Annotated in this window: 113 protein-coding genes, 1 tRNA gene, 1 pseudogene and 1 riboswitch (1 of these 116 cut by a window edge); of the genes and pseudogenes, 67 read left to right on the top strand and 48 right to left on the bottom strand. The window is 63.3% G+C overall.

Features of this window, described 5'->3' with window-relative positions:
* Positions 1–83: 83 nt before the first annotated feature.
* The 3 genes from ispH to rnhA are packed head-to-tail and all read left to right on the top strand — an operon-like array spanning position 84 to position 2,503.
* A complete protein-coding gene (gene ispH, locus I6F35_RS07525; protein ID WP_225117017.1) occupies positions 84–1,052 on the top strand; it encodes a 4-hydroxy-3-methylbut-2-enyl diphosphate reductase in 969 nt (322 codons plus the stop codon).
* A gap of 6 nt (positions 1,053–1,058) precedes the next feature.
* Positions 1,059–2,039 carry a homoserine kinase gene (locus I6F35_RS07530; RefSeq protein WP_225117018.1) on the top strand — a complete coding sequence of 327 codons (981 nt, stop codon included), beginning with the start codon at positions 1,059–1,061 and terminating at the stop codon, positions 2,037–2,039.
* On the top strand, positions 2,036–2,503 hold the full coding sequence (gene rnhA / locus I6F35_RS07535) for a ribonuclease HI (RefSeq protein ID WP_225117019.1): 468 nt from the start codon (positions 2,036–2,038) through the stop codon (positions 2,501–2,503). The genes I6F35_RS07530 and rnhA overlap by 4 nt, the downstream gene beginning before the upstream one ends.
* 205 nt (positions 2,504–2,708) lie before the next feature.
* Here the strand turns inward: rnhA and I6F35_RS07540 are convergent, their stop codons facing one another.
* From I6F35_RS07540 to I6F35_RS07565, 6 genes are all read right to left on the bottom strand, one after another.
* Positions 2,709–3,194, bottom strand: coding sequence for a peroxiredoxin (locus I6F35_RS07540; protein WP_027579387.1), 486 nt, complete (start codon positions 3,192–3,194; stop codon positions 2,709–2,711).
* A 108-nt stretch (positions 3,195–3,302) separates the two neighbouring features.
* Complete coding sequence (locus tag I6F35_RS07545) at positions 3,303–3,857, bottom strand: DUF924 family protein (RefSeq protein ID WP_225117020.1); 555 nt, start codon at positions 3,855–3,857, stop codon at positions 3,303–3,305.
* A gap of 26 nt (positions 3,858–3,883) precedes the next feature.
* A complete protein-coding gene (locus tag I6F35_RS07550) occupies positions 3,884–5,572 on the bottom strand; it encodes a long-chain fatty acid--CoA ligase (protein ID WP_225117021.1) in 1,689 nt (562 codons plus the stop codon).
* Positions 5,573–5,710: 138 nt separating this feature from the next.
* Positions 5,711–7,171 carry a D-alanyl-D-alanine carboxypeptidase family protein gene (locus I6F35_RS07555; RefSeq protein ID WP_225117022.1) on the bottom strand — a complete coding sequence of 487 codons (1,461 nt, stop codon included), beginning with the start codon at positions 7,169–7,171 and terminating at the stop codon, positions 5,711–5,713.
* Positions 7,172–7,375: 204 nt separating this feature from the next.
* Entirely contained in the window at positions 7,376–9,154 is a 1,779-nt protein-coding gene (locus I6F35_RS07560) for a glucan ABC transporter ATP-binding protein/ permease (protein WP_225117023.1), read from the bottom strand.
* 269 nt (positions 9,155–9,423) lie between these two features.
* On the bottom strand, positions 9,424–10,482 hold the full coding sequence (locus tag I6F35_RS07565) for an ABC transporter substrate-binding protein (RefSeq protein ID WP_225117024.1): 1,059 nt from the start codon (positions 10,480–10,482) through the stop codon (positions 9,424–9,426).
* 238 nt (positions 10,483–10,720) lie between these two features.
* Here I6F35_RS07565 and I6F35_RS07570 point away from each other — a divergent pair, with 238 nt between their 5' ends.
* The 5 genes from I6F35_RS07570 to I6F35_RS07590 all read left to right on the top strand — a co-directional run bounded on the left by I6F35_RS07570 (position 10,721) and on the right by I6F35_RS07590 (position 14,135).
* Positions 10,721–11,158 (top strand): hypothetical protein, encoded by a 438-nt coding sequence (locus I6F35_RS07570; protein WP_225117025.1) that lies wholly within the window; start codon positions 10,721–10,723, stop codon positions 11,156–11,158.
* 110 nt (positions 11,159–11,268) lie between these two features.
* Positions 11,269–11,667, top strand: coding sequence for a phosphoribosyl-ATP diphosphatase (gene hisE / locus I6F35_RS07575; protein WP_225117026.1), 399 nt, complete (start codon positions 11,269–11,271; stop codon positions 11,665–11,667).
* A gap of 62 nt (positions 11,668–11,729) precedes the next feature.
* A complete protein-coding gene (locus I6F35_RS07580; RefSeq protein ID WP_225117027.1) occupies positions 11,730–12,311 on the top strand; it encodes a YqaA family protein in 582 nt (193 codons plus the stop codon).
* Positions 12,312–12,505: 194 nt separating this feature from the next.
* Positions 12,506–13,063, top strand: coding sequence for a hypothetical protein (locus I6F35_RS07585; protein WP_225117028.1), 558 nt, complete (start codon positions 12,506–12,508; stop codon positions 13,061–13,063).
* Positions 13,064–13,166: 103 nt separating this feature from the next.
* Positions 13,167–14,135: a nitronate monooxygenase family protein gene (locus I6F35_RS07590; protein ID WP_225117029.1), complete on the top strand. Its 969-nt coding sequence runs from the start codon at positions 13,167–13,169 to the stop codon at positions 14,133–14,135.
* A 53-nt stretch (positions 14,136–14,188) separates the two neighbouring features.
* On the opposite strand, the gene I6F35_RS07595 is transcribed toward I6F35_RS07590, so the two are convergent.
* Positions 14,189–15,016, bottom strand: a complete 828-nt coding sequence (locus I6F35_RS07595) for an oxidoreductase (protein ID WP_225117030.1) — start codon at positions 15,014–15,016, stop codon at positions 14,189–14,191.
* 100 nt (positions 15,017–15,116) lie between these two features.
* On the opposite strand from I6F35_RS07595, the gene I6F35_RS07600 reads away from it, so the two are divergent.
* The 4 genes from I6F35_RS07600 to I6F35_RS07615 all read left to right on the top strand — a co-directional run bounded on the left by I6F35_RS07600 (position 15,117) and on the right by I6F35_RS07615 (position 19,882).
* Positions 15,117–16,100 carry a LysR family transcriptional regulator gene (locus tag I6F35_RS07600; RefSeq protein WP_225117031.1) on the top strand — a complete coding sequence of 328 codons (984 nt, stop codon included), beginning with the start codon at positions 15,117–15,119 and terminating at the stop codon, positions 16,098–16,100.
* A 113-nt stretch (positions 16,101–16,213) separates the two neighbouring features.
* Positions 16,214–16,849, top strand: coding sequence for a uracil phosphoribosyltransferase (gene upp, locus I6F35_RS07605; RefSeq protein WP_225117032.1), 636 nt, complete (start codon positions 16,214–16,216; stop codon positions 16,847–16,849).
* Positions 16,850–16,860: 11 nt separating this feature from the next.
* Positions 16,861–17,634 (top strand): thioesterase family protein, encoded by a 774-nt coding sequence (locus I6F35_RS07610; protein ID WP_225117033.1) that lies wholly within the window; start codon positions 16,861–16,863, stop codon positions 17,632–17,634.
* A gap of 196 nt (positions 17,635–17,830) precedes the next feature.
* Positions 17,831–19,882, top strand: a complete 2,052-nt coding sequence (locus tag I6F35_RS07615) for an ATP-binding protein (RefSeq protein WP_225117034.1) — start codon at positions 17,831–17,833, stop codon at positions 19,880–19,882.
* Positions 19,883–20,036: 154 nt separating this feature from the next.
* Here the strand turns inward: I6F35_RS07615 and I6F35_RS07620 are convergent, their stop codons facing one another.
* Positions 20,037–21,599 (bottom strand): AMP-binding protein, encoded by a 1,563-nt coding sequence (locus I6F35_RS07620; RefSeq protein ID WP_225117035.1) that lies wholly within the window; start codon positions 21,597–21,599, stop codon positions 20,037–20,039.
* Positions 21,600–21,710: 111 nt separating this feature from the next.
* On the opposite strand from I6F35_RS07620, the gene I6F35_RS07625 reads away from it, so the two are divergent.
* From I6F35_RS07625 to I6F35_RS40455, 4 genes are all read left to right on the top strand, one after another.
* The gene (locus tag I6F35_RS07625; protein ID WP_225117036.1) at positions 21,711–22,673 is read left to right on the top strand and encodes a nitronate monooxygenase; all 963 of its coding nucleotides are present in this window, start codon (positions 21,711–21,713) and stop codon (positions 22,671–22,673) included.
* Positions 22,674–23,046: 373 nt separating this feature from the next.
* A complete protein-coding gene (locus tag I6F35_RS07630; protein WP_225117037.1) occupies positions 23,047–23,292 on the top strand; it encodes a hypothetical protein in 246 nt (81 codons plus the stop codon).
* Between the two features lie 119 nt (positions 23,293–23,411).
* Entirely contained in the window at positions 23,412–24,134 is a 723-nt protein-coding gene (locus I6F35_RS07635) for a hypothetical protein (protein WP_225117038.1), read from the top strand.
* 68 nt (positions 24,135–24,202) lie between these two features.
* Complete coding sequence (locus tag I6F35_RS40455; protein WP_346283145.1) at positions 24,203–24,358, top strand: hypothetical protein; 156 nt, start codon at positions 24,203–24,205, stop codon at positions 24,356–24,358.
* A 261-nt stretch (positions 24,359–24,619) separates the two neighbouring features.
* On the opposite strand, the gene I6F35_RS07645 is transcribed toward I6F35_RS40455, so the two are convergent.
* On the bottom strand, positions 24,620–25,549 hold the full coding sequence (locus I6F35_RS07645) for a LysR substrate-binding domain-containing protein (protein ID WP_225117039.1): 930 nt from the start codon (positions 25,547–25,549) through the stop codon (positions 24,620–24,622).
* A 177-nt stretch (positions 25,550–25,726) separates the two neighbouring features.
* Between I6F35_RS07645 and I6F35_RS07650 the strand changes: the two genes are divergently transcribed.
* The 5 genes from I6F35_RS07650 (at position 25,727) to I6F35_RS07670 (ending at position 30,643) form a co-directional block, all read left to right on the top strand.
* Positions 25,727–26,113: a cupin gene (locus tag I6F35_RS07650; protein ID WP_225117040.1), complete on the top strand. Its 387-nt coding sequence runs from the start codon at positions 25,727–25,729 to the stop codon at positions 26,111–26,113.
* An 87-nt stretch (positions 26,114–26,200) separates the two neighbouring features.
* Positions 26,201–27,415: an FAD-dependent monooxygenase gene (locus I6F35_RS07655; RefSeq protein ID WP_225117041.1), complete on the top strand. Its 1,215-nt coding sequence runs from the start codon at positions 26,201–26,203 to the stop codon at positions 27,413–27,415.
* 132 nt (positions 27,416–27,547) lie between these two features.
* A complete protein-coding gene (locus I6F35_RS07660; protein WP_225117042.1) occupies positions 27,548–28,543 on the top strand; it encodes a tripartite tricarboxylate transporter substrate binding protein in 996 nt (331 codons plus the stop codon).
* Positions 28,544–30,167: 1,624 nt separating this feature from the next.
* Positions 30,168–30,371 carry a hypothetical protein gene (locus tag I6F35_RS07665; RefSeq protein ID WP_225117043.1) on the top strand — a complete coding sequence of 68 codons (204 nt, stop codon included), beginning with the start codon at positions 30,168–30,170 and terminating at the stop codon, positions 30,369–30,371.
* Between the two features lie 38 nt (positions 30,372–30,409).
* Positions 30,410–30,643 (top strand): hypothetical protein, encoded by a 234-nt coding sequence (locus I6F35_RS07670; RefSeq protein ID WP_225117044.1) that lies wholly within the window; start codon positions 30,410–30,412, stop codon positions 30,641–30,643.
* Positions 30,644–30,992: 349 nt separating this feature from the next.
* Here I6F35_RS07670 and I6F35_RS07675 read toward each other — a convergent pair whose 3' ends face one another.
* Both I6F35_RS07675 and I6F35_RS07680 read right to left on the bottom strand, forming a co-directional pair.
* Positions 30,993–31,247 carry a hypothetical protein gene (locus I6F35_RS07675; RefSeq protein WP_225117045.1) on the bottom strand — a complete coding sequence of 85 codons (255 nt, stop codon included), beginning with the start codon at positions 31,245–31,247 and terminating at the stop codon, positions 30,993–30,995.
* Positions 31,248–31,519: 272 nt separating this feature from the next.
* Positions 31,520–32,173: a chemotaxis protein CheB gene (locus I6F35_RS07680; RefSeq protein WP_225117046.1), complete on the bottom strand. Its 654-nt coding sequence runs from the start codon at positions 32,171–32,173 to the stop codon at positions 31,520–31,522.
* A 2-nt stretch (positions 32,174–32,175) separates the two neighbouring features.
* Here I6F35_RS07680 and I6F35_RS07685 point away from each other — a divergent pair, with 2 nt between their 5' ends.
* Positions 32,176–32,868 carry a Crp/Fnr family transcriptional regulator gene (locus tag I6F35_RS07685; protein ID WP_225117047.1) on the top strand — a complete coding sequence of 231 codons (693 nt, stop codon included), beginning with the start codon at positions 32,176–32,178 and terminating at the stop codon, positions 32,866–32,868.
* Between the two features lie 173 nt (positions 32,869–33,041).
* Here I6F35_RS07685 and I6F35_RS07690 read toward each other — a convergent pair whose 3' ends face one another.
* Positions 33,042–34,310, bottom strand: coding sequence for a DUF892 family protein (locus I6F35_RS07690; RefSeq protein WP_225117048.1), 1,269 nt, complete (start codon positions 34,308–34,310; stop codon positions 33,042–33,044).
* A gap of 189 nt (positions 34,311–34,499) precedes the next feature.
* Between I6F35_RS07690 and I6F35_RS07695 the strand changes: the two genes are divergently transcribed.
* The 9 genes from I6F35_RS07695 to I6F35_RS07735 all read left to right on the top strand — a co-directional run bounded on the left by I6F35_RS07695 (position 34,500) and on the right by I6F35_RS07735 (position 40,737).
* Positions 34,500–35,132: a phosphatase PAP2 family protein gene (locus I6F35_RS07695; RefSeq protein ID WP_225117049.1), complete on the top strand. Its 633-nt coding sequence runs from the start codon at positions 34,500–34,502 to the stop codon at positions 35,130–35,132.
* Positions 35,119–35,724, top strand: a complete 606-nt coding sequence (locus tag I6F35_RS07700) for a cupin domain-containing protein (RefSeq protein WP_225117050.1) — start codon at positions 35,119–35,121, stop codon at positions 35,722–35,724. The genes I6F35_RS07695 and I6F35_RS07700 overlap by 14 nt, the downstream gene beginning before the upstream one ends.
* Complete coding sequence (locus I6F35_RS07705) at positions 35,721–36,068, top strand: DUF3147 family protein (RefSeq protein WP_225117051.1); 348 nt, start codon at positions 35,721–35,723, stop codon at positions 36,066–36,068. The genes I6F35_RS07700 and I6F35_RS07705 overlap by 4 nt, the downstream gene beginning before the upstream one ends.
* Positions 36,065–36,544, top strand: coding sequence for a DUF3147 family protein (locus tag I6F35_RS07710; RefSeq protein WP_225117052.1), 480 nt, complete (start codon positions 36,065–36,067; stop codon positions 36,542–36,544). Before I6F35_RS07705 ends, I6F35_RS07710 begins: the two co-directional genes overlap by 4 nt.
* A 230-nt stretch (positions 36,545–36,774) precedes the next feature.
* The gene (locus I6F35_RS07715) at positions 36,775–37,845 is read left to right on the top strand and encodes an ROK family protein (RefSeq protein WP_225117053.1); all 1,071 of its coding nucleotides are present in this window, start codon (positions 36,775–36,777) and stop codon (positions 37,843–37,845) included.
* A gap of 377 nt (positions 37,846–38,222) precedes the next feature.
* The gene (locus I6F35_RS07720; protein ID WP_225117054.1) at positions 38,223–38,384 is read left to right on the top strand and encodes a DUF2934 domain-containing protein; all 162 of its coding nucleotides are present in this window, start codon (positions 38,223–38,225) and stop codon (positions 38,382–38,384) included.
* A 22-nt stretch (positions 38,385–38,406) separates the two neighbouring features.
* Positions 38,407–38,961, top strand: coding sequence for a hypothetical protein (locus tag I6F35_RS07725; RefSeq protein WP_225117055.1), 555 nt, complete (start codon positions 38,407–38,409; stop codon positions 38,959–38,961).
* Between the two features lie 22 nt (positions 38,962–38,983).
* Positions 38,984–40,261 (top strand): SDR family oxidoreductase, encoded by a 1,278-nt coding sequence (locus I6F35_RS07730; protein WP_225117056.1) that lies wholly within the window; start codon positions 38,984–38,986, stop codon positions 40,259–40,261.
* Positions 40,261–40,737 (top strand): DUF2269 domain-containing protein, encoded by a 477-nt coding sequence (locus tag I6F35_RS07735; RefSeq protein WP_225117057.1) that lies wholly within the window; start codon positions 40,261–40,263, stop codon positions 40,735–40,737. The genes I6F35_RS07730 and I6F35_RS07735 overlap by 1 nt, the downstream gene beginning before the upstream one ends.
* Positions 40,738–40,831: 94 nt before the next feature.
* Here the strand turns inward: I6F35_RS07735 and I6F35_RS07740 are convergent, their stop codons facing one another.
* Positions 40,832–41,056, bottom strand: coding sequence for a hypothetical protein (locus I6F35_RS07740; protein WP_225117058.1), 225 nt, complete (start codon positions 41,054–41,056; stop codon positions 40,832–40,834).
* Between the two features lie 349 nt (positions 41,057–41,405).
* Here I6F35_RS07740 and I6F35_RS07745 point away from each other — a divergent pair, with 349 nt between their 5' ends.
* The 3 genes and pseudogenes from I6F35_RS07745 (at position 41,406) to I6F35_RS07755 (ending at position 45,310) form a co-directional block, all read left to right on the top strand.
* Positions 41,406–42,941 (top strand): alpha-amylase family glycosyl hydrolase, encoded by a 1,536-nt coding sequence (locus I6F35_RS07745; protein ID WP_225117059.1) that lies wholly within the window; start codon positions 41,406–41,408, stop codon positions 42,939–42,941.
* A 125-nt stretch (positions 42,942–43,066) separates the two neighbouring features.
* A complete protein-coding gene (locus I6F35_RS07750; protein WP_225117060.1) occupies positions 43,067–44,614 on the top strand; it encodes an FAD-dependent oxidoreductase in 1,548 nt (515 codons plus the stop codon).
* A 189-nt stretch (positions 44,615–44,803) separates the two neighbouring features.
* Positions 44,804–45,310, top strand: a pseudogene (locus tag I6F35_RS07755) (ferritin-like domain-containing protein).
* A gap of 147 nt (positions 45,311–45,457) precedes the next feature.
* On the opposite strand, the gene I6F35_RS07760 reads toward I6F35_RS07755, so the two are convergent.
* Both I6F35_RS07760 and I6F35_RS07765 read right to left on the bottom strand, forming a co-directional pair.
* Positions 45,458–46,018: a DUF4142 domain-containing protein gene (locus I6F35_RS07760; RefSeq protein ID WP_225117061.1), complete on the bottom strand. Its 561-nt coding sequence runs from the start codon at positions 46,016–46,018 to the stop codon at positions 45,458–45,460.
* Positions 46,019–46,211: 193 nt separating this feature from the next.
* Positions 46,212–46,826 (bottom strand): hypothetical protein, encoded by a 615-nt coding sequence (locus I6F35_RS07765; protein WP_225117062.1) that lies wholly within the window; start codon positions 46,824–46,826, stop codon positions 46,212–46,214.
* Positions 46,827–48,201: 1,375 nt separating this feature from the next.
* Here I6F35_RS07765 and I6F35_RS07770 point away from each other — a divergent pair.
* Entirely contained in the window at positions 48,202–48,588 is a 387-nt protein-coding gene (locus I6F35_RS07770; protein WP_225117063.1) for a response regulator, read from the top strand.
* Between the two features lie 244 nt (positions 48,589–48,832).
* Here the strand turns inward: I6F35_RS07770 and I6F35_RS07775 are convergent, their stop codons facing one another.
* Positions 48,833–49,210, bottom strand: coding sequence for an NUDIX hydrolase (locus I6F35_RS07775; RefSeq protein WP_225117064.1), 378 nt, complete (start codon positions 49,208–49,210; stop codon positions 48,833–48,835).
* Positions 49,211–50,051: 841 nt separating this feature from the next.
* Positions 50,052–50,136 (bottom strand) — tRNA-Leu (locus I6F35_RS07780).
* 151 nt (positions 50,137–50,287) lie between these two features.
* Here I6F35_RS07780 and I6F35_RS07785 point away from each other — a divergent pair.
* Complete coding sequence (locus I6F35_RS07785) at positions 50,288–50,824, top strand: disulfide bond formation protein B (protein WP_225117065.1); 537 nt, start codon at positions 50,288–50,290, stop codon at positions 50,822–50,824.
* 988 nt (positions 50,825–51,812) lie between these two features.
* On the opposite strand, the gene I6F35_RS07790 is transcribed toward I6F35_RS07785, so the two are convergent.
* On the bottom strand, positions 51,813–52,898 hold the full coding sequence (locus tag I6F35_RS07790; RefSeq protein WP_225117066.1) for an AbrB family transcriptional regulator: 1,086 nt from the start codon (positions 52,896–52,898) through the stop codon (positions 51,813–51,815).
* A 95-nt stretch (positions 52,899–52,993) separates the two neighbouring features.
* The gene (locus tag I6F35_RS07795; protein WP_225117067.1) at positions 52,994–53,281 is read right to left on the bottom strand and encodes a PsiF family protein; all 288 of its coding nucleotides are present in this window, start codon (positions 53,279–53,281) and stop codon (positions 52,994–52,996) included.
* 187 nt (positions 53,282–53,468) lie between these two features.
* Here I6F35_RS07795 and I6F35_RS07800 point away from each other — a divergent pair, with 187 nt between their 5' ends.
* Positions 53,469–53,948 (top strand): hypothetical protein, encoded by a 480-nt coding sequence (locus I6F35_RS07800; protein ID WP_225117068.1) that lies wholly within the window; start codon positions 53,469–53,471, stop codon positions 53,946–53,948.
* Positions 53,949–54,073: 125 nt separating this feature from the next.
* Positions 54,074–54,736, top strand: coding sequence for a DsbA family protein (locus tag I6F35_RS07805; protein ID WP_225117069.1), 663 nt, complete (start codon positions 54,074–54,076; stop codon positions 54,734–54,736).
* Positions 54,737–54,751: 15 nt separating this feature from the next.
* Here the strand turns inward: I6F35_RS07805 and I6F35_RS07810 are convergent, their stop codons facing one another.
* Both I6F35_RS07810 and I6F35_RS07815 read right to left on the bottom strand, forming a co-directional pair.
* Complete coding sequence (locus I6F35_RS07810; protein ID WP_225117070.1) at positions 54,752–54,958, bottom strand: hypothetical protein; 207 nt, start codon at positions 54,956–54,958, stop codon at positions 54,752–54,754.
* Positions 54,959–55,035: 77 nt separating this feature from the next.
* Positions 55,036–55,923 (bottom strand): LysR family transcriptional regulator, encoded by an 888-nt coding sequence (locus I6F35_RS07815; RefSeq protein WP_225117071.1) that lies wholly within the window; start codon positions 55,921–55,923, stop codon positions 55,036–55,038.
* Positions 55,924–56,044: 121 nt separating this feature from the next.
* On the opposite strand from I6F35_RS07815, the gene I6F35_RS07820 reads away from it, so the two are divergent.
* Positions 56,045–56,785 (top strand): SDR family oxidoreductase, encoded by a 741-nt coding sequence (locus I6F35_RS07820; RefSeq protein WP_225117072.1) that lies wholly within the window; start codon positions 56,045–56,047, stop codon positions 56,783–56,785.
* A gap of 37 nt (positions 56,786–56,822) precedes the next feature.
* Complete coding sequence (locus tag I6F35_RS07825; protein WP_225117198.1) at positions 56,823–57,725, top strand: SDR family oxidoreductase; 903 nt, start codon at positions 56,823–56,825, stop codon at positions 57,723–57,725.
* A gap of 3 nt (positions 57,726–57,728) precedes the next feature.
* Here the strand turns inward: I6F35_RS07825 and I6F35_RS07830 are convergent, their stop codons facing one another.
* Positions 57,729–58,826, bottom strand: a complete 1,098-nt coding sequence (locus tag I6F35_RS07830) for a phospholipase (RefSeq protein ID WP_225117073.1) — start codon at positions 58,824–58,826, stop codon at positions 57,729–57,731.
* 16 nt (positions 58,827–58,842) lie between these two features.
* Complete coding sequence (locus I6F35_RS07835; protein WP_225117074.1) at positions 58,843–59,814, bottom strand: S1C family serine protease; 972 nt, start codon at positions 59,812–59,814, stop codon at positions 58,843–58,845.
* Positions 59,815–60,073: 259 nt separating this feature from the next.
* Here I6F35_RS07835 and I6F35_RS07840 point away from each other — a divergent pair, with 259 nt between their 5' ends.
* Together I6F35_RS07840 and I6F35_RS07845 are read left to right on the top strand one after the other, a co-directional pair.
* The gene (locus I6F35_RS07840) at positions 60,074–60,565 is read left to right on the top strand and encodes an NUDIX domain-containing protein (protein ID WP_225117075.1); all 492 of its coding nucleotides are present in this window, start codon (positions 60,074–60,076) and stop codon (positions 60,563–60,565) included.
* On the top strand, positions 60,562–60,981 hold the full coding sequence (locus I6F35_RS07845; RefSeq protein WP_225117076.1) for a DUF1810 domain-containing protein: 420 nt from the start codon (positions 60,562–60,564) through the stop codon (positions 60,979–60,981). Before I6F35_RS07840 ends, I6F35_RS07845 begins: the two co-directional genes overlap by 4 nt.
* A 128-nt stretch (positions 60,982–61,109) precedes the next feature.
* On the opposite strand, the gene I6F35_RS07850 is transcribed toward I6F35_RS07845, so the two are convergent.
* The 3 genes from I6F35_RS07850 to I6F35_RS07860 form a co-directional block, all read right to left on the bottom strand.
* Positions 61,110–62,627, bottom strand: a complete 1,518-nt coding sequence (locus I6F35_RS07850; protein ID WP_225117077.1) for an AMP-binding protein — start codon at positions 62,625–62,627, stop codon at positions 61,110–61,112.
* A gap of 202 nt (positions 62,628–62,829) precedes the next feature.
* Positions 62,830–64,707 carry an AMP-dependent synthetase/ligase gene (locus I6F35_RS07855; protein WP_225117078.1) on the bottom strand — a complete coding sequence of 626 codons (1,878 nt, stop codon included), beginning with the start codon at positions 64,705–64,707 and terminating at the stop codon, positions 62,830–62,832.
* A gap of 123 nt (positions 64,708–64,830) precedes the next feature.
* Positions 64,831–65,055 carry a dodecin gene (locus tag I6F35_RS07860; RefSeq protein WP_225117079.1) on the bottom strand — a complete coding sequence of 75 codons (225 nt, stop codon included), beginning with the start codon at positions 65,053–65,055 and terminating at the stop codon, positions 64,831–64,833.
* Positions 65,056–65,361: 306 nt separating this feature from the next.
* On the opposite strand from I6F35_RS07860, the gene I6F35_RS07865 reads away from it, so the two are divergent.
* Both I6F35_RS07865 and I6F35_RS07870 read left to right on the top strand, forming a co-directional pair.
* Positions 65,362–66,600, top strand: a complete 1,239-nt coding sequence (locus tag I6F35_RS07865; RefSeq protein ID WP_225117080.1) for a cytochrome P450 — start codon at positions 65,362–65,364, stop codon at positions 66,598–66,600.
* 131 nt (positions 66,601–66,731) lie between these two features.
* Positions 66,732–66,917 (top strand): hypothetical protein, encoded by a 186-nt coding sequence (locus I6F35_RS07870; RefSeq protein WP_225117081.1) that lies wholly within the window; start codon positions 66,732–66,734, stop codon positions 66,915–66,917.
* 677 nt (positions 66,918–67,594) lie between these two features.
* Here I6F35_RS07870 and I6F35_RS07880 read toward each other — a convergent pair.
* Positions 67,595–68,152 (bottom strand): HNH endonuclease, encoded by a 558-nt coding sequence (locus tag I6F35_RS07880; protein ID WP_225117083.1) that lies wholly within the window; start codon positions 68,150–68,152, stop codon positions 67,595–67,597.
* 187 nt (positions 68,153–68,339) lie between these two features.
* Here I6F35_RS07880 and I6F35_RS07885 point away from each other — a divergent pair, with 187 nt between their 5' ends.
* Together I6F35_RS07885 and I6F35_RS07890 are read left to right on the top strand one after the other, a co-directional pair.
* The gene (locus I6F35_RS07885) at positions 68,340–70,100 is read left to right on the top strand and encodes a chloride channel protein (protein ID WP_225117084.1); all 1,761 of its coding nucleotides are present in this window, start codon (positions 68,340–68,342) and stop codon (positions 70,098–70,100) included.
* 196 nt (positions 70,101–70,296) lie between these two features.
* Complete coding sequence (locus tag I6F35_RS07890; protein WP_225117085.1) at positions 70,297–71,088, top strand: phytanoyl-CoA dioxygenase family protein; 792 nt, start codon at positions 70,297–70,299, stop codon at positions 71,086–71,088.
* Positions 71,089–71,275: 187 nt separating this feature from the next.
* On the opposite strand, the gene I6F35_RS07895 is transcribed toward I6F35_RS07890, so the two are convergent.
* From I6F35_RS07895 to I6F35_RS07930, 8 genes are all read right to left on the bottom strand, one after another.
* Positions 71,276–72,250: a peptidyl-alpha-hydroxyglycine alpha-amidating lyase family protein gene (locus tag I6F35_RS07895; RefSeq protein ID WP_225117086.1), complete on the bottom strand. Its 975-nt coding sequence runs from the start codon at positions 72,248–72,250 to the stop codon at positions 71,276–71,278.
* 110 nt (positions 72,251–72,360) lie between these two features.
* On the bottom strand, positions 72,361–74,148 hold the full coding sequence (locus I6F35_RS07900; protein ID WP_225117087.1) for an NAD(P)/FAD-dependent oxidoreductase: 1,788 nt from the start codon (positions 74,146–74,148) through the stop codon (positions 72,361–72,363).
* Between the two features lie 92 nt (positions 74,149–74,240).
* Positions 74,241–75,326, bottom strand: a complete 1,086-nt coding sequence (locus I6F35_RS07905) for a DUF2855 family protein (protein WP_225117088.1) — start codon at positions 75,324–75,326, stop codon at positions 74,241–74,243.
* Positions 75,327–75,568: 242 nt separating this feature from the next.
* Entirely contained in the window at positions 75,569–76,930 is a 1,362-nt protein-coding gene (locus I6F35_RS07910; protein ID WP_225117089.1) for an FAD-binding oxidoreductase, read from the bottom strand.
* A gap of 111 nt (positions 76,931–77,041) precedes the next feature.
* A complete protein-coding gene (locus I6F35_RS07915; protein ID WP_225117090.1) occupies positions 77,042–77,803 on the bottom strand; it encodes a helix-turn-helix domain-containing protein in 762 nt (253 codons plus the stop codon).
* Positions 77,804–78,030: 227 nt separating this feature from the next.
* A complete protein-coding gene (locus I6F35_RS07920) occupies positions 78,031–79,560 on the bottom strand; it encodes an acyl-CoA synthetase (protein ID WP_225117091.1) in 1,530 nt (509 codons plus the stop codon).
* A gap of 29 nt (positions 79,561–79,589) precedes the next feature.
* Positions 79,590–80,768, bottom strand: coding sequence for an ABC transporter substrate-binding protein (locus I6F35_RS07925; protein ID WP_225117092.1), 1,179 nt, complete (start codon positions 80,766–80,768; stop codon positions 79,590–79,592).
* 97 nt (positions 80,769–80,865) lie between these two features.
* Positions 80,866–81,840, bottom strand: a complete 975-nt coding sequence (locus I6F35_RS07930; RefSeq protein ID WP_225117093.1) for a nitronate monooxygenase family protein — start codon at positions 81,838–81,840, stop codon at positions 80,866–80,868.
* Between the two features lie 133 nt (positions 81,841–81,973).
* Between I6F35_RS07930 and I6F35_RS07935 the strand changes: the two genes are divergently transcribed.
* Both I6F35_RS07935 and I6F35_RS07940 read left to right on the top strand, forming a co-directional pair.
* On the top strand, positions 81,974–82,861 hold the full coding sequence (locus I6F35_RS07935) for a LysR family transcriptional regulator (protein ID WP_225117094.1): 888 nt from the start codon (positions 81,974–81,976) through the stop codon (positions 82,859–82,861).
* A gap of 33 nt (positions 82,862–82,894) precedes the next feature.
* Complete coding sequence (locus I6F35_RS07940; protein ID WP_225117095.1) at positions 82,895–83,410, top strand: hypothetical protein; 516 nt, start codon at positions 82,895–82,897, stop codon at positions 83,408–83,410.
* A 6-nt stretch (positions 83,411–83,416) separates the two neighbouring features.
* On the opposite strand, the gene I6F35_RS07945 is transcribed toward I6F35_RS07940, so the two are convergent.
* Positions 83,417–84,085 carry a DNA-3-methyladenine glycosylase 2 family protein gene (locus I6F35_RS07945; protein ID WP_225117199.1) on the bottom strand — a complete coding sequence of 223 codons (669 nt, stop codon included), beginning with the start codon at positions 84,083–84,085 and terminating at the stop codon, positions 83,417–83,419.
* Positions 84,086–84,225: 140 nt separating this feature from the next.
* Between I6F35_RS07945 and gluQRS the strand changes: the two genes are divergently transcribed.
* Positions 84,226–85,098, top strand: a complete 873-nt coding sequence (gene gluQRS, locus I6F35_RS07950; RefSeq protein WP_225117096.1) for a tRNA glutamyl-Q(34) synthetase GluQRS — start codon at positions 84,226–84,228, stop codon at positions 85,096–85,098.
* 92 nt (positions 85,099–85,190) lie between these two features.
* Entirely contained in the window at positions 85,191–86,441 is a 1,251-nt protein-coding gene (locus tag I6F35_RS07955) for an ATP-binding protein (RefSeq protein ID WP_225117097.1), read from the top strand.
* On the opposite strand, the gene I6F35_RS07960 is transcribed toward I6F35_RS07955, so the two are convergent.
* Complete coding sequence (locus I6F35_RS07960; RefSeq protein WP_225117098.1) at positions 86,368–87,261, bottom strand: YihY/virulence factor BrkB family protein; 894 nt, start codon at positions 87,259–87,261, stop codon at positions 86,368–86,370. The two genes, I6F35_RS07955 and I6F35_RS07960, sit on opposite strands and share 74 nt — an antisense overlap.
* Before the next feature lie 122 nt (positions 87,262–87,383).
* On the opposite strand from I6F35_RS07960, the gene I6F35_RS07965 reads away from it, so the two are divergent.
* The 6 genes from I6F35_RS07965 (at position 87,384) to I6F35_RS07990 (ending at position 91,535) form a co-directional block, all read left to right on the top strand.
* Positions 87,384–87,578 carry a twin transmembrane helix small protein gene (locus I6F35_RS07965; protein WP_225117099.1) on the top strand — a complete coding sequence of 65 codons (195 nt, stop codon included), beginning with the start codon at positions 87,384–87,386 and terminating at the stop codon, positions 87,576–87,578.
* A 53-nt stretch (positions 87,579–87,631) separates the two neighbouring features.
* Positions 87,632–88,204, top strand: a complete 573-nt coding sequence (locus tag I6F35_RS07970; RefSeq protein ID WP_225117100.1) for a cob(I)yrinic acid a,c-diamide adenosyltransferase — start codon at positions 87,632–87,634, stop codon at positions 88,202–88,204.
* A gap of 220 nt (positions 88,205–88,424) precedes the next feature.
* Complete coding sequence (locus tag I6F35_RS07975; RefSeq protein ID WP_225117101.1) at positions 88,425–89,174, top strand: electron transfer flavoprotein subunit beta/FixA family protein; 750 nt, start codon at positions 88,425–88,427, stop codon at positions 89,172–89,174.
* Positions 89,175–90,125, top strand: a complete 951-nt coding sequence (locus tag I6F35_RS07980; protein WP_225117102.1) for an FAD-binding protein — start codon at positions 89,175–89,177, stop codon at positions 90,123–90,125. It begins immediately after the preceding gene.
* A gap of 242 nt (positions 90,126–90,367) precedes the next feature.
* Positions 90,368–91,249 carry a 3-hydroxybutyryl-CoA dehydrogenase gene (locus tag I6F35_RS07985; RefSeq protein WP_225117103.1) on the top strand — a complete coding sequence of 294 codons (882 nt, stop codon included), beginning with the start codon at positions 90,368–90,370 and terminating at the stop codon, positions 91,247–91,249.
* 97 nt (positions 91,250–91,346) lie between these two features.
* Entirely contained in the window at positions 91,347–91,535 is a 189-nt protein-coding gene (locus tag I6F35_RS07990; RefSeq protein ID WP_225117104.1) for a putative motility protein, read from the top strand.
* A gap of 99 nt (positions 91,536–91,634) precedes the next feature.
* Here I6F35_RS07990 and I6F35_RS07995 read toward each other — a convergent pair whose 3' ends face one another.
* Positions 91,635–92,312, bottom strand: a complete 678-nt coding sequence (locus tag I6F35_RS07995) for a TlpA disulfide reductase family protein (RefSeq protein WP_225117105.1) — start codon at positions 92,310–92,312, stop codon at positions 91,635–91,637.
* Positions 92,313–92,432: 120 nt separating this feature from the next.
* Here I6F35_RS07995 and argH point away from each other — a divergent pair, with 120 nt between their 5' ends.
* The 3 genes from argH to lysA all read left to right on the top strand — a co-directional run bounded on the left by argH (position 92,433) and on the right by lysA (position 95,470).
* Positions 92,433–93,830, top strand: coding sequence for an argininosuccinate lyase (gene argH, locus I6F35_RS08000; protein WP_225117106.1), 1,398 nt, complete (start codon positions 92,433–92,435; stop codon positions 93,828–93,830).
* 91 nt (positions 93,831–93,921) lie between these two features.
* The gene (locus tag I6F35_RS08005; protein ID WP_225117107.1) at positions 93,922–94,197 is read left to right on the top strand and encodes a lipoprotein; all 276 of its coding nucleotides are present in this window, start codon (positions 93,922–93,924) and stop codon (positions 94,195–94,197) included.
* 7 nt (positions 94,198–94,204) lie between these two features.
* On the top strand, positions 94,205–95,470 hold the full coding sequence (lysA, locus tag I6F35_RS08010) for a diaminopimelate decarboxylase (RefSeq protein WP_225117108.1): 1,266 nt from the start codon (positions 94,205–94,207) through the stop codon (positions 95,468–95,470).
* 1 nt (position 95,471) lies between these two features.
* Here lysA and I6F35_RS08015 read toward each other — a convergent pair whose 3' ends face one another.
* Complete coding sequence (locus I6F35_RS08015; RefSeq protein WP_225117109.1) at positions 95,472–95,744, bottom strand: hypothetical protein; 273 nt, start codon at positions 95,742–95,744, stop codon at positions 95,472–95,474.
* 80 nt (positions 95,745–95,824) lie between these two features.
* Complete coding sequence (locus tag I6F35_RS08020) at positions 95,825–96,142, bottom strand: hypothetical protein (protein ID WP_225117110.1); 318 nt, start codon at positions 96,140–96,142, stop codon at positions 95,825–95,827.
* 352 nt (positions 96,143–96,494) lie between these two features.
* On the opposite strand from I6F35_RS08020, the gene I6F35_RS08025 reads away from it, so the two are divergent.
* Positions 96,495–96,722 carry a hypothetical protein gene (locus I6F35_RS08025; protein ID WP_225117111.1) on the top strand — a complete coding sequence of 76 codons (228 nt, stop codon included), beginning with the start codon at positions 96,495–96,497 and terminating at the stop codon, positions 96,720–96,722.
* Between the two features lie 94 nt (positions 96,723–96,816).
* Here I6F35_RS08025 and I6F35_RS08030 read toward each other — a convergent pair whose 3' ends face one another.
* Positions 96,817–97,725: an NAD(P)-dependent oxidoreductase gene (locus I6F35_RS08030; protein WP_225117112.1), complete on the bottom strand. Its 909-nt coding sequence runs from the start codon at positions 97,723–97,725 to the stop codon at positions 96,817–96,819.
* Positions 97,726–97,833: 108 nt separating this feature from the next.
* Positions 97,834–98,214, bottom strand: a complete 381-nt coding sequence (locus tag I6F35_RS08035) for a carboxymuconolactone decarboxylase family protein (RefSeq protein ID WP_225117113.1) — start codon at positions 98,212–98,214, stop codon at positions 97,834–97,836.
* A 265-nt stretch (positions 98,215–98,479) separates the two neighbouring features.
* Here I6F35_RS08035 and I6F35_RS08040 point away from each other — a divergent pair, with 265 nt between their 5' ends.
* The gene (locus I6F35_RS08040; RefSeq protein ID WP_225117114.1) at positions 98,480–101,092 is read left to right on the top strand and encodes a TIGR02302 family protein; all 2,613 of its coding nucleotides are present in this window, start codon (positions 98,480–98,482) and stop codon (positions 101,090–101,092) included.
* 147 nt (positions 101,093–101,239) lie between these two features.
* Here I6F35_RS08040 and I6F35_RS08045 read toward each other — a convergent pair whose 3' ends face one another.
* Positions 101,240–101,617, bottom strand: a complete 378-nt coding sequence (locus I6F35_RS08045) for a response regulator (RefSeq protein WP_225117115.1) — start codon at positions 101,615–101,617, stop codon at positions 101,240–101,242.
* Positions 101,618–101,652: 35 nt separating this feature from the next.
* Positions 101,653–102,510, bottom strand: a complete 858-nt coding sequence (locus I6F35_RS08050) for an MJ0042-type zinc finger domain-containing protein (protein WP_225117116.1) — start codon at positions 102,508–102,510, stop codon at positions 101,653–101,655.
* A 203-nt stretch (positions 102,511–102,713) separates the two neighbouring features.
* Here I6F35_RS08050 and ftsE point away from each other — a divergent pair, with 203 nt between their 5' ends.
* The 4 genes from ftsE to I6F35_RS08070 all read left to right on the top strand — a co-directional run bounded on the left by ftsE (position 102,714) and on the right by I6F35_RS08070 (position 105,935).
* On the top strand, positions 102,714–103,373 hold the full coding sequence (ftsE, locus tag I6F35_RS08055) for a cell division ATP-binding protein FtsE (RefSeq protein ID WP_225117117.1): 660 nt from the start codon (positions 102,714–102,716) through the stop codon (positions 103,371–103,373).
* Positions 103,366–104,337, top strand: a complete 972-nt coding sequence (locus I6F35_RS08060) for an ABC transporter permease (protein WP_225117118.1) — start codon at positions 103,366–103,368, stop codon at positions 104,335–104,337. Before ftsE ends, I6F35_RS08060 begins: the two co-directional genes overlap by 8 nt.
* A 71-nt stretch (positions 104,338–104,408) precedes the next feature.
* Entirely contained in the window at positions 104,409–105,134 is a 726-nt protein-coding gene (locus I6F35_RS08065) for a YdcF family protein (RefSeq protein ID WP_225117119.1), read from the top strand.
* A gap of 27 nt (positions 105,135–105,161) precedes the next feature.
* Positions 105,162–105,935: a lysophospholipid acyltransferase family protein gene (locus I6F35_RS08070; RefSeq protein ID WP_225117120.1), complete on the top strand. Its 774-nt coding sequence runs from the start codon at positions 105,162–105,164 to the stop codon at positions 105,933–105,935.
* Positions 105,936–105,996: 61 nt separating this feature from the next.
* On the opposite strand, the gene I6F35_RS08075 is transcribed toward I6F35_RS08070, so the two are convergent.
* Positions 105,997–106,593, bottom strand: a complete 597-nt coding sequence (locus tag I6F35_RS08075) for a gamma-glutamylcyclotransferase (RefSeq protein WP_225117121.1) — start codon at positions 106,591–106,593, stop codon at positions 105,997–105,999.
* Between the two features lie 187 nt (positions 106,594–106,780).
* Between I6F35_RS08075 and I6F35_RS08080 the strand changes: the two genes are divergently transcribed.
* Complete coding sequence (locus tag I6F35_RS08080) at positions 106,781–107,968, top strand: DUF2125 domain-containing protein (RefSeq protein WP_225117122.1); 1,188 nt, start codon at positions 106,781–106,783, stop codon at positions 107,966–107,968.
* Between the two features lie 63 nt (positions 107,969–108,031).
* Here I6F35_RS08080 and I6F35_RS08085 read toward each other — a convergent pair whose 3' ends face one another.
* From I6F35_RS08085 to I6F35_RS08095, 3 genes are read right to left on the bottom strand one after another with little or no spacing between them, the layout of a single operon-like run.
* A complete protein-coding gene (locus I6F35_RS08085; RefSeq protein ID WP_225117123.1) occupies positions 108,032–108,967 on the bottom strand; it encodes a prephenate/arogenate dehydrogenase family protein in 936 nt (311 codons plus the stop codon).
* Positions 108,964–110,061 (bottom strand): histidinol-phosphate transaminase, encoded by a 1,098-nt coding sequence (gene hisC / locus I6F35_RS08090; RefSeq protein ID WP_225117124.1) that lies wholly within the window; start codon positions 110,059–110,061, stop codon positions 108,964–108,966. Before hisC ends, I6F35_RS08085 begins: the two co-directional genes overlap by 4 nt.
* 40 nt (positions 110,062–110,101) lie before the next feature.
* On the bottom strand, positions 110,102–110,950 hold the full coding sequence (locus I6F35_RS08095) for a chorismate mutase (RefSeq protein ID WP_225117125.1): 849 nt from the start codon (positions 110,948–110,950) through the stop codon (positions 110,102–110,104).
* Positions 110,951–111,131: 181 nt separating this feature from the next.
* A riboswitch (SAM riboswitch) is annotated at positions 111,132–111,211 on the top strand.
* Between the two features lie 85 nt (positions 111,212–111,296).
* Here I6F35_RS08095 and I6F35_RS08100 point away from each other — a divergent pair.
* Positions 111,297–112,359, top strand: partial view of a homoserine O-acetyltransferase gene (locus tag I6F35_RS08100; RefSeq protein ID WP_225117126.1) — the 5' portion only. Its footprint extends 143 nt past the window's final position; only the first 1,063 of its 1,206 coding nucleotides appear in the window; the start codon lies at positions 111,297–111,299; its stop codon lies beyond the right edge, outside the window.

A 112,359-nucleotide genomic window follows, 5' to 3' on the forward strand; every position in this document is an offset into this window, starting at 1 on the left:
GCCCAAGTCGGGGCTCAAGCCCTAACCTAACTGACCGTTCCCTGCCCGCCGGCAAGGGGTGATTCGGTCGCGAGATCACTCCCATGCCAGCCAAACCAGACCTGAGAATCGTGCTTTGTTCGCCACGCGGCTTCTGCGCCGGGGTGGTCAGGGCCATCGACACCGTGGAACGGGCGCTGACCATCTATGGCGCCCCGGTCTATGTCCGCCACGAGATCGTCCACAACAAATATGTCGTCGACGGGCTGAAGAAGAAGGGCGCGATTTTCGTCGAGGAACTGGCTGAAATCCCGGAAAATACCAGCGCGCCGGTGGTGTTTTCGGCCCATGGGGTTCCGAAATCGGTTCCGGCGGATGCGCAGGCACGCCATTTGTTCTCGCTGGACGCCACCTGTCCGCTGGTCACCAAGGTGCACCGGGAAGCCGCGATCCATTTCAAGCGCGGCCGGGAGATCCTGCTGATCGGGCATTCCCACCATCCGGAGGTGGTCGGCACGCTCGGCCAGTTGCCGCCGGGCGCCGTGACCCTGATCGAGACCGCCGAGGACGCCAAGACCTTCACCCCGAAGGACCCCAACAACCTCGCCTTTGTGACCCAGACCACGCTGTCGATCGACGACACCGCCGAGATCGTCGCGCTGCTGAAAGAACGCTTCCCGAACGTCAACGGGCCGCACAAGGAAGACATCTGCTACGCCACCACCAACCGCCAGCTCGCGGTCAAGAAGGTGGCGCCGGTGGTCGACGCGCTGATCGTCGTCGGCGCGCCGAACTCCTCCAACTCGCAGCGCCTGCGCGAGGTCGCCGAGCGCGAGGGCTGCCCGATCGCGGTGCTGGCGCAGCGCGCCAGCGATATCGACTGGGAACGCTTCGAGGGCATCAAGAGCCTCGGCATCACCGCCGGCGCCTCGGCCCCGGAAGTGATCGTCGAAGAGATCATGGACGCCTTCGCCGAGCGCTATGAGTTGCATGTCGAGACGGTCTCGGCCGCGGAAGAAAACGAGTTCTTCCCGCTGCCGCGCTCGCTGCGTCCCGAAGCTGCCGCCGAGTAGTCCTTTATGGCGGTCTACACCGACGTCGCCGCCGAAGAGCTCGCGGAATTCCTCAAAAGCTACGATATCGGCGATCTCCTCTCCTACAAGGGCATCGCCGAGGGCGTCGAGAATTCGAACTTCCTGCTGCATACGAGCCGCGGCTCGTTTATCCTCACGCTCTATGAAAAGCGCGTGGCGGAGGATGATCTTCCCTATTTCCTGTCGCTGATGGCGCATCTGGCCGAGCGCGGCGTGAGCTGCCCGCAGCCCGCGCGAAACCGCAACGCCGAAGTCTATAGCCGGCTCGCCGGCCGGCCGGCGGCGATCATCAATTTCCTCGAGGGCATGTGGCCGCGGCGCCCGAATGTCGGGCATTGCGGCGCCGTCGGCGAGGCGCTGGCGAAGATGCATCTTGCCGGACTGGATTTTCCGATGTTCCGGCAGAATCCGCTCTCGGTTGCCGGCTGGCGTCCGCTGTTCGATCTTGCCAGCGCGCGTGCCGACAGCGTGCAGGCCGGCTTGCGTGATTTCGTCGAGCGCGAGCTTGGCTATCTCGAGGCGAACTGGCCCACCGATCTGCCGGTCGGCGTCATCCACGCCGATCTGTTTCCGGATAACGTGTTCTTCCTCGGCGACAGGCTGTCCGGCCTGATCGACTTCCCGTTCTCCTGCAACGACATCCTGGCCTATGACGTGGCGATCTGCCTCAATGCCTGGTGCTTCGAGCCGGATCATTCCTTCAACGCGACCAAAGCGCGCGCGCTGCTGAATGCGTATGGCCGGGCGCGGCCGTTGTCGCAAGGAGAGCAGGCTGCGCTGCCGCTGCTCGCGCGCGGCGCCGCGTTGCGCTTCCTGCTGACGCGGCTGGTCGATTTCCTCAACGTGCCACCGGGCGCGCTGGTGAAGCCCAAGGACCCGCTGGAATATGTGCGCAAGCTGCGCTTCCAGCAGAGCGTGAAGACGCTCGGCGACTACGGCGTGACGCAGGCAGGGTGCGTGGCGTGAGCGAAAAGCCGCACGTGATCATCTTCACCGATGGCGCCTGCTCCGGCAATCCCGGCCCGGGCGGCTGGGGCGCGATCCTGAAATTCGGCGAGGTCGAGAAGGAATTGAAGGGCGGCGAGACCCATACCACCAACAACCGCATGGAATTGATGGCGGCGATCTCGGCGCTGGAGGCGCTGAAGAAACCCTGCGTGGTCGATCTCACCACCGACAGCCAATATGTCCGCCAAGGCATCACAGGATGGATCTTCGGCTGGAAGCGCAACGGCTGGCGCACCGCCGACAAGAAGCCGGTGAAGAATGTCGAGCTATGGCAGCGTCTCGATGCCGCGCTGAAGCCGCACGAGGTGCGCTGGCACTGGATCAAGGGCCACGCCGGCCACGCCGAAAACGAGCGCGCCGACCAGCTCGCCCGCGACGGCATCGCCATGGCGCGGTTGAAGGAGAAGGTCGGCGGTTCGTAGTTGGTGGTGGGCAACGAGACTTCTTGCGCCGCGGTTCAAACGAGTTCGGCGGAAGCGTGCCCACCATCCTACACGCTGTCATCGCCCGCGAAGGCGGGCGATCCAGTATTCCAGAGAAGCTGGAGAGAAGACGGAGAAGCCGCCGCTTACTGGATCGCCCGGTCAAGCCGGGCGATGACAGCGCGCTTGTGGCGACGTCGTCGTCTCACAGCTGCGCCAGCAGCGTGTCGCCGCCGGAGACCTCGACCTTGCCCGGGGCCGGTTCGAGGTTGAGCTTTTTCACCACGCCGTCCTCGATCAGCATCGAATAGCGCTTGGAGCGGATGCCGAGACCATTACCAGACGCGTCGAGCTCCATGCCGATCGCCTTGGTGAAATCGGCATTGCCGTCGGCGAGGAACAGCGCTTCATCGCGCTGGTCGGTGTCGCGCTTCCACGCATTCATCACGAAAGCATCGTTGACCGAGACGATCGCAATGGTGTCGACGCCCTTGTCCTTGATCGCGTAGGCGTTGAGGAAGATGCTCGGCAGGTGCATCTTGTGGCAGGTGCCGGTGTAGGCGCCGGGCACCGCGAACAGCGCCACCTTCTTGCCCTTGAAGACATCGTCGGTGGTCCGCACCTGCGGACCTTCCTCGGTCATCACGCGAAACTTGGCATCCGGCAGCTTGTCGCCAACTTGGATCGTCATCGTCCATTCTCCCTGACTGAGCTGGAGTTTTGTAGACCGTGCAGCCTGCGGGCACAATATTCGCAAGGTCCAAAACTGCAACGGCCGCGTATATTCACCGTTCCGTCATCATCCGGAAAAACCGCCCTCGTCGAGAAAGGCCTGCTCGTCGGGCGTGGTTGCGCGTTCCAGGATGCGGTTGCGGTGGGGAAAACGCCCGAACCGGCGGATGATCCCGGCGTGGTGCTCGGCATATTTCAACTGCTCCGCATTGCCGACATTGCGGAACAGTTCGATGCAGCGAAGCTGGTCGGGCAGATGCTCCGAATGCATGAAGGGCAGATAGAGGAATTCGAGCAGGTCGGGATCGACCCGCGCATCCACCCCGCGATCGATGGCGCGGCGTGCCACCTCCCGCGCCAGCGCGTCGCTCGAATAGGCCAGCGCATTGCCGCGGAACATGTTGCGGGGAAACTGGTCGAGCACGATGACGAGCGCCAGCGCGCCGTCATCGCTCATCTCCCATGATGATAATTCGCCGCCCGCCGCCTTCCGCCACAGGTCGAGATAGCGATGGCGCAATTCTGCATCGAACGCATCGTCGGGCGTGTACCAGCGATCGCTGCCGGCCGCGCGCCAGAATGCCAGGATCTCCGCCGGCGTGACGTCGCGCGCGTCAGTCATGGTTCGAACGTCCGCTCGCGCGCGGTTCAGGCCGCGGCCGCTGGCTTGTTCTCGTCGCGCAACTCGCGGCGCAGGATCTTTCCGACATTGGTCTTCGGCAGCTCGGTCCTGAACTCGATCTGCTTCGGCACCTTGTAATTGGTGAGCTGGGTGCCGCAGAACTTGATGATCTCCTCGGCGGTGAGGCTCGGATCCTTGCGGACGATGAAGGCTTTGACGGCCTCGCTGGTCTTGGCGTCGGCGACGCCAATCACGGCGCATTCGAGCACGCCCGGATGGCTCGCGATCACTTCCTCGATCTCGTTCGGATAGACGTTGAAGCCGGAGACCAGGATCATGTCCTTCTTGCGGTCAACGATCTTGGTGTAGCCGTTCTCGTCCATCACTCCGATGTCGCCGGTGCGGAAATAGCCGTCGGATGTCATCACCCGCGCGGTCTCGTCCGGCCGGTTCCAGTATCCCGACATCACCTGCGGGCCCTTGGCGCATATCTCTCCGGGCTGGCCGAGCGGCAGTTCATTGCCGTCATCGTCGCGGATCGAGAGATATGTCGAAGGCACGGGCAGGCCGATCGAGCCGGAGAACTTGTCGGTGTCGGCAGGATTGCAGGTCAACGTCGGCGAAGTCTCCGATAGCCCGTAGCCCTCCGACAGCGCGCAGCCGGTCACAGCGAGCCACCTCTCGGCCACCGGCTTTTGCGTCGCCATGCCGCCGCCAAAGGAGGTCTTCAGCTTGGAGAAATCCAGCTTGTCGAAGCCCGGTGTGTTGAGCAGGCCATTATAGAGCGTATTGACAGCGGGGAAGCTGTTGATCTGGTATTTCGCGAGCTCCTTGACGAAGCCGGCGAGGTCGCGCGGATTCGGGATCAAGAGGTTGACGCCGCCGGCGCGCACCGCCAGCAGGTAGCAGGCGGTCAGCGCGAAGATGTGGTAGAGCGGCAGCGCGCAGACGATGAAGAGCTGGTCGACATGCGGCGGCTTCTTCAGCGCCGGCTGCAGCCAGGCGTCGTTCTGCAGCACGTTGGCGACAATGTTGCGGTGGAGCAGGGTGGCTCCCTTGGACACGCCGGTGGTGCCGCCGGTGTATTGCAGAAACGCGACATCATCGGGCGTGATCCTGGGCCGGTTGAGCTTCAGGTTGCGGCCTGCGGCGATAGCGCTATTGAACGGGACGGCGCGCGGGATCGAGAACGGCGGCACCATCTTCTTCACCCGCCGTACCACCAGGTTCACGATCACGCCCTTGAAGCCGAGCAGGTCGCCCATGCTGCCGACGATGACGTGCTTGACCGAGGTCTTGCCCAGCACCTGCTGCACGGTGGCGGCGAAATTCTCCAGGACGATGATGGCTTCCGCGCCGGAATCCTTGAGCTGATGCTCGAGCTCGCGCGGGGTGTAGAGTGGGTTGACGTTGACGACCGCATATCCCGCACGCAACACTGCGGCGGTCGAGATCGGATATTGCAGCACGTTCGGCATCATCAGCGCGACGCGCGCGCCCTTGGCAAGACCGAGGCTCTGCAGATAGGCGCCGAGCGCGGTCGACATCTCGTCGAGCTCGCGATAGGTGATCGCCTTGTCCATGCAGATGAAGGCCTTGCGATCGGCGAACTTCGCAAAGCTTTCCTCGAGCAGCTCAACCAGCGATGAGTATTGCGTGACATCGATGTCGGCGGGCACGCCGGCCGGGTAGTGCTTGAGCCAGATGCGCTCCATGGAAAATCCCCTCTTGTTGCCTCCGGCTCGTTGGCCCGGACTGCCTTGTTTTGGGCAGTATTGGGCTAGCCGGACGCCGATGGCAAGCCGCCCGCGCCTGTTCGACGCATCAGCAAATCGTGGGATGTTGCGGCGCGGTTAACTGGCCGGCTTGGCGTCGTTCTTCGGCTTGGCGACCGCCTTCGGCTTCGCAGGTTTGGCGGCGGGCTTGTCGCCCGCGGCGGCAGCCGGCTTCTCCGAGGGCTTGGCGGCGGCGCTATCCGACTTGGCATCCGATTTGGCATTGGCATGCCGGGCGGCCGGCTTCGCTGCTGGTTTGGCGTCCGACTTGGCCGCTTCCTTGGTATCTGCCTTGCTATCCGTCTTGGCCTGCTTTGCGTCTGGCTTGCCATCCGACTTGGCGTCGGCAGAGGCGTCCGGCTTCTTGCCCGCGACATGGGTCTTCTTCTTGCGCGGCTTTGGCGCGTCCTTATCGGCATCCGCCGCTACCGCGGCGATCAGCGCCGCGCCCGTCCGGGTCGGGCCGGTATAGACCACGACCGGCTCGGAGGGCTCCGGCGGCTGCGCCAGCAAGTCGGCCGGCTTGAAGACCGGCGGCGGCAGGGCGGCGGCGAAGAAGGTCGCGCCGGTCTCGCCGCTACTGCTGCTGCTGGCGACCGTGTCCTCGTCTTCGTCGCTGGCGGGCCGCTTGCGCTTGGGGCCGCACATCTCGTCGCGCAGATTCGGCGGCGAGGCGTCGATCGGTACCAGATTCTCTACCGTGCCGAGCGAGGGCTTGAGCCACGACAGCCCGTTGTTGCCGAAGCCCCGATCGAGCAGTTGCGCCGCGCGCACCGCCCGCATGCGGCCCGACGAGGCACCAAGCACCACCGCGATCAGTCGCTTGCCGTCACGCGTGGCCGACGCCACGAGGTTGTAGCCGGAGGCGCAAATGAAGCCGGTCTTGAAACCGTCGGCGCCGGGATAGCGGCCGATCAGGCGGTTGAAGTTCTGCGTGATCCGGCGGCCGAAGCGGATCGAGGGGATGTGCACGAAATATTCGTATTCGGGGAGGTCGCGGATGATGGCGCGGGCGAGGATCGCAAGGTCGCGCGCCGAGGTGATCTGGCCATCCGCCGGCAGTCCGTTCGGATTGACGTAGCTCGTCTGCGTCATGCCGAGCTTTTGCGCGGTGTCGTTCATCATCGCGGAGAAGCCGTCGATCGAGCCGCCGACGCCTTCGGCGAGCACGACCGCCATGTCGTTGGCCGATTTCACCAGCATCATCTTCAGCGCATTGTCGACGGTGACCTGCGTGCCCGGACGGAAACCCATCTTCGACGGCGACTGCGAGGCCGCCGTCGGCGAGACCGTGAGCAGCGTGTCGAGCGAGATGCGCCCGTCCTTCACCGCCTTCAGCGTCACATAGGCCGTCATCAGCTTGGTGACCGATGCCGGATACCAGGGCATGGTCGCGTTGTCGGCCTGCAGCACCTTTCCCGTATCGGCTTCCACCACCAGCAGGGCCTCTGCGTTGCTCGCGCGCGGCGCGAGAGCGAAGGCCGTGGCGGCGACGAAGAGGAGAAGCGATCGGCGAAGCAGCGGGCGAAGAAGGTGCACTATCCTGGTCCGGTCCTGATGAAGATCCGCCTTGAACAAGGGGTTTTCAGATGTGACGTTCGGGTTTCAGCGTGTCCGGCGCGGGCGCATTTGCAGTGGTGCAAACCCTATACTGGGTCGCCTTTGGAGAACAGAGGCCGGCCGATTTAATCGTGGACGAAACCGGCCGAATTTCGACAATTCCGCGGCCCCCCCGACCGCGGCCTATTCCGCCTGCAGGCTCGCCCGCGCGTTCTCCTGGACCATGAACTGGGCTCGCGCAAGATCGGCAAAACGGCCGCCTTTTGCGACCAGTTCATCGAAAGTTCCGCTTTCGATCACCCGGCCATTGTCAAACATCAGGATGCGGGTGGCATGGCGGATGGTGGAGAGGCGGTGCGCGATCACGAAGGTGGTGCGACCCTTCATCACTTCATCGAGAGCGGCGTTCACCTTGGCCTCGGTGACGGCGTCGAGCGCGCTGGTCGCTTCATCCAGGATCAGGATCGGCGGGTCCTTGAGCAGCGCGCGGGCGATCGACAGGCGCTGCCGCTCGCCGCCCGAGAGCATGCGGCCGCGCTCGCCGGCATGGGTGTCGAATCCCTTCTCGCCGCGCTCGATGAATTCCAGCGCCTGCGCCCGCGCCGCGGCCGTGCGAAGCTCCTCGTCCGTGGCATCGGGCTTGCCGACGCGCAGGTTCTCGGCAATCGAGCGGTTGAACAGCAGCGCCTCCTGGAACACCACGCCGATGTTCCTTCGCAGCGCCGTCAGCTTCAGCGCGCGGATATCCATGCCGTCGATCTTGATGATGCCCGACTGCGGATCGAAGGCGCGGTGCAACAGCGCGATCGCGGTCGACTTGCCGGCGCCGGTCGGGCCGACCAGCGCGATGGTCTGGCCGGGCAGCGCGGTGAAGGTCAAATCCTCCACCGCCGGCCGCTTGCCGTCATAGGAGAAGGAGACGTCGTTGAATTCGATGAGGCCCGACAGCCGGCCGGCGTCGACTGCGCCGGGGCGATCGCGCACCGCTGGCACCGCGTCGAGCACGTCGAAGAATTCCTTCAGCCGCGGCGCTTCCATGAACACGTTGTTGATGAAGCTCACCACCTGCTCGAGCTTCTGGATCAGCATGGTCGCGAACGAGACGAACATCACGATCTCGCCGACCGAGGTCAGCCCTTGCTGGTTCAGCACGATGCCGACGGTGAAGATCGCAAGCACGGTGACGGTGGTGGAGGCGCGGGTGATCACCGTCACCAGCGCCCACCACGACAGCACGGGCATTTGCGCGGCGAGCAGCTTGTCGGCGACGAAGCGCAGGCCCTGCACCTCCGAATCGATGCGGACGAAACTCTGCACCAATGCGACATTGCCGAGCGCGTCGGAGGCGCGCGCGGAGAGGTCGCTGTAATGCTCCTCGACCTCGCTCTGCATGCCGTAGGTCTTGCGCACCACCAGCGTGGTCAGCACGGTGAAGACGACGCAGAGCGCGAACAGGAGGATCGCGAGCCGCCAGTTGATGTAGAGCGACAGCGGCAACAGCACGACCAGCGACAGGATGGCGGCGAAATGCTCGCGGAAGAAGCCGAGCCAGAGCCGCCACAGCGCGTCCGTGCCGTTCAGCATCACCTTCATCAGCCGTCCCGAATGGGTGCCGGTGTGAAAGGTCAGCGGCAGTTGCAGGATGTGCTCGAAATAATCGGTCAGCACCGCCTGGCGCTGGCGGTGCGCGAGCCGGTCGGCATGCAGCGCCACGACGGCACCACACCCGATGGTGAACAGGCCGAACGCGACCCAAGCCGCGAGCAGCGGCCATGGCGAGGTGGACGCGATCAGCCCGGTGACCGGCTTGCCCGAGAGCACGTCGACGATCTTGCCGAACAGCACCGGCTCGGCGAATTGCGCGCAGGCGAGCAGGAGATTGGCGCCGGCGAGGATCCAGCCGAGCCGCGCCTCCTTGCCAAGCAGTTCGAGCACGCGGACGTAAAGACGAAGCAGCGACATGCCGCCATCTAATCAGGGATCGCACGCAAGAACCAGAGCGCGATGGTTTCGCGAAGATATTATCCACGTTGCGCAAGTAATGTGATCCTGCGGGGCCGCGCCTTCCAGCCTCATCCTGAGGAGCTTGCGCAGCAAGCGTCTCGAAGGATGGGTCGCGGGCAATATTGCGGCCTCATGGTTCTCAAGGCGATGCGCAGCATCGTCCGGAGACGCGCCTGACGGCGCTCCTCACCATGAGGGGCTGACGCTTGCGCGTAGGAAAAATTTACTCAATTCACCGCACGCCCGTCTGGCGGCGGCAGGAACGCGTCATCAAAAATGTCGGCTGCGGTCGGCCGCTTCTGGAATTTGAAATCCTCGGCGATCTGATCGATCGACCGCTCGAACCGCTTCGGATCGATGCCGCCGAGGCCGTGATGCCTCACTTCCGTGGTGAGAATGTTGTCGCCGATGATGGCGCGCAGCCGCTCGGACTCCAATTCGCGCGACCCGCCATCCATGCGGCTGACCACCTCGGTCACCGCTCGCGCGGGGTCCTTGATCACAAGATGCGTTCCTGTGATCACCGCCCGCACAAAGCCCTTCACGGCGTCGGGCTTGGCGGCCGCCAGATTCGGATTGACGATCAGCGCCGCGCCATAGGCCTCGCAGCCATATTCGGAGAAGCGCAGCACCGCGAGATCGTCCGCCGGCACGCCGCGGTCGCGCAGGTTGATCGGCGACAAATAGGAGAAGCCGGTGACGGCATCGACCTGTCCCGCCGACAGCATCGGTTCGCGCACCGCTGCGCTGATGCTGCTCTGCTTCACGCTTGCCAGCTTGATGCCGTTCTGCCTGGCGACCGCAGGCCACAGCCGGATCGAGAGATCGCCCTCGGCAACGCCGAGAGTCTTGCCCTCGACGTCGGAGAGTGCGCGGATGCCGCGGCTCCTGCGCGCGATGATGGCGTAGGGCGCGTGGTTGAACAGCACGAAGATCGCCTTGATCGGCGCCGCGCTCTGCCGGTCGCGCGCGCGGATCAGCGTGTTGATGTCGACCAGCGCGAAATCGCTCATCCCCGCGCTGACGCGCGCGATCGCGTCTTGTGATCCGCTGGCGATGTTGGTGGTGACGGCTAGCCCTTCTGTGCTGAACAAGCCGCCGACCGCTGCCATCACGAAGGGCGACACTGCCGCGTCGATCGGGCGGTCGAGCGTAAGCTGGATCGTGATCGGCTGCTTGGCTGCGCCTGCGCTCTGTGCGCGGCTTGCGCCAGACCACAGGCTGCTGCCGAAGCCCATCGCAAGGCCCAGGAAATCGCGGCGGGTGGAAATCCGGGTTACGCGCATGATGCCGTCAGGAGACGCGAGACAATCTGTCGCGCTGGCTATGTCTGTTTCGTGACGCTGAACGCGCGTTTTCGCGCGTTCAGCGGTGCCATTCTGCCGCTTCTAACCTGAATGCTTGATGACTGCCACGATTTCGCCAGGGATCGTTCAGCCTGCATTTGGTTTGGGGAACTTAGGATCGTACCCGTGGTTGGCTATTACGGCCCGACGGGCCGAGCTTCCACGGAGGACTACTCAGATGTTTGCGCGAAAAGGTGTGTTTTCATCGATCGGGCGCGCTGCCGCGCTGGCGACTGTTGCCGCGGTCGCGCTGACGGCGGTCGAGCCGTCGATGGCCTATGCGGGCTCGGCTCCGAAGGCCAAGGAGATCAAGACGTCGGCCGGCACCAGCGACGTCACCGATATCAGCGCGCGCCGGCGATACTATCGCGGCGGCGGTGGTGGCGCGGCCGCAGCGGCAGCCTTTGCCGGCATCGTCGGCACCGGGCTTGCGATCGCCGCCGCCCAGAACCGCCGCGCTTACTATGACTCTTATGGCTACTATGGTGGCCCGGGCTATTACGGCGGTCCCGTATATTATGGCGGTCCCGCCTACTACGGCGGCGGCCCGTATTATTACGGCGGCTACGGCCGCGGCGTGCCCTATTATCGCGGTCACCCGCTCGCGAGCTGGTAAACGCGATTTTGATCGAGATGACGCCACCGGCCCGCGCGGCCGGTGGATTTTTTTCGTCCACCGGTCAATGCGTTAACACGCTGGCCAGAGGTTTGAATTAGGCTTGAGGAATGAGTGATTCGCTCGATCGGCTCTATCAGGCGGTTCTCGCGGCCCGGAATCTCGATCCGGCGATATCGCGCACCGCGCGGCTGTTTCAGCGCGGGCCGACAAAGATGGCCAAGAAGCTGGCCGAAGAAGCGATCGAGGTCGTGATCGACGCCCTCAGCGGCAAGACCGACGCCGTGGTCCGCGAGAGCGCCGACCTTCTCTATAACCTGACCGTTTTGTGGGCAGCCGCCGGAGTGAGGCCGGAGGATGTCTGGAAAGAGATGGAACGGCGCGAGCATCTGCTCGGAATCGCCGAAAAACTGCCGAAGACCGGCGCCAGACTGGCCAAGCCGTCGACCGAGCCGGTCGTGCGGCGGCGAATTGTCGCGCTCGAAAGCAGCCTGCGGAAGCGGCGCTGACCCGCCAACAATCCTCTTTTGCCGGCATGGACAAATGCGCTCCATGATGGTTGATCGCGCCCATGCTGAAACGGACCTACGACTGGTGCATCGACGCCGCCGACAAACCCTACGCGCTCTGGATTCTCGCAGCGGTCGCTTTCGCTGAGAGCTCGTTCTTCCCGGTTCCGCCCGACATCATGCTGCTGCCGATGTCGCTGGCGCAGCCGCGGCGTGCCTGGTGGTTCGCCACCGTGTGCACCATCGCCTCCGTGGCCGGCGGCGTGCTCGGCTACGCCATCGGCGCGCTGCTCTACGATTCGCTCGGCCATTGGCTGATCACGATCTACGGACTCAGCGACAAGGTCGACGCCTTCCGCGCCTCCTACGCCGAATGGGGCGCGGTGATCATCCTGCTCAAGGGCCTCACCCCGATCCCCTACAAGCTCGTCACCATCACCTCGGGCTTTGCCGGCTACAATATCTGGCTGTTCATCCTGTGCTCGATCGTCGCGCGCGGCGGCCGTTTCTTCATCGTCGCGGTCCTGCTGAACCGCTACGGCGATTTCATCCGCAAGGAACTGGAGAAGCGGCTGGGTTTCTACGTCGCGCTCGGCGCGATCGTGCTGGTGCTCGGCTTCTACATCGCCTTCAAGCTGGTCTGACGCGCGCGAAAGCTCTCTCCCCTCATGTGAGGAGGCGCAAAGCGCCGCTCCGGACGATGCTTCGCATCGCCTTGAGAACCATGAGGCCCGTGGCCCATCCTTCGAGACGCGCGCGAAGCGCGCTCCTCAAGGATGAGGGTGGAGGGGTGGCGGAAAGCGCTTTGCCGCGAGGCGGTGTCAGGTTACGCTTCCCTATGCGTGATCGACTCGGGCTGCTTGTTCGTATCGGACCGTCCACGGCCAAGGCGAGCTTCGCCTTGTCGATGTTGACACTCTCCCCCGATCTCGCTCTTCCGCAAGCCGCGCCGCCGGTCTCGCTTGGCGTCCAATCGCAGCCGTCCCAGCCGCACGAAGCTCCGCCAGCGGCGCGCGAGGAGAACCCGGGTCTCATCAACGAGATCAGCAAGCTGTTCGAAAAATCCAAGTCGATCCTGTCGCCGCTGAAGAGCCCAAGCGAGACCGTCGATGATCTCAACACCCGCGCCAAGGATGCGGGCGAGGGCCTGTCCGCTCTCACAAGACCGTCATCGATCGTCACCGGCCGCGCGGCCTGTCTGGTGGCCGCCAACGGCGCGCCGGACTGCAAGGCTGGCGCCGACAGGCTCTGCCAGAGCAAAGGCTACAAGGAAGGCAAGAGCCTGGATACCGATGCCGCCGAGAAATGCTCGCCGATCGTGTTCCTGCCCGGCCACAAGCGCGGGCCCAACGACTGCCGCACGGAAAATTTCGTCACACGGGCGATCTGCCAGTAGCGCGAAAACGCAATACTTGACGCTGGAAAGATTGCCTTGTTGGCATGATGTCTGGCATCTTAAGCGCAGTCTGTCTTCCAAGTAACTCGAAGGATCTTCCCTGATGTCCATGCCTGCCTTGTTCAAGGGCCGCCTGTCGATTCCGGTGATCGGTGCACCGCTGTTCATCATCTCCGTGCCGGATCTCGTGATCGCGCAGTGCAAGGCCGGCGTGGTCGGATCGTTTCCGGCGCTGAATGCACGGCCGCCGGAGTTGCTCGACGAATGGCTGGGGCGGATCAAGGAAGAACTCGCGGCCCATGACAGGGCGCATCCCGAAGCGCCCTCGGCGCCGTTTGCGGTCAACCAGATCGTGCACAAGTCCAACAACCGGCTCGATCATGACCTTGCGCTTTGCGAGAAGCACAAGGTGCCGATGATCATCTCCTCGCTCGGTGCGCGCGAGGAGCTCAATCAGGCCGTACACAATTGGGGTGGCATTGTCTTCCACGACGTGATCAACCAGAAGTTCGCCCACAAGGCGATCGAGAAGGGCGCCGACGGCCTGATCCTGGTGGCGGCCGGCGCGGGCGGCCATGCCGGCACGCTGTCGCCATTCCCCTTCGTCACCGAGACCCGGCAGTGGTTCGACGGCCCGATCGCGCTGTCGGGCGCGATGGGCAACGGCAAGGCGATCCGCGCCGCGCGCATCCTCGGCGCCGACTTCGCCTATATCGGCTCGGCCTTCATCGCGACGAAAGAAGCCAATGCGGTCGAGGGCTACAAGAACATGATCACCGGCTCGGCCGCCGAGGACATCGTCTATTCCAACCTGTTCACCGGCGTGCACGGCAACTACCTGAAGCCCTCGATCGTCGCGGCCGGCATGGATCCGGACAATCTGCCGACCTCCGACCCCTCCAAGATGAGCTTCGGCACCGATGCCTCGGGCGAGCGCGCGAAGCCGAAAGCCTGGAAGGAGATCTGGGGAAGCGGCCAAGGCGTCGGCAGCGTCGAGAAGATCGTGCCCGCCGCCGAACTGATTGCACGCTTCAAGAACGAATATGACGAAGCAGTCGATCCGCCACTCTGATTCAGCGATTGGCGGTCCCGCCGATGCGAACGGGACCGCCGCTGCTTTCCTGATCAGCCGACGTCGGTGGAAAGCGAAACATCCTTCCACGCCTCGAAGTCGGCCTCGAGCGCCTTGATCTTCTCCTCGACCAGCCGCACGGCATCGCTGCCAAGCAGAAGGTGGGCGGGCGGATTGTCCGAGGTCGCGACCTTCAACATCGCCTGCGCTGCCTTCACGGGGTCGCCGATCTGCCTGCCGCTATATTCCCTGCGGCGCTGGCGGGCCGGGTTCATCACCTGGTCGTAATCGGAAATCGATCGTGCCGCCCGCACCAGTGATCGTCCCGCCCAGTCGGTGCGGAATCCGCCCGGCTCGATCGCCGTGACCTTGATGCCGAGGTCCTTCACTTCCTTGCCGAGGGTCTCCGAGATTCCTTCCAGCGCGAACTTGCTGCCGTGGTAGTAGCTTAAGCCCGGCATCGTGATGAGCGCGCCCATCGAGGTGACGTTGAGGATGTGCCCGGAGCGGCGCTTGCGCATGGAAGGCAGCACCGCCTGGATCATCGCCACCGCGCCGAACACGTTGACCTCGAACTGGTGGCGTAGCTCCTCGATGGAGGATTCCTCCAGGATGCCTTCGTGGCCATAGCCGGCATTGTTTACGAGCACGTCGATCGGGCCGATGCCGCGCTCGATCTCCGCAACCGCCGGTGCGATCGCGCCGGTGTTGGTGACGTCGAGAATCACGGCGTGCGCGTCCTTGCCGAGTCTCTCGAAGTTCTCCTTATCGCTTTGCTTGCGCACGGTGCCGGCGACCGTGTGGCCCTCCCGCAGGGCGGCTTCGGCCAATGCGCGGCCGAAGCCGGTGGAAACGCCTGTGATGAGGAATGTCTTTGCCATCTGTGATGTCCTTTTTGGCTCGATCCGGATCACAGGTAGGCAGGTTGATTAATGCAACAATCGGCATAAATTGGCATGACCTGATGCAGAATATCGAACAATGCTCGACACCGGTCTCTTTGAACTGAACGCGATCGCGGCGATCGCGGCCCATCGCAGCTTCCGCGCGGCGGCCACGCAGCTCGGCATCTCGCCATCTGCGCTGAGCCACGCGGTGGCGGTGCTGGAGAAGCGGCTCGGCGTTCGCCTCATCAACCGCACGACGCGCAGCGTCTCGTTGTCTGCGGCGGGCGAGCGCTTCCTGTCACGGGTCAATCCGGCGCTGCGCGAGATCGCCGGCGCGATGGAAGACGTGAACGTCTTTCGCGATACCCCGGCGGGTACGCTGCGCATCAGCCTGAAGGAACGCGCCGGCCACCAGATCCTGCGGCCTGTCGTTGCAGAATTCCTGCGGCGATATCCCGACATGCAGGTCGAACTGACCATGGAAGGCCGTCACATCGACATCGTCGCGGAAGGTTTCGATGCGGGCATTCGCCTTGCCGAGGCCGTCCCGCAGGACATGGTGGCGGTCCCGTGCGGCCCGGATTCACGTTTCCTTGTCGTAGGGGCGCCGTCCTATTTTGAGCGAATGTCGATACCGCGCTCGCCTTCGGACCTCCTTGCGCATGAATGTGTTCGCAGGCGGATGCCCAGCGGCAAGCTGTACCGGTGGGAGTTCGAGAAGCGCGGCGAGGAGGTTGCGTTGGACGTGCCGGGCAGGCTGACGCTCGACAGCGACGCCCTGATGATCGAGGCGGCGCTGGACGGCTTCGGCCTCGTCTTCGTGAGCGACTGGTGGGTCGCCGATCATCTCGCCGATGGTCGCTTGCGCGCCGTCCTTGAAGACTGGACGCCGCCGTTTCCCGGATTGCGGCTCTATTATCCACGGCATCGGCACATGACCGCGGGCCTTCGTGCCTTTGTCGATCTGCTGCGGGAAGAGCTGTCATCGGGCGTCGTGCGAAGAGAGAACCGAATTCCCAAGCAAGCGCAGGCCTCGAAATCCGTGCGATCTATGCAATCGGCAAGTATTCGCAAGTGAAGGCGAACGGCTTCTCGCTCGTGGGGATAACCCTGCGACGACGGGCTTCCATGCTTCGGCGCGGCGTCACGGGCCCTTGAAGCGCGCGGCAACCCTGTGCGACAAATACCGCCATGAGCGCCGCCGCCGTCAACGTCGTCAACCATCCGCTGGTGCAGCACAAGCTCACGCTGATGCGCGAGCGCGACCGGTCGATCAAGAGTTTCCGGGAACTCGTGAACGAGGTCGGCATGCTGCTCTGCTACGAGGTGACGCGCGACCTGCCGCTCAAACTCGTGGACATCGAGACGCCACTGATGCCGATGAAGGCGCCGATGATCGCGGGCAAGAAACTGACCTTCGCGCCGATCCTGCGCGCCGGCGTCGGCTTCCTGGATGGCATGCTCGCACTGGTGCCGTCCGCGCGCGTGTCGCATATCGGTCTCTATCGCGATCCCGATACGCTGGAAGCGGTCGAATATTTCTTCAAGGCGCCGCACGATCTGTCGGACCGCACCGCGATCCTGATGGACCCGATGCTGGCGACCGGCAATTCCGCCGTCGCCGGCGCAACGCTCTTGAAGAAGCGCGGCGCCCGCGACATCCGCTTCGTCTGCCTGCTGGCCGCGCCCGAGGGGATCGCGCATTTTCAGCGGGAGCATCCCGATGTGCCGCTGTGGACCGCGGCCATCGACGAGCGGCTGAACGACCACGGCTACATCCTGCCCGGCCTCGGCGATGCCGGCGACCGCATGTTCGGCACCAAATAGGCACGGCTGCAATGGACCCCATCTTCCGCGTCGACGGCAACAAGGTCGCCACCAGTCCCGATGCCGCCGGCCCCTGGCATCCGCAGATGCAGCACGGTTCCGCGCCCGCGGCGCTGGTGGTATGGGCTGCGGAATCCCTGCCTGCGCCCGTGCCGATGCAGATCGCGCGCGTCACCATCGACCTGATGCGGCCGGTGCCGGTTGCGCCGCTCACCATCGAGACCGAGATCCTGCGCGAGGGCCGCAAGATCCAGCTCTGCAGCGTGCGGCTGCTGGCCGAAGGCGTCGTCGTGGTCGCGGCTTCCGTGCTCAGGATCAAGTCGCAGGCACAGGCATTGCCGCCCGAGATCGCCGATGCGCCGCTCGCCTTTCCCGGCCCCGACCAGTCGATGATCGAGCCCGCCGACAATGCCGGCAGCCCATTCACGACATGTATCTCGATGCGCGCGGCGCGTGGCCGCTTCGGCATGGTCGGCCCTGCCGCGATCTGGTTTCGTGTCGACCGGCCGCTGATCGCGGGATCGCCGGTGTCGCAGGCGATGCGCGCGGTGGTCGCCGCCGATTTCAGTAACGGCACCTCGTCCGTGCTCGATTTTCGGGAGTGGACCTTCATCAACGCCGACCTCACCGTGAACCTGGCGCGGCAGCCTGTCGGCGAGTGGATCCTGCTCGATGGCGAAAGCTGGATCGGACCCGACGGGGCGGGGCTTGCGATGTCGCGTCTCGCCGACGAGCGCGGCTATTTCGGTCGCGCCGTGCAAAGCCTGGTGATCGAGAAGCGCTAGACAGAATAGCGCGGCGAAAAATCGTTGCTTCGCCTTGGAACGCTTCGATGCCGTGCGAGTTTGGCCCCTCGTTGAGGGCCATCATGAAGCGGGTTGATTTAGCCGCCGGCGGGCCGACGCTCACTGCCAGGCGAGCATCGGGCGTTGTTGCTGCCTATGATATTGTAACCAAGCTCTTTTCAAGCCGGAGCGTGCCGTGAGGCCGGGTCCTTCCTCCGAGCGTGCGGTGGTCCTTGCCGCGACCCAGCGTGAAGCCGCCGAGACCGCCGGTCTGATCCGCGACGCCGGCTATTACGCCAACATCTGCGATGACCTGGATGCGCTGAGGCGCGAGATCGGCAGCGGCGCGGGGCTCGCCGTGATCGCCGATGACGCGATCAAGGGCGCGGATTTGACCGGGCTGACGGGATGGCTCAACGATCAGCCGGCATGGTCGGATTTCCCGATCGTGCTGTTAACGCGGGGCGGTAGCCTGGAGCGCGATCCGGGCGCGGTACGCCTCGGCAAGATCCTGGGCAACGTGACCTTCATCGAGCGCCCGTTTCATCCCACCACGCTTGCGAGCATCGTCGGCTCGGCAGTACGTGGCCGGCGCCGCCAGTACCAGAGCCGCGCCATCCTCGAAGACCTCACCGAAAGCGAGAGCCTGCTGCAGACCGCGCTGAATGCCGGGCAGCTCGGCGCGCTGGAATTGCATTTGCCGGAATTCGAGCTCGAGGCCTCGGACATCTGCAAAGCCTATTTCGGCCGCCGCGCCAGCGAGCCGTTCACCTATCAACAGCTTCTCGATTCCGTACATCCCGAGGACCGCGAGCGGCGGCTTGGCGTCCTGGAGCAAAGCATCCGTACTGGCAGGCATTACGCGATCGAATACCGCGTGATCTGGCCGGACGGCTCGCAACATTGGCTCGACGTGCGCGCCCGCGCGGTGCGGCGCCCAGATGGCAGCCTCAAATCGCTGGTCGGCGTGTGCTCCGACATCACCCTGCGCAAGACCGCCGAGATCGAGCGCGAGAACCTGCTGGCACAGCTCGCAGCCGAGCGCACTGCGCTTTCCGAACTGACGGCGACGCTGGAGCACCGCGTCGACCAGCGCACCGCCGACCTCCTGAAAGAAGTCGCGGCCCGCGAAAAGGCCCAGGAGCAGCTCCGCCATGCGCAGAAGATGGAGACCATCGGCCAGCTCACCGGCGGCATCGCGCACGACTTCAACAATCTCTTGATGGCGGTGATGGGCAATCTCGAACTCCTGCGCAAGCGCCTGCCCGGCGACCAGCGCCTGCATCGCCTCATCGACGGCGCCATGCAGGGCGCCGAGCGCGGCGCCTCGCTGACGCAGCGGCTGCTCGCCTTCGCTCGCCAGCAGGACCTGCGCGTGGTGCCGGTCGATTTGCGCACGCTGGTCCAGGGCATGAGCAATCTGCTCGAGCGCTCTCTGGGGCCGCGGATCACGTTGCGCCTTGACCTGCCCGAAGGGCTGCCGCCGGCGCGGATCGACGCCAACCAGCTCGAGCTCGCGATCCTCAACCTCGCGATCAACGCGCGCGATGCGATGCCGGACGGCGGCATGATCGACATCAAGGTGTCGGAAGAACAGGCCGCGAGGGATCCGGCGCTCAAGCCGGGCGCCTATCTCAATCTGTCGGTGATAGACACCGGCACCGGGATGACTCCGGAAATCCTGAAGCGCGCGATCGAGCCGTTCTTCTCGTCAAAGCCGCTCGGCAAGGGCACCGGGCTCGGACTGTCGATGGTGCATGGGCTCGCCGTGCAGCTCGGCGGCACGCTGCAGCTCTCCAGTGTCGAAGGGGAGGGCACCACCGCGACGCTGATGCTGCCGGTGGCGACGGCCCTGGCGGAAGCCGCAAGCCCGGCGCCGCCATCGCGCAAGCTCAAGCGCTCCGCGGTGATCCTGTTCGTCGACGACGATCCCCTGATCGCGATGTCGACCACGGAGATGCTGGAGGATCTCGGCCACCGCGTGATCGGCGCCACCTCTGGCCTGCACGCGCTCGATATCCTCCGCAGCGAGCAGCCGCTCGACCTGATGATGACAGATCATGTGATGCCTGGGATGACCGGGCTCGAGCTCGCCGCTGCCACGCGAAAGGTGCGCCCCTCGCTGCCGATCCTGCTCGCCACCGGCTATGCCGAACTGCCCGACGGCGTCCAGGTCGATTTGCCGCGACTGGCCAAGCCGTATCATCAGGACCAGTTGCGCGATCGGCTGGACCAGTTGCTGCGGTGAGAGAGCTCTGGCGACGCCGGTGGCCTCATGGTTCGAGACGGCGCTTCGCGCCTCCTCACCATGAGGGTCTAGATTTACGCTGAGCTCTCAGACCCTCATGGTGAGGAGCGCGCTTGCGCGCGTCTCGAACCATGAGGCCACCGGCGTCGCAACGTCACCCCACCATCCGCTCGCGGCCGGCCCAGAAGCTCGCCTTCAACACCTTCTTGTCGACCTTGCCGACGCCCGTCATCGGCAATTCCTTCACAAAGCGGATCTGCTTCGGCGCGTGCGCCGAGCCCTTCTTCGCCTTCACCAGGTTGATCAGCTCGTCCGCGTCCGGCCGCGCGCCGTCGCGGGCGACGACAACAGCGGTGACGGCCTCGCCCCATTTGTCGTCGGGCACGCCGACCACCGCCACCATCGCCACGTCCGCGTGCTGCGACAGCACGTCCTCGACCTCGCGCGGAAAGATGTTGAAGCCGCCGGAGACGATCATGTCCTTCTTGCGATCCAGGATGTACATATAGCCGCGCTCGTCGGCGCGGGCGATGTCGCCGGTATGCAGCCAGCCGTTCTTGAGCGTCTCCGCTGTCGTCTCCGGCCGCTTCCAGTATTCCGCCATCACATGCGGCGCGCGCACGCAGATCTCGCCCGCCTCGCCAGCTCTGACCTCCTCGTCATTGTCGTCGAGGATCTTCACGTTGCAGACCGCGATCGGGAAGCCGCAGGACAGGAACAGCTCCGGCGTCTTCGGATCATGATCGGCCTTGCGCAGCACCGAGACCGGATAGCATTCGGTCTGGCCATAGAGCTGCGAGAACACCGGCCCGATCCGCTCGATGCCTTCGACCAGCCGGCTCGGCGACATCGCCGAGGCGCCATAAAGCAATAGTTCAAGCGAGGAGAGGTCGGTCTTGTCCAACGCGGGATGATCGAGCAGCACATAGATCATGGTCGGCACGAACAGCGTGAAGTTGATCTTCTCCCGCTCGATCGTCCTGAACACGGCCTCTGGATCAAAACCTTTCAGCATATGCACAGTGCCGCCGCGCATCAGCGCCGGCAGCACCTTTGTCCCGGCGACGTGGCTGATCGGCGCCACCGTGAGATAGCGCGGCGTCTCGGGGATCTCGAAATCGGCAAGGACGGCGCCGGCGAAGCCGCCATATTCGCGGTGACAACGCAGCGCGCCCTTGGATTTGCCCGTCGTGCCGCCGGTGTAGTTCAGTGTCGCGATGTCATCAGGTCCGGCGAGGCAGCGCGCGGTAGCGTGCCCTGCCTGCTCGATCGCCTGCAAGAGGTCGATGCCGTAGTCGGCGGGGCCGAGCGTGAACACGGTTTTGACGCCTGTCGCCTTCGCGGCGAGCTCGCCGCCGCGGTCACGGAAGCTCGCCGCATCGACGATCAGCATCTGGGCGTCCGAATCCTCGATCTGGAATAATTGGTCGTCCAGCGATCCCAACGGATGCAGCCAGGTGATCGCAAGTCGTGCGAGCTGCGCGGCGACGCCAGCGCACCAGGTGTCGGCGCGGTTGGCGGTCAGCAGCGCGATGCGAGTGCCGGGGGTAAAGCCGAGCCGCATGAACACGTTCTGCATCCGCCCGATCAGGTCGGTGGCGCCCTGGTAGGTGATCGATCCACCCGGCCAACTGAAAGCAGTGCGCGAGGGATAGCGCGCCAGCGCTCGCAGCGTCTGCTCGCACACCGGTGGAAACGCATAGAGCGGATGGTTCATTCCGAAAATTCCTCCCCGTCGGTTTTGTGTCTAGCAATTCTTCGTGCCAATGTTGGCGATGACGCTAGCACAACAAGGAAGCGGCTCAAGCCGGGAGAGGGAAGAAACGTCTTGCCATCGAACAACATTCGCTCGCGCTTTCGCGAGCGCCTCTCGCTGCCGCTGATCGCGGCGCCGATGTTCCTGGTCTCCGGTGTCGAGCTGGTGGTAGCCGCCCGCCGCAATGGCGTGATTGGCTCCTTCCCCACGGTGAATTGCCGCGACACGGAACAGCTCGATCAGTGGCTCGCGGAGATCGAGGATCGATTGCAGCGCCATTCCGACGCAAGCGGGAAAGCGACCGCGCCGATCTGCCCGAACCTGATCGTGCACCGCTCGAATGCGCGGCTGCAGCAGGATCTGGACGTGCTGCTGCGTCACACGCCGGAGATGGTCATCACGTCGGTCGGCTCGCCGGCGCCGGTTGCAAAACCGCTGCATGATGCAGGCGCGCTGGTGTTCGCCGATGTCGCCTCGATCCGCCACGCCGAACGCGCGATTGAGGCCGGCGCCGATGGATTGGTGCTGCTCACCGCGGGCGCGGGCGGGCAGACCGGCTGGCTCAATCCGTTCGTGTTCGTGCGCGCGGTCCGCGCCTTCTTCGATGGTCCGATCGTGCTGGCCGGCGGCATCTCGGATGGCCACGCGCTCCGCGCCGCCGAAGCGCTCGGCTGCGACCTCGCCTATATGGGCACCAAATTCATCGCCACGCGCGAGAGCATGGCGGATATCAGGTACAAGGAGATGCTGGTCGCAAGCACCGCCGATGACATCCTGCTGACTACAGCTTTCACCGGGCTGCAGACCAACATGCTGCGCCGCTCGATCGAAGCCGCCGGCCTCGACCCGGACAACCTGCCCCTGCGCGGCGCCATCGACATCGGCAAGGATATCGATATCGGTGCCCGCGAAAGCCGCCCGAAACGCTGGCGCGACATCTGGAGCGCCGGCCATTCGGTCTCCGGCGTGACGGAGGTGCTTTCCGTGGATGAGTTGGTGGCGCGGACGGCCGAGGAATATCGCGCAGCCCTGTAGCCCGCATGGAGCGAAGCGTCATCCGGGTCAGGCCGCGCCGTCTTCGAAGAACCCGGATTGCGCTTCGAGGCTGAGCAAGTATTCAATCGTCCAGCAGCCCAGTAGAAATCTGTTCGCCCCAGCAGCCATTGATGTGAGGAATATTCTGTCATCGGCACTGTACAGGCAACATAGAGGAACGGTGTTCTACGAGGTCGACAGCGGCCCGAGTACTTGCTCAGCCTCTTCGCTCCATCCGGGCTACGATTTAATTCGCCACGGAATGCCAATCTCCACTTAACCCGGCATTAACTACGTTCGCCCCAACAATAGCCGCGCAGGACAGCCCGCCGTCTCATGGGCCGGGCTGGCGCAGAATCTGAGGGGACGCGACGTGCTTCTTGAGGCCTTTCTCACCAAAACACCGGCGACCCTCGATGAGCTCTGGATTCGCGTCCATCACGCATTGCAGCGCCATCCGCTCTGTCGCAACGTCGAATTCGAGATCGTCAGGATGCCGCGAACCCGCCGGACCAACTGGACCATCAGCCTGCATTCGGTATCGGGGTCCGCGCTGTTCGAAGCCCATGAGATCGTAGCCGACATCCAGGAAGCCTATGAGCTGGCCGCCGCGGCCTGAGTTTCCCTGGTTTCGTTGCGATTTTTTCGACTTTTCCTCGCGATCGCGGTTCCGAGGGCATGCTAACGCCGCAATTGGCGTTCAATTTCGAGAGACGTCCGGCCGGGATGGAGACGTTGTTGACTAGGGCCATGACCATCATCGCGCTGACCTGCTTCCTTGTGGTTGGCGCCGCCGCAACCAGCATTTTGAGCCGTGACAGCGTGCCGATGCCGCGCAGCGTCGCGGAGGACTCTGCGCCTGTTCATCCGGTCTCCAATAAGGAGAGCAAGAAGGACCGCCTCGCTGTGGTGGCCTACGCGCTCGCCGCCTACGAGCCGCCGCAGCAGACCCCGGCGCAGGCGCAGCTTCAGGCCCAGGCACAGGCTGCGATCCCTGATGTCGCGACCTCGCTGCGCCAGGCCTATGCCTCGACCGAGCCCGCCGATGTCGGGCTGCCGAAATTGACCGAGCCCGCCAACGAGCCTGCAACCGCCCAGCCGACGGCGCCGGCCCCCGCGAAGCCGAAGGCGGCGGCCAAGCCCGCACTGCAGAAGAACTACGCGCTGCTCAGCGACGCCCAGATCGCCGGCATCAAGGACCGACTGAAGCTGACATCGTCGCAGGAATATTACTGGCCGGCGGTCGAAACTGCGCTCCGCGCGGTCGCCCGCAAGATCCACCAGAAGCGCCAGGCTGATCCGAACGTAACCGGCGTTCCGATCGATCCGGATTCCGACGAAGTGCAGCAATTGAAATCGGCCGCCATGCCGCTTCTGTTCCAGCTTCGCGAGGACCAGAAGAACGAAGTCCGCTCGCTCGCCCGCATCATCGGCCTGGAAAAAGTCGCCGCGATGATCTGAGCGGTGCGCTCGCCGCTCGAAGCAGCACGTGACGATGGCGCGACTCGCCCGTCAGATTTGCGCGATCAATGCAGCAAATCGTACGCCGCTGCGCGATTGATGTCGGCCAGGCGACGGTCGGCATTGGCCTGAAGATCGAGGCTTCCGACCAGGTCGAGCAGGCGCTGATAGGCATGGTCCGCGACGTCAACGGGCATAGCCTCTCATCGAAGGCTTCGATGTAGCCACCGACGAGGTCGCTCAGCAGCCGGCATAACGCCTGCTGCCCGGGCTCATCCCTCATCAACGCGCGTGCATCGGGCAGATCGACGCTGTTTCGCTTCATCAGGAGCTTTGCAACGATCCCGATGACGAAGAACGGTGCAACGTAGATCACGAACACTTCAAGTGCGCGCACGGAACCGCTCCACATGCTCTGGACCCTGTCATTATGACACAGGGTCTTTGACCGCGTATCGCAAGCGGCGATCTGAGGTTTTCTTGCGCTAGAGCATGCTCCCACCTGCCGTTCGAAGTGCCGGAGGCGCTGACGTAGCTGCCTGCGTCAGGAGCCATGCACGAAATGCCGAGAGCAGGGGATTGTCGGCTTTCTCTTCCGGGCAGGCGAAATAGTACGAGCCGACGCTTCTCAACGTGAGGCTCGACAGCACCTTCAGCTTGCCGGAGGTCAACTGGTCGGAAATCAGGAATTCAGGAAGCAGCGCGACGCCAAGGCCGGAGTTCGCCGCGCTGATTAAAGTAGATTGAATATCGAAGCGTGGCCCGCGGATCACATTCGTGCCGCCAAGTTCCGCAGCATCGAACCAGCGACGCCATGCATCGGGTCGCGTGACCAGATGCAGAAGCCGCAATTCGGCAATCTCACTCGGTCGCAGTTCGGCGCGCTTGCCGATAAGCGTCGGCGATCCGACCGGCAGGAGGACCTCGTCGAACAGATAGTCTGCTTGCGTGCCGGGCCAGTCGGGCTCACCGAAATATAGCGCACCATCGAGCGCGGTCTCGCTGAAGAAGAAGCGCGTGTTGCGCGCACTCACGTTGACGGCAATGCCGGGATTTTGAGCATAGAAGTCCGGCAGGCGCGGAATGAGCCATTGGGTGCCGACGGTGGGCAGCACCGCGACGTCCAGAACCGTGCCGTCGGCTTCGTAGCCCATGACCTCGAGCGTATCGCGCTCGATCCGCTCGATCGTTTGCGCCACGCGGGTGCTGTAGGCTGTTCCGGCGCGCGTCAGGGTGATCCGCTTTTTGATCCGGTGGAAGAGTTTGACGCCGAGCTGCGTCTCCAGTTGCGCGATCTGGCGCGAGACCGCACTTTCGGTCAGTGCGAGTTCGCTCGCGGCACGCGTGACGCTGAGGTGCTTGGCAGCCGCGCTGAAGGCCATCAGCGCGCCGAGGCTGGGTATTCTGCGGCGCATAGTTCATTCCAAAAACGCAAGACATCCGCAGATTAAATTGTTTGCACGCCTAAACACAAGGCAACAAACTGGGTAGATGGCGAAAGTCCATGGAGCGGCGGGCCTTTATCAACGCCGTGCCATCAATGGCGTCGGGAATTGCAGGCTTTTCGACGATTAACTTCAAGGAGCATATTCGTGGCGGTCAACAAACTGCATGACGAGTTCCACACGCTCGACATGGAGAGCGGCTGGCAGCTTCCCGAGGGCTACGATCCCAAGTCGGGCGCACTGGAGAAGATTTTGTCCGGATCGCTGGACACCGCGAACAAGCGCGGTAGCCGGACGCGACTGCTGAAATTCCCTCCGGGCCTGTTCACCAAGCAGCAGATCGTTCACGACCACTGGGAAGAAGTCTTTCTGGTCTCCGGCGACCTGACCGTCGGCAATGACGTGAACGGGCAAGGCGGCACGCCGTTCGCAGGATACACCTACGCCGTCAGGCCGCCGGGCGCATGGCACGGTCCGCTCAAATCTGAAGGCGGCTGCCTGCTTCTCGAAATGCACTACTACGATCCAGCCTGAGGCGGCAGACACATTGACTGGCGCCCTCTTTCGCGCTGGCGCCGATGAGAGCCGAGGCTCGAAATTTCTCCAAGAGGTCTGGATACAATGAGTAATGCGAAGCCTCCTGTCATCATCGCTGGGGCAGGGCCGGTGGGCATGGTGGCAGCGGCAAATATGGTGCGGCAGAACATCCCGGTTCTGGTGCTGGAGAAGAACGACCAACTGAGCAGCGAGTCGCGGGCATCGACGTTCCATCCGCCCACGCTGGACATGCTCGATGATCTCGGCTTCGCCAGCACGCTGATCGCGCAGGGCCTGAAGGCGCCGACTGTTCAATACAGCTCGTCCGAAGACGGCGTGCTCGGGACGTTCGACTTCGCAGCGATTTCCGATCTGGTGCGGCACCCGTTCCGCCTGCAGGCCGAGCAGTTCAAGCTAACGCGCATCATTCTGGATGCTTTGTCCGGCAACCCGTTGTTCTCGATCGCGTTCGGCAGCGAGGTCAAATCCGTCGAGCAGGCGAACGATGCCGTCAAGGTAATGGTCGGAGCCCAGGGGCGCCACATCGCGCATGAATGCACCTGGCTGATCGGCGCCGATGGCGCGAACAGCATCGTACGCCGCAGCCAGGACATCGAATTCGAGGGCTTCACCTGGCCCGAGCGTTTTCTGGTGATGACAACTCCGGTCGATTTCACGGTGCTTCGCCCGGGTGTGTCGTCGGTCAGCTATGTCGCCGATCCAGAGCGCTGGTACTTCCTTCTCCGCATTCTCGGCGCATGGCGCGTGATGATGCCGGTGGCTGCGGAAATCTCCGATGCCGAGGCGCTCTCCGAACACTATGTGACGGCATCGATCCGGCGGGTCGTTCCCGCCGAGATGGAAGCCCCGATCCTCCACACGACGTTGTATCGTGTGCATCAGCGCGTCGCCGCGAACTTCCGGAAAGGTCGCGCCTTCCTGGCTGGCGACGCCGCCCATATCAACAATCCGCTCGGCGGCATGGGCATGAATGGCGGCATTCACGACGCATTGAACCTGACAGCGAAGTTGGGTGCGGTCATCAATGGTACGGCCAATGAGCGTGTTCTCGCCGATTACGATCTGCAGCGTCGTACCGTCACGATGCAGGCCATTCAGGGCGACACCATTCGCAACAAGAAGAATCTCGAGGCGAAAGATGAAGCCGACCGGGCGCGTTTCCGCGACGACATTCGCGCCGCGGCCACCGATCCGGAAAAGGGACGAGCGCTCTTGCGCCGAATTGCAATGCTGGACTCGCTCGAGCGGGCAGCTTCGCTGCATGTCGCCGCGGGGTGATCACCAATTCTCTCTTAGACGATGTCGGCGGTAACCGGCTTATCGCCGCGCAAGAACCGCGTCAGTGGAAGCGCCAGTGAACTTGGAGGAGTCAATGCCATGGTCCCCGAGATGTCATGCAGGATATTCAGAATGCGAAGCAATGATCTGATGAAGTGGGCGACGTTTATTTTGGCGGCACTGCTGTCGCCAGGATTCTTCGGGGTGCCCGGCGCGGCGGCGGCTGGGTTCCCTGAAAAGCTGATTACGATTGTGGTCCCGTATCCTGCCGGAAGCACCGCCGACGCGATTCCACGATTGGTTGGTCCCTTGATGTCCAAGTCGCTCGGCGTTCCCGTGATCATCGAAAATCGCGGTGGAGCAAACGGATCGATCGGGGCGGTTCGCGTCGCCTCCTCACCGGCGGATGGCCACACGATTCTGCTTGCGACGACTGGCATGCTTACAATCAACCAATGGATCTATGAAAAGCCGACGTACAATCCTGAAAAGGACTTCGCGCCGATCACCAATGGCGCTTCGACGCCGAACATCATCGTCGTCAATCCGTCGGTCAAGGCAAGCTCGCTGAAGGAATTGGTGGCGCTGGCCAAAGCTGAGCCCGGCAAGCTGACATTTGCTTCGGCCGGCAACGGGAGCACGAGCCACCTGTGCGGGGAGACGTTGAAGGTGCTCGAAGGCATTGATGCCGTTCACATACCGTACCAAGGAGCGGCTCCAGCACTCCAGGATGTTGTCAGCGGTCAGGTTTCCATGATGTGCGACAACCTGTCGAATGTCGTCCAGCAGGTGCAGAGCGGAGCGTTGAAGCCAATTGTGGTGACCGCGCCTGAACGAAGCAGGCAGCTTCCCGATGTGCCGACGTCCGCGGAAGCAGGATCACCTGATCTCCTCGCCGGCAACTGGTACGGCTTTGTTGCTCCATCGGCGACCCCAAAGGACGTGATCGAGAAGCTCCACAAGTCCATCGTGGAGGCCTTGCGGGATTCGACCGTTTCAGCTCGTCTGGAAGGCTTGGGTTTGACCGTGATCGCTGATGAGCCCGCCAAGTTCGGAGAAACCATCGCAAGGGATTCCGCGCGGATGGAAAATATTGTGAAGCGTGCAAAAGCAAAGGTGTCCAACTGATGTTGTCGATCAGAAGGCACCGATGATCCCGGTCAGAAGCAGCTACGGGGCGAAGACTTAGATTGCCGCTACAGCACCCGACCCCTGCAACCCGCCTCTCGCCCACGGAACGTGTGTGCCCAAACCGCTATCGGTGCCTGAAGCGGATGGGGACAACCCTTGTGAGCGGGTGGTGAGGGCTGCCATCAAAGGCGGGCTCTGGTGGCACCAATGGCGAAGAGGGTTGTTCGTGCGGGTTTGTCTCGAATGGCGGCGAGTTGGTGCCCCTGGCCGATAATTGCCTAGAGCCATAACCATTTGAATTTGAGACCACTTTTGTCGTCGATTGCCGCCGATACCAGCACAAATACCAGCAGGACGCGAGGTATTCGCCGACAAAAATAAAATAGGAGGGTTCTCGCCGCGGGCGCGCCTATGCCCTTCCAGGCTCCACAATCGCCTGATCGGAATCGAACCAGGCTCTGGCCTGAAAACGGAGAGACCTACCGCGAGGTTGAGTCTAGGCTCGTGTCATGCGTGCCCGATCCGTGTTCCTTCACGATGCCGATGGAGAGACCCAATTCCCAATGGACGACCTTGGGACGACTCGATGCCGCTCGGTGCGGGACCGATGCCGAAAGCGCTCATCGCGCGACGCTGATTTTAGTCCCGCGGTTTCAGCAACGTCCCGTAGTCGGCGTTCTCACCAGTGCTATATGTTTCGAACCGAGGAAGAAGAAAGTCGATCGGCGGGGTCTTGAACAAGAAACGCAGGCGTCTCGCCAAGGGATTGCTTCCTTGTAAGAAGCCACCCCTCAATCTACGAATGGGGCGGACGTTCGAATCGTTCCGGGCGCGCCATCTATCTCAACTATAGCGATTTCTTGAGCAGGCCTAAAATGGCCCCAGGCTAAAATTTGCGTTTAGTCTGGGATTTTAGTCTGGGACAATTTCCAAAGAATTTTTGGTCGGCATCGAAGGTGGCGCAGCCGGCTCTTCGAAGTCGGAGCTTCAAAGCGAAAAAAGGTCGGGGGGTTCGAGTCGCTCCCCCGCTACCGAAGGCAGCCCTGGCGCGCTTCCTGAAAAGGACGTCTAGTGGTGACCACGAGCCGATTGAAGACGAGCACCGTTTAGCCGCCTAGGCCACGTCGTGCCTATCACGAAACGATCTCGCGCAGATCCATCCGGCCGCCGAGAACGATCAAGGCCGCCTACAGGTAGGGGCACGGTAGTGAAACGGCTGAAGTCCCCCAGTGCCGCTCGACGTGCCGCTTTCGTACTTTAGTTTTCCTCCGGTGTGTATTTGTTGGTTCGAGCAGGCGACTGATCGGCAATTGGATCGTACTTCGAGAACTTTGCCATCCTTCGCTCTTCGGTCCGCCCTGGGCCTCGTTACGGCTCAACGAGGCACGATTGTTGAAGATAATCGCGCCGGGGCCGTGGCCAGTAATCGGCTGCATTCGCGGTACATCGCCTCGCAAGTAGAGCGCTCGCCAGACCCCGAGAGCTCTGAGGCTCGGCTCAGCCAGTCAATCCAGACACCTTCCTAAAGTCGCATGAGCTGCTCCCCGACGACGAGCGGAACAATTTCGGTACCGCAGGCTTTGACTCCGCGTTCCGGGCGGGGACCTGACGAGGGAAGCCCATGGCACCGAAACGACGCCGCTTCAAGCAAACCCAAAGCCTTGAAGAGCGGTTAGCGCAAGAGGCTGGCCGCCTGCGGGAGGAAGCAAAAGCTCTACCCCCGGGTTTTGAACGGGAGGCGCTGCTGAAGAAAGCTCGGCAGGCAGATACCGGTGCGCACGTCAGTGAATGGCTTCGATCGCCCGGTTTGCAGCTGCCAGAGTGAGGCGTAGCAACCCGTGATCGGCCGCCGAATTGGAGGTGATGGCGGAGTCGTTCGGCAATAACTTCACGGTCGTCGAAATAACGGCAGACGACAATAAAACGCAAGTCTGGATTGCGCGAGCGAAGCCGCGTCAAGCGCTAAGATTGATCCTTGCCGCCGTGCCGGAAGGTTGGACTGCCGAAGTTCTAGATATCGCATTGACACGCGAGCAGCAGAAGCTGTTCGAAGAGCTTGATCTTGAGCCCGGGGATGTCCACAAAATCAGCAAATAGAATTGCGCGATCCCATCCTAGCTAACGGCTAATGCCAAGGCAGCCGGATGCAGGTACACGCCCCAAAGAAAAACACCCGCGAAGTACACGCACTGCGGCCGGGGCAGATTGATCGCCGACTAACATGTTTCACCTGATCTAGACGGACACAAGTCTATACCCTGCATGCGAGAAGCTAAGTTGCCAGGACTGATAAGGCGGCCTTAGTCGCCGCCTCGCTCTATACTGAACGTCAGCGTGGCCCGTAGCCGGCTTATTCAAAAGACCGGAAGCTGGCTTTTGGAGGCAGCGCGGGCCCCTCAAGTTGAGCGTCGTGACGCCTAGTGATCCGGAGCCGACAGGCCCAACTTCACGCTATCGGCTCGTCATCCGCATGACAGACGACCTGTTCCTTTTCCGCTAAAGGCGGAACATGGATAAACACCGAAAACCGATCTACCGCCCTGACCGAGCGATGGACCAGCAAATCGTCAGGCGCTCGCTTGAGAACATCGAGTGGTGCTTGGATATCCTGCAGCGTCCATGTCCGAACACCTTCGCGGGAGGCAATTCGCAGGTAAGAGACGCTGAGAACGGCGAACGATTTCCCCAGCGGATCGACCATTTTTGAGTTATGCTGTGGCATGGACCGCACCATGCAGCTCCGACATTTGGAAGAAGCCGAGCGGCACATCGCGCAAGGCGAGAGACATATTGCGGAGCAGGAGGGGCGAATAAGGGTCATGTTTCGGCAGGGCCATAACACGGACCAGGCCCAAAGGCTTCTGGACATTTTCTATGCATCTCAAGCGCAGCATCTTAAGCACCGAGACCGCATTCTCAAGGAGCTGGGGGAATAACGAAGGGGCCGCTCTGCCTCAGCGTTTACCGTCGCTCTCACTGCCCATTCGGATGATCATCCCACTGCTCGGAGATGATCTCCAGCATTCCAGCCATTCTGGACGGTGAAGTGAAGATTTCCACCTTTCCGATTTCGATCGCCGCGCATGGCATCGCGAAATCGCGCGAGCTCGTTCTGCTCTGCGCCATCAAAATCCCTCCCGAGGCGCGGACCTGCTTGAGGCCCCTCAGCCCAGTTGGAAGTGCGCCGCTTAGAACAATGGCCGCCAAGCGGTTACCATAAGTTTCGGACATACTCCGTAGCAAGTCATCCGGCAGCTGAAGCCAACTGCTCGGGTTTCCGGCAAGAGGTCGGAGACGAAACCCCTCGTGCGTCAACTGCACCGAAACTCCGGGACGACAGAGGTAGACCTGCCCGAAGACCGGTCGCTCTCCCTCTTCGGCCCAGCAGACCTTCCTCTTCGTGTGCCAGCCAAGCACCTGATCCAAGCTGCTTGCGGTTCTCGGCAAGTGTTGAGCTACGATGATTGGGGGATAAAAGGTTGCCGCCAGGGAACTCAAAAGTTCGATGGTTGCCCTGATCCCGCCGGCCGAGGCGATCACGCCTACGGCGCAGGAACGTCGAACCTTGGGCTGGGTTGGACCGGAGCGCATTGTCATCTGGATGACATAGCCTTCCTGCGGAGGCAACTATGCCCGTTTCCAACCGCCTGCTGCTGAAAACGCCTGCCGAGGAACTCCGGCTGGTCGAGCCTCATCTCGAACCGGTGGAACTCAAGTTCAAGCAAGTGCTGGCCGAGCCGAATGAGTCGATCAAGCACTTCTACTTCGTAGATAGCGGCGTCGTGTCCATGGTCAATGAGCCCGACGACGGAGAAGTGGTCGAGTTCGCAACCGTCGGCCCAGAGGGCTTGGCCGGGATTCACGCGCTGCTTGGTGTTGCTTCGATCCCGAGCAAGATCCTGGTGCAGATCCCCGGCTTTGGCCGTCGAGCAGAAATCAAACAGCTCGTCTCCTTGTTTGACAAGACGCCGAAGCTGCAGCAGATGCTGATGCGTTACACGGTGGCGCTGATGAACCAGATCGCGCAGGGCACCTCTTGCAACCGCCTCCATGAAGTTCAGGAGCGTTGTGCGCGATGGCTGCTGCAGACGCACGACCGGGTCGAGGGAGACAACTTTCCACTTACCCAAGAATTCTTATCGCAGATGCTGGGCGTACATCGGCCGACCGTGAGTGTCGCTGCCGGTGTTCTGCAAAAAGCAGGCTTGATCGAGTACGAGCGAGGCACGGTCACGATCGTGAATCGCAGAGGATTAGAAGCTGCGTCATGCAGTTGTTACAAGATCATATTGCGTGAATACGAGCGCCTTGTAGGCGCCTGAGCGGGCCGAACTTCGCCAGCCCAAATCATCTTCCTCCCCTCAGAGGAGAACGGAATGGAGCATTACTTGGCTGCATAGAACAGTCGTGAATTTCCGCTACAGCCGCAGCCCCGACAGTGCCCAGTGCACACCTTGTGGCGTTTCGACACTTCCGGGGCTGTCGGGATCACGTGTTATTCGGCCTGTTCGATAGGCGCCGGCATTTTTGCTACCGACATCAGCGATCGAGCCACTTGGTTTAGCAGCTGATCGGAATTCTCTTCTTCCGCAAGCGATTTCGACAACAGCGCGACGACCGCACTGTGACGCAGCTGCTGCGCGAGGTTCTTCGCCGTCGTGTAAGCCGAAATTTCATAGTGCTCCACACGCTGTGCGGCTCCGATCAGGGAGAGGTCAGCGGCCGCGTCTTCCTTTTCTTCGCCTTCAGCGATGATTTCCTGGCCTTCTTCGATAAGCCCCGTCATGCCCTTGCAAGGCTTTGCGCGGACGTTCTTGCCGAGCAACTCGAAGCATTCATTGATGCGCTCCACCTGGTTTTCAGTCTCGACGAGATGCTGCTCAAACAGCTCACGCAGCTGATCGAAGCGAGCTGCCTCGGCCATCTTCGGAAGCGCCTTAGTGAGTTGCTTTTCGGCGTGCAGAATGTCGCGGAGCTCATCGATCAACAGGTCGCCCAGCCCGGCCTGGTCGTCTGGCGGCGAACTTTCCGCGACGATCGCGGCGGAGGCGCCGGGTTCGGCCTGAATTGCTGGCGATTCAGTGAAGACCCAGCCGTTGCCCTCGTTCCAAGGACCGCGGGTGTCGATCTCCCCATGGTCGCCCGTCCCGGTGGAATCGTTGAAGAATTGGTCGACCAGTCCTGGCGTCGGAGCGATGCGGCCGATGCTGAAAGCTGGCTTAGCCATGCTCTCGAGCGCCAGCGCGAACGCTCTCATGTGGGTGATTTCCCGAGTCATCAGGAATTGAAGCGCGTCCTTGGTGCCGGCGTCGTCGCAGAAATTGATCAGCCGCTCATAGACGATCTTGGCCCGTGCTTCGGCGGCGATGTTGCTGCGCAGATCGACATCGAGCTCGCCGGTGATCTTCAGGTAGTCGGCCGTCCATGCATTGCCCTGGGAATTGAACAGGTTCACGCCACCGCCGCCCGCGATGGCAATTAGGGGATCGGCTTCGGCGGCCTGGCGATCGAACTTTGCCGGCTTGAGGTGCATGCGGGCAAGCGTCCCCACGACTTCGAGGTGGCTCAGTTCTTCGGTGCCGATATCCATCAGCAAGTCCTTGCGATCCGGATCTTCGCAGTTCAGGCCCTGTATTGAATATTGCATCGCAGCAGCGAGCTCGCCGTTGGCGCCACCGAACTGTTCAAGAAGCATGTTGCCAAAACGAGGGTCCGGTTCGTCGACGCGAACAGTGAACATCAGCTTCTTGACATGGTGGTACATTGAAGGCCTCGGGATGAGAGGGGACATCATCGCGAACGGAAGCCAGGATCGTTTGTTCCTATTGGGCCGAGGATTCCCGCCCCGAGCGCCAAACCACGGCGCTCTGTTTGGAAGTCGGATTCGAGGGAAGGGAGGACCTCGGCGGCGCCTGGAGCGTTGAAAAGGTACTTACCTTTCCGATCTTGAGACATGTTCAGAATAACCAGATTATCAGCAAGGCGCATTGGCCGCAGGCCAAGCTTTCCGGTGACTGTCCGACCTACCAGAGCGGATGTCGCGTTGGCACATTCTATCGCCCGCAATACCGCGCCTGCTCCGGAGCAGGTGGCCCGCGCCCTGACTTGGGGCGCCGATGAGAAGGTCCTGCTGGTCGTGGCAGCCGTCGGCTGGCTCGCTTGCCGCGGCTGTGGGGTGCCGCTGCGGCGCGCAGGCAACCATGCTCTCCTCGTGACGGTCGCTGCATCGCTGCTGCCCCATGGTTTGAAACTTGTGTTCGACCAAACTCGGCCGGACCGTCGAACGGTGATCGGGCACATTCACGGCGTCCCGCTTTCCGGCAAACGAAAGGATGCTTTTCCCTCAGGTCACGCGCTGCACATGGGTGCCCTCGCATCGGGAGCCAGCGCGTTGCCGCCCGGCCCACGGCAGGCGATCCGCGCGATCGCGGTCGGCCTGTCGCTCACGCGCATAGTGATTCTGGCCCATTGGGCGAGCGATGTCGTTGCCGGGTTCGCGCTCGGGGCGGTTCTTGAACGGGCCTTCAGGCTTTGGACCGGCTACCCGAACGGGATTTCAAGGGAGGACGATCATGCCCACTCTTGAAGACCTGAAGGGATACGTGCAGCGCGCGACCGGTCTGCTGCGCCCCGGCAAGCGGAAGGCTGTGGATCTCGCGCGAGTGCGAAAGCCTCATACGGTCCGCTTCAAGGACGACGGTCTCGTCCCCAATCATCCGCGATGGCCGCTCATTCTCTATCGAAACGCCCTTGTTTTCGATGAGGGCCTCGATGCTGCGGCCGTTATCGAAGACCTGTTTGAAGCGAACGGATGGGGAGACAGCTGGCGGGATGGCATCTACGACTACGTGCATTATCACTCCAGGATCCATGAGGCGCTCGGCATCGCGCGCGGTAAGGGCCGCGTTCGGTTCGGCGGCAACAAGGGAAGGATCTTCACGCTGAAAGCTGGAGACGTCGCGGTTCTTCCCGCCGGCACGGGCCATCAGTGCCTTTCCGCAGACGATGAGTTCCTCGTCGTCGGGGCCTACCCGCCGACCGGCACATACGACGAGTGCACAAGCGACGAAGACCGTCAGCGGGCGTTGAAGGCCATTCCGAAGGTGTCGGTGCCGCGCAAGGATCCGGTCTTTGGGGCCGGCGGGCCGCTCACGAAAATCTGGAAGAAAGCGAAATGACCGAGTACGTCATCCGCTTCCTTGTCGGGGGTGCCGTCGTATCGGCATTTGCCATGCTGGGCGATCTTCTGCGTCCAAAAAGCTTCGCCGGCCTGTTCGGAGCAGCGCCGTCGGTCGCGCTCGCCACGCTTGGAATCGCGGTGTATCAGCACGGGGTCAACTACGCCGCCTTGCAAGCCCAGGCGATGATTGCAGGAGCGATTGCGCTCGCCGTCTACAGTGTCGTCGTCTGCCATCTGCTTGTCCGTGCAAAGCTGCGAGCGGTAACTGCTACGTTGCTATCGCTGGTCGTTTGGCTGGTCGCCGCCTTCGGGCTGCTATTGTTCGCCGGAGGCCAGACGTGAGCCCGATCCGGTTTTCGCCGTCATCTCTCAAGGAAGGCCGCTGGTACGAATACATGGTACGCTTCGCGCTCGGCGGCGCTGCGACCGTCTTTACTGGCCTCGTCAGCAGCCGCTATGGAGCGGTCGTCGGGGGCGTTTTTCTTGCTCTTCCAGCCATTTTCTGCGCAAGCGCGACTCTGATTGAGAAGCACGAAATCCGCCGCAAGCGTAAAGCGGGTCTCGCCGGCGAACGCCGCGGGCAAATGGCGGCCGCCGTGGATGCCGCTGGCGCTGCACTTGGCGCGCTTGGCATGCTGGCCTTTGCGGTGGGGTTTGCGATGCTGGTTTTACGCAGCAACATCCTTGCCGCTTTCGTCGGCGCATCCCTCGCCTGGCTGATTATCGCGGTCCTGGCTTGGTACGTGCGCCGGAAAATGCGATCGATGCGAACAGTGCAACAGAACAGCGGCTCCGGTTCGCGAACGCGACAGGACTGACCGTGTGCGTGGCGGCCTTTTCATAATGAGGAGGCGGATGATCCCGCTCGCTAGCTCTGGAGCCTCATTTTGGCGAGACCGGATTGCGACAGGGGCCGAGCAGCGGGGATCGCCGCAGATCATCCCATGACCTGCCGGCGAAAAGGAGACGCGAGGAACCGCGATCAGCAGCGCGTGTTGAAAAGAAAACCGCCCGTTTGGTGCCTACGGTTTTTGTTGCAAGGTTCAGGATGGCTGACGAAACGATCACAACCAGTGGCATAGCCGTGCACGGCGCCTCTCGCCTCCCGTGGGTTGAGATCGACAGTTTCAATCTTGAACTGAAAGATGAGGACGAATTCCTCGGGGACCGCGCCAGCAAGGGCGCCTTCCGGGAAATCCTCGAAAAGTGGCGAAAGCCGCTGCGCAAATCTGGCGAAGACCCTTTCGGCAAGGAGCTTTCCGAAGACATCAGCAAGAAGGAGCTCGACGCCGTCCTTGGCGGCGACGATCCTGAAGCCTCGGTCGTCGTCCACAGTGCCATCGAGGACTTCGCGCAGGAGCTTGCGCGCGTAACGCGTCGGTTCCTAAAAACCAAGGCCTGGGAGAAGACCGAGCGCATCGTGGTGGGCGGCGGTTTTCGGGACAGCCGACTGGGCGAACTCGCCATCGCGCGCGCCGAAATCCTCCTCAAGGCAGACAGCCTCAAGGTTGAGATGCGCCCGATCCATTCTCACCCGGACGACGCCGGCCTTATCGGGGCGCTATATCTCGCTCCTTCCTGGGTCTTCGAAGCTCACGACTCCATCCTTGCCGTGGACATCGGAGGCACGAATATCCGCTGCGGCGTCGTGGAAACGCGTCGCAAGAAGGCGTCGGACCTCTCTAAGGCATGCGTGTGGAAGTTCGAGTTATGGCGTCATGCCGAGGACGAGCCGTCGCGGGAGAACGCCGTAAAGCGCCTGGTCAAGATGCTCAAAGAACTGATCGCGAAGGCGGAAGACGAGGGATTCAAGCTCGCGCCATTCATCGGCATCGCATGCCCAGGCGTCATCGCGAGCGACGGCTCGATCAAAAAGGGTGCGCAGAACCTGCCCGGTAACTGGGAGAGCAGCAAGTTCAATTTGCCGGTGAGTCTCGTCGAAGCGATCGCACGGATCGGGGAGAACGACACAGCCGTCGTCATGCACAACGATGGTGTCGTGCAGGGACTTTCTGAGGTCCCCTTCATGCAGGATGTGAAGCGCTGGGGCGTACTGACGATCGGCACCGGTCTCGGTAACGCCCGCTTTACCAATCGCAATGGCAAGGGCGAACGCTGAGTTATTGAGAGAAGGTGACCCGATCTCGGCTGAAGGAGCGCGATTTGGCCAGGTTGTGAATCGCCGCCTCGGAGGTGACCAAGATCAGCATCTCAGGAAGAACCCCGAATTTCCTTCCTGGTCGGCGTAGGTAGCGGTCAGCACCGCGATTTCGTTCGGCCCCCAGGGCGACTTTTTGCCGCTTCTGAGGCGAGGTTTCAACGGAGGAACCTCGCTGACTTCGCAGGTTTATCACCGGAGGGAGGTTGGAGCCGGCGAGTGCAAATATACGGCTGTGGTCGCAGGCGGCCCAGCGAGTCGCTGACGGCAAACTGTTGGAGAGGCCGCGATAGCCGACACTCACCCTACAATCCCTAAAGATTTGAAGGAGGCACGTGGTGAACCAACCGACTGAAAAGGAAATCGAGAAGCGCGCCTATGAGATATGGGAGCGGAGCGGCAAACCCGAAGGCAGGGAAGAAGAGTTCTGGCGGTTGGCGGAGCAGGAGTTGCGAAACGAGGATAAGTCATCTCCCCTCCGTACTCCAGACAGCCTGTAAACAGAGAAGAAGCGCTTACCGGATGCCTCATTCCGTAGCGGCCGAAACCGTATTGCTGTACTTTGTGCTGCCCCTCTGGTTATTGGCCGGCTTTGCTGATTACCTTTGCCATCGCGCTTCTCGGATTGAGACGACGAGCGGCTATAAGGAATCTCTGCTTCATCTGTTGATGTTGATCGAGCTGGCGATACCACTGCTGGCGGCGATTTTTTTGGAGATCAACGCTCTTATTATTGCGGCTATGATCGCCGGTTTCGTTGTGCATCAGCTGACAGCCCTCTGGGACACAACATTCGCCAGCCATAAGCGGCTTGTTACGCCCATCGAACAGCAGGTCCACAGTTTTCTTGAGCTGATGCCCCTTATGGCGATGGTTATCGTGATTATCTTGAACTGGCCGCAATTCCTTAGCCTCTGGGGGCTGGGTTCTGAGCCCGCAAGTTATGAACTCGTCCTGAAGCGAGAGCCATTACCCCTGGCTTACGTGGCTGCATTCTTATTCGCAGTCCTGATGTTTGAAGTCCTTCCCTATATGGAGGAATTCATTCGAGGCATACGGTCGCGGACGAGGGCTTAACTCCGAACGCGGAGGACCATCAATGAAGGTTGCCGTCATCGGAGGGACAGGACTGTTAGGGTCCGCGATTGTGGCTGACCTGTCCTCGCGCGGCCACTCAGTAATTTCCATGAGTAGAAGCGCAGGCATTGCGAGTCCGGGCGCTATCTCGGTCGACCTTAACGAGGCGACGTCTCCCTCTTACTGGCTGCCCCATCTCGATGGCGTAGAGGCCGTAGTCAATTGCGCCGGGGTGCTCCAGGATAGCACAAAGGAGTCCACGTCAATGGTCCATCACCGCGGCGTCGCGAATCTCTTTGCCGCGTGCGAGCAACTCAAAATCCGCCGAGTGATCCATTTCTCCGCGATCGGCGTAGACCGGCAAACCCCCAGCGCGTTCTCAGAAACGAAGTTATCTGGCGACAAGGCTCTGATGGGGCGTGACCTCGACTGGATTATCTTGCGTCCGTCCGTCGTGATCGGTCGGGCGGCCTATGGGGCCAGCGCGCTCATGCGAGGCTTGGCGGCCCTCCCGGCTCTGCCGGTAATGCCGAACACAGGACAGCTCCAGATCGTCCTGCTTGAGGACGTCGTGCAAACAGTGCAGCATTGTCTAGAGCCCGGTGCGCCCACACGGACAGTTGTCGAACTGGTCGGCCCGCATCGCCATTCTTTCCATGAAGTCATTGCACTGATCCGCCGTTGGTACCGTTGGCCTCCGGCGCACGAGATCCGTTTGCCGAATTTTGCTTCGAGCGTGATGTACAAACTGGGTGACATGATTTCGCTTTTGGGCTGGCGCCCCCCGTTACGCAGCACTGCCGAGCGGGAGATCAGGCGAGGCGCGGTCGGCGATCTTGAAGACATGCAACGGCTTGGGCTACATCCAAAAGGCCTTCCGGATTTCTTCGCCTCCGAACCAGCTTCAGTGCAGGAACGTTGGTTTGCGCGCATGTACTTGCTCAAGCCAGCGATATTTATCGTGCTATCTCTATTCTGGATCTCGACCGCCTTTGTCTCACTGGGGCCGGGCTGGGACTACGGTATGGGCCTCATGGGCGAGGGCGGCGTCGAAGGAACGAGTGCGGCGCTCACGGTGGTCGCCGGCGCATTATCCGACCTGGTGATTGGACTCGCGATTGCCTATCGCCCAACCAGCCGGTACGGACTGTATGCGGCGATCGCGATTTCCTTCACTTACGCGATCATCGGGACCATACTTGTGCCTCGCCTATGGGCCGATCCGCTTGGACCGATGCTGAAAATTTGGCCGATTATCGTCCTGCATTTCGCAGCGCTGGCTGTTCTTGAAGATCGATGATGCTGTACTTCGTTCTCAAGTACCTACATATCGTCGGCGCCGCGGTCTTGCTTGGCACAGGATCCGGCATTGCATTCTTCATGCTTGCAGCTCACCTCGGCGGAAAGCCCTCCGTCGTCGCGGGCGTCGCCCGAATTGTTGTGATTGCGGATTTTATCTTCACGGCCACCGCCGTCGTTGCACAGCCCATCACGGGCTCGCTGCTCGTGCTGCACGTCGGCTACTCCTTCTGGGAAGGATGGATCGTTTGGTCGATGGTGCTGTACGTCATCACCGGAGCACTGTGGCTGCCAGTCGTCTGGATGCAAATGCGCCTGAGGGATCTTGCGTCAATCGCAGTGGCAAAAGGTTCGCCTTTGCCGCCTGAATATTACCGAATTTTCTGGTTGTGGTTTGCCTTCGGCATTCCAGCGTTCATGGCGGTGGGCGCTATACTCTGGCTGATGATAGCCAAACCTCAACTCCCGTTTTCTTGAAGCGTGGGAGCAATCGCCGAGCAGACCAGGATGCTCCGCTCGCGATCGACTGCCAGCTTGCATAATTGTCGGCCTGCGGGGCACGGTCGACCGGCTATGTGAGGATACCTGTTAGGCCGCCGATCATCTTCAAGAACGCCTGGTGTTCAGGCGCGCCGCTGTCATTGGCCAAAAACTCTGCGAGTCCGATTTTTGTAACGTCTCCTCCGGCAAATATGTTCGTCTCATGCAAAATGAATACGCCCTTGCAGTCCTGACAAAGCCACCAGCTATCGCCGTTTTCGCTTTGATGGATCTTGCGTTGTCTGCTCAGGGACATGGAAAGAGCTCTCCACGGCCAACCAGCCGAACGGAAATGCGTTCCTAATGACGGCAACGTGCCACTACGCGTGGCTTTCAACGCTTCATGTGAACTGCAATGCGACAGAGCGGGGGCCGATGCGAGCGAACTGCCACGCGTCTAGTAGAATGACGGAAGTGGCCTGAGACGCCGCGGTGCTCGTAGGAACAAAGATCTCTTCCCGGAGGTTGAAGACCGCCTAGGTTGGGCGACGCTGGCGTCATCAAGGGAGACTGCTTTCCGCGTGAGTAGGAGTGCACCGCCGAGGAAATCCGCACCTGCTTCCAATGAAACGTGGTGGCGTAGCGCGGTCGTCTACGAGATCGCCGTGGTGTCATTTCAGGACAGCAACGGCGACGGACAGGGGGACTTGGTCGGCCTTCTGCAGCGTATCGACTATCTCACTTGGCTTGGCGTCGGCGCGGTATGGCTGACGCCCATCTACAAGAGCCCCAATCATGACTTCGGCTATGACATTGCCGATTTCTGCTCGGTCGATCCGCGTTTCGGCAGCCTGGAAGATTTCGATCACCTGCTACGTGCTTTGCACGATTCAGGCATCCGGCTCATTCTCGATCTCGTTCCCAATCATACCTCCGATCAGCACGCCTGGTTTGGGGAAAGCAGCGCCTCGCGAAACAACCCGAAGGCCGATTGGTATCTGTGGGCGGAAGCTGGCGCCAATGGTGGTCCGCCGAACAACTGGCTCAGCCGTTTCGGAGGCAGTGCTTGGGAATGGTGTGAGGAGCGCCGGCAGTTCTACTATCATTCATTTCTGCCGAGCCAGCCGGACCTCAACTGGCGAAACCCCGAGGTCCGAGAAGCCATCGCAGCCGTGATGCGGTTCTGGCTCGAGCGCGGCGTCGACGGTTTCCGGGTTGATGCGAGCGCTGTGTTGATCAAGGATGATCTGCTGCGCGACAATCCGCCGGACCCGGAGGCCAACGACAAGACGCCACCTCCTCAGGCCTTCATGCCCCTGTTTACGGACGACAGGCCGGAAGCCATGCGCTGCATCGAATACGTCAGGGAAGTTCTGGACCGGTATGACGGAAAACTTCTCTGCGGCGAGGTGCAGGGCAAGACTGATCGGATCGGCCATTTCTACGGAAACAGCAAGCCGCGCCTGCACCTGCCGCTGAACTTCGCATTGCTCGATTCGGAATGGAATGCGATCTCGCTTCAGGCGACGATCGATGCCTATTTCAATGCGCTTCCGCAAGGTGCCTGGCCGGACTTCGTGATCGGCGGACATGACAAGCACCGGGTCGCCAGCAAAGTAGGTCAGTCTCAGGCACGTGTTCTTGCGATGCTGCTGATGACGATCAGGGGCACACCGTTCCTGTTCGCCGGCGATGAGATCGGTTCGGAACAGGTCCCGATTCCATCGGACCGCGTCCAGGACCCGTTTGAAAAACTCATGAAGGGCTTTGACCTCGGTCGCGATCCTGAGCGGGCACCCTTGCGTTGGGACGACACGGAGGGAGGCGGGTTCACCAGTGGCGAACCCTGGTTGCCGCTGAGCCGGGACCGCACCCGCAATATCAAAGCCCAACAGGGCGATCGGAATTCGCTCTTGAACCTCTATCGTGAACTCATTGCATTGCGCCGGGAGGAGCCTTGCCTGTTGCAGGGAGAGTATCTGCCGCGCCGGGCACAGAACGACGTCTTCTCGTTCGGGCGCAGGATGAACGATACGGAAATCCTCGTTGGCCTCAATTTTTCCGGAGAACCACGGCTTTGGGTGTGGGAAGGCTGCGGCGTCCGATTGTTATCGACTGGTCTAGACCGCAACCAGGAAAAAGTAGCGGGACCAATCCACCTGAAGCCGAACGAGGGAGTCATCGTCAAAGTAAGTCGTTGAGTGCGCCGCGAAAAGAGCGGGCAAAGAGTTGGGCAGACCGCGGTCTGGCCGAAGAGTCCCCGCCGACCCATACCGATGGAACCCTTTTTCCGCCCTCCCGTTGGCCCTCTTTGAGAGGGTGCGTCATGAACGTGCGGGATGAGTATACGCAATCGCTCTGGATGGATGTCCCGGTGGTCGAAGCCCCCAGTCTGTCGGGATCCGAGCGGGCGGACGTGGTCGTGGTGGGTTCGGGGATCGCAGGGCTATCGGTGGCCTATGAGCTTGTTAGCCGCGGGCGCTCCGTGATCGTGCTGGATCGCGGCAGCATCGGCAGCGGCATGACGGCGCGCACGACCGCGCATCTCGCCACGGCGCTGGACGACTATTACAAGGAGCTGGTGAGCGTGCGCGGCGAGGAATGTGCGCGGCTCTACTACCAGAGCGTCATGGCCTCGATCAGCCGCGCCGAAGCGATCCAGGATCTCGAATATATCGATTGCGATTTCTGCAGGGTCGACGGTCTCTGGGTGCCGGCTCCGGAGACGCCGAGTTCTCTGCTGGACGAGGAACTCGAGTGCTGCCAGCGGCTTGGCATTCCCGTCGAGAACCGCCAGACGGCGACGCCCTTCCACTCCGAGGGTATGGTGCGATCGCTACGATTTCCCGGGCAGGCGCGCTTTCATCCCACGAAATATCTCGCCGGGCTGGCCCGCGCCCTGCAGCGCGCTGGCGCAAAACTTTACGCTGACAGCTGCGTCGAGAGCATCGAGCACAAGCGGGACGAGGTCGTGGTGAAAGTGTCGTCCGGGCACGAGGTGCGGGCGACTGACGTGGTCGTCGCAACCAACTCTCCGGTCAACCTTGAAGTCGCTATCCACACCAAACAGGCGCCCTATCGCACTTATGTCATCGCGGCGAAGCTGCCGGGCGGCGTGCTGGTCGACGCGCTCTATTGGGATACGCTCGAGCCCTACCATTATGTCCGCCTGCAGCCGCTCTCTACCGACGAGGTGCTCGTGATCATCGGCGGTGAAGACCACAAGTCCGGCGAGGCCGATGACGGCGAAGAACGCTTTGCGGCGCTGGAGCACTGGGCGCGCGCACGATTGCCAGACATGGGCGCGATAACCCATCGCTGGTCGGGACAAGTCATGGAGCCGACAGATTTCGTCGGGTTCATCGGCCGCTCGCCGGACGAAGAGCATGTTTTCATCGTCAGCGGCGATTCCGGACAAGGCATCACCAACGGCCTCGTTGCCGGCATCCTGATCGCGGACCTGATAACTACGGGCTCCAGTGCGTGGGAGGACATCTATTCGCCGGCACGGAAAGTCCACAAGAACATCGGTGAATACATCAGCGAGAACATCACACCGTTGAAGAATTTCGCGGAGTATCTTTCGGCGGACGAAATCGCTTCCGTCGAGCGGTTGCGGCCAGGCGAGGGCTGCCTGGTGCGTAGCGGACTGCAAAAGGTCGCCGCATGCCGGGACCAGGCAGGACAGCTGCATCTGCGTTCTGCCAGCTGCACGCATCTGGGGTGCGTTGTGCACTGGAATTCGGTGGAGCAATGTTGGGATTGCTCGTGTCACGGATCGCAGTTCGCGCCCGATGGCACCGCGCTCAATGGACCGGCAGTATCCCCGCTTGCAGACCTCGAGAAGCCGGCGCACCACGAGGCCGCGGAATAGCTCCGATTGGCCGCCGTATGCCTGCTCGCACTGATGATGGCTCGTTGCTCCTGCCATTTGTCAGGCGCCAAGGGCGGATGTACCCCTTAGTGAAAGGCCCTCGGAAACGGGCCTTTTCATGTTGCTTCCAAGCGAATGATTCGATGACAGCCACACTCATGGACATTGGAGGAAAGGCGCTGTTGGGTCGTGTCACAAACAAGGAGGAAGCTATGCCGGGCCAGAAAGACACTTGAAGACCTCTTCCTGGAGACCCTCAATACGCCGAAAGGAAGATACTCGTTGCGTTGCCAAAAATGGCAAAAGCTGCGAATTTTGACCACCTGCGCGATGCCTTTGAAAAACATGCCGGCGAGACAGAGGGACAAATCCAGCGGCTGCGGCGAGTTTTCAAATTGATGAAGCAGACTCCCAAGGGGGAAAACCTGCCCTGCTATCCTGGGGCTGGTTGAGGAGGGCGAAGAAGTGATGGAGGATTTCGAAGATTCTCCGGCGCTGGACGCGGGCCTTCTCTCGGGTGCTCAGGCGGTCGAGCATTACGAAATATCGCGATACGGCACGTTGATTGCGTGGGCTGAACAATTGGGCATGAAGCAGGCGGTTCAGCTCCTCGAGCAGACGCTTGAGGAAGAAAAGAAAACCGACGCCGCGTTGAACAAGCTGGCCGAAGCCGCGATCAATCGGAAGACGGCTTAGCGGCAGTCAGCCGACACGCTCGTTGGAGCATTGGCGCTACATCGCGGTGTACGCGGTCTTCACAATGAAGCCACCGCCGCCTGATCGGTTCAACCGCCAGCGGCAGCAAGAGGCGGAGGGAGCCGCCTGGCAGCGGCTCCCTTTCAGCTATTTCTTGCCTTCGCCGACCGTCGGTGCGGGCTTGTTGTCGAGATTCTGCGCCATCTCAAGGTGATGCTTTAGCGCGGGCAAGGTTGTGCCGGCCCAATCCTTCAGTTCCGAGTTGTCGCCCCCCTTTGCATAACGCTCGAACAGGTCGACGGCATCCTTATGAGCGCTGACCTGCATCGAATTGAACTCGGAGCTGAAATCGTTACCGTTGGCACCCTTGAGTTTGTCGAGCTTGCTTTGATGCGATGAATCGAGAGCGCTGGGCAATTCGGCTTTCACTTTGCCACTGGTGACAAGTCCCTTCAGCTCAGTGCTGGTTTTAGTGTGATCCGTTACCATTTGGGAAGCGAAGGTCTTCTCCGCTGCATTTCCCTTCTGTTGTGCGAGCTTGTTGGACTCGATCTCAAACATGTCCGATATCGCGACCTGCTTGACAAAATCCACCGTCGAGGGGCTGACCCCGAGTACGGAATTGACGCCGGTCTTCTCGCTGACTGATTGGGCCAGTGCCGGCGTCGCCAGCAAAATGCACGCCATTGCTATTATGGTGGGTCTCATGTGTATCTCCATCAGCTTGCGGTCTTGCAGTTGACGTCCTTGCGGAGCGCCATGGTGTGAGTTGGTGTCGCCGCCTTTCCTCGGCGAATTTGGCGGGGAGGAATCGGACGACGTCGTCGTGGCTGAGCTCTCAAGGCGATTAAGTCGTAGCGGCGACCGGCCATAACAGAAGCCCGCCAGATAAGCTAAGCGGTCAAGTCACCGGTCTTGCTGCATCTTCGACCGCTCGTGCGGTGGTTGCCATTCCGGCGGCATAGGCAGCCCCGGCGCCCAACAGAAGCGCGCAGAAACTGGCAAGCATGGCATAGGCGAGGTGCCTGCGCGCCTCCTCCATTTGAGCTTGCGTTCCCGGCCTGCTCGTCGAGCCCACTGTTTCACGCGTCGGATTGTTCGAATAATATGCGATGCGGGCGTTCGCCGCATAACTTGGGCCGGCGAGGTTGCCCGCGATGCTGCCAGCCGAAGCAGGTATCATCGCTGCTGCCGCCACCACGACGACGGTCGCGACCGCCCACGCTCCCAAGGCATGTCCGACACGCCCCAAACCGCTCTGATCAGGCGAGTTCGCGGCTGCGATGGCGCCGCCGATGAAGGCGGCAATGATGCCCGAAACGGCCCACCAGACGAAGGCGGGCCAGCCAGCGCTCGCAGGCGCGGAGGCGGCGGTGGCAGTGTCGATGGCGAGCAGGCCAATGCCAAAGCCCAGCATGGTCAAGAGGATTTGGACGACCAATGAAGCAAATACGCCCGCCAGGACAGGTGACCAGGTCCAGGCGAAGAAAGCGTGCGGTACCGCGCGTGTAGCCATGTTTATCTCCTCAAATACGATTTGGGATTCAAGATCAAATTCACACGTAAGTTCCAATCCGTTGGAACCGCGGACCTGGTTGAGGCTTGATGCCTAGAAAGGAGGAGGATTGACCATGACATTCGGCAGAGGCGCCCTATTGTGGCTCTTGGGCATCCCGCTCCCCGTCATCCTGCTGCTCGCGCTGTTCTGGCGTTAGCGGTCGCAGGTGAACTCGAGGTCCACCGCTAACCTGGTAGCGGGACGTACTATCTTGCGCGAAAACCGGTCGGTGAGTTGATGCTGTCGAGTTCAAGCGGACTGTTGCGCATAGACTGCAAAGGCGAAAGGCCCCGCCCGTCCTAAAGAGAGTGTGGGACTGCGCAGAGCCGTCCCACGATTTGGGGATCTCTGACGACGTTGCGACGAGCAAGCTTGAGGCGTTCGGCAAGAGGGGAAATTAATGGCCCCCCGTCAAGGAAGGTGAGGCGCGGTCGGTCTCTCAGCCGCCGGCGCCTACCGATCGTGCGCCAACCGGCGAATTGGGGAGAATACTGCGTTTGACGCATTCGCGAACCGTCCAATTCAACCCAGGTCCAGCGGGGCGGAGATACGGACGGTGGCGGCGGCTCAATGGAGCCGCGCACGGAGTTTCTCCCGTAGATCGTTCGCGTATTCCTCGAGGGCTTGACGGGCCTCCTCCAAGCGCGGCTGGCAATGATTGCAGATGTTTCCCGCGCAGCAGATGCCGACCGAATGTCCTTGAAAGAAGCTGCCGGCGCACGGCGCGGTCGGCCGACGGCTTGAACCACTTCATCGTATGAGCCGCGCCTCGTACTGGCGATTGCTAGAAACTGAGCCGTATCTCCGTTATTTCAAGATGCATGCCCGCGAAGTGAGTCCGACTGCGCAGAGGAGCAGTCGCCGCATGTGAAATCATGGGGGGCCGCGATACGCCGGCGGAGCGCGATCCTGTTCGTCGTGTGCCCCCGCGTCAATGGCAGTTGGCCTACCCACGGCGTTCCGAATTCTCGTTTGGGAGCCCCGAACAACACTCACCGCCGGCGATTGGCTTTCTTAACCATGTCAGAGGGGGTGGCGCGCGACGGTGATACCTTAGCCTGCCGTCCAAGAAACGTATCCGGGGGTCGTTGTCCTGAAGGATTTCACCGACTCCGTGATGCACTGAGGTGAAATTTCGATGGTGCTGCGAAGAGCCGGATCATTGGACGGTTCATGCTCGTCTCTCAGACCAGATGATTGAGTTCCATGCGGTAGATTACCCCGAAACCTCGCAGGAAAAAGCGAGGAACCAAGAACTTGAAACCCTGATGGGAACGGTCTTCCTTGTCGGGCTTTGTCGTCCCGAGGGAAACAACGGTGAGGTGGACGGATAATGCATCAGCCATCCCTAGCAGGTTGCCGCATCCTCATCATCGAGGACGAATATTTCCTCGGCGATGACCTGGCCAATGCGCTTCGGTCGCTTGGCGCTCATGTAATCGGTCCGGTCCCTGATCTCGACGAGGCTATGGCAGAAGGACATGACGGCTTCGATGTCGCGATTGTCGATATTAACCTGCGTGGAACCTCAGCCTATCCCATAGCGGACAAACTCATGCGCGTTGGGAAGCCATTCATTTTTGCGACCGGGTATAGTGCCGACTATCTGCCCGATCGTTTCCACCACATCCATCGATGTGAGAAGCCTTACGACCTTGAGAATATCACGACCTCTCTTGGTGCGCTGTGCATAGCGCATCAATCGCGTGTTGCCGCTTGAGACTGTCGCGGGTGGGCACTTCCGAGCAGGCACCTGCGCCGTAAGCTAGCATGCCATCGATGGCGGCTAGCGTGTTGTCAGGCGAAAAACCGAAGCGGAGCACAAGGCAGGATTCGCAAATGGAAGGAGCTGTGGTTTTTCCGAATTGAACGATAAGTTGTTTGCTTCGTGATTAAAAATCGAACGCGAAGACTCAAGTGCGGCCAGCGCGCAGCTGATCGCTTCGTTTGAAGCTTGCCGAAACTTACTTCGGAAATAGCTTGTCCCGGATGTAGCGCGAAGTCGGTGTGAGCTTGAGTCGTCGCAGCTTGCACCAAGCCGCTTTGTCGATTTCCTTTTTATCTCCAATCTTCAGTCGGCCAATTGCCGTTTTCGTCAAGAAGATCGCATCGCTCATTTTCCGCCCCGAACGACGGTCTTTTCTTTTTATTTCCTGCCAGAGCTTCAACGGGCCGAGCTTTAGCTTTGGCAATTCTTCCTTAATCTCGCGGCGCAGGCACTTCCGTTCGCTCTCGCCGACATGCCTTCGGCCGCCAGGAAACATCCAGAGCTTGTCGCGCCGCCGCCTGACCAGCAGCACACGCCCGTTCTTTGTGGCGACAAGTTTCGATGATTTTACCATGTTACAGCGAACCGATTTGCCAAACTTCGATAATTTAGATCGCTCAGTCCGACCTGCAACGATGAGTGTTGCTGCTGGCCAGTTCTGCAGCTATGACCGCACCGGCGTCCAAACGGCGACAAAATCGATGAGCTTGCTTACGCAAACAAGCCAAGGCCGGGCTGCGCACCGAACCGGAGCGCGCGCACCATTTTGTAGGATAAAGGGAAATTGGCGCACCCAACACGATTCGAACGTGTGACCTTTGCCTTCGGAGGGCAGCGGTCAGGAGCGCAGACGATCTCTTGGTTACGGCGTATGTACGCGCGGCGGTTTATCTCAGGCGACCAAGGGCAACGCGTCGCAAAAGCGTTGCGAAATCGATCCGCTTTCCGGCACACATGCACAAGCGTTCGACGACTATCACATGAGCTTGCCGCCTCAACCAGCCTGATGATAAGAGAGTCAAGCTGCGCGCGTCCCTTGTCGGCATCGACTTCTTGGGATCGAAACAGTTCCGATCAGCCCAATGCTGCACCAGCGTGCGCGAGCCGAAAAGCGCGAGCGGTCCGTCGCTCATGTCGAATGTCGGTCGCTCGGCGCGGCAGTCGAGATTGATCAGATCTGCTTTGGGTTGGCACCCGCGCCATCATTCTTGTGGGCCATCTGCTCGATTCCGTTGTTCGGAATAGCGAAATTCGCCGCGGCGCGTTTTGGCTTGGCGATACCAGCAAAAATACCAGCAACGTGGACCGCTGCGGTGAGCTTTTGCTTGAATTTTCAATTCGTCGCGACAACTTTCCGGGAAAATCCGGAATCGAACCAGCGTCTTAAGTTATTGTTATCATTAGTGTTTTTTACGTGGTGCCCCTGGCCGGAATCGAACCAGCACTCCTTGCGGAACTCGATTTTGAGTCGAGCGCGTCTACCAGTTCCGCCACAGGGGCATTCGCCCCATCAGCCGCAAGGCTGGCGTCGCGAAGCGGGCGGAATATAGCGGGCGGGGTGGTGGGGTCAACCCGCGCGGTTTTGATCCGGATGCCGCTCGACAGCGGCGGATCCAGGGGATACCACCTTGGTATTGCAGGAGCTTTAGCCGTGACGCTCGCGACCGCCAATCCGCTGTCCACACGCAATACGGCCAATCCCGCCTTCACGGCATCGGCGGCGGTGGCTGTCATCGCGGCGGCGACGCTGGCGGGAGCCTGGTTTTTCCAGCTCGTGCTGGAGATCCTGCCCTGTCCGCTCTGCCTTGAGCAGCGCTATGCCTATTATCTCGCGATCCCGCTCGGAGTCGTCGTCGCATTTGCCGCCGCCCGCAATGCGCCGCGGCCGCTGCTGCTGGCGGGGCTGACGATCCTTGCACTCGCTGCGCTCGTCAATGCCGGCCTTGGCGCCTACCACGCCGGTGTCGAGTGGGGCTTCTGGCAGGGGCCGACCGATTGCACCGGGCCGGTCGGCAATCTCGGCAGCGCCGGCACGCTGCTGCAGCGGCTGGATACGGTCAAGGTGATCCGCTGCGACGAGGTGCAGTGGCGCTTCCTTGGTCTCTCGCTCGCCGGTTACAACGTGCTGATCTCGCTTTTGATGGCTGCCATCGCCGCCTGGGGCTTTGCGCGGACGGCGAGAATCTAATTGCAGTCTCCGTCATTCCGGGGCGGCCTCTTGGCGCGAGCCCGGAATCCATCAGGCCACATGCGCAGGCGACGAAATGGAGTCCGGGCTCGGCCCGCTGCAATCGCCTCGCCCGGATGACACCCTCATCCCTGAGGAGCCGCGAAGCGGCGTCTCGAAGGATGGGCCGCGGGCGAGACTGGGGCCTCATGGGTTCGAGACGCGCCTTCGGCGCTCCTCACCATGAGGGGCTGATAGCGCATGCGCGGCGGCGCGAATTAAGCAAGCAATTCCAACGTGATTTGCCCCGTCCAGTCTTCGCGGAAAAAACATTCCGCTTTCGCCGTCGGGCAAATCAGTGATTTAACTCCGCGCGTCTCACGGCAGATGAGGGGCGGGTCGCGATCGTCACGAACGTGCGGTGAGATGCGGTGGACGCGATGCGTGTAACTGACGAGCACATGTAACGCGGACGGCGAAGTCGTGTGGTTCTGGCGCCCCGACGCTGGCGCTAAGTTTTTTGCGCGAAGAGGTTCGCGCGAGAGATGACGGTGGCAAGAAAGCCCGGTCACCGAGAAGAGCACGAAGTAAGCCTGTAAACCATCGCGCAGGGAAAGCCGGAGTTGCTTCGGTTGACCTGTGGTCCTACCCCCGTGCTTTTTGTTGCACGGGGCCCACGGGTGCAACCGGCACCCGGCTTTCCCTGCGCCCTCTGCTCAATGAGAGGGTGAAACGAGGCGCAAGACTCGGGTAATCCATGCCGCGAGAACGCGACCTCACATCCACGCCACCGTCATGCCCCGCCAACGGGTCGGCGCGTACGCGCCGCCCGATGACAGGCTCCGGCGGGGCATCCAGTACTCCGCGGCTCCTCGGCATAAGCACAACCGCCTGTGGTTACTCGATCGTCCGGTCAAGCCGGACGATGACAGCGGAGAAGCTGTTTGACATTTGAACCAGAACCCTCACCCCGTCATGCGACCCGTTGGCTCGCAATGATGATCCCCGCTCAATCGTCCACGTCTTCCTGCGGGCGGCCGAACAGGTGCACAATGCCGGGCGTCGCCAGCGTCACGAACACGAAGCGCGAGAGGTGGTGCGCGCCGACGAAGATCGGGTCGATATGCAGCGTCAGCGCCAGCGCCAGCATGGCGTCCATCGCGCCGGGGGCAAAGGCGACGACGACGTCGGAGAGGCGCACCTGCGTGGTCAGTGTGATGGCTGCAACGAAGATCGTGGAGATCAGAACCGCGACCGCGAACGAGCCGAGCCCGGCATTGATGTGGCTGCGCAGGGTCGAGAGCTTCATCCGTGCAAAGCGCGAGCCGATCAGGGCGCCGATGCCGACCAGCGCCACGCCGCGCACCCAGGGCGGCAGGCCGCCCTCGATCGCGCCGACGCCATGCAAGAGGCTGGAGGCGAGCATCGCGCCGAACATCCAGCTTGCCGGAAATTTCGCCCAGCGCAGTACAAATGCCGCGACGATCGAGGCCGCGATCAGCGCCGCGAGCTCGAGCGGCGAGGCGCTGGCGGAGGCGATCGTCGGCGGCGCAGCAGGAGCTATCCCGAGCACCGCGAGCATCAGTGGCAGCGCGGCGGTCAGGATGATCACGCGCATGGTCTGCACCACGGCGATCGCGGCGACGTCGGCGCCCTTCTCGATCGCGAGCATCGTGATCTGCGACAGCGCGCCGGGGCTGCCGGCGAGGAAGGCCGAGGTCTGGTCCCAGCCATGCACGCGCTGCAAATAGTAGCTGCTGCCGAAGATCGAGCAGATGGTCGCGAGCGCCAGCAGCGCGATGGTGATCGGATAGGCGCTCACATGCTGGATCAGTTGCCGCGACACCAGCGAGCCCAGGGAGATGCCGAGCAGGATCAGCACGGTCTGCGTCACCGCCGGCGGCACGGTGAGCGGCCGGCCGGCGAGCGCGGCGATGCCGACCGCGATCATCGCGCCGGAAATCAGCCCGCCCGGCAGGTTCGCCCACAAAAACAGCAGCCCGCCCGCGGCGCCGATGACGAGCGTCTCGGTCGCATTGAGGATGTTGGCGCGGCTGGGAATGGCAAAGGCCATCGATGCGGGGAGCAGGTTCACGGCGGCGTTATGCCAAATCCGCAAGCCCGCGACAAATGCATCTCGCGATTGCAGCAATGCGCCGGATTTCGGAAGTGTCGGCGTCGACGCGGTCCTTACTTCGTGCCCGCGCCCTTGTCGGCGGCTTCCTTCAGGCATTCACGGCGGAATTTCTTGCGCTCCTTGCCGTGCAGGCTTTTCGCATCGGCCTGCTTGGAGCATTCCAGCGAGGCGGCGCTGCGCGCCTTCTTCTCTTCCGGCGTCGGCGCCTTGGTCTCGGTCTTGCTGGTCTCGGTCTTGGCCGTGTCCTTCGGCGCGGGCGTGGTGGTCTGTGCGAAGGCGCTGCCTGTCAGCAGGAACGCGGCGAGAGCGGTTGTGGCGGCGAGGGAGGAAAGCTTCGGCATGGGGCACCTCGAATTGGTGGAGGCGAAACGGTCGTCGCCCGATGCTGAACCGCTGATGAATATCGCGCATGTCGGTCGCCACAATATTTTGACCGCGCGATCCGCCAACGCGTTGTCGCAAGTTCCGGTTGCGTTAGGATGCGGCCCTCGTCAACGCGCTGAGGTTTGACGAAAAGGGAGAACAAGCATGAAAATTCAAGCCAAACTGCTTTGTACGATGGCGGCCTCGGGGCTCGCCGCATTCGTGATGTCCGCGCCGGCGCAAGCGCTGACCGCACAGGAATGCAGCGCCAAGTACCAGGCGGCCAAGGCAGCCGGCACACTGGGCGGCCAGAAGTGGAATGATTTCCGCAAGGCCCAGTGCGGCGCAGACGCGACGCCTGCCGCTGCGCCCGCTGCACCAACGGCTGCCGCGCCTGCGCCGGCCCCCGCCGCGAAGGAGGCCAAGGAAGCCACCGCGCCTGCATTGCCGGCAGGTCCAGCGGTATTCCCGACCGCGGTCGATCCGAAATATTCCAAGGAGACCCAGGGCAAGGCGCGGATGCACACCTGCGTCGACCAGTACAATGCCAACAAGGCCACCAATGCCAATGGCGGGCTGAAGTGGATCCAGAAGGGCGGCGGCTATTACAGCGAATGCACCAAGCGGCTGAAGGGCGCTGCTTGATCTCCAGGCGGATGGCGCGGCCGGAGCACAATGCCGGCCGCGCCGGTCTTTGGGACAGCGCAGCAAAGCTGCGTGACATGTCCGCCTGCCGAGCGTAGACAGCGCTGGCAGCCGCGAGATTTGACATGAGCCCAACAACCGATTGTGCCGGAATCAATCCGGAACCCACGCGCCGCGCCGCGCTCGGCCTGATGGCTGCCGGTGTTGCGCTGCTCGGCGGTACCGCTGCCGCGCAGGAAGAAGAGAAGGTGCTGACCGAAGCGGCCGTGCTGCGCGATCCGGAGATCCCTGTCGCCGGCAACGCCAAGGGCGACATCAGCATCGTGGAGTGGTTCGACTACCAGTGTCCCTACTGCCGCAAGCTCGAACCCGAACTACGGCAGGTGGCGCAGGACGATGGCAAGGTGCGCCTGGTCTGGAAGGACTGGCCGATCCTCGGTGATGTGTCGAAGGTCGCGTCACGCATGGCGCTGGCCGCCAAGTACCAGGACAAGTTCCAGGCGGCGCATCAGGCGATGATGGGCCTCACCACCAAGCTGACCGAGCCGCGGATACAGGAGGTACTGGCAGCAGCGAACATCGACATCGACCGCCTGAATCGCGATCTCGCGGCCAATGCCACGTCGATCGATGCCATCCTTGCGCGCAACAATGCGCAGGCCGAGGCCTTCGGTTTTCAGGGCACGCCGTCTTTCATTGTCGGGAAATTCCGCGTGCCCGGCATCCTGACCAAGGAGCAGTTCGCGCAGGCCATCGCCGATGCGCGCAAGGCGAACATGAGCCGTTAGATCCCGATGCGATTGCTAGCGTGATGAGATCTTCTGCCAATCCTCATGGGCGCGCGCTTTCAGCGCCTTCAGGTCATCGGCGGCAACGTCCCAGTTGACGATGGTGCGGCCGTTCGGCGCGACCTGGCCAGTCGCCACGCTCGACGTCCGCATCGAATCATAGAGATAAACGCCCGCGATCAGCAGCAGCGCCCCCAAGATCATTCCGAAAAACGTTCGCATGACGATCCCTCCGGTGACCGCTGATAACGGAAATGGCCGGCGGATGGTTCCGCGGCCAGTTCCGGCCGGCGTCGCGGCTACACCCGCCCGAAGGCGCGCATCACGTAGTCGATGAACACGCGCACGCGTGGCGAGAGCTGGCGGTTGCGCGGGTAGAGCAGGGATACCGGCACCGAGGGTGGCGGGCACTCCGTGAGCACCTGGACGAGGCTGCCGCGCGCGAGATCGGCTTCGGCGTGGAAGCGCGGCACCTGCACCAGGCCGAGGCCGAGCCGCGCGGTAGCAAGGTAGCTCTCCGGTCCCGTCACCGACATGATCACCGGCAGCATCACGTCGCGCACAGCGCCGTCGACCACGAATTCCATCGGTCGTAACCGTCCCGTCGTCAGCGATCGTATCCCGATCATGCGATGGCCTTCGAGCGCATCGGGGCCGGACGGCGTGCCGAAGCGCTCGAAATAATCAGGCGCCGCGCAGGTCAGGCGCTCCAGCATCACCACCTGTCTTGCGATCATGTCGCTGTCGGGCAGATGGCCGAAGCGGAGCACGCAATCGACGCCTTCCTCGATCAGGTCGATCCAGCGATCGCTCTCGCTCATGTTGATCTCGATGTCGGGATACGCAGCGAAGAAGCCCGGCAAATTGGGGAGCAGGAAGTGACGCGCCAGCGTGCCCTGCACTTCCAGCCGCAACAGCCCCCTCGGCCTGCCGCCGCCGAACGCGCCTTCGGCATCTTCCAGGTCGGCGATCAGCGACAGGCAGCGCCGATAATGTGCTTCGCCGTCGAGGGTCGGGCGGACGTGCCGCGTGGTGCGTTCGATCAGCCGCACGCCGAGCCGCGCCTCCAGCGATTTCACGGCATCGGTCACCGTTGAACGCGGCAGGCCGAGATCCTCCGCCGCCAGCGAGAAGCTGCGCCGCTCGACCACGCGCGTGAAGACCCGCATTGCGTCAAATCGATCCATCTGGATTGTCCGGATTTGTCGAACAGTGATGTCAGTTAATGCACGATTATCCGGATTGTGGAAGTGCCTACCTTGCTCCTGTCACCCAGCGGCCAAGCCGCAACCGAGAGGAGAACAGAAGATGTCAAACGAGACCAACAAAGTAGCACTGGTAACGGGCGCTTCGCGCGGGGTCGGCGCTGCCGTGGCCGAACGTCTCGCGAAGGACGGCTTCACCGTCGTGATCAACTACGCCGGCGAGACCAAAGCCGCCGAGACGGTGGCGAGCCGGATCGAGGCGGCCGGCGGCCGGGCGTTGACTGCGAAAGCTGACGTCAGCGACCCCAACGCAGTGCGCGGCATGTTCGATGCGGCGGAAGCCGCCTTCGGCGGCGTCGACGTGCTCGTCAACAATGCCGGCATCATGAAGCTCGCCAGGATCGCCGACACCGATGACGCGCTGTTCGATCAGCAGGTGGCGATCAACCTCAAGGGCAGCTTCAATACGATGCGCGAGGCCGCGCGCCGGCTGCGCGATGGCGGACGCATCATCAATTTCTCGACCAGCGTCGTCGGCACCAAGCTCGAGACTTACGGCGTCTACACCGCGACCAAGGCGGCGATCGAGACATTGACCGCGATCCTGTCGAAGGAATTGCGCGGACGCTCGGTCACGGTCAATGCGGTTGCACCCGGTCCGACGGCGACCGATCTGTTCCTGCACGGCAAGTCGCCGGAATTGATCGACCGTTTTGCCAAAGCGAATCCGCTGGAGCGGCTCGGCATGCCCGAGGATATCGCCTCGGTCGTGTCCTTCCTCGCCGGCCCCGACGGCTCCTGGATCAACGGCCAGACGCTGCGCGCCAATGGCGGCCTGGTCTGAGGCCGCAAACAAGCCTCGCGAAGGAAAATGGATACGTATCATGAAACAGGTCATCGTCATCACCGGCGCTTCCAGCGGCTTCGGCCGACTGACCGCCAATGCGCTCGCCAAGGCGGGCCACACCGTCTATGCCTCGATGCGGGAGACCAGGGGACGCAATGCCGCCCAGGTCGCCGATGTCGAGAAATTCGCTCGTGACAACCGCGTCGATCTGCGCGCGATCGAACTCGATGTCGGCTCACAGCGGTCGGTTGATGCCGCGATCGCAGAGATCGTCGCCGAGCGGGGATGTCTCGACGTCGTCATACACAATGCCGGCCACATGGTGTTCGGCCCGGCGGAAGCCTTCACGCCCGAACAGCTCGCGGAGCTCTATGACGTCAACGTGCTGAGTACGCAGCGCGTTAACCGCGCAGCGCTGCCGCAGCTTCGCGAGCAGGGCAGGGGACTTCTGGTCTGGGTGTCGAGCAGCAGCGTGGCCGGCGGCACGCCGCCTTACCTTGCGCCCTATTTCGCCGCGAAGGCGGGAATGGATGCTATGGCCGTGTCCTATGCTCGCGAGCTGTCGCGCTGGGGCGTTGAGACCTCGATCATCGTGCCCGGCGCTTTCACCGGCGGCACCAATCATTTTGCGCATTCGGGCAGGCCGGCCGACCAGGCGCGCGTCGCGGAATATGAAGCCGGCCCCTATGGCGGCTTCGGCGAACGGATCATGAAAGCGTTCTCGGCCATTGTGCCTCCAGATGCCGACGCCTCGTCGGTCGCGGATGCGATCGTCAACGTCGTCGACACGCCGTTCGGCAAGCGGCCATTTCGCGTCCATATCGATCCGACCCAGGACGGCGCGGACGTAGCTTTCGCCGTCATCGACCGCGTCCGCAGCGAGATGCTGCACCGTGTCGGACTCTCCGACCTGCTGCATCCCAAGGGCAACGGCTGAAACTCAGGCCGGCGGCGCTTCAGGTGCCGCCGGCGTGCCATTCAGCCAATCGAGGATCACCGCGTTCATTTCGCGCGGATAGGTGTGGCTCAGATCGTCGATCTCGCGATAGGTCACGGCGGCACCGGCCGCGGATAGCGCCTGATGCGTCTGCCGCGCGACCTGGACCGGGAACATCCAGTCGAGCTTTCCATGCACGATATGGACCGGCAATCCGCGCAGCCGTTCCGCATCCGCCACCTGCGCCATCAACGGATGGAAGGTTGCGGCGACAGGGGCGACGTGCGTGAAGGGCGAACTGCGCTCAAGACCCGAAACGTAGCAGAACGTGCCGCCGTCGCTCATTCCCGTCATCAGCATCCGCTTCTCGTCAAGATTCCAGCGCGTCCGCACGAAATCGAGGATGCGGACCAGGTTCGGCGTGTCGATATCGTCGCCCATCAACGCCCAGGTGTTTCCACGCGCGGTCGGCGAGACCAGGATTGCGCCGCGGCTGCGGGCGTCGCGCACCCAGCTCCAGAGGAAGTTGCGGCCATTGCCGCTGCCGCCATGCAGCGCCATCACCAGCGGCCAGGCGCGGTCAGGCTGGTAATATTCCGGAACATACAACGAAAAGCCGCCGCGGCTGCCGGGCTCGCTGCTATCGTGCAGGATGCCGGTGGTTTCCTTGGCAGGTTCGGCCAGCCGCGCCAGCAGTTCGGCATCCCCGCGCAGGGCGGGATCGGTGAAGAACTCGTTCACGGGCGGCAATCGCGCGGCGAGCGGATAGAGCGCTTCCAGCGCGCGCGGCGTGTAGCGCAGCGCGCGAAACACGCTCACCAGATCACCATGGCCGTCCTGCACCGCTCGCAGGCCCTGATAGGCGGCGAGCGCCGCGTCGCTTGCGGTTTGGAGCTGCGCTTTGATGGCGGCAAACTGCTCCGGCCACTCGGTGAGCCGCGGGCGAACGGCGCGCAGCGCTTCGTCCGGCTCGCCCGCGATCTGCATCACGCGGCCGAACTCCGGCGGGTGCAGATGGCGCGCGATGAAGCCGAGCGATTCCAGCGTCTGCAACAATGGCGGCAGCACGGCCACGATGTCGTTCACCACGGCCTCGCTCATTGCACCGCTCCCGATCTCAATGCAGCCGCGGCCCCTTCAACAATTTCGCGCGATCGATCGAAGCCAGCGTGACGTCGAAGGTGACGCCTTCGTGATAGACCGTGAGCGGCACGTCGACGCCGGCGGTGCCGAGCGACCAGAGCTTGCGGTAGAAGTCCGCCTGGCTCATCACCTTTTCCCCGTTGACGGCGAGGATGACGTCGCCGGTCTTCAGCTCGGCGCGCGCCGCCGGGCCCTTGCTCGCGATACCGACCACGACGATGCGGTTGTCGATCTCGGTCGTGTACATGCCGAGCCAGGGCCGCGACGGCCGGTTGACACGGCCATATTTGCGCAGGTCGTCGAACACCGGCGTCAAGAGGTCGATCGGCACCATCATGTTGACATGCTCCGCGCGGCCGCCGCGCTCGCGTTCGAGCTGCAGCGAGCCGATGCCGATCAATTCGCCTTTGCTGGAGATCAGCGCGGTGCCGCCCCAATTGGGATGCGCGGGATAGGTGAAGATCCCATCATCGAGCAGATATTCCCAATAACCGGCGAATTCCTGCTTCGCCACGATCTGGCTCGCCAGCGAGCGGGTGCGGCCGCCGGCGCCGCCGACCACGACATTGTCACCGACCTTCGTGGTGGCGGACGAGCCGATCGGGAGCGGATCGATGCCCGGTCGTCCAAGCGCCTGCACCAGGCCAAAGCCGGATTCGAAATCAAAGCCGAGCGGGTGGCCCTCGATCAGGCGGCCATCGCCAAGGTGCAGCCACACGGTTTCCGCTTCCGTGATGAGATAGCCGATGGTGAGCACCAACCCGTCGTCGATCAGGACCCCATTGCCGGCGCGCTCCGTGCCCAACGTCTCCGCGCTGAACGCATCGGATGGGATGAGTGAGTGCAGCCCCACCACGGCAGTCAGCGCGCGATCGAGGTCGAACTTGTAATTGCCGGAACTGGGCTGGTGCGCCGGCGGCACTCTCCATTCGGTCGTGGAAGACATGAAGGATCTCCGTAAGAATCGCGTTTCCTTCGACTAACGCCGCACCCGATAATCAATGTCCGGTCGATCGTCCCAAGCCCAATATAACAACGAAATGAGGTCAGCGCGAGCGGGCTTCACGGTCTGGAACGACTACAAACACGTCAGCCCCGTCATTGCCGGGCACTTTGAAACCGAACGCGTCCGGAGATAGCATCATGGTTGACCCGCCGGGTTCTGCCCAAACGGAGCAGGTGATGCATTGCTGGAGCAAAGATCCTTGAAGGCGGCACGTCGCGCGCCCACAAGTGCGGGCATCCTGATGTACCGCCGTTCTGGGCCGCGGCTGCAAGTCCTGCTTGTGCATCCCGGCGGGCCCTATTGGCGGCGCAAGGACGAGGGCGCCTGGTCGATCCCGAAGGGAGAACTTGATGGGGAGGAGGACGGCAGCGCCGTGGCGCGCCGCGAATTTGCCGAGGAGACCGGCGTCACCCTTGATCAGCCGCTCGAACCGCTGGGCGAGATCCGCCAGCGCGCCGGAAAGCGGGTGATCGCCTTCGCCGTCGAAGGCGATCTCGATGTGCACGCTATCAAGAGTAACATGTTCAAGATCGAGTGGCCGCCGCGAAGCGGGAAGATACAGGCCTTTCCGGAGATCGACCGTGCCGAATGGTTCGAGCTCGCTGCGGCGCATGCGAAGATCCTCGAAAGCCAGCGGCCGCTGCTCGATCGCCTCGCCGAGTTTGTCGGCCCATCTGGGAGGAGCCCATGAGCGACCGCTTTGATCTCGCGCGCTTTGTCGATGCGCAGGCTCCCGTCTACCGGCAGGTCGTGGCGGAGCTCGGCCGCGGCCGCAAGCAAAGCCACTGGATGTGGTTCATCTTCCCTCAGCTTGCCGGTCTCGGGTTCAGCCCAATGGCGCAGCGTTTTGCGATTGCCTGCCGCGACGAGGCCATCGCCTACCTCCAGCATGAAATCCTGGGGCCGCGGCTTATCGATTGCACGCGTCTCGTCAACGCCGTCGAAGGCAAGACCATCCACCAAATTCTCGGCAGCCCCGACGATCTGAAGTTCCGTTCCTCGATGACCTTGTTCGCCGCGGTGTCGGTCGTCCCCGAATTTCCCGCTGCGTTGAAGAAATATTATGGCGGCGCAGCCGACCCAAGAACGCTGGAGTTGCTTGGCTAGCCAGTCCATTCGCCGTCATTCCGGGGCGCGACGAAGTCGCGAACCCGGAATCCATCGGGCAACATGCACAGGTGGAGAAACGGATTCCGGGCTCGCGCCGACGCGTACCCCGGAATGACGGCGTTCGTTCACTCCGCCTTCGCCTTCGCGCGCGACGGCATGATCCGGAACGCGCGGTTCTCCTTCAGCCAGGCTGCGCGTTCGTCGCGCAGCAGCGTGCGGCGGACCTTGCCGGAATCGTCGCGCACCTGCGCATCCACGATCTCAAAACTCTCCGGATGCTTGTAGCGGCTCAGCCGGTCGGCGAGGAAATCGCCCATGCCGTCGGCGATGGCCTGGGCGTCGATTGCCGGATCGCACTCGAGGATCGCATGGATGCGCTGGCCGAGTTCGGCGTCGGGAATGCCGACCACGACGCAGGAGCGCACGTCGGGATGCGCGCTCACCGCAGCCTCGACCTCCGCCGGATAGATGTTGGCGCCGCCGCGCAGGATCATGTCCGCGAGCCGGTCGCCGAGATAGAGATAGCCCTCCTCATCCAGCCGGCCGATATCGCCGAGCGACTCCCAGCCGTCGGCGCGGCGTTTCGGCTTGGCGCCGAGATAGTGATAGGTGGTGCCGGCGCCGTCATTGGGCAGGAAATAGATCTCGCCGGTTTCGCCTGGAGCGACGTCATTGCCGTCCTCGCCGATGATGCGCAGGCGTGCGGTCTCGCCGATCTTGCCGACCGAGCCCTTGTGCGCGAGCCATTCGACGCCGGAGATGATGCAAGCGCCCTGTCGCTCCGTGCCGCCATAAAGCTCCCAGATCCGTTCTGGCCCCAGCCACTCGATCCATTTCTCCTTCAGCCATGGCGGCATCGGCGCCGCCATGTGGAACACGACCTGCAGGCTCGATAGATCGTAGCGGTTGCGCACCTCGCCCGGCAGCGCCCAGATCCGGTGCATCATGGTCGGCACGAAATTGATCCATTGCACGCGCTCGGCCTCGATCTGGCGCAGCGTCTCCTCGGCGTCGAACTTGGTCAGCCCAGTGAGCCGTCCGCCCGCGAACAGCGCAAAATGCGAGACGATGAATGGCGCGTTGTGATAGAGCGGCCCCGGATTGAGCAGGGAGGCGCCGAGCGGGATGCCGAGCGGTGGCGCCATGGTGGTATCGACCACGGCGGGCAGATGATCGAGGATCACTTTCGGCCGCCCGGTCGACCCGCCGCTCGTCATCGCCTTCCAATAGCGCGCCACGGGCGCCGTGAGCGGCTCGTCGGAATAGCCTTCAGGCACGAAGCCGATCGGCAGCGAGTTCGGCGCATTCCAATCGGGCTCGCCGCCGACTACCAGCGCCGGCTTGAGGATATCGAGCACCGCGGCCGCTTCGCCGCGCGGCAACCGCCACGACAGCGAGGTCGGCGTCGCCCCGCACTTCCATACCGCAAAGGTGGTCTCGAAGAATGCGTTGCTGTTGGGCAGCCCGATCGCGACGAAGTCGCCGGGCTTGACGCCCTTGGTCGCGAACGCTCGCGCGCGCGCATTGGCACCGCGCTCCAGTTGCTCCCAGGTCAGCGTGTCCTGTCCATGACGAATGGCAATCGTACCCGCCGGCTGGCGTTCAGCATACCAGCGCGGCACGTCGGCGATCGGGATCAACATGAAGGCGTTTCCATTTGGTGGGCTGCTTGCAGCCACTTCTGTGGCTGGATGATATGGCGCACTTCATCAACAGGAGACGAGGCGAGTCAAGCCGCGGCTGAGAGACATTGCTTGACGATCGAATCGGAATCGTAGGGTGGCTAGAGCGAGGCGAAACCCACCACTCACGTTAACAATTGAATTCCGACGCAACGGTGTCCTTTCACGAGTGCGCAACTGAGGCCGCAGGACGCGATCCACCAGTTGGCCTGCGCGCGTAGATCCGTTCGATCTCCGCGGCAAAGCGATGCTCGAGCGCCGGGCGCTTGTTCTTCAGCGTCGGCGTCAACAGGCCGGCGGCGATGGTCCAAGGCTCCAGCGTCCACCATACCGCGCGCGGTGTCGCATAGGCCGGGAAGGCTTTGACGGCCGCGGCGATCCGTTTGACAAGGAATGCGGTTTCCGCTTCCGCGTCGCTGCCCGCGAGCCTGCCCTTCTCGCGCTCCCAGGCCTTCGCGTTCAGCACCACGAGCGCCGCAAGAAAGGGACGGTTCTCGCCGATCACCATGGCCTGCTCGAACAGGGGATCGGCGAGGATCGCGGTTTCGAGATCGACGGGCGCGATCTTCTCGCCGGTCGAGGTCACCAGGATGTCCTTGATGCGGCCGGTGATGCTGATGCGGCCGTCATCGATGCGTGCCTGATCGCCGGTATGCAGCCAGCCGTCGGCTTCCTTGACCCGACGCGTCTCCTCGGGGCGGTGCCAATAGCCGAGCATCACGCTCGGGCCCCGCACCAGCAGCTCCTGATCCTCGCTGATCCTGACTTCGATATCATCGAGCGGCCGGCCGACCGAGCGCGGGTCGTTATCATCTGCGGTATTGACGGAGACGACGGGCGACGTCTCGGTCATGCCGTAACCTTGCAGGATGTCCAGTCCGAGCGCGAGGAACAGTCGGATCACCCGCTCGCCGATCGCCGCGCCGCCGCTGACGGCCACCCGCAGCCGCCCGCCGAACTGGGCCAGCACCTTGTCGGCGACCAGCCGCTTGAGCACCGGCCAGGCCATCCTGTCGAACAGCGACAGCTTGCCGCCTTCCTGCCTCGCATCGAAGCGCCGTCCGCCGACGGCAACGGTGAGGTCGAGCAATTCGCGTTCGAAGCGGCCGGCCGCCTCGCTGTGCTGCATGATCAGGGCATAGATGCGCTCATAAATCCGCGGCACCGAGATCAGCACGGTTGGCCGCACCTGCTTCAGGTCGTCGGGAAGCTGCTGCACCGATCGCGCATAGGCGACGCAGGCGCCGGCGACGATCGGATAGTAGTAGCCGCCGGTGCGCTCGAACGTGTGCGACAGCGGCAGGAAGGACAGGAAGATGTCGTCCGGGCTGGCGGCGATGCGCGCGTGGATCGCCTTGACGTTCGCGATGATGTTCCCGTGCGAGAGCATGACACCTTTTGGCCGTCCGGTCGTGCCGGAGGTGTAGACGATCGCGGCAAGATCATCCGGCTGGAGCGGCACGTCGGCGATGTCCGTCTCGGTCTTCGGTCCGGGCTCCAGCCAGGATTTCAGCGCCGCGACGCGATGATCGGTTGCTGCCGGGTTCTCCGTACCTTGCTGATCTGCGCAGATGACACGCTTGAGCGTGTCGGTCGGCGCGCCCGCGCTGGCGAGGATCCGCCAGCGATCGATGGTGTCGACCAATAGCAGCGACGCCGCGGAATCCTTGAGGATGTAGACGATGCTCTCAGGATTATCGATCGCATGCATCGGCACCGGCACGAGGCCCCGCGACAATGCGGCCTGGTCCATCGCGATATGCTCGATGCCATTGGGCATCAGGATCGCAACGCGCTCGCCGGCTGCGAATCCCTCGGCGGCCAGCGCGCGCCGCCAGCGGTCGAATTCGCCATCGATCTCGTGCCAGGAATGGCTGACCCAGCGGCCGGCCGCTGCGTCGAAATGCCGGTAGGCCTCTGCGTCCGGGCTTACGCGGATACGCCAACGCAGAAGCTCAGGCAGCGTGCGGACTTCCGCAAGCTTGTCCGGCGCGCCAGCTTGCGGGATCAAAGGGGCGCCGGACCGTTTCTCAACCTCCACATGGCCTCCGCACGACGTTAAGCATCAAACAAACGTGTAGACCCGTCGCACGGGGGCTACCTCATATGTTTGACCTAGCGCAAGAACAGGTATGTCGGCGGCGGTTGTGCACCGGCGGCGGCCTTATTCCTCCAGTGTGAAGCCGACCCGCAGCGTGACCTGGTAGTGACGGACGGCGCCATTTTCGATGTGGCCTCGCGTCTGCACGACTTCGAACCACTTCATCTCGCGAATGGTCTTTGCGGTGCGGCTGACGGCGTTCTGGATCGCATCCTCGATGCTCGTCTCCGACGATCCGACAAGATCCAGGATCTTGTAGACGTGGTCCTTCTCGCCTGTCGTGGGCATGGCAAACCTCCTTGTGGTTCAGGTCAAGCGTGGCGCATCCGGAGCTACTCCGTCGGCCCGGGATCATTCGGCATTGGCGCCGCGTCCATTCTGAACAAGCTCACAGCCATCGGAGTTCCATCCGATTTGCTTCGGTCCGCTCCGGGCAATCTCGATCGACGCACCGCGCTTGCGCCATGCGCCGGCGAGATCGGAGCGCGTTACGAACGTAACCGACTGTCCGGTGCCGCGAAATAGAGCTGAAACTGCGCGCCGGCAGCATTCCGCTTCTGCACGAGCCGGAATTGTAAAAGCGGAGAGTGGACGATGACGGAAAAGATCAGCACCAAGGAGTTTTCTGCTGGCTCCTCTGGCGACCAAATCCCGACGCTTACCTTGAAGGAACTTGAAGCGGATCCTCACGCTGTATTCCGTGGCTACCGCAAGCAACATCCGGTAGTGCTGCACGAGAGCGGCGGATATTTCGTGCTGCGCTTTTCCGATGTTGACCGCCTGAGCAAAGACCCGCGCTTCGGCCCCACCGGAACGAGCTTTCCCGAGATGCAGGGCCTCGACAATGGTGCGATGTTCGATATGTTCGACCATGGCATGCTGACGGCCGACGGCGATATACATCGGCGTCGCCGTGCGCCGTTTTCGCGATTATTTGCCGCCCGTGCCATTACTGAGATGCGTCCGAGCATTCGCCGCACTGCCGAGAACCTCATCGAGGGGTGGTACGGAGATGGCAAAGTCGATTTCTTCGACGAGTTCGCCGCCCAAATGCCGGCCCGCGTGATTGCCGATCTTTTTGGACTCCCGCGCGAGGATATCCCGGCATTTACGCTGTTGGTCTATGAGGTGACCAAGTTCTTCAGTTTCGGCCTGACTCCCGATGACATCTCCGGGATCGAGAAGGCGGGGCAACAGCTACGCGAATACGTCGACGAAATCCTCGACGAACGCCGCCGCCGCCCGCGCGGGGATTTCCTGTCCACATTCCTAGCGGCCGCCGCCGAAAGCGGTGAAATGTCCCCCGAGGAGATACTTTACCAGATATTCCAACTGATCGTCGGAGGCACCGATACCACCAGGGTCGCAATCGCAATGCAGGTCGCGCTTCTGCTTCAGCATCGCGACCAATGGGCGGAGGTGTGCCGCGATCCCGCCAGCGTTTCAGGCGCGGTCACCGAAGCGATGCGTTTCGAACCGAGCGTCGCGGGGGTCGCGAGAGCCACAAGGGAGGATGTCGACGTCGGCGGGACCGTCATCCCCGCCGGCCAGTTCGTCACATTATCGACCATGTCGGCCATGCGTGATGAGATGGCCTACGACCGTCCTGATATCTTCGATATTCATCGCAGCAACCAGCCACGGCTGCATCCGATCTTTGGCTATGGTGCGCATCGGTGCATCGGTGAGGCAATCGCCCGCGCCGAATTGGAGGAAAGCCTCAGCGCGATCGCCGCCCGCATACCGCAGCTCACGTTGGATGTACCGCCGAAAATCAGCGGCCATTTCGGAATCCGTCGCGTCGATGCCATGCGGCTTTCTTGGAAGCCGTAAAATTGTCCGGCAAAGATCCGCGCTGCAGGCGCCGGCGCGACCGCAACTGGCTGGATAGCCGGCGGCTGCGGTCTGCCAGCTCGTCCGCTTCGAAGTCGACGGCGGCGGCGGCCAGACGATAGCTGCCGATCATGCCGATGACATCCGCGGCCGAGACCTGTGGCCGGGCGCCGTCCGAGTCGCACTGGAGCGATGGGCTTGCGATGGTCCGTCTGGTTGCGGCGTCGACGCAGACCGCCTGGTACGCCTCCCGCTGGGGCCTGATGACGATCACACAGTGCCGGTTCGCGGAGTACGGCACGCGGAAACTCAAGTAAGAGACGGTCATCGTCGGTCCTGTCTGCGGGCAAGGCTCCGCCGTTCGCAGACGAGGACGTCTGCGCCGATTGTTTCCTGGAATCGAGAAGGGCTACGTGCCGGTTTCGCTAGCCTGCCGCGCCAGGCGGCGCGAGCGGAGGATGGGGTGTCGTGCTCATGCCCCAACGGATACCGGCAATTTTTGAAAAGTCGCTTCGAGATTTCCGTAAAATTGAATGCAACCGGAAGATTGTCGCCGGCCGGCGCCCCAGCTCCGACGATGCCGCATTAGATCTCTTGGACCAGATTGTTCCTGACGGCAGTGTGGAATCGATCGTCGTGCTCTCGATACTGCTTTGACCCCTCAATCGCCTCTCAACGATGAGAGCGCTTCGCGCGCTTTGGCGGCCGCCGAAATCGTTGCGGCCATGATGGGAAGTCCGTCACGTCATCTATCTGCTTCATGCAAAGAATGGGCGGCGCGCCGTTCGAGGGATGCAAATCGAGACCTTACAGAGTTGGCGGTCAGAGCCGTCGATCGAGTCGGTAACGACTCGGAGACGCAAGAGCTGATGCAAGAAGGCGAGGGAAGGAGTTTGCAGGATTGGCAGGCGAGTGTAGCGGATCTCAAGGCACAGCTTATCAGCCGGTGACAACACCCTTGTGTGTCCCACGACAGCAGCGCATCCCGCAATCCTTACGGATCGAGTTCGGTGTCCCAGTACAGGTAGTCGAGCCAGCTATCGTGCAGGTAGTTCGGCGGAAACAGGCGGCCGTTGCGGTGGAGCTGGTGCACGGTCGGCGCGAATGGCGTCTGCTTTGGAAACATCTTGGCCTGCTGCGGCGTCAGGTTGCCCTTCCTGAGGTTACAGGGCGAGCATGCCGCGACCACATTCTCCCAGGTGGTCTGGCCGCCTTTGCTGCGCGGGATGATGTGGTCGAACGTCAGGTCCTCGGGCGAATTGCAGTATTGGCAGGCGAAACGATCGCGCAGGAAGACGTTGAAACGGGTGAACGCCGGATGCGTGGTCGGCTTGACGAAGGACTTGAGCGAGACGACGCTGGGAAGCTGGATTTCAAAGGACGGGCTGCGTACCGCCCGGTCGTAATATTCAACGATGTTCACGCGATCGAGGAAGACTGCCTTGATCGCATCCTGCCACGACCATAGCGACAGGGGGTAGTAACTCAGCGGCCGGAAGTCCGCATTCAGGACCAGTACCGGCCAACCGCCTTGCGAGACATGTGCGTTCAAGTAACGCTCCCGGCCTCCATATCGCTGCGAAGCAGCATGCACTGACATACTACATGCAGCGTGACGGCATTGTGAAGAGCATTGAGCCGTTTATCCTGCACTGCGCTGCCATGATCCCGCCGTGATTGCCACCCTCCTGCAAGGCCCGTAAAGGGGGCCCAGATATCCTCCTGAGCCGGCGTCAGCAATGCGCACCACGTCACGCTACTTCGAGGCACCGCGCCGGCTGCGCGCCTTCGTGCGCGCGCACGAGACGAGCCTCGTGGTCCTGGCGGCGCTGACCGGAACCATCGGCGGGCTGGTGGTGGCCGCCATGAGCGGCGCGGTTTCGGTGCTGCATGTGGCGCTGTTCGACCTGCCGTTCGGGGAGCGGCTTTCCAGCCAGATCAGCCTCGACCCGCTGCGCGCCGTGCTGGTTCCGAGCCTGGGCGGGCTGTTGCTGGGGCTGGCTTTCCTCGCGCTGGCGCGCTGGCGGCCGGGGCGCGAGATCGACCCGATCGAGGCCAATGCCCTCTATGGCGGGCGGATGTCGTTTCGCGGCAGCGTGATCGTGGCATTGCAGACGATCTGGTCCTCCGGGGTCGGCGCTTCCGTCGGGCTGGAGGCGGGTTACACCCAGCTTTCCAGCGGCATCGCGGCCTCGCTCGGCCGCGGCTTTCACCTGCGCCGCATCGACCAGCGCATCATGGTCGGATGCGGAGCGGCGGCGGCGATCGCCGGCGCCTTCGGCGCGCCGCTGGCCGGCGCCTTCTATGCTTTCGAACTTGTGATCGGCGGCTACACGCCCGCGAGCCTGGCGCCGGTCGGGGTTGCCGCTGTCGCCGGCTATTTTGTCGCACATTCCTTCAGCGTACTGACGCTGGGAATAGGCGTCGATACCGTCGGCGATGTGCTGGGGCGCGACCTCGCCATCGCGGCGCTGCTCGGCGTGCTGGGGGCGCTGTTCGGCATCGCGATCATGCGCGGCGTCACGCTGTGCGAGACGCTGCTCGGAAAGACAAGGCTCTGGCCGCCGCTGCGTCCGGCGCTCGGCGGTTTCGCCGTCGGGCTGATGGCGCTGCTGACGCCGCAGGTGATGTCCTCGGGGCATGGCGCGCTGCATCTCGGCGGCATCGTGTCGATGCCGTTCGTCTTCATGGCCGGCGTGCTGATCCTGAAGGCGATGGCCTCGATCGTCTCGCTCGGCAGCGGGTTTCGCGGCGGCCTGTTCTTCGCCACGCTGTTCATGGGCGCGCTGGGCGGCCGGCTGTTCGCCGCCGGTTGCGACATGCTGTGGCCGGGCCTCAATCTCGATCCGGACGTCTATGCGGTGATCGGCATGAGCGCGCTGTCGGCGTCGGTGATCGGCGGACCGCTGACGATGTCGTTCATCGCGCTGGAATCGACCGGCAATCTCTGGCTCACCACCGCGGTGCTGGTCTCCGTCATCATCTCCACCATGCTCACGCGGGAACTGTTCGGCTATTCATTTGCGACCTGGCGGCTGCATCTGCGCGGCGAGACCATCCGCAGCGCCGCCGATATCGGCTGGATCCGCGATCTCACGGTGGACAAATTGATGCGCCGGGACATGACGACGGTGCATGCGGACATGCCGATCGAAGAGTTCCGCAAGCAGTTTCCGCTCGGCTCCAAGACGCAGGTGGTCGCGGTCGATCGCGAGGGGCGTTACGCCGGGCTGGCATTGATCGCGGAAGCGCATGCGCCCGATATCGACATGAACAAGGGCCTCGCCGGCATCCTGCGCCACAGCGACGTGGTGCTGCATCCGAGCATGAACATCCAGGAAGCCATTGCGGTGTTCGATGCGGCCGAAGCGGAATCGCTCGCCGTGGTCGAGGAGGGCGCCGAGCGCTGTCCAATCGGCGTCCTCACCGAAGCGCATGCAATGCGGCGTTATGCCGAGGAATCCGAGCAGCGTCGGCGCGAGGTGATCGGCGAGGCCTGACCGCGGACAGCAAGCCGGAACGCGATTGGTCATGCGCAGCTTGATTTCGTCCTCCGCCTCGGTATACCTTCCCCACATGATGTTCATGTCCACATTCTTCCCGCTGATCTGAACGGCCCGAAGTCGTTCCGGCGCATCCGCGCCGATCAGATCAACACGGCTCCGCCGACGCGAGTAGCCGAACGGAGAATGTGGAATGCATAAAGCCGAGCACGTCGGCCTGACTTCTTGTCAAGTCGAGGCCTTTATCACTGACGGTTTCATCAAAATCGAAAATGCCTTCAGCACCGACCTTGCGAAGCAATGCCGGGACGAACTGTGGGCGGATATTGGTCTGTCGCCAGACCAGCCAGAGAACTGGAGTCAACCGGTTGTTCGGGTGGGCTACAAGGCTTCGCCGCCCTTCGTTGCAGCCGCCAACACGCCGCTTCTGCACAGGGCCTACGATCAGCTTGTTGGCGAGGATCGCTGGCTTGCGCCCAAAGCCCTCGGGACCTTCCCGATCCGCTTTCCCTCGTCAGAGCCTCCCGGCGATGATGGCTGGCATGTGGACATGAGCTTTGGCGGAGACAATCCGGATTTCATGGAGTGGCGGGCCAACGTGAAGAGCAGCGGACGGGCATTGCTGATGCTCTTCCTGTTCTCGGATGTTGGTCCCGATGATGCGCCCACGAAGGTCCGGAAAGGCTCGCACGCCACCATCGCGCGGGAGTTGCTGCCCTATGGCGAAGCGGGCGCGACGCTGAGGCAGCTCTCCGCCCACGGCTACGCCTCGACGGAAGGTTGCCAGGTTGAACTGGCGACTGGTGCGGCAGGCACGGTCTATCTATGCCATCCGTTCCTGGTCCACGCCGCGCAACCTCACCGCGGGAGACGTCCACGGTTCATGGCTCAACCGCCGCTGCTGCCGCGGGGTGAGTTTGATCCGGGCTTGCCGCCGTCGCCGGTTCAGGTCGCGATCCGTCAGGCTTGCGGGCTAAGGTTCTGATCAACACCAGCGAATTTTCTTCACCTCTCCCGCTTGCGGGAGAGGTCGGCGCATAGCGCCGGGTGAGGGCTCTCTCCACAGGGTCGAACAGCGTGTATCGCGGAGCCCCACCCCAGCCCTCGCCCGCAAGCGGGAGAGGGAGTGCAGTGTCCACCGCGGACGCGATTCGAGTTGATCTCATCCCGCCCTAAGCCGGAATCTTCTCCAGCTTCTGCAGACAGCGCGCCACCCTCACTCTGGCCGGCATCTCGGTCTCGGGAAAGCTGGTCTTCCAGTCGGTGACGCCGACCTCGCCGACATAGATGTCGCCCCTGGAGTCCAGCGCGATGCCGTGCGGCGCCAGGAATTTTCCGGTCTCGATACCGGGGCCGTTCTCGCCGCCGAGCCGCGCGATGCGGTTGCCCTTGGCGTCGACGATGGTGAGCCGGGGTCCGAGATTAGGCACTTTGCGGTTGACCGCGAGACCGGGGCCGAGTTCGCCGATCACGAAATTCGGTTGCCTGCCGCCGCAACAGCAGAGCGCACAGGGACGGTGCAAATTGTTCCACTGCGTCTCGTATCGGCCGTCGCCATCGAACACCTGCACGCGGTGGTTCTCGCGATCGGCGACATAGACAAAGCCGTCGGCGTCGGTCGCGATGTTGTGGACGATGTTGAATTGGCCGGGATCGGTGCCGGGCTCGCCCCAGCTCTTCATCAGCTTGCCGTCGGGCGTGAATTTGTGGACGCGAGCATTGCCGTAGCCGTCGGAAACATAGATCTCGCCCTTCGGCGACAGCGCGGTGTGGGTGCAGCGGTTGAACGGCTCTCCGCTCATGAACGGCGCGGGCTTGCTGGGGATGCCGATCGTGAGCAGCACCTTGCCCTCCGCCGAGCATTTGCGCACGGTATGGTCGCCGTCGTCGGTGCAATAGAGGTTGTCATCGGCATCGATGTGCAGGCCATGGGCGCGCGAGAATAAGCCTTCGCCCCAACTCCGCAGGAAATTGCCCTCGCGGTCGAACACGACCATCGGGTGCTCACCGCGGTTGAAGACATAGATACGGTCCTTGCTGTCGACCGCGACGGAGGCGACGTCGGTAAGCTGCCAGCCGTCGGGCAGCTTGGCCCAGTTCTCCACCACGCGGTAGCGATGCTCGCCTGAGCCGAGGATGGTCGGCATGTGATGTCCTCCCCCAAATTCGCAGTCATTCCGGGATGGTCCGAAGAACCAGACCCGGAATCTCGAGATTCGGGGTTCTCGCTGCGCGAGCCCCGGAATGACGGTATGAATTACGCGAACGTCGCCCGCGGCCCGACGTCGCGCGGCAGCAGGCCCTCTTCGATCGCCTTGATCTGCAGCGCCAGGTGCTTCGAGCCGATCCGGCATTGCGCCAGTCCGCCGGCGATCAGCCAGAGGCCCATCTGGCCGGTCCGGGTATACATGTTGCGGAGCTCCTGCTCCTCGCCAAAGCCCCAGATCGTGCCGACGCGGTCGGCGACTTCGGCGCCGAACAGTTTCTTCACCAACTCTTCCTGGCGCTTGTAGCCGGTCGCGAGCACGACGAGGTCGGCGGCGATCAGTTCGCCGTTCTTCATCCTGGCGCCGTCGGCCGCGAACGTCTCGATGTCGGAGAATTGCCTCAGCGCGATCTCGCCCTTGACGATCAGGTCGGAGCAGCCGACGTTGAAATAATAGCCGCCGCCGCGGGTGAGATATTTGAACTGCCAGCCGGTATTGTCCTCGCCGTAGTCGAGCTTGAAGCCGACGCGTGCCAGGCCCTCGAGCAGGTCCTTGTCGAGCGCCTTCGACTTCTCCGTCACCATCGCATGGCTCTTGCGCCCCAGCTTCAGCGGCATCGACATCGCAATCAGGTCGTTATCGTCGAGCGTCCCGTCATTGTAGGGCGCGTAGACGAGCTGCGCCGAGGGCTCGATGCTGACCACCAGCGTCGGGCTGCGCTGCACCAGCGTCACGCTGGCGCCGCTGGAATAGAGGTCCTGCGCGATATCGTGGCCGCTATTGCCGGTGCCGATGACGATGGCCCGCTTGCCCTTCCAGTTCTCGCCGTCGTCATAGCCGCTGGAATGCATGACCTTGCCGGAAAAGTCCTTCAGGCCGGGAATATCAGGCACGTTCGGAATGCCGCTGACGCCGGTGGCGAGCACCACATGGCGCGGGTGCATCTCACGCTTCGTGCCGTCGGCACGGCGCAGCGTCACCGTCCAGCGGCCTTCGTTCTCGTCGTAGTGTCCGCCCTCGAATTCGGTGCTGGTCCAGAAGTTCAGCTCCATGGCGTCGACATAGGCTTCGAACCAGTTGGCGAGCTTGTCCTTCGGGATATAGGTCGGCCAGTTCGGCGGGAAGTGCATATAGGGCAGGTGGTTGACCTGCACCTGGTTGTGCAGCGTCAGTGCGTGATAGCGCTTGCGCCAATTGTCGCCGATGCGCGCCTCGCGGTCGACAATCAGCGTATCGACCTGCAACTGCTTCAGCCGCGCGGCGATGCAGAGCCCGCTCTGGCCGCCGCCGACCACGAGCACGGTCGGATCGCGGTCAGCATAGTCGGTCGACGCCTTGCGCAGATCGAGCCAGTTCGGCCCGCGGAAGTCGCGCGAATAGGCGTTGCCGCGCGGGCGGTTGACGCCGAGCTGCTCCTCGAAGCCCTTGAGCTCACCGAGCTCGGTCAGGAGAGTCCAGGCCTTCAGCGTGTTGCCGTCGGTGGCGTCAGGGATCAGGCGAACGATGCCGCTGCCGCGACCATCAGCGGTCTCGAACTTGAACATCGCCTCGATCGCATGGGTGCCGGCCCGCGTCACCCTGCGTGGCGCGCGGCGATCGGGGTCGATCGCAAAGCGACGCGGTGCGGCGCGGCCGGCATGCCGCTTCAGCTCGGCAATGATCGCGTCCGCACCGTCGATGGTCTGGATGTTCCAGCTCAGCGCCAGTATGTCGCGCCAGAAACTATCGGGGAGGAACAGGAAATCGAGCGAACCGTCGGCGGGCTTGCGAAGTGCGTCCTCGAATCGCGCGAGCCAAGTATCGGCGGCTACCGAGATGTCGTCGGTCTTGTCGAGCATGAGCGTTCCCCGTCACGGCCGTCTTCGCGGCGTATTCCATTGCAGCCTATACCTATTCGGCGGACTGCAGAAAGAGCGTGACGGGATGTCGGCTATTCCGAGAGCGACAGGATATGTCCCAGTTCCGGCGGAACGCGCCCTGCCAGGGTATCGAGATAGGCTGCTTGAACGGCCGCCGGTCCGCGGCCTTCGATCACCTTCAGCCATTGTTCGAGCTTTGGCGCGAAGCCTGACCAGGCGGCGCTGAAACGTTTCTCGATGCCACCGGGTCCCCATTCTCTCGCACGCACGCGGATCTGCTCGGGCGCGGAGAACCAGGTTGGCTTGGCGCCTGGCAGTTCCGGCTCGGTCTCCGCTGAGCGACGATGCGTCAGTCCGACGCGCGCCGAATATTTCATCTGCGCGCCGAAATGCCGGTGCAGCGTCTCGCGCAGGTCGCTGTTGCCTGCCATGTCCACGAACGCCGTCGGCTTATCGGACGGCAGGGACGCGAGGCGATCATAGGTGATGACCTCGTCGTAGCAGCCGAGCAACTTTACGAATCCGCTATTCGCCGATGACGTCAGGCCGATCACCTTGATGCCCGTGGTGTGCAGGAGATGCGCGAGGCCGAAGGCGGTCTTGCTGGACGCGGAGGAGAGCATCACGTTCTCCGCGCCGAAAAATCCGTTCTCGGCGAGGAAGTCGTCGACCAGGAACGACAGCATGAACAGCGGCCGCAGCAGGGCCTGGTAATCACCCTGCCGTCCCGCAAAGGCAGGATTGCCGCTCACGCGCGCATAGGCGTTGTAGACCGGCGCCACGCCCTGCCGATGCGCAGCGCCGTCGCGCAGGCCGCCTTTGCTGACATCGGCGGCCTCGATCACAAGATGCGTCCCCATCGGGAAGTAGCCGAACAGCCGTTCGCCTTCGGCGACGTTCGGATGGCGGGAGGCGATCACCTCGCCGAATCCCCACACCGGAATGTTGCCAAATCCTTCCGGTGCAGGGAACAACTGCCAGTATTTGAGTTCGTCGCCGACCATCGCGTAGGTGATGTTGTTTGCGGTCAGCGCAAAACTCGTCACCTTGGTCAGCAATATCTCGCTCGGAAGCGCGGCGACATCAGGCAGCGTCCGCTCGATGAACTTGCATTGGTTGAGATCGTTGCGGGCGACGACGAAGTCGGTCGATGTCATGAGGGCGGCTCCGGCTCTTGACGCGCCGCCATCTTTGCGTCGAGTGATGAATGTTTTGCAACAGCAACATAGTTTAAAACGCTGTTCGCATCTCGCTGATCCGATGCAGCGGACGTCGGCCTGACAAGCCGCTTGAAATTGTGGGTCCGAGGGAGACGCGGGGCCGCCCTTTTTGCCTTGAAGGCAGTCAGCATGAACGCGACAGTGGTGCTAACGACATAAATAAGCATGCTTGTCTCTCGTTAAGCGGAACGCGGCAACGGAATGGCGGAAGCGAAGACATTGTCGGGATCGTAGCGGCGCTTGATCTCGATCAGCCGTCCGGCGTTGCCGCCGTAGCTCTGGCCTGCGCGATCAAGCTCATCCCTGGCGAGAAAGTTCGGATAGCCACCGGGCAGCGCCGAGACGAAACGCTCGCGGGTGGTGCGTGCCCAGTGCCGGTGCCGCGGTTCGTCGCTGGCGTCGGATCGGTCCGGGAAGCTTGCCAGGATCTCGACCAGCAGGTGATCGCGACGCAGCCCGAACGCCGTCGCGTTCTTCGCGACACGGGACGCCGCGCCGCGGAATTCGTGGGTGATGATCGCGCAGCCCGGCGACACGGTGTTCTCCATCGCATGGATGAACACGTCGATGGCATCGCGGTCGAGCGCCGGCAGCCAGCAACTGTCCATCACGGTCTGCAATCCGTTGACGATGTAGGGATCGAACATGCCGAGCAGAGCCGCGTAGGATTGCCGTTCGATTCCGCCTGCGAGCAGCGTTCCCAGCTTGGCGAAGGGTTGAAGCCTTGCTTCGCCTTCTTCGGGCCGGCCGCTCCAGGTTGGAATGACCAGGACCACCACCGCGCCGCTTGGATCGGCGATGAGCGTGTGCTGCACCGTCAATTCGTCCGGCGCCGACGCCATCAATGCGCTGCACCGTTCCAGCACCGCGCGGGCCTCGGAAAAGGAATAGACGAGCATGCCGGAATGAACGCTCGGCAGTTCATGGACGCGATGGCGCATCGCCGTCACCACGCCGAAATTGCCGCCGCCGCCGCGCAGCGCCCAGAACAGATCGGCGTTGCTCTCGCCGTCGGCATGCACGATGCGGCCGTCGGCCAGCACGATCTCGGCGGCGAGCATGTTGTCGATCGCCAGGCCGAAGCGTCCGATCAGCGGACCATAGCCGCCGCCGAGCGTGAGTCCGGCGATGCCGACGCTCGAAACCGATCCTGCCACCACGGCCAGCCTGAACGGGTCGGTGACAGCGGTCACATCGGCGGCGCGAGCGCCACCCGCAACCGTGGCGCTGCGGCCGTCGGCGCCGAGCACGACGCTGCGCATGCCGCTCAAGTCGAGCACCACGCCCTCGCAGAGCGCGCGGCCCGCCCAGTCGTGGCCGCCGCCGCGAACCGATAATGGCAGCTCGCGCTCGCGCGCGGATCGGATCGCGGCCTGGACGTCCTCGGCGGTTCGGCAATGCACGACCGCGCCAGGCGTGACGCCGACCTGCTTTGCCCAGATGCTGGTCGCCGCCGCATAGCGATCATTACCGGGCAATGACACCAATCCAGGCAGATCCTCGCTCAGACCGCGACAGGCGGCATCGATCGCAGCAGACATGGCTTCGCTCTCCTCTGATCGGCGCGAGCGGAGTGCTCGGCGTTCTCAGCCGGTTTACGGAGAAGCGGACTGGGCGTTCGTGAAGATTCCTGCGCTTTTGCGGGTACGCGTTCAGGCGAACTCGGAGGGAGGAACGCCGTAGACGCGGCGGACCCATCGCGACAAATGGCTCTGGTCCGAAAACCCGGTGTCGGCCGCGATTTCGGCGAGCCCCATTCGTCCTTCGCGCATATGCCGGGCCGCCGCCTGCAGGCGCAGATGGACGACGTAGCGATACGGCGTCATGCCGACCGAGCGGGCGAACACGCGCGAGAAATGGAACGAGCTGCGGCCGGCGAGCGCGGCGAGGTCGGCGACTTCGATCGGCTCGGCGAGATTGGAGAGCACATAGTCCCTGATCCGCTGCAGCGCGCGTTGACCCAACCGGCCTCGCGCTGGGTTTCCGGGCGCCGACGTATAGCTGGACACCAGGCGGCCGATGAAACGGCTGGCGGCTTCGCTCCAGAACAACGGACCGTTCGGATAGCCTTGCGCACTCTCCGCAACCAGCGACTGCGCCGTGTGCTGAAGCATCTGATCGTATCCCGACAGCCGCTCGGGAAGCTCGGCTTCGAGCGCGGAATCTTCCGCGGCGGCAAGCGCGAGCTGGCTCGGCTTGACGGCGATCAGCAGCATATCGGCGGTGTCGTCGGCGTCGGCGGAGCAGTCTGCGCCGGCCGGAGAGATCGCCAGCGCGCCTTGGCCCGTCTCGTGCCGCAGCCGTCGTCCGGCTATCCGGCAATCGAGCCGCAGATGGGGCGACATCTGAACGAAGACGAGGTGCTGTTCGGTGGCGCCGCTGAAATGGGCCCCGCCATCGAATAGCGCCCGCAACACGCGGACACCGCTTTCGCCCCGCGGACCATCCGCTTGGGATATGATAGGTGGCTCGCCGTCTTTTCGAGCCCAGCGCACTTGACCGAACTTCGACACGTGGAATCGCGCTCCGCCAAGCGGTGCATGAAACAAGGCCTGCTAAGTTGGGCGCGGATGGCGGCTGCGAAAGGGCGGCGAAGCCGCTCCTAACGCACACGTGAAAAGGCGTGACAACGCTTTTGTCATCAAACGGCGGCGGCCTGGAGCAGTCCGTCGCGATAGAGATCGCGCAGCTTGCGCTTGAAGATCTTGCCGGTGGCCTCGCGCGGCAGCGCGTCCATGAACTGGATGTCCTTCGGCACCTTGAAGTTGGCAAGCTTGCCGCGCAGAAAATCCTGCACGGTGGCGATCGAGAGCGCAGCGCCCGGCTCCGGCTCGATGCAGGCGAATAGCCGCTCGCCATATTCGTCGTCGGCGACGCCGAACACCGCGCAGTCGCGCACGCCTTCCATGCCGATCAACGCGTTCTCGATCTCCGCGGGATAGATGTTGACGCCGCCGGAGATCACCATGTCGCGCTTGCGGTCGCACAGGAACAGGTAGCCGTCCTCGTCGAGATAGCCGACGTCGCCGACGCTGATGAGGCCCTCGCGCCCGGCGTCGGCGCGCGCCTTGGCGTTGCCGTGATAGTCGAAATCCGGGATCGCCGTCTGGCGCATAAAGATCTCGCCGGCCTCGTTGACGTCGCATTCCGTCCCGTCGGGGCGGAAGATCTTCACGATGCCGCCTTCGATCACGCGGCCGACGGTGCCCGGCTTTGCGAGCGCCTCCGCCGCTGAATGCCAGACCGGGATCCCGGTCTCGGTGGAGCCCAGATATTCGTTCACCACCAGTCCCCACCAATCGATCATCGCGCGCTTCACAGCCGGCGGACAGGGGGCGGCGCCGTGAATGACGAAGCGCAGCGAGGAGACGTCGTAGCGGCGCTTCGTTTCCTCCGGCAGCCGCAGCAGCCGCACGAACATCGTCGGCACCATGTGCATGTGGGTGACGCGGTAGCGCTCGACGAGTTGCAGCAGATCCTCGGGGTCGAAGCGCGGCTCGAGCACGATGGTGCAGCCGCAGCGGAACGCCAGCATGCCGTAGCTGTGCGGCGCCGAATGATACATCGGCCCGTTCATCAGCACGATCTGGTTGTCGTTCGGCTTGATGCCGTAGGCGATCGCGCTGACGCGGGCGGCCGCGGCCTGCAGTTCCGGCGGCATCGGCTTGCGCCGTACCCCCTTCGGCTGGCCGGTGGTGCCCGAGGTGTAGAACATCGGCGAAGCGCCGATCGGGGCATCGATCAGGGGCGCATGGGTGTCGCGCCAGCGGTCCCAGTCGGTCAGGTCTTCGGGCACCTGTGTCAGCGCCGGCGAGACGCCATAGGCTGCGGCGATCTCGGGCGGCGTCGCCACGACCAGAAGCTTGAGGCCGGCGGGCAGCCCGTCGCGAATCTGCGGCAACAGATCAGCATGACAGATCAGGACATCAGCGTCACTGTCGGCAAGGATGTAGGCGACCTCGTCGGCTTTCAGGTGCCAGTTGATCGGCACGATCGGGCTGCCGATCGCGGCGGAGGCGGCCACTGCCTCGAACAGCGCGAAATCATTGCGCAGCATCATGGCCACTGGCCGGCCATCGCGCACGCCGAGCGCGCGCAACCCGGATGCCGCGCGCGCGATGCGCTCGTTGATCTCGCCATAGCCGATCCGGCGTTCGCCGCTGATGATCATGCTCACATCCTCAATCTTTTGCGATCGGGTTAGCGGTCATCCAGGATCTCGCCGAAAGCGACCCAGCTCTTGCCGTTGAAGCGCCGCAACTGCAACTGCTGGAACGGCAGATAATCATCCGGACCGGTCGATACAGTCATGCCCGGCAATAATAACGGCAGCTTGACCTCGCGCAGCGAGGTGGCCTGGCGCAGGATGTTGTCGCGGCTGAAATCGTCCTTGCATGCCCTGAGCACGGCCATCAGAAGCGTCGCATAGTGGTACCCGGCGGCGTAGTTGGAATTGTTCAGGTCGGCGTTCGGCAGATACTGCTTCATGAACGCGAAATATTGCTTCACGCCTGCGTCATCGGCCCACTGCACGTCCATCGTGTCCTTTTGGTTGCTCGAAGAGATCAGGCCGACCGCATTCTCCAGTCCCGCCGGCTCCAGGAATGAGATCGAGGAGGCCGAGGTCGGCACGAAGAACAGCTCCGGCTTCCAGCCGAGCTCAGCGACACCCTTGATCGACTGCGAGGTGAATTTGCCGAGCACCACGGCGAACAGCACGTTGGCGCCGGAGGCTTTCAATGTCGCCAGCTGCGAACTGATCGTCGGTGCGCTGGTTTCGTAGCTCGCCTCCGCGACGATCAAGCTGGCGGCCTTGGGTCCGAGCGCGCGCTTGAAGCCTGCGACATAGTCGCGGCCGAAATCGTCGTTCTGGGAGAGGATCGCGATCGTGGCGTCGGGCTTGGCCTGCAGCACATATTTGGCATAGACGACGCCTTCGGATTCGTAGGCGGCCATGCCAGGCATGGTCCAGGGAAAGTTCTTCGGGTCCGCCCATTTGGTAGCGCCGCTGAGCAGGAATAGTTGCGGCACCTTCTTGCCGTTGAGGTAGCGGTGCACGGCGCTGTTGGTCGCGGTGCCGAGCGAGCCGAAGATCATCAGCACTTCGTCCTGCTCGACCAGCTTGCGGGTCTGCTCGACCGTCTTCGGCGGCGAATACGCGTCGTCCAGCGTGATGAACTTCACCTTGCGGCCATTGATGCCGCCTTCGGCATTGACCTTCGCGAAGTAGGCTTCCTGCGTCCGCCCGATGGTGCCGAAGCCCGAGAGCGGCCCGCTATAGGGCAGGGTCTGCCCGATACGGATGTCTTCCTTCTCATCGGCGAAGGCTGTCGTCGCGCCCAGGGCAAACAGAACGGCCAACATGTGCCGCAGCTTCATGGTCTCTCTCCCGCTGATCAAAAGTGCTTTGTTGATTTTTAGCGGCTGATGCCGCTTCTCCCTCGCCCCGCTTTTGCGGGGAGAGGTAAGATCTCACTCAGGCGCTCGCGCGTCTCAGGAAATCGCTGCTCGCGTCGGCGAATTCCGCCTTGAGCCGCGCCACCAGTTCGGCGACCGGCGGCGCGTCGGTGATCTGGCCGATGCCCTGGCCCGAACCCCAGATGTCGCGCCAGGCCTTGACCTTCATGTTGCCGCCGGAACCGAAATTCATCTTCGACTTGTCGGCGACCGGCAGGTTGTTCGGATCGAGCCCGGCGGCCGCGATCGACGGTCCGAGATAGTTGCCGTGCACGCCGGTGAACAGGTTGGAATAGACGATATCGTGGGCCGCATGTTCGGTCAGCGCCTCCTTGTAGCGCGGATCGGCATTGGCCTCTTCGGTCGCGATGAAACGGGTGCCCATGTAGGCGAGGTCGGCGCCGAGCGCGAGCGCGGAGGCGATGCTCCAGCCGTCGGAGATCGCGCCCGACAGCAGGATGGTGCCCTTGAACCATTGCTTGACCTCGCGCACCAGCGCGAACGGCGACAGCGTGCCGGCATGCCCGCCGGCGCCGGCGCAGACCAGGATCAGGCCGTCGACGCCCTGCTCGGCGGCTTTGCGCGCATGCTTGACGTTGATGACGTCGTGAAACACGACGCCGCCATAGGAATGCGTGGCCTCGACGATTTCCGATGGCGGCCGCAGCGAGGTGATGATGATGGGGACCTTGTGCTTGACGCAGGTTTCCATGTCGCGGATCAGCCGGTCGTTGGAGGCGTGGCAGATCTGGTTGGCGGCGTAAGGCGCAACCTTTCTGCCCGGATTCAGCGCTCTGTATTCGCCGAGCTCGTCCTCGATTTGCGTCAGCCATTCGTCGAGCTTCTCGGCCGGCCTGGCGTTCAGCGCCGGGAACGAGCCGACGATGCCGGCCTTGCACTGGGCGATCACGAGATCGGGCCCCGATACGATGAACAGCGGCGAGCCGACCACCGGCAATTCGAGACTGTTGGCGAGCGATGCTGGTAACGGCATGTCTGGTCCTCCCGGCGCTTGCGGCACTTATCTTGACGCTGTCAATATAGGGCTGGACGCGGTGCTGATGGCGTTCAATAATGAACAGTCGATCTATCAGGAATGAACGGGCTATCGACGCGAGGCAGTCGGTATGGATTGGGACCTCTGCAAGACCTTTGTCGCCGTGGCCGAGACCAGGAGTTTCGCCGGCGCCGCGCGCCGCCTGCGCGCCAGCCATCCGACCGTCGGGCGCAAGATCGCCGCGCTGGAGAAGCAACTCGGCACCCGCCTGTTCGCGCGCGCCAATGACGGATTGTCGCTGACCTCGCAGGGCCGCAAGTTTCGCGAGCACGCCGAGGCGATGGCGGCGGCCGCGCTGCGCGCCGAGGCGGCAGCTTCCGCAACCGGCGAGCAGGCCCGCGGGGTTGTAAAGCTGTCGATCGGCGCGACGCTGGCCGCGCACTGGCTGATGCCGCGGCTCGGGCCGTTCCTGCGCGATCACGACCACATCCAGCTCGAGATCATCACCCATCCGTTTCCGGCAAGCGTGCGCCGCCGCGAGGCCGACGTGGTGCTGCGGCCGGTCGATGCCGGCGAGGAGAATTTGATCGGGCGCAGGATCGGCCGGCTCGGCACCGGCTTCTACGCCTCGCGCGACTATGCCGCGCGGCGCAAGCTGCCGGAGCGCCGCGAGGAGTGGCGGGGCCACAGCATCATCGGTTTTGCCGACCAGGCATCGAATGCGCATCTGGCGCGCTGGAGCGATTTCATCACGCGGCAGGGAACGGTCGTGATGCGCTGCTCGTCGCAGGGCGACATGCTCGCCGCCACGCGCGCCGGGCTCGGCATCTCGGCGCTGTCATGCTTCGTCGCTGCGAGCTACCCGGATCTGGTGCGCGTCGCGCCGCAGAAGCTCGGCAGCGTCTCCGATCTCTGGCTGCTCGCGCATCCCGACCTGGTCGAGCTGCCGGCCGTGCGCGCCGTGACCAGCTTCGTCACCGTCTGTGCCCGCGAGGATCGGGTGCGGCTTCGCGGCTAGTGCTCCGTAGCAAAAGTCATTAGGCTCACAATCATGCGCCGGCGCCCCGTAAAGGTGACAGTCAACGACAGGATGCAGCGTGCATACCGCTACGTTCTCACCGAGCCTGCCGGTCGCAATTTCGATCCGGAATTTCGTCCCGAACTTACCCCGAAGCAGATGCTCGCGCTCGGCGTATTCTGCGGCAAGTACATGACCGACTGCCGCAAGGAATATCCTGAAAGCTGGTTTAGGGGCGCCCGACTTTCGCGTTCCGGACGCGACTGCTCGCTGAATTATTTCGGCGTCAACGCGAGCCAGCCTCTGTCGGTCTGGCGAAAGCAAGGATGGATCTATCCCGACGATCCGCGGGGATGGTTCCAGTGGTATTGCCGCTATTACATGGGCCGCCGAATACCGACGGAGGACGCGCGGCAGATCAGGCGCTGGAAAGCGATCCAGCGACATGTCGCACAGATCAAGCGCAGTTGCGAGCCGGGCGATCTGACGTGCAGGCCGCGGCAACGCCAGGCGTTGCTCCATTGGGCCTATGACAGCCGCAAACTTTGACCCGGGCTACGATCCCGCGTTCTCTTTCGAGCCCGCGATCACGCCTTCGCGTTTCTTCAGCACGCGGTAATAGGCCCACCACAGATGCGCGGCGGCGCCCCGCAGCGGGCGCCAGGGCTCCGCCAGCGGCGCCATCTGTTTGGCCGTCGGCCGCTCCTTCAACCCCAACCCGATCTTCACCGCTTCCTGTACGGCCAGATCGCCGGCCGGCCAAGCGTCGCCATGGCCGAGACAGAATAACAGGTAGATGTCCGCAGTCCATGGGCCGATGCCGGGCAGCGCGGTCAGCGTGTTGTGGGCGATGTCGGCGTCTTCGTTGGCGAGCACGTCGAGGTTCAGACGTTCGGCGGCGAGCTCGCGGGCGATGTGCTTCAGTGTCTTGATCTTCGCCGCGGACAGGCCGAGTCGGCCAAGGCGGTCGGCGCGCGCCTTGCTGATCGCGTCATGATGGAAGGGGTCGAACGCTTTGCTGACCCGACCCCAGATCGCCGCGGCGCTCGCGGTCGAAAGCTGCTGGCCGCAGACGATCGCGGCAAGCCCGGCAAAGCCCGGCTCGCGCTGTCGCAGCGCCGGCATGCCGGTGAGCTCCAGGATCGGCTTCAGCCGCTTGTCCTGCTTCACAAGTACGAGGATGGCGTCTTCCAGGTCCGTCTGGGTTTCGAAGTGAACGAGCATTTGAGGCGATTTCAAATCCGTCATGCGCGAGCGCCCGTCCCCGACCTGATCGGGGATGACCCCGCGCATCCATCTGCTATCGTAAGAGTCCTAGAGGATGGATTGCCGGGTCAAGTCCGGCAATGACGAATTCTAATACAATGCCGCCACCCGTTTTCCGATTTGCACCAAGCCCGAACGGCTATCTCCACCTTGGCCACGCTTTTTCGGCGCTGTTGAATTCTGATCTCGCGCGCGAGGCGGGGGGACGATTGCTGCTGCGGATCGAGGACATCGATCCAACGCGCTGCCGGGTGGAGTTCGAGACGGCGATCTACGAGGACCTTGCCTGGCTTGGCATCTTCTGGGAGACGCCGGTGCGGCGGCAGTCGGAGCATTTCGACGCCTATCGCGAGGCGGTCGAGCGATTGACCGCGCAGGGCCTGCTCTATCCGAGCTTCGAGAGCCGCACTGAAATCGCGCGCCTGGTCGCCGAGCGCGAGAAGGCCGGACCATGGCCGCGCGATCCGGATGGCGCCCCGCTCTATCCGGGCGCCGCGAGATCGCTGCCGGCACCCGAGCGGCAGCGGCTGATCGAGGCGGGAACGCCTTACGCTTTGCGGCTCGACATGGCGGCGGCTCGCGCGCGGGCGAAACATCTGGCCTGGACCGAACAGGGCGAGGGCCCCGCCGGCGAACACGGAACCGTGCCCGCCCGTCCGGAAGCATGGGGCGATGTCATCCTGGCGCGCAAGGAGACGCCGACCAGCTATCATCTCTCGGTCGTGATCGACGATGCCCTGCAGGGGGTGACCGACATCGTCAGGGGGCAGGACCTGTTCTGGTCGACCAGCGTGCACCGGCTGCTGCAGGAGCTGCTCGGCATCGCACCGCCAGCCTACCGGCACCACCGGTTGATCCGCGATTCGGACGGGCAGAAACTGTCGAAGTCGACCAAGGCGACCGCCTTGCGGGAACTGCGCGCCGGTGGCGCGAGGCCCGCCGATATCCGCCGGCTCGTTGGCCTGTCCTAGATTTACCGAACGGCGAAGTCGGCCAAAGGTCTCCGTGACTCCGACGGCCCGGACATGCCATTCTGCCGGCCGGGGCAGGGTTCACGGGAATCATGGCGGCAAGATCGCGCGTTGGGCGCACCATTCGGCATCCCAAGAAGACGCCATCGCGGAAGCGTGTCTTGAAGGCGGCAAAAGCCCGCCGCAGGCGTGCGCCTGCCAAGGCGGAGCCCGGCGTGGTCGAGACCGCGCTGGCGGCTTTCGCGCATGAAGTGCGCACCCCGCTCACCGGCATTCTGGCGATCAGCAACCTGCTCGCCACCTCCGACCTCGATGAGCGCGAGCGGCGCTGGATCGACACCATCCAGGCCGGCGCCGAGCATCTGGCTAGCCTTGCAACCCTGTTCGTCGATGCGGCGCGAAGCCGTGGTCCCGGCCTCGACATCCGGCAGGACTTCTTCGACCTGCGCACGCTTGCCCGCAATGTCGGGAATTCGCTGGCCGGGCGGGCGGCGGCCAAGGGGCTCCAGGCCTCGGTCGACATCTCCGAGAAGCTGCCCGCCTTCGCCGTCGGCGATCCGATTCGGCTGCGCGCGGCGCTGGAGAACCTGATCGACAACGCGGTCAAGTTCACCGAGCGTGGCACCGTTGCGTTCGAGGCCACGCCGGCGCGCGCCGCCAAAGGCCGGATCGGGGTCGCCTTTGCGGTCTCCGACAGCGGCATCGGGCTTTCGCTCGCCGAGATCAAGCGCCTGTTCCGTCCGTTCTCGCAGGCCAACGTCTCGATCGCCTCGCGCTTTGGCGGCGCGGGCCTCGGCCTGTCCTCGGTCAAGCAGCTTGCGCGGGCGATGGGCGGCGACATCGTCGCCAGGCAGCGCCGGGGCGGGGGCACCACCTTTACGCTGACGATCGTGCTGGCGCCCGCCGGCGAGCCGGCGGCAACCAAAGGCGATGCCGGGAGCGATGTTGCGGCGAGGGCGCCACGCGCGTTGCGGCTGCTCAGCGTGGAGGACAATCCGTTCGGCCGTGTCGTGCTCAACACCATCCTCACCGAACTCGGCCATCAGTCGGAGTTCATCGGCGAGGGCGAAGCGGCGCCGGAGCGACTGGCGCAAGGCGGCTTCGACGCCGTGCTGATGGATATGGTGCTGCCCGGCATTGATGGGGTCGAGGCGATCAGGCGCATCCGCGCGCTGGACCCGCCGCTCGGCCGCATTCCGATCATCGGGATTTCCGGCCGTAGCGAGGACGAGGCCGCCTCGCGCGCGGCCGGCGCCGACGCTTTCCTCGTCAAACCTGTGAGTCCAAGGGCTTTAGCGACTGCGCTGCTTGAAGCGACATGCCCTTCGGCAGCCGCGACTTGATGATCGCCGCGTTCAATTCGCCGCCATAGACGAAGATCGCGGCGATGAAATACAGGAACACCAGCGCGATGATCACCGATGCGAGCCCCGCATACATCGAGACATAGTTGTTGGCGAAGCGCGCCAGGTACTGACCGAACACGATGCCTGATATCAGCGAAGCCACCATGGTGAAGATGATGCCGGGCAGGATCTGCTGGAAGCTGCGGCGCCCCGCGGGCAGCCACAAGTGCAGGATGGACAGCGCAATGGTGAGCGCCGTGATGGTGATGCCGTAGCGCGTGATGTTGAGGATGCGCTCGTTGCTCTCGACGAAGAACGGAATGTAGAGCCGCGCCGTCTCGAGCATCAACGGTCCGAGCACGATCAGGAACGCCATCGCGAGCGAGGTGATGGCGGCGACCAGCGTGTAGCCGATGGATTCCAGCCGCAGCCAGTACCAGGGGCGCCACTCGACCACGGCATAGGCCCGATTCAGCGCGATCCGCAGCGCCTCGACGCCGTTGGATGCGAAATAGAGTGCCAGCGCGGCGCCAATGGTCAGGATGTCACCGCGCGTGGTCGTCAGGACCTCGTGAACCTGGCTGGACAGCGTGTCGGCGACTTGTTTGGGCCAGGTCTGCAACAGCAGGCTGGCGGCCTGGTCGGCCAGTTCCTTCGAGCCGAAAAAGCCGGCAAGGGACGTCAGCACGATCAGGAACGGGAACAGCGCCATCAACGTCGACAGCGCGATATGGCTGGCAATCGCCCAGCCGTCGTCGGCGAGGAACGTGTAGAACGCATCCATCACGACGCGGTAGACGTAGCGAACCTGCTTCACTTCCCACCCTGATCCAGCCGAAGCCGCACCCCAGCTTCCGACATAACCGCGCCAAAAGCCAGATTGTTGCACTTGCCCCATCCCGTGTGGCACTTCGCCCGGGGCGGTGTTATGTAGCGTTGATGGCATCCTTCTTAAGTACGTTCATCCTTCCCATCGCGGTCGGTGCCGTTGGGGTGGTCCTGTTCCTCGGTCTCGCCAACATGATGCGCGGCGGCTCGCCGAACACCTCGCAGAAATTGATGCGGCTGCGCGTCTTGCTGCAATTCGTCGCCATCGTGATCGCGATGCTCGCGGTCTGGGCGATGGGGCGCTAGGGTATTTCTTACCTCTCCCTGTGGGACAGTGGTCGCGAACGCCGGAGCTGAACATGGTCGTGCTCAACAAGATCTATACGCGCACCGGCGATGACGGCACCACTGCGCTTGGAAGCGGCGAGCGCCGGCCGAAATATGATTTGCGCGTCAGCGCCTATGGCACGGTGGACGAGACCAATGCCGCGATCGGCGTGGTGCGGCTCCATCTTGCGGATAGTCCCACGCTCGACCGCATGCTAGGCCTGATCCAGAACGATCTGTTCGATCTTGGCGCCGATCTCGCGGTGCCCCAGCGCGAGGGCAAGGCCGAACGTTTGCGGATGCTGGCGAGCCAGGTCGAGCGGCTCGAGCGCGACATCGACACGCTCAACGCCGAGCTCGCGCCGTTAACCTCTTTCGTGCTTCCCGGCGGCACCCCGGCGTCGGCCTATCTGCACCTTGCCCGCACGATTTGCCGCCGGGCGGAACGGATCATGGTGGAACTTGCGTCCAGGCCCGATGAGCCGGTCAGCGAGGCTGGCATCCAGTATATGAATCGCCTGTCGGATTTCCTGTTTGTCGCCAGCCGCTTCCAGAACGACAAGGGCGCCGGCGACGTGTTGTGGGTGCCGGGCCAGAACCGATAGAGCGTTTTCGCGCGGTGGATACCGGTTCGCGTGAAGAAAACGCGTCAAAAACAAGAACCTGGAGCTTTGGTTCTGATGCAATCAGAACCAAATGCTCTAGAATGCGTCTGAAATCCCTAGGGCCGATTTTTGGCTTTCGCGCGTTGACCGCCGATAGCGGGACCTTTAGGTTCCGCGCCCAAGCCAATCAACCCCCTATTTTCAAAGCGAAAGAGGATCGATGAAGGTTCTTGTGCCGGTAAAGCGGGTCGTCGACTACAACGTCAAGGTCCGCGTCAAGGGTGACGGATCGGGCGTTGAGCTCGCCAACGTCAAGATGTCGATGAACCCGTTCGACGAGATCGCGGTCGAGGAAGCGTTGCGGCTGAAGGAAGCCGGCAAGGCGACCGAAGTCGTGGTGGTGTCGATCGGCCCGGCGCAGGCCTCCGAGACCATCCGCACCGGCCTTGCCATGGGCGCCGACCGCGGCATCCTGGTCAAGGCTGAGGGCACGGTGGAGCCGCTCGCAGTCGCCAAGATCCTGAAGGCAGTGGTCGAGGCCGAGAAGCCCGGCCTCGTCATCCTCGGCAAGCAGGCAATCGACGACGACTCTAATCAGACCGGCCAGATGCTGGCCGCGCTGCTCGGCTGGTCGCAGGCCACGTTCGCTTCTAAGCTCGAGGTCGAAGGTTCTGACTTCAAGGTGACGCGCGAGGTCGATGGCGGCCTGCAGACCGTGAAGCTGAAGGGGCCGGCGATCGTCACCACCGACCTTCGCCTGAACGAGCCGCGCTACGCCTCGCTGCCCAACATCATGAAGGCGAAGAAGAAGCCGATCGACGACAAGAACGCCGCCGACTACGGCGTCGATCTCACGCCGCATCTCGAAATCCTCAAGACTTCGGAACCGGCAGGCCGCAAGGCAGGCGTCAAGGTCAAGGACGTCGCCGAACTGGTGTCGAAGCTCAAGACCGAAGCCGGGGTTCTCTAAATGACGACATTGCTGATTGCCGAACACGAACACGACAAGCTGAAGGACGTCACCAACAAGGCGCTGACCGCAGCCAGCCAGTTGGGCGGCGACGTCCATGTGCTGGTCGCCGGCGGCGGCGCGGGCACCAAGGCTGCGGCCGAAGCGGCGGCGAAGCTCGCCGGCGTCAAGAAGGTGCTGGTGGCCGAGGGCGAGGCCTATGCCCACGATCTCGCCGAGCCGCTTGCCGCGCTGATCGTCTCGCTGGCGCCATCCTATGAGGCGATCGTCGCGCCCGCGACCTCGCGCTTCAAGAACGTGATGCCGCGCGTCGCGGCGCTGCTCGACGTCATGCAGGTCTCCGAGATCATCAAGGTGGTCGCGCCCGACACGTTCGAGCGCCCGATCTATGCCGGCAACGCGATCCAGACCGTGAAGTCGAAGGACGCCAAGAAGGTGATCACAGTGCGCACGTCGACTTTCGCCGCGACCGGCGAAGGCGGCAGCGCGCCGGTCGAGTCCGTGGCGGCTGCGGCCGATCCGGGCCTTTCCAGCTTCCTCGGCGAGGAGGTCGCCAAGAGCGACCGGCCGGAGCTCACCTCGGCGAAGATCATCGTCTCCGGCGGCCGCGCCATGCAGAGCCGGGACAATTTTGCCAAATACATCGAGCCGCTGGCCGACAAGCTCGGCGCCGGTGTCGGCGCCTCGCGGGCCGCGGTCGATGCCGGTTATGCGCCGAACGACTGGCAGGTCGGACAGACCGGCAAGGTGGTGGCGCCGGAACTTTATGTCGCGATCGGCATCTCCGGCGCAATTCAGCATCTGGCCGGCATGAAGGACTCCAAGGTGATCGTCGCGATCAACAAGGACGAGGACGCGCCGATCTTCCAGGTCGCCGACTACGGCCTGGTCGCCGACCTCTACCAGGCGGTTCCGGAGCTGACCGAGGCGCTCGGCAAGCTCGGAAAATAAGCACTGAAGACACCGGCCGGGTGGTTTAATCCCGGCCGGTGTTCTTGTTTTTGAATGGCGTTTTTCGGCGAAGCAGGTACCCTTTGGCCGAAGCATGATCGCTACCCGGAGCGCCGCGTTGGCGCCAAGTGGGCGCCGGTCTACGAAAAGATCATGCGCAAACGTAAGACTTGTCGGATATAGGGGACATTGTAGGGACTTGGGCGAGGCGTGATGTGCGCGCCGTCCCGGTGGGTGAGAACATGACGGTCGCAATCAAGAAGGTCGGCGTGATCGGCTCGGGCCAGATGGGCAACGGCATTGCCCATGTGGCAGCGCTCGCGGGCTTCGACGTGCTGCTCAACGACGTTTCCGCCGATCGCGTGAAATCGGCGCTCGCAACCATTAACGGCAATTTGTCCCGTCAGGTGGCCAAGAAGACCATCACCGAGGAGCAGCGCAAGCAGGCGCTGTCCCGGATCGTCGCCACAGAAAACCTCGACGAATTGGCGGACTGCGATCTGGTGATCGAGACCGCGGTCGAGAAGGAAGAGATCAAGCGCAAGATCTTTCACGATCTCTGCGCGGTCCTGAAGCCGGAGGCGATCATCGCCTCCAACTCCTCGTCGATCTCGATCACGCGGCTTGCCGCCTCCACCGATCGCCCCGAACGCTTCATCGGCATCCATTTCATGAATCCGGTGCCGCTGATGGAATTGGTCGAACTGATCCGCGGCATCGCCACCGATGATGCGACTTTCGACGCCGCCAAGGCGTTCGTCGGCAAGCTCGGCAAGCAGGTCGCGGTGTCGGAGGATTTCCCGGCCTTCATCGTCAACCGCATCCTGCTGCCGATGATCAACGAGGCGATCTACACGCTCTATGAGGGCGTCGGGAATGTCGAGGCGATCGACGCGGCGATGAAGCTCGGTGCGCACCACCCGATGGGCCCGCTGGAACTGGCCGATTTCATCGGGCTGGACACCTGTCTGTCGATCATGCAGGTGCTCCATGAGGGGCTCGCGGATTCAAAATACCGGCCGTGCCCGCTGCTGGTGAAATACGTCGAAGCCGGCTGGCTCGGCCGCAAGACCCAGCGCGGCTTCTACGACTACCGCGGCGAGAAGCCGGTCCCGACGCGCTGACGTTTCCACGATTTGCGGCGCGCCGTGCCCGGGATACGGCGGAAGCATTCGTTAACCTCCGCTGCCTATGGTGCGCCCGGAATTGGGAGTACCGCGTATGGACATGATGAGCATGGTCTCGGGCATTCTGGCCATGCAGGCTGGCGGCCTGCAGTCGCAGATCCAGACCTCGATCATCAAATCCAATTCGGATGCCGAGAAGTTCGCGGTTCAGACGCTGCTGGGTGCTCCGTCGACCGCCAATCTGGCGCCGGGCGTCGGCGGCAATATCAACCTGGTTGCCTAGAGCATTTTCGGTTCTGATTGAATCAGAACCGAAGCTCTAGATTCTTGTTTTGACGCGTTTTCTTCACGCGAACCGGTATCCACTTCGCTCGAAAACGCTCTAAATCCCTGCCGCCACCGGCTGCAGCGCGGCCGTGATCAGCTTCACCGCATCATCGCTGGCCCATTCGGCCGGACCCGCGATGGTCGCGATCTCGCAGCCGTGGCCGTCGACCAGCATCGAGGTGGGCATGCCGAGCGCCTTGCCTATGCTCTTAAGGTCCTGAAAAACCTTGGCTTTCGCGTCGCTGAAATAGCCGAGCCGGGTCAGATTGGCGTCCTTCAGGAAATTCTTCGGCTTATCGAAGTCGCGGGTGTCGATGTTGATCGCCACCACCTCGAAATCCTTGCCGCCGAGCTTGGCCTGCAAGGCATCCAGCGCCGGCATCTCCTTGCGGCAGGGCACGCACCAGGTGGCCCAGAGGTTCACCAGCACGGTCTTGCCGCGCCAGTCCGAGAGCTTCCGCGGCTTGCCGTCGGCATCCTCGAAGGCGAGATCCGGCACCCGCACGGGCTTGGTCGCCATCGTCAGCGCTGCGACCTCGCCATGCGCCAGCGGGCTCAACCGCTTCGCCAGTTCGACCGCGCCGCTGCAGGCCGGGTCGCCGGCCGCGCCGCGCCGCATCAGCCCGCCAAATCCGGAGACGCCGGCATAGCCGATCAGCGCGCCGACCAGCACCGCGCCGATCACGAGCGGGATCCGGCGCGTGGCGCCACGGGAGGGGGGAGTTTCAGGCATAGTGTTTGTCATTCAGCGTCAGATATGGCTAAGCAGGGCCCGCGCCGGTGGCGGGTCGGTTTCCACAGTCGGCGATCAAGGGCAGGGCCTCAAGCCTTAAGAAGTCGTGAGCAAGCAATCATGAGCAACAAGATGTGGGGCGGGCGGTTCTCCGAACGTCCCGACGCGATCATGGAGGAAATCAACGTCTCCATCGACGTCGATCGTCACCTTTATGCCCAGGACATTGCCGCGTCCAAAGCCCACGCGGCGATGCTCGCCGCGCAGGGCATCATCACGGCGGGTGATGCGAAAAATATCGGCAAAGGTCTAGACACGATTTTGTCAGAAATCGACAAGGGTTCGTTCGATTTCAAGCGCGCGCTCGAAGATATCCATATGAATGTCGAGAGCCGGCTGTCGGAATTGATCGGCCCGGCCGCAGGCCGGCTGCACACCGCGCGCTCCCGCAACGATCAGGTTGCAACCGATTTCCGCCTCTACGTCCGCGACACGATCGATGAAGTGGATGCGGCGCTGGCGGCGTTCCAGAAGGCGCTGGTCGAGCGCGCGCTGGAACATGCCTCAACGGTCATGCCCGGCTTCACCCATCTGCAGACCGCCCAGCCCGTCACCTTCGGCCATCATCTGCTCGCCTATGTCGAGATGTCGGCGCGCGACCGCGGCCGTTTTGCCGACGCTCGCAAGCGATTGAACGAATCACCGCTCGGCGCCGCCGCGCTCGCCGGCACCTCGTTCCCGATCGACCGGGCCGCGACCGCGAAGGCGCTTGGCTTCGACCGTCCGATGGCCAATTCGCTCGACGCCGTCTCCGACCGCGATTTTGTCCTCGAAACGCTCTCGGCCGCGGCGATCACCGCGGTGCATCTGTCCCGCTTCGCCGAGGAGATCGTGGTCTGGACCTCGCCGCTGGTCGGCCTGGTCAGGCTCAGCGACAAGTTCACCACCGGCTCCTCGATCATGCCGCAGAAGCGCAACCCGGATGCGGCGGAACTGGTGCGCGCCAAGACCGGCCGCGTGATCGGCGCGCTGACCGCGCTCCTGATCGTGATGAAGGGCCTGCCGCTCGCCTATCAAAAGGACATGCAGGAGGACAAGCAGGGCGCGATGGAAGCCTTTGCGGCGCTGTCGCTCGCGATCCGCGCCATGACCGGCATGGTCAGGGATCTCGTGCCGGACGAGGCGCGGATGCAGGCCGCGGCCGGCGAGGGCTATGCCACCGCCACTGACCTCGCCGACTGGCTGGTGCGGACCTTGAGGATGCCGTTCCGCGAGGCCCACCATGTCACTGGCCGCATCGTCGCGCTGGCCTCGGAACGGGGCATCGCCCTGCACGAACTGCCGCTGCAGGCGATGCAGGAGGTCGAGCCGAAGATCACTGCAGATGTGCTGAAAGTGCTGTCGGTCGAATCATCGGTGAAAAGCCGCACCAGCTACGGCGGCACCGCGCCGAGGAACGTGCTTTCCCAGGCGAAGGCATGGGCGAAGCGGCTGGAAAAAGAGCGAAAATGGGGCTGAACGACAAATTTCGCTGCAACCTCATGATTATCCGGGGCTCGCCAGAGCAAATCAATGTTTGTATGGTGCGGCCCGCATTGGGGATTTCGTCGTGACCAGTAACCACCGCCTGACCCCGTCGGGATGGGCTCTCATCCTTGTCGGCGTCGCCGCGCTGACGCTTAGCGGCTGCGGACGCAAGGGCCCGCTCGACCTGCCGCCGACCGCGTCTTCCGCGCAGACGCCGGTGGCGCCGGAAGGCGATACCGAGACCCGGCGGGCAGCCGAGCCCAGCCTGTTCAATCCGAACTACGGAACGGACGCGCCGCCGGCCGCGGCCAAGGGTCGCCAGCGGTCGTTCGTGCTCGACCCGCTTCTCGGCAACTGAGCGTGCCATGAATCATTTCGACTATCGCGACGGCGTGTTGCACGCCGAAGCGGTTGACCTGTCCAGGCTCGCCGAAACGGTGGGCACGCCGTTCTATTGCTATTCGACCGCGACGCTGGAGCGCCATTACCGGGTGTTCACCGAAGCCTTCGCCGGCGAGAAGGTGTTGGTCTGCTACGCCATGAAGGCCAATTCCAACCAGTCCGTGCTGCGCACCCTGGCAAGGCTCGGCGCCGGCGCTGACGTGGTCTCGGGCGGCGAATTGAAGCGCGCGCTCGCCGCCGGCATCCCGCCGTCCAAGATCGTCTTCTCCGGCGTCGGCAAGACCGAGACCGAATTGCGCGCCGCGCTCGCCGCCGACATCCTCTGCATCAACATCGAATCCGAGCCCGAGCTCGAACTGTTGTCGCGGCTTGCGACTGAGATGGGCAAGACTGCGCGCATCTCGGTGCGCGTCAATCCGGATGTCGACGCCGGCACCCATGCCAAGATCTCGACCGGCAAGTCCGAGAACAAGTTCGGCATCCCGATCACGCGCGCGAGAGAGGTCTATGCCCGTGCGGCGAAGCTGCCGGGCATCGAGGTGACGGGCGCCGACATGCATATCGGCAGCCAGATCACCGATCTCTCCAAGATGGAGACCGCGTTCCGGATTCTCGCCGAATTCGTGCAGACGCTGCGCGCCGACGGCCACAACGTCTCACATATCGATTTCGGCGGCGGCCTCGGCATTCCCTATTACATGGACCGCGAGGCGCCGCCGGCGCCCGACGCCTATGCCGCGATGGTCAAGCGCGTGACGCATAATCTCGGCTGCACGCTGATGTTCGAGCCGGGGCGGATGATCGTCGGCAATGCCGGCATCCTCGTCACCCGCGTGATCTATGTGAAGCATGGCGAGGCCAAGAACTTCGTCATCATCGATGCCGCGATGAACGACCTGATCCGGCCGACGCTGTACGAAGCGTATCACGACATCCTGCCGGTGCGGCAGGCCCCAAAGGGCGCGCCGATGATCGTTGCCGACGTGGTCGGCCCGGTCTGTGAAAGCGGCGATTATCTCGCGCTCGACCGTTCGCTGCCCGAGCCGAAGGTGGGCGATCTTCTGGCGATCATGACCGCCGGCGCCTATGGCGCCGTGCAGTCCGGCAGCTACAACACGCGGCCCCTGGTGCCGGAAGTGCTGGTCAAGGACGATCAATATGCCATCGTGCGTCCGCGCGTCGACGTCGAGGCGCTGATCGCGATGGACAAGCCCGCGCCATGGCTGTGAGCTAGCTGGCTCTTGGCCGCCCCTGAAGCTCGCCCCACGGCAGCCGTTCGGCGTCGCAGGATGAACTCTCGGCGACGCTGATGACAGGCGAAATGTGCCTGACCAGGCCGAGCTCGCGCAGGAATCTGGTCCAAAGATAATCCAGCACGGTGTCGCCGTTCCGACGCATGCGCAACAACCAGCTCACAAGCGTAGCATCGGCCCGCAAGATCAGGTCGGCGAAGAATTGAAACAGCAATCGGCTCCACAGCATCGGCACGCTGGTCGCCACCATGATCAGGGCGCCGCGCCGCGATGAGGGGACATCGCTGGAGATGACGAGGTAGAGGCCGAGCGCGGTGACAGCGAACCAGCTCAGGGCCCGATGGGCAGAACCACCATGACAATGAATGCCGCGCCAATCGCGAATTCTGAAGGCCGAATCCCGGTCGTCCTGTCCTGAAGAATGAGAGCGATCCCGGCGATGCACGAAACCCAGACGATAATGCTGACCTCAAAGGTATTGAAGAAGGCGTCCGCCCATCCAAGCCGGTCGATCGATTGAATGATGCGCGATGTGAGGCCACTGATGCAGCCGAGTGCGAAGAGCCCTGCGAAGAATTCGCCGCGCGACAGCACTCTCGCCGTTTGCGATGCGGGGTGGCTGGCAATTAATTCATTTAAAATGGTCATCGCGATTTAATATATTTGATTCAGTTTAACCACCGAACAGCGGCGCGACAACGGAGTTTTTACTCACCGGAGCCCCCGGACAAACGCGATGAGCGTGGAAGCCGGCGACGCCGTTTGAGCTGAAACCGCAGCGCCGGGGACAGTGGCTTTTCCGGCCTAACAAAACGGCGATCGCGCAATCTCCCAGTCGTGGGGCAGCCCTATCCGGCTGATAAGTCTCGGATAAAAATGCAGTATTCCGGGCCGGCCCGTCGCCGATTATTTTTGCTATTTAAAGATTAAATACCCATTGACAGTTATTTAAACTAGAGTGAGATTAATATTATCAAATGTGGCTGAGCGGAGTGCAACAATGTCGTTACCGGGCTGGGTTCTTGCGATTTTCCTCTTGATGGCGGCGGCAGTGCCGGTCGGGGTGTACTTCACTGCCACGCTGTTCTTCCCTCCCGGCCAGTTCTACACCTATGTCGGCGAGGGAACGTATCGTGGCGCGCCGGGTCCCGCGGCTGGCGCAGGACTTCCCTTCCTGGTCGGAGCGGGCGTCTATTGGTACGTCAGGCGCCGCCGCAAGGCGAAATAGCGCCCGCGCGATCGCCGCTGCAAACGGCAGACACAAAACACTTTGATGGAAATGCAGAAAGACCGCCGCGAGGCGGTCTTCTTAGTTCGAGAGCCTACTTCGCCGCGTGACCGCCCTTTGATCCACCGACCACCACGCCCGCGGCCTTCTCGATCGGCTTGATCGCGGAGGTGAAATCGGACTCCGGACCCGTCTCGCGGATCACGACTTCCCAGAGCCGGCCGACGGCTTCGGCGACTTCCATCGACAAGCCCAGCGATTTCATCTCTTCCACGCACAGCCGCACGTCCTTCACCATCAGGCCGGTGGCGAAGCCGAAATCGAAAGTGCGCGGCAGCACCGAGCGCGGAAACTTGTCGCGGCTCGCCGTGTTCATGCCCGAGCCCGCATTGATGACATCGATCATCACGGCCGGATCGAGCCCGGACTTCACACCCATCACCACCGCTTCCGAGGTCGCGACCATCGCGGTTGCCGACAGGAAGTTGTTGGCGAGCTTCATGGTCTGCCCGGAGCCGGGCTTTTCGCCGATGAAGAACACCTTGCCGATCACGTCGAGCGCGGGCTTCAGCGCTTCATAGTCCGCGCGCGGACCGGAGACCATCACCGCCAGCGTTCCCTTTTCGGCGCCGCCGACGCCGCCGCTGACGGGGCTGTCGATCTGCACGATGTTGCGCTTCGCCAGGAGATCGTGGATGCGCACCGCCATCTGCGAGCCGACGGTGGAGAGATCGACGAAGCGTTTGACGCGCTTGCCCCCGATCACGCCGCCGGCGCCCGTGGCGACGTCGAGCGAAGCCTGCAACGAGGGCAGGCTCGCCATCACGGTCTCGACCCGGTCGGCGATCTCCTTCGGCGAGGATGCCGCTTGCGCGCCGCGCGCGGTCAGCCGCTCGACCGCCTCCTTGCGCGTATCGAACACGGTCAATTGATGCCCGGCCTCGACCAGCCGGCGCGCCATCGGAAAACCCATGTTTCCGAGGCCGATGAATCCAATTTCCATGGTGTTTCCTCTCCACCGTCATTGCGAGGAGCGAAGCGACGAAGCAATCCATCTTTCCACTGCGCCGTGTTGCGGCATGGATTGCTTCGCTTCGCTCGCAATGACGACTTAGCCCTTGTCGATCTCGGCGAACACTTCGCGCGCGATGCGGAAGCTGTCGACGGCGGCGGGCATGCCGCCATAGATCGCGACCTGCATCAGGATCTCGCGGATCTCGTCGCGGGTGACGCCGTTGGTGAGCGCGCCCTTCAGGTGTGCGCGCAATTCGTGCGGCCGGTTCAGGATCGAGATCATCGCGATGTTGAGCATGCTGCGGGTCTTGCGCGGCAATTCCTCGCGGCCCCAGACCGCGCCCCAGCAATATTCGGTGAGCAGTTCCTGGAATGGTTTGTTGAAGCTGTCGACGTTCTTGAGCGCGTTGGTGACATAGGCCTCGCCAAGCACGGCCTTGCGGATTTCCAGGCCTTTGTCGTGCGTCTTTTGGTCCATGACGTTTCCTCATGCAGTTTGGAGAACATGATCCGGAATAGTGGAAACCGGCTCGCCGAAAAAGATCATGCTCGAACGGAAGGATGTGATCATCATCTGATTTCGGATCACGATCCCGGTTGCGGCCGCGGACGTTACGGGGTCGCTCACGCGCAGTCACGCCTTCGTGTTATGCGTATTTCCGAGTGTGGGTTGCCGGAATGGAACAGGTGCCTCATTGCCGCCCTTGTGGTAAGGTGTCGTGTCGGGCAACCGGGAGATTTTATTGAGCGGCGACCCCTCTGAGCCCGCGCGCGAGCCTGGCGCCGTCGCGCGGCTGAAGCTGAACGAAGCCCTGCAGCGGGCACGAAACGCGATCGCCTGGGAGCGCGGATGGCCGCATCTGGCCCGGTTTCTGACCGTCATCGGATTGTTCCTGGTGGTCTCCTGGGTTGGACTCTGGCTGATGCTGCCGCTTGCGGTACGCTTGGCCGGTGTGGGCCTGTTCGCATTGCTGGCGCTCGCCGCGCTGCTCCCGCTGGCTCGCTTCCGCTGGCCGACCCGCGATGAGGGCTTAAGCCGGCTCGATCGCGGCACCGGCATCCGCCATCGCCCGGCGACCGCGCTGACCGATACGCTCGCGAGCCAGGATCCGGTCTCGCAAGCGCTGTGGCAGGCGCAGCGCGAGCGTACGCTGGCCGCGCTCAAGCGCATCCGCGCCGGCCTGCCGTCGCCGCGGCTTCCGATCCACGATCCGTGGGCGCTGCGGGGGCTGGTGATCGTGATGCTGGTTGCCGCCTATGTCGCCGCCGGCGACGAGCGTTCTCTCCGTTTGGCCTCCGCTTTCGATTGGAACGGCGTGCTGGCGCCGACCAACATCCGGGTCGATGCCTGGGTGACGCCGCCGAACTATACCGGCAAGCCGCCGATCATCCTGTCATCGGCGAACCGTGAGTCGGGGGCCGCCGAGAGCGGGCCGTTGGCGGTTCCCGCCGGCAGCACGCTTCTGGTGCGCTCCAGTGGCGGCAATATCGATGTCGTCGCCGGTGGCGGCGTCACTGAGGTTGCGCCAAACGGAGAGGCGCCGAAGGGTACCAACGAGCGCCATTTCAAGATTGCAGGCGACGGCACCGCGCATGTCCGCGCACCTGCCGGCCAGCCGCTGTGGCGTTTTACCGCAACCCCCGATCGCCCGCCGTCGATCGCGCTGGCCAAGGATCCGGAGCGACAGGCGCGCGGCTCGTTGCAATTGTCCTACAGGCTCGAGGACGATTACGGCGTCACCGAAGCGCGCGCGCAATTCGTCGCCCGTCCGGGCGATGCGAAGGATCCCGGCAAGGACTCCCGCAACGGCGGAACCAAGACAGCCGAGGCCCGGCCGCTGTTCGAGCCGCCACAGTTTCCGCTCGTGCTGCCGAACGCGCGCACCCGCAATGGCGTCGGCCAGACCGTCAAGGACCTGAGCGAAGATCCCTATGCCGGCGCAGATGTCACGCTGACCCTGACGGCAAAGGACGAGGCCGGCAACGAGACCAAGAGCGAACCGTTCAACATGCGCCTGCCGGAGCGGTTGTTCACCAAGCCGCTGGCGCGGGCCCTGATCGAGCAGCGCCGCATTCTCGCGCTCGACGCCGGCAAGAACGCCGATGTCTACGCTGCGCTGGATGCGCTATTGATCGCGCCGGAAATGTTCACGCCGGAGGCCGGCACCTATCTCGGCCTGCACAGCGTGGCGCGGCAGCTCGAGGCCGCCCATACCGACAACGCGCTGCGCGAGGTCGTCGCCAGCATGTGGGCACTTGCCGTCACCATCGAGGACGGCAACATCACCGATGTCGACAAGGCGCTGCGCGCGGCGCAGGACGCCTTGAAGCAGGCACTGGAGCGCGGCGCGAGCGACGAGGAGATCAAGAAGCTCACCGACAATCTGCGCGCGGCGCTCGACAATTTCCTGCGCCAGCTTGCCGAACAGTTCCGCAACAACCCGCAGCAATTGGCGCGTCCGCTCGATCCCAACGCCAAGGTGCTGAGCCAACAGGACCTGAAGAACATGCTCGATCGCATGGAGCGCATGTCGCGCTCCGGCGACAAGGACGCGGCGAGGCAGTTGCTCGATCAGCTCCAGCAGATGCTGGAGAACCTGCAGATGGCGCAGCCCGGTCAGGGCGGCGACAACGACATGGAGCAGGCGCTGAACGAGCTCGGCGACATGATCCGCAAGCAGCAGCAACTCCGCGACAAAACCTTCAAGCAGGGTCAGGATTCGCGGCGCGACCGCATGCGCGGCAAGCAGGGCGATCAGTCAATGTCCGACCTGCAGCAGGACCAGCAGGCGCTGCGGGACCGGCTACAGAAGCTGCAGGAAGAGCTCGCCAAGCGCGGCATGGGACAACAGGGCCAGCGTGGCGAGAAGGGCCAAAAGGGTCAACGCGGCGAACAGGGACAGCAGGGCCAGCAAGGTCAGGGTGGCCAGCAGGGCGATCAGGGCGACGGCGAGGATGGGCTGGATCAGGCCGATTCCGCAATGGGCGATGCCAGCGGCCGGCTCGGCGAAGGCAATGCCGACGGTGCGGTGGACTCGCAGGGCCGCGCGCTCGACGCGTTGCGCAAGGGCGCGCAGAGCCTCGCCGAGGCGATGCAGCAGGGCGACGGCGACCAGTCCGGCGACGGCCCCGGCAACCGCGCAGGCCGCCAGCAGAGCGGCGGCAACCAGACCGATCCGCTCGGCCGTCCCCTGCATGGCCGCGAGTTCGGCGACGACTACACCGTCAAGATCCCCGGCGAGATCGACGTGCAGCGCGTCAGGCGAATCCTGGAAGAACTCCGGCGCCGCCTCGCCGACCCATCGCGGCCGCAGATCGAGCTCGACTACCTGGAGCGCCTGCTGAAGGATTACTGAGTCGAAGTTTTCCGCCCGTCGTCATCGTCCGCGAAGGCGGACGATCCAGTATTCCAGAGACGTCCGAGTTCAATTGAGAGGCCGCCGCTTGCTGGATACCTCGCCTGCGCGGGGTATGACAGAGTGTGTGCGGGCACTTTTGTAAGCCTACGCCAGCTTCCGTGCGGACAGCGCGTCCGCCACCGCGGTGCGGATATCGGCGACCGAGAACGGCTTGGTCACCACGTCGTGCACGATCGCATTGAGGCCGGAGGCGCGCTCGCGCTGATCGGCAAAGCCGGTCATCAGCAGGATCTTCAGGTCCGGAAAATCGCGCGCGCTGGCGAGTGCCAATGCAATCCCGTCCATCACGGGCATCTGGATGTCCGTGAGCAGGAGGTCGAAGGCACCTTGCTCGCGTGCGAGGATTTCCAGCGCGGCGGCGCCGTCCTGGGCGGTGACGGTCTCGTGGCCGTCCATCGCGATGGCGCGCGCCACCAGCGAGCGCATCGAATCTTCGTCGTCGGCGATCAGCACGCGGGGCATTTGGCTACTCCCTCGAATGCGGTTGCGGGATGACTTCAGGCGCGGCCGCCGGCCGCCAGATCGCGCTTGTTGAAGAAGCGAATATCGATGGCGCGGGCTTCCGCCGGGGGCGAGGCAAGGCGCGATTTGAAATGGGCGCGTTCACCCGGCTTCAGCACCGGCTGCTCCAGCACCGCGTTCCATGCATAGATTTCGGCGCCCTGTGCGTCGCGGACCGCAAAGCGCAGCCGCGGCAGTTCCACCGGCTTGCGGGTCTCGCCAACGATCATGCCTTCGATCACCAGCACCGGCTTGCCGTCCACGCTGTCGTTGGTGATCTTGATGTCCTTGAACGCCACCCCGCGCAGATTCACCTCGAGCCCGACCAGCCTGTAGAACAGCGCGGTCTGCGGCAGCAGGCGCACGACATCGCCGCGCCACGCCACCAGCGCCACGATCAGCGCCGCCATCGCGGCGCAGGCGGTGGGCAGGGTCGCTGCGGGCACGCGGATGCGGGGCAGGGTGGGCAGCTTGAGCATTCTTGGCAGCCTGCGGCGGGGCTTGGCTTCGACCTCCGCGTGAGCCTCGGCGTCTTCCCGGGCAACCGATGGCCAGTCCTGTCGGACAGCATCGTCCGCCGGCCAGTCGGCCGAGATCGAGGGGCTGTCGACGACAGGGGTGTGCTCGTCCTCCTCCTGCCGCGCCATCGCCTCCCATTCCGCCGCGGCATCAGAGGCGTCGAATTGGCTCGCCCCTGCCATCGCCGGCATCGGGGCCGTGGCGTCGACGGCGTCCTCCGGCCGCGCCAGCCAGACCTCCTTGCAGCGGGAACAACGCACCGTACGCCCGGCCGGACCCAAGGTCTCCAGCCTGATCGCATAGGATGTTGTACAATGCGGGCAAACGATATGCATGGAGCCCAATCCCCACCATGAATGCGCCGGGATGCTACAAGGCGACCGTTAACGAATCGGAAACCATAACCGAAGCACAACCACGTTGTTCGGCCCGCCGGCCCAGCCGGAAGCGGGCGCGAGGATTGAGCCAAGGTTCGAGGTTCCCGGCCGCCGCGCAAATTGAACCCAACGTCCAACCCAATGTCGAGCGGGGCTAGAGCTTGGTTCGGTTCGAAAATGTCGGATTGCGTTACGGGCTCGGCCCGGAGATTCTGCGCGACCTCACCTTCGCCATTCCCGCCCATTCGTTCCAGTTCCTGACCGGCCCCTCGGGCGCCGGCAAGACCTCGCTGCTGCGCCTGCTGTTCCTGTCGCTGCGGCCGACGCGTGGGCTGGTGAACTTGTTCGGCAAGGATATTTCGTTGCTGAACAAGGATCAGGTGGCGAACCTGCGCAAGCGCATCGGCATCGTGCTGCAGGATTTTCGCCTGCTCGACCACATGACGACCTATGAGAACGTCGCGCTGCCGTTCCGCGTGATGGGCCGCGACGAATCCAGCTACCGGCGCGAGGTGATCGACCTCCTGAAATGGGTCGGCCTCGGCGAGCGGATGGATGCGCTGCCGCCGATCCTCTCGGGCGGCGAGAAGCAGCGCGCCGCGATCGCGCGCGCGGTGATCTCGCGGCCGCAATTGTTGCTGGCGGACGAGCCGACCGGCAGCGTCGATCCGACGCTCGGGCGGCGGCTGCTCCGCCTGTTCATCGAATTGAACAAGTCCGGCACCGCGGTGATCATCGCCACCCACGACATTACGCTGATGGACCAATACGAAGCGCGACGGCTGGTGCTGCATCAGGGTAGGCTGCACATCTATGAATAAGATCGGCCGAGAGCATGTGCCGCTCGTCGACCTCGGGCATGAACGCCCGCAGGTGCCGGCGAAGGCACGCAACATGTCGCCGATCGTGCCGCGGGCCTCGATCTCCGGCCGCGCGCTGGTCGCCGTGGTGGCGATCATGACCTTCCTGGCCTCGATAACAACCGGGGCGGTGCTGCTCGTCAGCGCATCCGCGGCCGAGTGGCAGTCGGAGGTCGCAAGCGAGATCACCATCCAGATCCGCCCGACCACCGGTCGCGATCTTGAGCGTGACGCGTCCGCCACGACGGAGGCGATGCGGACGCAGCCCGGCATCGTCGAGGTCCGCCCGTTCAGCAAGGAAGAATCCGCAAAGCTGCTCGAGCCCTGGCTCGGCAGCGGATTGTCGATCGAGCAATTGCCGGTGCCGCGCGTCATCGTGGCGCGGGTGCAGCCGGGCAGCACGCTCGATCTCACAGCGCTGCGGGCGCGGATCACGCAGGTTGCCCCTGGCGCCAGCGTCGACGATCACCGCGCCTGGATCGAGCGCATGCGCTCGATGACCGGCGCCACGGTGTTTGCGGGCATCGGCATTCTCGCGCTGGTGATCGTTGCTACGATCATCTCGGTATCCTTCGCCACGCGCGGTGCAATGGCCGCCAACCGGCCGATCGTCGAGGTGCTGCATTTCGTCGGCGCCGCCGACAGCTACATCGCCAACCGCTTCCTGCGGCATTTCCTGATGCTGGGCCTCGAGGGCGGGCTGATCGGCGGCGGCATCGCGATGCTGTTCTTCGGCTTCTCCGAATCGATCGCGAGCTGGTTCTCGGGCACTCCCGTCGGCGACCAGTTCGCGGCGCTGCTCGGCACCTTCTCGCTGCGCCCGTCCGGCTATCTGGTGCTGGCGCTGCAGGCGGTATTGATCGCCGCGATCACGGCCTGGGCCTCGCGGCGGACGCTGTTCGCCACGCTCGATGACGTCGACTGATGCGACGGCCGGACTCCACTTCGCCCCAAAACGCTCTAGAATTGCGTTCCGGGGAAGGACAGCCGTATCCGATGAGCTCTGATCTCGACGACCGATCGCAGCAAAAGCGCCGGCCTGCGCGGCCGCGCGGATGGCTGCGTGCAGTGATCGTCGTGCCGCTGGCGTTCTTGTTCGTCGTCGCCGGGCTCGGCTTCATCGCGTTCCTGTCGCAGTTGCGCGGCGCCGAAACCGAGCCCGAGCGCAACGCCGACGGCATCGTGGTATTGACCGGCGGTTCCTCGCGCATCTTCGACGCGGTGGAATTGCTGGCGCACGGCTACGGCAAGCGGCTGCTGATCTCCGGCGTGCACCCGACCAATGCGGCGAGCGATATTTTCCGCTCGCTGCCCGAGAACAATCAGGCGCTGCTCAAGTGCTGCGTCGACCTCGACCGTTCCGCCGTCAACACCAGGAGCAATGCCGCCGAGACGCGGCGCTGGGCGCGGGAGCGCGGCTTCAAGTCGCTGATCGTGGTGACCTCGAACTATCACATGCCGCGCGCGATCGTCGAATTGTCGCACGCGATGCCGGATGTCGAACTGATCCCGTTCGTGGTGATCGGCGACAAATGGCGCGACGAACCCTGGTGGATGAGTGGCGGAACGCTGCGCCTCCTGCTATCGGAATACGTCAAATATGTCGCGGCGGAGCTGCGGGTGCGGCTGGCCCAGATCGGTCTCGACCTGATGCCGGACTTCCTCGAGCAGCCCGGTGGCGCGCAGGCGCCGCGCCGGCCGGCGACTGCGCAGGTGAACTGACCGGACCAATTGTTTGTCGGGAATTCGATGACCTCGATCTTCGTGCGCTCGCTCGTCTTCAACGTGCTGTTCTATGTCGTGCTGGTGACGCTCAGCATCGCGGCAATCCCGACCGTGGTTTTGCCGCGCGGCGCGATGATGACGCTGGCCGCATGGTGGGCGAACGCCACGCTTTTCCTGATGCGGGTTGTCTGCAACATCAAGGTCGACTTCCGAGGGCTGGAGAAGATTCCGAAAGGGCCGCTGATCGTCGCCTCCAAGCACCAGTCGATGTGGGAGACCTTCCAGCTTCTGCGCTTCTTCGATCATCCGCTCTATATGCTCAAGCGCGAGCTGACGTGGATCCCGGTGTTCGGCCAGTTCCTGGTCAAGGCCGGCATGGTCCCGATCGACCGCGGCGGCGGGCCGCGCTCGCTGGTCAAGACGCTGCGCCGCGCGGCTGCCGAGGTGAAGCGCGGCCGGCAGCTCGTGATCTTCCCGGAAGGCACGCGGCGGCCGGTCGGCGCGCCGCCGAGCTACAAGACCGGCGTGGCGCAGATCTATGCCGAGAGCGGCGTGCCGTGCCTGCCGGTCGCGCTCAACTCCGGCCTGTTCTGGCCGCGCCGCACCTTCATGCGCTATCCGGGGACGCTGGTGGTCGAATTCCTCGATCCGCTGCCGCCGGGTCTGCCGCGCGCCGAGTTCATGACGCGTCTGCAAGAGGCGATCGAGAGCGCCACCGACCGCATCGTCGAGGCCGCGCGCGCCGAGCAGGCGCAATTGTTCGGCATCGTGCCTGATACCGCGAAGGCGAAGGTGTAGTTTTGTTTTGACGCGTTTTCTTCACGCGAACCGGTGTCCACTTCGCTCGAAAACGCTTTAGCTACGTTTCTTCCTGCAGCGGCAGCTCGATCGGATGCGCGTCATGCAGCATCGTTGCGAGCCTGTGCAGTTGCGGATCGCGGAAACCCTGCTTCTCGATCGCGAGCACGGTCGACAGCACATAGTCGCGGTTGTTGCCGGAGCGGCCGTGGCCCTGCTGGACGTAGCGGAGCTGGTCGGCGAGCGACAGCCGCCCGGCATATTGCACATGGCTGCGATCCACCACATAGGTCAACGCACTGACTCGCGACCGCGGGTCGTCCTCCAGCCACACCGAGCGATGCACCTCGCGATAGACATTGGTGGTCTGCTCGCGGCTGCGTAAATAGGCGACGGTTTCATGGCGCCGCTTGGCCGCGACGCGGAAGGCGATGCCGCGGCAGGCGCCGCCGCGATCGAGCCCGAGCACCAGTCCCGGCTTTTCCGGCGTGCCGCGATGGTCGAAGGAATACACGCAGAGCGCGCGGTGCTCGCCGATCAGCCGCGCCGCCATTTGTTCCTCGAATTCGAAGCCCGGCTTCCACATCAGCGAGCCGTAGCCGAACACCCAGAGGTCGTTGTCACCTGATTCGGGCGGGGAGAGGAGTTGCGCGGACATCGGCCCAAGGGCTAGCAAAAGCGGAAGGCGAAGCGAAGCGGTTTCATTGGCTTTAAAGCATGATCCGGAAAAGTGGGAACCGGTTTTCCCTCGCGACAAACGCGAAGCGTTTGCGCGGAGACCATGCTCGAACAGGGCCGGCATTTGCCGCTTACATTTGCCAAAATTGACAGCCAGAGGTCGCCGCATGTCTGACATGACCCCCGCGCCACGCCGGCGCTCGCGTTGGCGGCTCTTCGCCGCCCCCGTTTCCGTCCTGATCCTCGCCATCGTGTGGTCCGGCTTCTGGTTCTATGCCGCGTCCCAGGTCTGGGTGCAGGCCGATGCCTGGCGCGCGCAGGAGGCGAAGGCGGGCCGGGTCTATGATTGCGGCAAGCGATCGGTGGCCGGTTACCCCTTCCGGCTCGAGATCCGCTGCGAGGACGCCAGCGTGACCCTGCTCTCGCAGACCGCCGCGCCGCAGACGGCGTTCACCGCGCGGCTCGGCGAGATCCTGGTGGTGGCGCAGGTCTACGACCCCAAGCTGGTGATCGCCGAATTCAAGGCGCCGGCGACGCTCGCCGAGCGCGGCGCGCAGCCGCAGTTCGCCGTGAACTGGCGCACCGGCCGCGCCAGCGTGGTCGGCCTGCCGGCGGTGCCGCAGCGCGCCTCGCTGGTGTTCGATGATCCCGCAATCGATCGCCTCAACGGCTCGGTGCAGGTGCCGCTCGGCCGCGCTGCTCACGTCGAGCTGCACGGCCGCCTCGCGGAAGGCGCGCCCGCGGACAATCCCGTGATCGAGACCGCGCTGCAGATCAATGGCGGCAGCCTGCAGGACGTGCATCCGGTGCTGGCGACACCGTTCGATGCCGGCATCCGCGCCAAGATTTCCGGCCTGAAGGATTTCGCGCCAAAGCCGTGGCCGGAACGTTTTCGCGAGATCCAGGCCGCCGGCGGCCATGTCGAGATCGTGCAGTCGCGCATCCAGCAGGGCGAGATGATCGCGGTGTCCGCGGGCAATCTGAGCCTCAACGCGAGTGGCCGGATCGACGGCGAGTTGCAGATGACGGTCACCGGCCTCGAGCGCGTGGTCCCGGCGCTCGGGATCGAGAAGATGCTGGAGGAGGGCGTGCCGCAATCGACCCTCGACCGCGTCGCGCCCGGCGTGAAGACGCAGGATCTCAACAATCTGTTCGGCGCGCTCGACCGCGCGGTGCCGGGCCTCGGCAAGATGGTGAAGCAGAACGCCAATGTCGGCGTCGCCGCCACCATCAATTCGCTCGGCAGCGAAGCCATGCTGGAAGGCAGGAAGGCGCGATCCTTCCCGCTGCGCTTCGTCGACGGTGCGGTGCTGCTCGGCCCGATCAAGGTCGGCCAAGTCCCGCCGCTGTTCTGAGCGGTAGAGCCGTAGCCGTAGCCCGGGTGGAGCGCAGCGCCATCCGGGCTACGAGGCCGCGCGCTACTTCTTCTCCAGATTCGCGTGCGGGCGGCCGAAATCCGGCGCGGCCGAATCCTGGCCGATCTCGACGATGCCGCGGCGGATGGCGCGGGTGCGGGTGAAATGGTCGAACAGCGCTTCGCCGTCGCCGCGGCGGATCGCGCGGGTCAGCTTGGAAAGATCCTCGTTGAAGGTGCCGAGCATCTCCAGCACCGCGTCCTTGTTGCTCAGGAATACGTCGCGCCACATCGTCGGGTCGGACGCCGCGATGCGCGTGAAATCGCGGAAGCCGCCGGCGGAGAACTTGATCACCTCCGACGACGTCACCTGCGCAAGCTCATCGGCGGTGCCGACGATGGTGTAGGCGATCAGATGCGGCAGGTGGCTGGTGATCGCGAGCACGAGGTCATGATGGTCAGGCGTCATGATCTCGACCCTGGCGCCGAGCGCGGCCCAGAACTCGCGCAGCCTGTCGACCGCGCTTGCCTCGGTGCCCTCAGGCGGCGTCAGGATGCACCAGCGGTTGATGAAGAGCTCGGCAAAGCCGGAGTCGGGCCCCGAATGCTCGGTGCCGGCGACCGGATGCGCCGGCACGAAATGCACCCCGTCGGGGATATGCGGCCCCATGTCCCTGACGATCGCGCCCTTCACCGAGCCGACGTCGGAAACGATGGCGCCTTTCTTCAAGTGCGGCGCGATCTCCGCCGCCACCGGCCCGCAGGCGCCGACGGGAATGCAGAGGATGACGAGATCGGCATCCTTGACCGCCTCCGCATTGGTCTCCACCACGCGGTCGACGATGCCGAGCTCGGCGACGCGCGCGCGCGTCTTCTCCGAGCGTGCGGTGGTGACGATCTCGCCGGCGAGCCCCTGCGCCCGCGCGCCGCGCGCGATCGAGCCGCCGATCAGGCCGAAGCCGATCAGCGCAACGCGCTGGAAGTGCGGTGCGGCGTTCACTTCTGATCCATGAAGTCGCGCAGGCCTTCGACCACGAGGCGGTTGGCCTCCTCGGTGCCGATGGTCATGCGCAGCGCATGCGGCAGGCCGTAATTGTTCACTGCACGCAGCACCAATCCGCGCTTGGTGAGGAACGCGTCCGCCTCGGCGGAGGTCTTGCCCTTCTCGGTCGGGAAATGGATCAGCACGAAATTCGCGACGCTCGGCGTCACCTTCAGCCCGAGCTTGCGGATCTCGTCCGTCACCCAGCTCCGCCATTTCTCATTGTGCACCCTGGACATCTCGAGATGCGCACTATCCTCGACCGCGGCCACCGCCGCAAGCATCGCCGGACTCGAAACGTTGAAGGGGCCGCGGATGCGGTTCACCGCATCGACGATATGCGCGGGGCCGAACATCCAGCCCACGCGCAGCGCCGCGAGCCCGTGGATCTTCGAGAAGGTGTGGGTCATCACCGTGTTCTCGGTCGTCGCGCACAGTTCAAGACCGAGCCCATAGTCGTTGCGCACCACGTAATCCGAATAGGCGGCGTCGATCACCAACAGCACGTGCGACGGCAGGCCGGCACGCAGGCGCTTGACCTCGTCGAACGGCAGATAGGTGCCGGTCGGGTTGTTCGGGTTCGCGAGCCAGACCAGCTTGGTCCGCGGCGTGACCGCCTTCAGGATCCCGTCGACGTCGGCGGTGTAGTCGGTCTCCGGCACGACAACGTTCTTGGCGCCGTTGGCCATGGTCGCGATCGGATACACCAGGAAGCCGTGGGCGGTGGAGATCGCCTCCGAGCCTTCGCACAGATAGGTGTGGGCGAGCAGGTTGAGGATCTCGTCCGAGCCGGCGCCGCAGATGATGCGGCTCGGATCGAGGCCGTAGGCGCGGCCGATCGCCTCGCGCAGCACCTTCGACGTGCCTTCCGGATAGTCCTCCAGATGTTCGGCGGCGCGCTTATAGGCCTCGATCGCCTTCGGCGAGGGACCGAACGGCGTCTCGTTGGCGGAAAGCTTGAACACCTTGCGCCCCGGTTCCGCCACCGGGCTCTTGCCGGGGGTGTAGGGCGCAATATCGAGGATGCCGGGATTCGGCACGGGGCGGGACATCTCTAACTCTCTGGCTCCTGATTGTAGGGGCGGCCTTGCTTTAAGTCCTGGCTGTCCCGTTCGGAGGCACCGTATAGCGCGTTGCGTGGCTGCCGACGAGGGCTGATGAGCGCACCGAGGCGCCAGCCTTGATCAGCGCCAGCTTGATTTTTTCGAAGCCGATGCCCGCGACCGACACCAGCAGCGCCGCGCCGTCGAAGGCCGTGTCCGGCACCGCGACGATCTCGGCGAGCGGCGCCAGGGCGCGGGCGATCTCGGCGTTCCAGCCGGAGACGCGGACGCTCCACATCTCGACCTCGGTCACCATCGCATCGTCGGCGACCCGCGAGATGACGAAGACGGGGAGCGCCGCGGGATGGTCGGCACGCTCCAGGAACGGCAGCCGCGCGATGATCTTCGGCGCGCCCCCGGCCTCGAGGTCGATCCACCACGGCGTGCGGCTGGAAATGGCCGACACCAGCGCCAGGTCGCCCTTCGATTTCGCCACCGCTTCGACCGCCGCCTGCGCGCTGAAATGCGAGATGTAGGGCACCACGAAGCCGAAATGGAAGCGCGCCGAATCCCGCATCATGGATTCGCCGACCGAGACATCGGCATGCACCGAGAACGGCGCCTGGACATAGGTGAAGGTCGAGATGATGACGCGCCAGATGCTCTCGATGGTGTCGAGCGGCAGGATGCCGCGATGGCGCTCGACCAGGCGGCGCATCATGCCGGCCTCGCGCGCCGGCCGGAATGCGGAGCCGACTTCCTGGGTCTGCTTCACCTGGATCAGCCGATCGATGATGTCGCCGCGCGCCATCAACAGGCGATGAACCTGCTCATCGATCGCGTCGATCTCTTTGCGCAACTCGGCCAGCGAGGGCGGCGCCGGAGGCGTTTTTGACATGCTTAGAACTCAGCGAAAGTCTCTCTCCTCATCCTGAGGAGCGGCGCCTCGGCGCCGCGTCTCGAAGGATGCAAGCCCCCGTTCTGTCCCATGGGGCCAGATGGTGCAAGCTCAGTCTAAAGGTAACGATCAGGTTAACCGCCCGGTTGCTTGACGCAGGTCGGGTAAGGGACTAGTTTCCCACCCGTTCCGTGGTCATTTGAGCCGGCCGGCTTGCAGCCACGTTAAAGAATTCGCTAAACAGGCCGGGGACAGCAATGATCCCGGCCGAACCTTTGTTCAGGCCGGGTTTTTCATGGCCTGATTTCTGTCCCAAGACCTCCGCGTCGGAGGAAGGCGCCGCAACATGACCAAGGTGCAGTCGATCAAGTCTCCGTCGATCCAAAGCGAGGATCGCGCCCATGAGGCCGATCATCCATCTTCGCCAGTGGCGAAGTTCGGCATGGATCAGCCATTGAAGCTCGACTGCGGCATCGACCTCGCACCGTTCCAGATCGCCTATCAGACCTATGGCGAGCTCAACGCCGAGCGCTCCAACGCCATCCTGGTCTGCCACGCGCTGACCGGCGACCAGCATGTCAACAATGTGCATCCGGTGACCGGCAAGCCCGGTTGGTGGGAGACCATGGTTGGCCCCGGCCGGCCGCTCGACACCAACCGCTACTTCATCATCTGCTCCAACGTGCTTGGCGGCTGCATGGGCTCGACCGGCCCTGCGTCGCTCAACCCCGCGACCGGCAAGGTGTGGGGACTGGATTTTCCGATCATCACCATTCCCGACATGGTGCGCGCGCAGGCGATGCTGATCGACCGGCTCGGCATCGAGACGCTGTTTGCGGTGGTCGGCGGCTCCATGGGCGGCATGCAGGCGGTGCAATGGGCCGCGGCCTATCCGGAACGGGTGTTCTCGACGCTCGCGATCGCCTGCTCGACGCGCCATTCGGCGCAGAACATCGCCTTTCATGAACTGGGCCGGCAGGCGGTGATGGCCGATCCGGACTGGCGTAGCGGAGGCTATGTCGACCAGGGCACGCATCCACATCGCGGGCTCGCGGTCGCGCGCATGGCTGCGCATATCACCTATCTCTCGGACGCGGCGCTGCATCGCAAGTTCGGGCGGCGGATGCAGGACCGCGAGCTGCCGACATTCTCCTTCGACGCCGATTTCCAGGTCGAGAGCTATCTGCGCTACCAGGGCTCGTCCTTTGTCGAGCGCTTCGATGCCAACAGCTATCTCTATCTGACGCGGGCGATGGACTATTTCGATATCGCCGCCGACCATAATGGCGTGCTGGCGCAGGCGTTCCGCGGCATCAAGACCCGGTTCTGCGTGGTGTCGTTCACCTCCGACTGGCTGTTTCCGACCTCGGAAGCGCGGGCGCTGGTGCATGCGCTGAACGCGTCCAGCG

This window comes from Bradyrhizobium sp. BRP22, assembly GCF_020194175.1.
In the GTDB taxonomy this organism is placed as follows: Bacteria; Pseudomonadota; Alphaproteobacteria; order Rhizobiales; family Xanthobacteraceae; genus Bradyrhizobium.

Coding starts and splice junctions, on each gene's coding strand:
- lysA (WP_225117108.1), top strand. CDS start 94,205: ATGAATCATTTCGACTATCGCGACGGCGTGTTGCACGCCGAAGCGGTT.
- I6F35_RS07550 (WP_225117021.1), bottom strand. CDS start 5,572: ATGGAGCGCATCTGGCTCAAGCACTACCCGGCCGGCGTGCCCGCCGAC.
- I6F35_RS07895 (WP_225117086.1), bottom strand. CDS start 72,250: ATGCCGACCATCCTCGGCTCAGGCGAGCATCGCTACCGCGTGGTGGAG.
- I6F35_RS07670 (WP_225117044.1), top strand. CDS start 30,410: ATGGCGGAGTCGTTCGGCAATAACTTCACGGTCGTCGAAATAACGGCA.
- I6F35_RS07740 (WP_225117058.1), bottom strand. CDS start 41,056: ATGTCCCTGAGCAGACAACGCAAGATCCATCAAAGCGAAAACGGCGAT.
- I6F35_RS07990 (WP_225117104.1), top strand. CDS start 91,347: ATGGACATGATGAGCATGGTCTCGGGCATTCTGGCCATGCAGGCTGGC.
- I6F35_RS08035 (WP_225117113.1), bottom strand. CDS start 98,214: ATGGACCAAAAGACGCACGACAAAGGCCTGGAAATCCGCAAGGCCGTG.
- I6F35_RS07795 (WP_225117067.1), bottom strand. CDS start 53,281: ATGCCGAAGCTTTCCTCCCTCGCCGCCACAACCGCTCTCGCCGCGTTC.
- I6F35_RS07965 (WP_225117099.1), top strand. CDS start 87,384: ATGGCATCCTTCTTAAGTACGTTCATCCTTCCCATCGCGGTCGGTGCC.
- I6F35_RS07610 (WP_225117033.1), top strand. CDS start 16,861: ATGGACCCCATCTTCCGCGTCGACGGCAACAAGGTCGCCACCAGTCCC.
- I6F35_RS07725 (WP_225117055.1), top strand. CDS start 38,407: ATGCCTCATTCCGTAGCGGCCGAAACCGTATTGCTGTACTTTGTGCTG.
- I6F35_RS07665 (WP_225117043.1), top strand. CDS start 30,168: ATGGCACCGAAACGACGCCGCTTCAAGCAAACCCAAAGCCTTGAAGAG.
- I6F35_RS07980 (WP_225117102.1), top strand. CDS start 89,175: ATGACGACATTGCTGATTGCCGAACACGAACACGACAAGCTGAAGGAC.
- I6F35_RS08025 (WP_225117111.1), top strand. CDS start 96,495: ATGTCGTTACCGGGCTGGGTTCTTGCGATTTTCCTCTTGATGGCGGCG.
- I6F35_RS07970 (WP_225117100.1), top strand. CDS start 87,632: ATGGTCGTGCTCAACAAGATCTATACGCGCACCGGCGATGACGGCACC.
- I6F35_RS07995 (WP_225117105.1), bottom strand. CDS start 92,312: ATGCCTGAAACTCCCCCCTCCCGTGGCGCCACGCGCCGGATCCCGCTC.
- I6F35_RS07940 (WP_225117095.1), top strand. CDS start 82,895: ATGCGCCGGCGCCCCGTAAAGGTGACAGTCAACGACAGGATGCAGCGT.
- I6F35_RS07810 (WP_225117070.1), bottom strand. CDS start 54,958: ATGCGAACGTTTTTCGGAATGATCTTGGGGGCGCTGCTGCTGATCGCG.
- I6F35_RS07885 (WP_225117084.1), top strand. CDS start 68,340: ATGCGCACCACGTCACGCTACTTCGAGGCACCGCGCCGGCTGCGCGCC.
- I6F35_RS08060 (WP_225117118.1), top strand. CDS start 103,366: ATGAATAAGATCGGCCGAGAGCATGTGCCGCTCGTCGACCTCGGGCAT.
- I6F35_RS07695 (WP_225117049.1), top strand. CDS start 34,500: ATGTTCAGAATAACCAGATTATCAGCAAGGCGCATTGGCCGCAGGCCA.
- I6F35_RS07595 (WP_225117030.1), bottom strand. CDS start 15,016: ATGGCAAAGACATTCCTCATCACAGGCGTTTCCACCGGCTTCGGCCGC.
- I6F35_RS08065 (WP_225117119.1), top strand. CDS start 104,409: ATGAGCTCTGATCTCGACGACCGATCGCAGCAAAAGCGCCGGCCTGCG.
- I6F35_RS07565 (WP_225117024.1), bottom strand. CDS start 10,482: ATGCGCGTAACCCGGATTTCCACCCGCCGCGATTTCCTGGGCCTTGCG.
- I6F35_RS07705 (WP_225117051.1), top strand. CDS start 35,721: ATGACCGAGTACGTCATCCGCTTCCTTGTCGGGGGTGCCGTCGTATCG.
- I6F35_RS07775 (WP_225117064.1), bottom strand. CDS start 49,210: ATGGTAAAATCATCGAAACTTGTCGCCACAAAGAACGGGCGTGTGCTG.
- I6F35_RS07620 (WP_225117035.1), bottom strand. CDS start 21,599: ATGAACCATCCGCTCTATGCGTTTCCACCGGTGTGCGAGCAGACGCTG.
- I6F35_RS08070 (WP_225117120.1), top strand. CDS start 105,162: ATGACCTCGATCTTCGTGCGCTCGCTCGTCTTCAACGTGCTGTTCTAT.
- I6F35_RS07770 (WP_225117063.1), top strand. CDS start 48,202: ATGCATCAGCCATCCCTAGCAGGTTGCCGCATCCTCATCATCGAGGAC.
- I6F35_RS07900 (WP_225117087.1), bottom strand. CDS start 74,148: ATGCTCGACAAGACCGACGACATCTCGGTAGCCGCCGATACTTGGCTC.
- I6F35_RS07860 (WP_225117079.1), bottom strand. CDS start 65,055: ATGCCCACGACAGGCGAGAAGGACCACGTCTACAAGATCCTGGATCTT.
- I6F35_RS07910 (WP_225117089.1), bottom strand. CDS start 76,930: ATGTCTGCTGCGATCGATGCCGCCTGTCGCGGTCTGAGCGAGGATCTG.
- I6F35_RS07675 (WP_225117045.1), bottom strand. CDS start 31,247: ATGGTCGATCCGCTGGGGAAATCGTTCGCCGTTCTCAGCGTCTCTTAC.
- I6F35_RS40455 (WP_346283145.1), top strand. CDS start 24,203: ATGCAGCAAATCGTACGCCGCTGCGCGATTGATGTCGGCCAGGCGACG.
- I6F35_RS07545 (WP_225117020.1), bottom strand. CDS start 3,857: ATGACTGACGCGCGCGACGTCACGCCGGCGGAGATCCTGGCATTCTGG.
- I6F35_RS07730 (WP_225117056.1), top strand. CDS start 38,984: ATGAAGGTTGCCGTCATCGGAGGGACAGGACTGTTAGGGTCCGCGATT.
- I6F35_RS08095 (WP_225117125.1), bottom strand. CDS start 110,950: ATGTCAAAAACGCCTCCGGCGCCGCCCTCGCTGGCCGAGTTGCGCAAA.
- I6F35_RS07750 (WP_225117060.1), top strand. CDS start 43,067: ATGAACGTGCGGGATGAGTATACGCAATCGCTCTGGATGGATGTCCCG.
- I6F35_RS07975 (WP_225117101.1), top strand. CDS start 88,425: ATGAAGGTTCTTGTGCCGGTAAAGCGGGTCGTCGACTACAACGTCAAG.
- I6F35_RS07905 (WP_225117088.1), bottom strand. CDS start 75,326: ATGACATCGACCGACTTCGTCGTCGCCCGCAACGATCTCAACCAATGC.
- hisC (WP_225117124.1), bottom strand. CDS start 110,061: ATGTCCCGCCCCGTGCCGAATCCCGGCATCCTCGATATTGCGCCCTAC.
- I6F35_RS08020 (WP_225117110.1), bottom strand. CDS start 96,142: ATGACCATTTTAAATGAATTAATTGCCAGCCACCCCGCATCGCAAACG.
- I6F35_RS07700 (WP_225117050.1), top strand. CDS start 35,119: ATGCCCACTCTTGAAGACCTGAAGGGATACGTGCAGCGCGCGACCGGT.
- I6F35_RS08080 (WP_225117122.1), top strand. CDS start 106,781: ATGTCTGACATGACCCCCGCGCCACGCCGGCGCTCGCGTTGGCGGCTC.
- hisE (WP_225117026.1), top strand. CDS start 11,269: ATGAGTGATTCGCTCGATCGGCTCTATCAGGCGGTTCTCGCGGCCCGG.
- I6F35_RS08050 (WP_225117116.1), bottom strand. CDS start 102,510: ATGCATATCGTTTGCCCGCATTGTACAACATCCTATGCGATCAGGCTG.
- I6F35_RS07540 (WP_027579387.1), bottom strand. CDS start 3,194: ATGACGATCCAAGTTGGCGACAAGCTGCCGGATGCCAAGTTTCGCGTG.
- I6F35_RS07570 (WP_225117025.1), top strand. CDS start 10,721: ATGTTTGCGCGAAAAGGTGTGTTTTCATCGATCGGGCGCGCTGCCGCG.
- I6F35_RS07850 (WP_225117077.1), bottom strand. CDS start 62,627: ATGTTGATCCCGATCGCCGACGTGCCGCGCTGGTATGCTGAACGCCAG.
- I6F35_RS07985 (WP_225117103.1), top strand. CDS start 90,368: ATGACGGTCGCAATCAAGAAGGTCGGCGTGATCGGCTCGGGCCAGATG.
- I6F35_RS07585 (WP_225117028.1), top strand. CDS start 12,506: ATGCGTGATCGACTCGGGCTGCTTGTTCGTATCGGACCGTCCACGGCC.
- I6F35_RS07735 (WP_225117057.1), top strand. CDS start 40,261: ATGCTGTACTTCGTTCTCAAGTACCTACATATCGTCGGCGCCGCGGTC.
- I6F35_RS07920 (WP_225117091.1), bottom strand. CDS start 79,560: ATGATCATCAGCGGCGAACGCCGGATCGGCTATGGCGAGATCAACGAG.
- I6F35_RS07930 (WP_225117093.1), bottom strand. CDS start 81,840: ATGCCGTTACCAGCATCGCTCGCCAACAGTCTCGAATTGCCGGTGGTC.
- I6F35_RS07830 (WP_225117073.1), bottom strand. CDS start 58,826: ATGAGCGAGGCCGTGGTGAACGACATCGTGGCCGTGCTGCCGCCATTG.
- I6F35_RS07530 (WP_225117018.1), top strand. CDS start 1,059: ATGGCGGTCTACACCGACGTCGCCGCCGAAGAGCTCGCGGAATTCCTC.
- I6F35_RS08015 (WP_225117109.1), bottom strand. CDS start 95,744: ATGGTGGCGACCAGCGTGCCGATGCTGTGGAGCCGATTGCTGTTTCAA.
- gluQRS (WP_225117096.1), top strand. CDS start 84,226: ATGCCGCCACCCGTTTTCCGATTTGCACCAAGCCCGAACGGCTATCTC.
- I6F35_RS08030 (WP_225117112.1), bottom strand. CDS start 97,725: ATGGAAATTGGATTCATCGGCCTCGGAAACATGGGTTTTCCGATGGCG.
- I6F35_RS07800 (WP_225117068.1), top strand. CDS start 53,469: ATGAAAATTCAAGCCAAACTGCTTTGTACGATGGCGGCCTCGGGGCTC.
- I6F35_RS07590 (WP_225117029.1), top strand. CDS start 13,167: ATGTCCATGCCTGCCTTGTTCAAGGGCCGCCTGTCGATTCCGGTGATC.
- I6F35_RS07890 (WP_225117085.1), top strand. CDS start 70,297: ATGCATAAAGCCGAGCACGTCGGCCTGACTTCTTGTCAAGTCGAGGCC.
- I6F35_RS07645 (WP_225117039.1), bottom strand. CDS start 25,549: ATGCGCCGCAGAATACCCAGCCTCGGCGCGCTGATGGCCTTCAGCGCG.
- I6F35_RS07690 (WP_225117048.1), bottom strand. CDS start 34,310: ATGTACCACCATGTCAAGAAGCTGATGTTCACTGTTCGCGTCGACGAA.
- I6F35_RS07760 (WP_225117061.1), bottom strand. CDS start 46,018: ATGAGACCCACCATAATAGCAATGGCGTGCATTTTGCTGGCGACGCCG.
- I6F35_RS07865 (WP_225117080.1), top strand. CDS start 65,362: ATGACGGAAAAGATCAGCACCAAGGAGTTTTCTGCTGGCTCCTCTGGC.
- I6F35_RS07580 (WP_225117027.1), top strand. CDS start 11,730: ATGCTGAAACGGACCTACGACTGGTGCATCGACGCCGCCGACAAACCC.
- I6F35_RS07870 (WP_225117081.1), top strand. CDS start 66,732: ATGCCGATGACATCCGCGGCCGAGACCTGTGGCCGGGCGCCGTCCGAG.
- I6F35_RS07660 (WP_225117042.1), top strand. CDS start 27,548: ATGCGAAGCAATGATCTGATGAAGTGGGCGACGTTTATTTTGGCGGCA.
- I6F35_RS07715 (WP_225117053.1), top strand. CDS start 36,775: ATGGCTGACGAAACGATCACAACCAGTGGCATAGCCGTGCACGGCGCC.
- I6F35_RS07805 (WP_225117069.1), top strand. CDS start 54,074: ATGAGCCCAACAACCGATTGTGCCGGAATCAATCCGGAACCCACGCGC.
- I6F35_RS07845 (WP_225117076.1), top strand. CDS start 60,562: ATGAGCGACCGCTTTGATCTCGCGCGCTTTGTCGATGCGCAGGCTCCC.
- I6F35_RS07560 (WP_225117023.1), bottom strand. CDS start 9,154: ATGTCGCTGCTTCGTCTTTACGTCCGCGTGCTCGAACTGCTTGGCAAG.
- I6F35_RS07765 (WP_225117062.1), bottom strand. CDS start 46,826: ATGGCTACACGCGCGGTACCGCACGCTTTCTTCGCCTGGACCTGGTCA.
- I6F35_RS07835 (WP_225117074.1), bottom strand. CDS start 59,814: ATGTCTTCCACGACCGAATGGAGAGTGCCGCCGGCGCACCAGCCCAGT.
- I6F35_RS07925 (WP_225117092.1), bottom strand. CDS start 80,768: ATGAAGCTGCGGCACATGTTGGCCGTTCTGTTTGCCCTGGGCGCGACG.
- I6F35_RS07655 (WP_225117041.1), top strand. CDS start 26,201: ATGAGTAATGCGAAGCCTCCTGTCATCATCGCTGGGGCAGGGCCGGTG.
- ispH (WP_225117017.1), top strand. CDS start 84: ATGCCAGCCAAACCAGACCTGAGAATCGTGCTTTGTTCGCCACGCGGC.
- I6F35_RS07935 (WP_225117094.1), top strand. CDS start 81,974: ATGGATTGGGACCTCTGCAAGACCTTTGTCGCCGTGGCCGAGACCAGG.
- I6F35_RS08075 (WP_225117121.1), bottom strand. CDS start 106,593: ATGTCCGCGCAACTCCTCTCCCCGCCCGAATCAGGTGACAACGACCTC.
- upp (WP_225117032.1), top strand. CDS start 16,214: ATGAGCGCCGCCGCCGTCAACGTCGTCAACCATCCGCTGGTGCAGCAC.
- argH (WP_225117106.1), top strand. CDS start 92,433: ATGAGCAACAAGATGTGGGGCGGGCGGTTCTCCGAACGTCCCGACGCG.
- I6F35_RS08045 (WP_225117115.1), bottom strand. CDS start 101,617: ATGCCCCGCGTGCTGATCGCCGACGACGAAGATTCGATGCGCTCGCTG.
- I6F35_RS07955 (WP_225117097.1), top strand. CDS start 85,191: ATGGCGGCAAGATCGCGCGTTGGGCGCACCATTCGGCATCCCAAGAAG.
- I6F35_RS07815 (WP_225117071.1), bottom strand. CDS start 55,923: ATGGATCGATTTGACGCAATGCGGGTCTTCACGCGCGTGGTCGAGCGG.
- I6F35_RS07685 (WP_225117047.1), top strand. CDS start 32,176: ATGCCCGTTTCCAACCGCCTGCTGCTGAAAACGCCTGCCGAGGAACTC.
- I6F35_RS07945 (WP_225117199.1), bottom strand. CDS start 84,085: ATGCTCGTTCACTTCGAAACCCAGACGGACCTGGAAGACGCCATCCTC.
- I6F35_RS07600 (WP_225117031.1), top strand. CDS start 15,117: ATGCTCGACACCGGTCTCTTTGAACTGAACGCGATCGCGGCGATCGCG.
- I6F35_RS07820 (WP_225117072.1), top strand. CDS start 56,045: ATGTCAAACGAGACCAACAAAGTAGCACTGGTAACGGGCGCTTCGCGC.